This window comes from Desulfosporosinus fructosivorans, from assembly GCF_004766045.1.
In the GTDB taxonomy this organism is placed as follows: Bacteria; Bacillota; Desulfitobacteriia; order Desulfitobacteriales; family Desulfitobacteriaceae; genus Desulfosporosinus; species Desulfosporosinus fructosivorans.
The window spans coordinates 57,672-173,014 of record NZ_SPQQ01000002.1 but is presented as its reverse complement, the minus strand read 5'-3'; the positions used below and the strand labels follow the sequence as shown (position 1 = coordinate 173,014).

Sequence of the window (115,343 nt, the reverse complement as noted above, 5' to 3'; positions counted from 1 at the left end):
CCAAGCAGGCTTAGGATCCGTTAATGGAGGTTCCATTCCGGGTTTATCATAGGGAGGAAATAAAGACATTAGCTGTCCGGGTTCAAGTTTGATCAGTTGCTCATCTAGGCGTCCCATATCCCTGGGCCGTAGATCTTTTTGATTTATCATACTCAGCTCTCCTCTTTCCGCAAAGTTAACTCGCAAAAAATATGTAGCCAATCCTTGGGGTGCTTCGGGCGCGCCTCATTATGAAGGAATAAAAAGAGTGATCTCACGTTTCGAATTGATGAAATAAGAGGTATTAGAATAAGGTAATCATTTAAACTTAAAATATTATATTTAAGTTATCTAAGTATATCCTTGTAGGTATTTAAATGCAACAATAAAAAAAGGCGCAAAATCACTTAACCTAAGAGAATTTCAGTTATTGTAAAGCATGAAGTACCCTTGAAGAGGATTGGCTAGGAACTAACATCAATAAAATAATTGATATTTCCTAATTAATAACATATACTCGAATTATTAAATATCCTTGGGATTGCCTTGAAGGCCTATGTCAACGAACTGATGGCTGTATTACTATTCACGATTGAAGAAAGGATGAAGTAGGATGCGTATGGCAATCTCGACTGGGGGACGAAACTTTGACAAGTTCGTTTATGCTCGTTTTGGTCGTAGCCCGTACTTTCTTTTTTGCGACTCTGACGATCCACAGGGTACGGGGGATTATCAAGAAAATCCTTCTTTACTGGGGATCGATGGTGCAGGCATCGTTGTCGCCGACTTTGTGGCGAAGGAAAAGGTGGATGTTTTAATCACGGGCAGATTGGGTCGTAATGCCCTGAAAGTGATTCAAGCGATGAATATACTCGCATATACGGCACCCGAAACAATGACACTCATGGAGGCCATTATGGCCTGGAAAGAAGGCCGATTGACTCAGATCAGTGAATCTGGAGCAAGGTCTAGCAAAATGGATGTGCTAAACAATGTTTGATGAAGATAAAGGACTTTACACCATAGGTACCGTGGCGGAGTTGATAGCAGAACATCCTGAGACACTCAGGGTCTGGGAAAGGAATGACCTTATCCGTCCAGACCGGCAAGGGTATCAACGAAAGTATTCAAATAATGACATTAGAAGACTTAAGTTTATTAAATATCTTATGCATGAAAAGGGCTTGAACATCGCAGGTGTAAAGCACTTAACTTCCATGTATTTCTGCTGGTACAAGCAAAATTGCAAGGGAGGTGCCAACCAAAGCAGCCATGTGCCAGTTAACGAATCTAAAGCTTGCTGGAAGATCGAAGGTACTTATTGTCTCATAGCTAGTGACAAGGCAGAGATGTGTAAATCGTGTGACATGCTAAGAAACTGCAGCATCCTTTAGCAAAAAAAATGGCTACGCTCAATGATTCAGTGCAGGTCTCTAACCTCCCTAACAAGTTAAAAAGTAATATCATGAATTGTCCTATAAAGAAGTCTCCCGCTGATAGAAGGATAGCCTTCTTAGGGTCCATTTTCTAAATAAGTTACATAACAAAAAGGCCCTTGTTTAAAGTAAGTATTTAAACAAGGGCCTTTTGTGCCATCATGAATTGATATTATTTCTATTTGCGTCGTTCTAGTTCCCCTTTCAAATCTGCAATAGATTCCGATAATGAAATTGTCTGAGATTCATATTTTTTAACGACCCCTCCAGAGACATGAAGTCCAGTTTGCCTTAAGACATAGCTTTTTTCCTCTTCTAATTCTTCAAGTTCTTCAGTTAAAGTTAGTAGGCGGCGTATTAAATCTTCTTCACGTAATATCGACAAATCTTCCATAATTCTCTCTCCCTTCATTTCTCTGTGAATTTAATACCTGGGAACAGTTTGTAGAGTTTATATTTTGGTTCTATTTTAAAACTATAGGCCGCTATACCCATATGGGGTATCAATACTACTTCATTAATATATCTAAATAGCTTTCATATGTCAATTGTTTGCGAGTTAGATAATTTATGACTACGCTTATATGAATAGGATTTTCGTTTTATAGGCCTTGATATTCCGTAGGCGTAGAAGGATGAAATGGCATCAGCATTCAAAATGCACTATGAAACGTATTGACCAATCGATTGTTTAGTTGTATCCTAAGGGAGTAATGGCCCTTACCCTGGGGGGGTGGATATGTGGAGATATTTCTTCAAGGTAGGCTTGTGAATATCTTATCGAAGCGGAGTAATATTCTTTTTAAGTTCAACCCAATGGCATATATTATAACACTTGCTTTTTAGTAATCGAAGATCCCTCAAACAAGAAATGCTTTCGGAGGTGGTTTAAGACAATCGATCTTTCATTAAGCGACGTTACTTTTGGAGAACGTTATATTAACAAGTGAGGTGAGGAGTAAACGTGAAAAGCAAAAAGTGGTTTCTATTAACCTTAATCTTTAGCGTATTCAGTGTAGTTCTCGTAGGGTCTTTTTGGCTTACACCGCCAAAAGTTACTGAGGCCGCCTGTGGCGCATCAACATCCTCTTGCAAGACCTGTCACGAGGTTAAAGGCGAAGATCCTGTCTCTAAAAAGGGTGATTGGCATATACAACATTCCTTCGGAGATTTTTGTCAAGCCTGCCATTTGGGAGCAGCAACGGAAACAGATAAGACAAAAGCACATGTTGGGTTAGTCAAACCCTTAGAGCAACCCGATCAATCTTGTGCAGCTTGTCATCCAGCGGATAGTGCTGTACGGGTTGTCAAGTACGGTGGTACTGCTACTGCTACTGGTACTCCTACTGCTCCAGCTTCAGGAACAGACGCACCAGCGACCGGAACTCCCTCTGCAGAGAATGCGGCAGTTACACCCTCCGCAGCAGCAACGCAAGTTCCGCCAAATGCTAATCCTAATTTTGATTTAATTGACTTTAATGTCCATGATGTGGCTCCCTGGTTAGCATGGGTAATTGGAATAATAAACGCTTTTATGCTTATGATTTTAGGTGTTTTAATTTGGAGATGGAAAAAAGGATTATGGCCATGGTATTTCTTGAAAGGAAGGCCGAAAAACGTAGCCTTTAATGCACTTCCCATAGAAGTTCAGGAAGTGTTCACTCTTTTACAAAATGGGGATATGTCGACTGTCTTGTCCCTCCAAGAAATTCTCAACCGTGAACAAGGTGGACAATTATTACAGGCGGTGTCTCACTTGCCAGAAACTATTATCACCCAGTTACAAGCCTTAAATGAAAATGAACTTAGATCTTTGTCTTCCTTGAATGATCCCATGAAGAACGTAAAGGAGGGAGAGCACCTTGGCCTTTAATGAAAAAATGAAGATTAAAATTTGGTCACCTTGGGCAGCAGGCGTCCTCTTAGGCTTAACGTCCGTAGCTACCTATGTTCTGGTGGATAAAACAATCGGTTCATCGGGTGGGATAGAGAACATTGATAGTATGCTCTTGAAACTATTTCACTCAAGCTTGGCAGAATCCATGTATTTTAAATTCCTGATGCCACCGGTGGTGAGCTTCCAAATTCTACTGTTTGTCGGAATGCTCTTAGGGGCTTTTACGTCAAGTATGTGGTCCAAAGATTTCAAGTTTAGAATGATGCCAGATCAGCAATGGACTAAAGTTTTTGGGCCCAGTAAGATTAAACGCTGGACCATGATTTTTATCGGTGGGATCATCATCGAATATTCCGCAGGTATTGCAGGTGGGTGTACGAGTGGCTTAGCTATATCAGGCACAATGCAACTATCTCCAGCAGGGCTTATCTTCATTGTCGGGCTGTTCGTGTCTGGAATTATTACGACCAAAATTTTATATGGGAGGGAGTATTAAGATGATGACTTACGTTATCCCCATAGTGATTGGTTTTTTCTTCGCCTTTGCCCTCCAAAAGGCAGGCCTAGGGCACTATCATAAAATCGTCAATCAATTCCGCTTTAAAGATAATACAGTTATGAAATTTATGATGACAGGAATCTCAGTGGGACTCGTCGGCCTCTATGCGCTGAGAGATCTTGGCTTTATCCAGTTGGATCAAGTTTCGTCCACGTATATACTAGGTAATCTTGTAGGTGGACTTCTGTTCGGGGTAGGTATGGCCCTCGCCGGCACCTGACCGGGTACATTGATCACAGGTTGTGGTCAGGGGAATTTAGACTACTTGATTCCAGGACTTTTGGGCTTTCTTACTGGTGGAATATTATTTGGGGCTACCTATCAATCCATATTTTTAAAAATATCAACGATTGGTGATTATGGAACGAAAACGCTAGCGGAGCTTTTTCATGTCAACCACTGGCTATTTATCGGACTCTTTGTCCTGTGCACAGCTGTTTTCTACGTGGTTTCAAAAATTGCGGAAAGTTCCAAGGTTTCTGAAAAACAGAGCTCTATAGAATCCTAGTTGAACAGCAAATGGTCGAATGAAAGGAGGGAGCAAGGTGTCCAAAGTGTATACTTGGGACCAATTGTTCAGCCGCCGTCAGTTTATCAAAGGCACAGTCGCAACGGCAGCCCTTGGAGTTGGCGCTACGGCTGGAATAGGTCTACTGGCCCCAGAAGCCAGTTTGGGGACAGATAATCCCGCGCAGACAGCTACTAAGGGTACGAAATTTGTTACAACCATTTGCGAGCAATGTGTTTGGCGGTGCGGAGTGATTGCCAAGGTTGAAAACGGTGTCGTAAAGATGTTGGAAGGTAATCCAAACCATCCCAACAATTTAGGGAAACTGTGCCCGCGTGGCAATGCAGCCATTGAAACGATGTATAGTCCTGATCGCATTAAGTTCCCCCTCATACGTGCAGGGGCACGGGGGAGCGGCTTGTGGCGTAGAGCTTCTTGGGATGAAGCGTTGAGTTATACTGCTGAGCAAATGAAGAAGATTAAAGATAAATACGGTGCTAAGGCAATGATGTTCAATTCAACAGATAACTTATCTCAACCATTTTTTGAAATTCTCCTTAAAGCGTTTGGCACACCTAATTACGGTACGCAAAGGAGTTTATGTTTTAATTCAATGACAACAGCTTTTCTGTACACATATGGTACCCCTCAACCCGGTACGGATTATAGTCAGTGTAAGTATATGATTTTCACAGGGCGTAATTTAGCGGAGGGGATTTCCAATAATGAGACGCAGGAAATGATCGAAATGGTGGCTAAAGGTGTAAAGGTCGTCGTGCTCGATCCGCGCTTCAGTAAGACGGCCGCCAAAGCGACGGAGTGGCTCCCTGTTCGCCCTGGAACGGATTCAGCTTTTTTTCTAGCCATGATTCATGTGATCGTAGCAGAAAAGTTGTATGATGAAGTGTTTGTTAATAAATACACTCAAGGGTTTGAAGATCTTGTCACTGAAGTGAAAGAGTATACACCTGAATGGGCCGAGAAAAAGTGTGAGATCGCTGCGACGACGATTCAGCGAATTGCCCGGGAATTTGCCGCCGCTGCTCCTGCAGCCATAGCACATCCTAACTGGCGGACGTCGAATTTTGTAAATTCGTTTCAAACTGAACGGGCCATTGCCGTGCTTAATGCTCTGATGGGTAATTGGGCCCAACCTGGTGGGCTAATTCCGGATCAGGAAATGAGTACTGCTAAACTCGGGGTTTTATCTCACCCACCCTTTCCACAAGCGCAGGGAATTAGACTCGATGGAGTGCCTTGGCAGTATCCCTTGGTGCCCTTAGCTTACGGTGTTATCCAGACTATGCGGGATAATATTTTATCAGGTAAGCCATATGAGGCTAAAGGATGGCTAATTTCTAGGCAAAATCCTGTCCTCTCGGTTCCAGAACGGCAAAAAACCATCAATGCTTTGATGAAGTTGGATTTTGTCGCGGTGATCGATATTCAAGCCAGTGACACGGCGTATTATGCGGATGTGATTCTACCTGAATCCTATTATCTGGAACGCTATGATGGTTTGATTCCCATTAAAAATAAAATCTTTATTCGTCAGCCAGTGATTGAGCCGCTTTATGATACAAAGAGCAGCTTGATGATTTATAAGGAATTGGCGGATAAACTGGGTCTTGGAGAATTCCTACCTTATAAGGATGAAATGGATCTCTTGTCCCAGCAACTAAAGCCGTTCCCCGTGAGTCTAGAGGATTTAAAACGCGCTGGGTATTATGAAGTAGAAAACTTAAAAGAAGACCATTCCAAAGATTTTGAGTTCCAAACGAGCAGTGGGAAAATAGAAATCTCTTCAAGCATCATGGCTCAAATGGGCAAGAAGGCCGTACCCACTTGGAATGAGCCACCACGTCCAAAGGAGGACCAATATTATCTCTTAACGGGTAAAACAGCACAGCATACACAAATGTTCACTCAGAACAATCGTTGGCTTTTAGAAGTTTTCCCGGTCAATCGGGCGTGGCTGCATACATCCGTTGCTAAGAAAATAGGGGTTAAGACGGATGATGACGTGGTATTGGAGAGTGAAGTTGGAAAAGTTACGATCAAGGCCTATGTAACAGAGGGTATACGACCCGATTGCATTTTTATGGTCGGTGGATTTGGGCACGTAAGCAAAGGCCTTAAATCATCATATGGTCTTGGCGCTAGTGATTCAGCTCTGCACAAGACTGTGACGGATCCGATTTCAGGAGGCTCAGCCTTAAGCGAGACCTTTGTGAAAGTGAGTAAAGCCTAAGGCTTAGGAGGGGAAAATATGGCTGTTCGCATGGGATTTGTCATTATTACTTCGCGCTGTATCGATTGTGACGCTTGTATGGTGGCATGTCGCGCAGAAAATAACGTGCCGCTCAGGTCTACTCGTAATTGGGTGAAAAGCAGTGGAGTTCTGGGACAGTTCCCAAAGGTCAGGGAACTGTTTCAACCGGGGAATTGTATGCATTGTGATAACCCACCCTGTGTATCGGTTTGTCCTACGGGGGCTTCACAAAAACGCTCAGATGGCATTGTAATCATTGAAAACAGCAAATGCATTGGGTGTAAATATTGCATTGTCGCGTGCCCGTATGACGCCCGCTTCGCTAATCCTGAAACTGGAAAGGCAGATAAGTGTACGTTATGCTTGCATCGTCTGGAGCAAGGGCTAGAACCGGCGTGTGTTCAAACTTGCTTAGGAAAGGCACGTCAAGCAGGTGACCTCAACGACCCAAATAGTATCGTTTCTAAATTGATCGCTAAGTATCCGACTCGAGGGTTGCTAATACATGTGGGTACGGGTCCGAACATTTATTATATCGATGAAGCCGTTCCAGAAATCCCTGAGGGGAAGTAAACTCGCTTTCGTAGAGCTGTCCATCAGGACTTCCTTGACGAAAGACCCCTATTGCGAAGGTCATTTGACGGCGAAGGGTGAGTCTACTCCCCACAGATCAAGAGCATGAAACTCCCACAAATAGAGTGAGAACACTGGAAGTTCATTAACAGTTTAGGAGGGGTGTTGTGTGGAATTAACTTGGGCTTTAATGATCGTTATTTACCTCTTTACTGCAGGACTTAGTGCGGGATCAATGATAACGTCTAATCTCGCCTTCCTCTACGGGGGTAAAGACTTTGAGCGAGTTGGACGCTGGGGTGCCTATATCTCTCCGTTTCCCATCTCCCTTGGGCTTGGGGTGCTTTTGCTAGATCTGGGTAGTCCCTTGAACTTTTATCGCTTATTTCTTACCTTGGAAGTACACTCCCCGATGTCCTATGGGAGTTGGGCAATTCTGCTTTTTACCGTTTTAAGTGTCATTTACCTCTATCTTTGGCTTCCAGAGAAATATCAAATCCTTGGACACTTTAAGAGCTCGGAAAAATGGAAAAGATGGTTGGCAAAATTCATGCCCTTCTTGTCCGTGGGCGTCGCATCTTATACCGGTCTCCTGCTTAATGCCGCTGTTCGTCCGTTGTGGAATGCGCCCTTGCTTCCGGTACTGTTTTTAGTGTCTGCGTTATCAACGGGGGTGGCTTCCGTGATTTTGGTATCCAGTCTGAGCCCCTGGCAACGTGCTAGACATAAGGAACTACACGCCTTAACCAAGGCAGATGCTGGTTTGATTATTCTAGAGTGTTTGATTATAATAATAATGATCGTTATGGCAAGACTAAGCTCTGTAAGCGTGTCAATGGCCTTTGGGAGTTTATTGTACGGACAATATGCTTGGATTTTTTGGTTTTTGATTGTGGGACTCGGTTTGATTGTACCTTTTTCGTTAGAATTGATGGAACTCAAGGATAAAATTCCCGTCAAATGGGCGCTGACAGTTACCATCAGCAGCAGTTTTCTGGTCTTATTTGGAGGATTTTTCGTGCGTTATATCATAACCTATGCAGGACAGACCAACGGTTGGTTTTAAGCCAAGACTCCCACTTCTATAAGTGGGGTTTCCTGTATTACTTAGGCGGGGATAGACTCCTCCACCTAAGTCTCGATGTTCAGCTTTAGCGAAAGCGAATTCACTAGAGGGGGCAGGGAAAAGGTGCCTAAACAATTAGACTGGTCTAGACGTGCGGTTTTACGCTTAGCATGGGTCGGTATCATCGCCGCTAGTGCCTTGACTATTGAGCCTCTAGTTAAGTACCTCACGAGTAAAGAAGACCGACTCCGATCTCCCTTAGTAGAGTATAACTTACCCCTCGTAGTTAACAGCGGCTGGCAAAATACAGCAAATGATCGGGTGTGGGTAAAGCAGGATCCTTTAGGAGTCATGGCTTTGGTGGCAACCTGTACACATCTAGGTTGCGAGGTTCATTATTATCCGGAGAAGAAAGAATGGCTTTGCCCTTGTCATGCGAGCACGTATGATGTAGACGGAAGACCAGTATCTGGTCCAGCGCCCAGAGCACTACCTAGAGTTGCTGTCGAGCGTAAACCGGATGGCACTCTTGTCATCAATACTTCGAAGCAAGTAGGAATGGATACACGTCTATGAATGATCAGAAAAACTTTGTCAATCACATAAGGCCTAGTTTTGTCCCCACTGGAGTCCTGACAGTGCTCTATACGTTTTGCCTGGGTGGATTGTCCTTTTTGGCTTTTGTAATTCTGGGGATTACTGGTCTTCTAATGATGTTTCATTATCAACCCGGAGATAGTTCTGGGTTTAGTAGTATTCTAACAATAGCCTCTGTAATTCCCTATGGTGGAGTTATTCGAAATTTGCACTATTGGGCAGGTCAGTTGATGGTTGTCACAGTGAATCTTCATATGCTGCGTGTCGTTTGGACCCGGTCTTACAAGCCTCCTAAGCAACTAAATTGGCTTGTAGGAGTAGCTCTATTGATTCTGATTCTATTCTTGGATTTTACAGGTTATTTACTGATCGGGTCCCAAGAAAGTGGCGCTGCGGCCACGGTCGCTGTCAATATATTGGGTTTAATTCCTGGAATAGGGACTGGCTTAGCACAGGTCTTATTTGGAGAGCCTTCTGCCTTAAGTGGAAGTACCCTCGTGGTCTATGTATGGCATTGTGTCGCCCTACCGATGATTGCTTTGTTATTACAACTTTATCATTTCTGGCGTATCCGCCGTGATGGGGGAGTTCGCCCGCTCTAAGGAGGGTGAGTATGGCACGTTCACCGATTAAACATCTCATAGAAAAAGAGGGTATAGCCTCAATCTTTTTTGTGTTTTTTTGTATGGCGCTAGCCCTTGAGTTTACTGCAAGTGTCGGAACGAGCAATCAGGCTCCTTCTGCCTCCCATGCGGTTGCACCGTGGATTTTTGGTCCCTTCCAAATACTATTGTTATATCTCCCTCCGTGGCTAGGTGCTCTTATTCTCCCTATTGTTATTATTGCAGGGCTTGCCGGGTTACCATGGCTCGTTAAATATCTGGGTGAGAAGTCGGGTGAACGGATATTTAGTCTCTTTTTTAGTGTCGTTATAGTCCTTCTGATCTGGTTTATGGTCAAAGAAGTTTGGTGGACATAGATGAGAAAAACTTTGTTGTTGGCAAGTCTTTTACTTCTCTTGATTGTCATGCTTATGCTCGAGAAGGGTAGTAATCCCCAATGGGGCAAATATCAAAGCGAGTATTTTACTGAACAGGTTTCTAAATTACAAGTTGTACTTGGTACGGAAAATGATGAAGCTAAGGTAAAACAGATTCAACAAGAAATTGTGAGTTATCAAGGTCGCAAGCCAGAGATCGTCAACCTTGTACTTCCAAATGGTAAGGTTGAACGGTGTCAAACCTGTCATCTGGGTATTGAAGAAATATCGAAATCCCATCCCAGCAATACGTTTGGGTGTGCTGTTTGCCATGGCGGAAATCCTCTTTCGCTTGATGAAGAGACTGCTCATGCTCAAATGTACGGAGGAGGGCATCCGGGGTCCTTACAGACTGCTTCCTTAAGTTGCGGAGGGACAGCCGCAAACGGAGTGGCCTGTCACAGTGGAAACCATGAATCTGGAAAAAATTTAGTGGACTCAGTAAAAACCTCGATTATGACAACAAAGGCCGGAGAGTTAAGCGTCGTACGCATGACGTTCGGCTTGGATAAGACTAAGGAGGTTCTAGGCCTTACAAAGGGTCAGGTAGCTTATCTTTACCCCAATCCCCTGCAGGGACGAGCCAATGAAGGGCAATTTCAGCAGAATTGTCTGAATCAATGTCATCAAAGCGGAGGAGAGCTGCCCGTCCCCTTGTCGCTAGGAACACCGACAGCATCTTCTAATAGGCTTGAAGAAGGAGTTCCACAAAGCAAGAATACAAGCACAGGCAACGATAAAATCCATGCTAATGGCTGTGAAGCCTGCCATGTTTTGGTCAATCCAACTCATACCTATACCGGTAATGATACAGCAATTAACGATAATACCAGCAGTCGTGGCATGGTCCATAATCTGACGACCCAAATTCCGTACACCCAGTGTAACCAGTGTCATAATCAAGGGAGCCATGACCCCCTTAAAATGGAGTTTTCTGCTCGACCTGATTTGGCTAAGGTTGAAAGAGATTGGACTGCGGGAGATTTGACTTGGTCGGACCGCTTGAGTGACTATTATCTGCCAGGAGAACTATTCGCGAGGTGTGAAGTTAGTCTAGATTGTATCGATTGTCATACAAGGCAGGATGTTATGGGGGATGGCGAATTTTACACATCCCAGCATGATGCTGTTCATATCCAATGTCTCGATTGTCATGGAACCAAGGAAAAACTTCCCCTCACGAAGAAAGTTGAGAAGCCGGAGGATCTGATGTTTGAAGAGAATATCACCAATCCCCAATTTCCTGAGTTGAAAACAGGGGATGAAATATTAATGACGGCGAAAGGGGAAGAGTTACCGTTCTTACGTCATAATAGAGACACTTGGATTCAGTCGAGTCGTGTGACAGGGAAATCGTTCAATATACCATTAGTGCTCGGAAGCAGTTGCGAGCAAACCGCTGATGAACAAGGAGCAGATTTGTGTCATAAATGCCACACTGGGTCCGTACACCCATCTGAATAAGTCAAGGTAATTTTAAGTGCCTACGGATAATTTTGCTGTTTATTGTAAAGTGCCATTTCACTTGTCCAAGCAATATGAGATATTACCAATTCATATAGTTAGGCAGTATTCGTCAACATAAACAGCACAACACAAAAAGAACCCACAGTATTTTCTCCCAATATCGGAGATCTTACCGTGGGTTTATCTATGGAAAATCTATTAAATAAATGCTCCCTCGCAGACGTTAGTCCAATTAAGATCTTGCTTACTCGAACTCTAAGAAACAGATCAAACGGCTTTCTCAAGAAACAGGCTTTTCATGTTTGGATTTTTGGTCAGATTGTTGAGATTGCAACTTGATTAGCTCGTCTAACTTCTGTAAAAGCTTTTCATCTGTTGTACTTTTACGTTTAAAGAACCGTATTGCACTTACAATAAAGTAAACAATTAATAAAACGAGTACAAGGGAAAAGAGTGTAGCTAAGACAGTGTAATCAAAAAGTATTCGGTCGCCCATAAAACACGCCTTCAGGTTATTAGTATGTATCCTATAATACCGCTTTCATTTGATTATATGCAAGCTAAGAGATGTCCCGGATACTAGAACAGTGACAACTTGCAACAAATGAACTGTTGGACCAGAAAAGCAAAACCGTTTCAAAGTTATTGAATATCTCAGGAAGGTAGGGCAGTGATTTTCCCTAGTCTTAAAGCTGGAACAGAGATTATTCTGGAAAATAATTCTTGACATCAATCGATTACATATGTAATATGTTCCTAACTACATAAGTAAACATTGACGGGAGAGTGGGTTTATTGCTCGAAATACCTAATATATCCGATGCCGAATGGGAAGTTATGAAGATTTGTTGGTTAAAATCAACTCCATGTACCGCAAACGAGATCGTTAAGGCTTTAGAACAATCAACAGATTGGAAACCAAATACGATCAAGACTTTAATCGGGAGGTTGGTGAAAAAAGGGGCACTCGGTTACAAAGAAGAGGGAAGGGTTTATCTTTATAATCCCTTAGTGACGGAAGAAGAGTGCGTCATAGTCGAGAGCAAGTCCTTTCTGACTCGGTTTTTTGGCGGAGCTCTTAAGCCAATGCTCGTTACCTTTCTTAAAGATGAAAAACTCTCACAGGATGAAATTGAAGAACTTAAACAAATCCTTGAAGAAAGGAAGGAGTGAAGATGCTAACGCTTTTAATGGCGAATTATCTTAGCCTTTTTAACTGGGTTTTGACAACATCTGCCAAAGCAAGTATCTTCATCGTTTTTCTCCTTGGCGTGAAATTTGTACTCAGACACAAGTTGGGAGCACGCTTTCAGTATATGCTGTGGTCAGTTTTAATCATTGGTTTAGTGTTGCCATGGACACCTAACACTCCCATAAGCGTTTATAATTACCTCGACTCTTCCCACATACAGCAAAAGATAGCAGCGATCGTTGACCGAACCACACAATCATTCTCCACTATCGTCAATACTAATAAATCTGGTGTGAACCAAACTGTTGTAGTGGATAGCAATTCCAACAAAGCGGTTGTAAGCACTGAAACCCAGCGCCCAAGTGATGGAAATGCAAATTCATGGACCGCCTTCCCGATCGTTTATAAACTAATGTACTATATATGGTTATTAGGGATCTTGATATTGACGGTTCTCACCGTCATTGTTAACAAACAGTTTTCTAAAGACATTGGACAAGCTCGAGTGACTGACCTAAGCTTGCTTTCGGAGTTTAATAGCCTCAAAGTGGAATTGAAGATAAAAACGGAGATTCCTCTTTTTAAGTCGAGGCATGTAAACAGCCCATCATTATTAGGCTTAATCTACCCGAGGTTACTATTACCCATCGGAATTGAGCAAACATTTAGTTTAGAACAGGTAAACCATATATTTTTACATGAGTTAATACATTTTAAACGTAAGGACATATGGGTAAATTGGTTAACCCAGGTATTGATTATTTGCCACTGGTTTAATCCACTAATTTGGTACGCTTTTTATCGAATGCGGGAAGACCAGGAGATATCGTGTGATGCTTTAGCGAGATCTCGAATTGATACTGAGCAATCCAATGACTATGCTAATACACTTATCAAGCTGGCAGAGACATATTCTACAGTTCCCAGAGTAGAGGGCTTGGCAAGTTTGTGTGGCTCAAATTCACAAATCAAGAAGAGACTCATAATGCTTCAAAATAGAAAGATTAAGCAAGCTTCGGTTAAATGGTCACTGTTAGGTGTTCTGGTGATAGGATTGATAGCCTTTGCGACTTTCACCAGTGCTCAGGTAAATGCAAGCCCCGCCTTAGAAGGTCGCGACCTTAATGTATCTCAAGAGATCCGTGGGGGACAAGCCTCGGGACTTACAAAGGGGATTGCCGATTCAACCTCGGGAATAACAGTCGAGGATATCACAGGTCCAAGTTTCAAAGGGAAAGTGATGTTAATCAAGGACCCGACCCGAGTTAAATTAGCCGTTACTAAAGAAATTGGCGTTAAGGGAGAAAGGGTCAGTGAGCTCGTCAAAAACATGGGAGCCATTGCCGGAATTAACGCCGGAGGGTTCTATGACCCGAATGGTAAAGGGAACGGAGCATACCCAGACGGGTTAACCGTGCAGGATGGGAAACTAGTCGACAATAATGTGGGAGAAAAAGAAGTCAATATTGTCGGATTTGATGACCAGGGGAAAATGGTCCTTGGTAACATGACGGCCAATCAATTGGAAGGGCAACACATAAGTGAAGCTGTTACCTTTGCACCTAATCTTATCGTAGAGGGAAAATCTGCAATTTCAGGGGACGGTGGCTGGGGGATTGCCCCCCGGACCGGCATAGGACAAATGGCTGACGGGACCGTTATTTTCGTAGTGATCGACGGACGTCAACCTACTTGGAGTATCGGGGCGACCTTAAGAGACCTTATGAATGTCTTTGAGGATTATCATGCTGTAAATGCAGTCAATCTTGATGGCGGTTCTTCCTCAGAAATGGTCCATCAAGGCAAAGTCCTGAATAAGCTTTGGAACATTTTTGGAGAACGTTATGTTCCCACAGCTTTTGTGGTTACTCCTTAGAGCGTGAGAGAGTGCGAATCAAAATTAATGGAGGTAACATGAGGAAAGTACGAAAAATGCGAAAGATACGAAAGATAAGCCTGAAAATGATTATTGCCTTTTTTATGTTCAATGTAGTATTTGATATCATCCTAGCGCCCTTTATCATTTTCTGGGGGCCATTTGAAGCAACGAAAACTTTAGCGGTAGGCTCCGTTCTCTCTTCAAGGCATCCACAGGTTGTTAGGGCATTTCTCTCGGATGAAGAAATTAGTGAAATTGTTAACAAATATGATAACTCAGGCTCGCTATCTGATATCCCAATCCAGCGTACTGTATCAGAGGCATCTGCTGGTATCACAATTGAAGATATTGACGGTAAAGCGTTTAAAGGCAAAGTAATGCTAATAAAGGATCCAAAACGGATAAAAGTCGCTGTGACAAAAGAATTGGAGGTTACAGGTGAACGAGTCAGTGACTTTGTTAAAGACACAGGAGCTATTGCAGGTATAAATGGCGGAGGATTTTATGATCCTAATGGTACCGGAAATGGAGCTTTTCCTGACGGTTTAACCGTCCATAATGGAGAAATCGTCCATAACAATGTAGGCAACAAGAGTACCGAGATTGTTGCCCTTGATAAGGATGGTAACCTGATCGTTGGACAGATGACCGGTGATGACGTTAAGAAGAAAGACATTCAAGAAGCTGTATCGTTTGGGCCGACTTTAATACAGGACGGAAAAAAGGGCGTATTTCAAGACTCAGCTTGGGGAGCAGCTCCACGAACTGCTATCGGACAGAAAGCCGATGGTACGATTATACTTGTCGTAATTGATGGTCGACAACTCTCTAGTCTTGGCGCAAAAATGAGCGACCTCTATAATTTATTCAAAGATTATGATGCGATCAATGCAGCCAATTTAGATGGCGGCTCTTCTTCAGTATTAGTCTATAACGGAAAAGTGATTAGTAAACTCTGGAATATTTTTGGTGAACGCTACCTACCGACGGGTATTGTGGTCATGCCAGAATAGGGTAAGGTATGAATTGACGTTGGTTAAAAGAGGGGATTAATAGTTGAAGAAGAAATTACGTATCTTAGTAGTTTGGATATTAGTTTCACTCAGTTTTCAATTTGGAGGGTACTCCCTCTTGAACAACCAAATTCAAAAAGTTATGGGCGTGATGGGTGGGGAGAGTGAGCCACCCATCACGCCCCAGCTCAAAGCAACTATTCCTGGTTCTGATCTTATGAATATTCAGGTTTCTTACGCCAAGGATTATTTGGCTTATTCCGAAAATGGGACTCTTAAAATCTTCAACCTTAAAAAGGGAAAGGTCGTTTTTGAAAAAAAATCACCTTCTACTACGGATAAAACACTGGGAGTGCTTACTTACCAATGGCTACCTGACCGAAGCACCTTACTCTATTTTTATGCCAAGAAAAATCCAAATGAAATAACATCGGTTACTATATACCCTAAAGCGACCGCCCAGTCCCCTGCGCAGAATTCGACTCCTGAAAAAACAGAAGACCCCAACCAAAAAATTGAGAAGGGAGTTCCCAAAGTGGTTCAACCACAACCGTATACCGAAAAGCGTTATGGAAATCCGCAACTGACAGAATTATATTCACTTGAACTTCCGGATAGTGATGATGATGATACCCCTCCCGATAATCGTTTTAATCGAACGATTGATCAATTACCCAAAGGCGGTAAACTAGAAAACTTAGTTTTCTCAACACCTTCAAATCTAATCTATCTCACCGTGAAAAACGGATCTTCTCAGCTACTCATGGAAATAGATATCATGAAAGACGTACTCACACGAAATAAGTCAGGAGAGGTTATCTCCAATATGGCTGCCTCCGATCGGTATGGAACACTCTATGTTACCAGTAAAATTGGCGATACCCATCAAGTGCTTGCGTTGAGTGGCACTAAGCGTTGGGTCATCTCTAAAAAATCAAACGATAGGGTCATAGGGATCAGAGCAGGAAAGGTCTATCTTGGGGAAGTCATAAACAACGAACTGGTAAAGATTAAAACCACGTCAGACCGCTCAGAATTAACAGATAATCCTTCTTTGAAGACCGAATGGGAAGGTTCTATCCCCTTTAACGAAAAAGTATGTGCACTCATTGGAGTTAACGGGCAAATAGTCGTCTATGATAACCAAACAGCGAGTATTGTTACAGAGGGTCATCTTGCGGAGGTCAAATTGCAGGGCGATGAAAACTACATTTCTGTCGACGGCGCAGAGCTTATCCAACTTACGAAGGCAGAAACATCCACTCTCGTGGAATTGCAACCAGTGAAACCATAATAGAGGATGATGTAGACAGGGGGTATTTATAGTGAAAGAAGTAATAGCAATTATCATGACCTTAACCATCGTCCTATTGTCAGGCTGTTCAAGTGTAAAGAAGAGCGAGGAAAATAATAATCAACAAGCTCAATCTCAAGCTCAATCTCAATCTCAATCTCAATCTCAATCAGAAAACACGTCCCAAAATAGTGCAACTAATCAGGATAACACAGATCCCAGCTTACTTGAAAATATAGATACAACTAAAAGCCCATTTAGAAAGGGATATTGATGATTATCAAGGAAATATAAACAACACTATCCCGATTAAAATGAGTATTTATCAATTAGGTGAAGGTGTAGTTGGAACATACTTTTATGAGAAACAGAGAGAGGAGATTAAACTCAAGGGAAAAGCAGGAGAAAAAGATATTATCCTATTTGAGTATAACGGGACAGGGGTTAATACAGGTGTATTTCAAGGGAAATTTGTCACTGTTGATATAATAGAAGGAACCTGGGTAAATCCAGTTAGTAAACAGAGTTATCCATTTACATTGTCACTTCAAAGTAATCTTCCTGAAGTTGAATATGGAAAGAGATATTCTGTAGCCCTGAATACTAAAAATGACCAAGATGTAGAGAACTTTGCTGGTAGAATTCAAAGTTATCTAGTAAATGAAAATAAGGAACAGTTAGCGGAACAAGTAGTATATCCCATAACAGTTAAAATTGATGATAAAGTAACTAAAATACAAAATAATGCAGACTTTATTAAGAACTATGACCAAATATTCTATCCTAAATATAGGCAAGTAATTACTAATGCATATACGAAGTATCTATTTGCAAATTGGCAAGGAATAATGCTTGGTGAAGGTATATATAATATTTGGATTAATGAGGTTAAACCCACTGCCAGTGATTCTAAATTAATTATTAATGCTATAAATAATTAATCTATGAAATACTACTAGAACGAGAGGGTATACTTGAAAGTGGTTGACAAATTGGTGAGATGCGAATATATTAAAAAGAGGATACCCTTACAGGGTACGGGGGATAGTGGGTGCGGATGTTTTCTATGATAAACTGCTATCCCAAGCAAAGTTATTCCCTGGGTAAGGTGCTCGTTAAAGAAATAGTAAATAGTGTAGGTAGATATTTTAGGGGGAGATTGCAGTGCCTAACTATGATTTTCAATGTCAAAAGTGTTCAAAAAATTTTTCAGTATTTTGCAGTATCAGCCAGAAAGACCATCAAGGCTGTCCGTATTGTGGAAGTGAACAGATAATTCAACGGATTACGTCTGTCAATATCGGAGGAAAAAGCTTCGCCCAAGACAAAGGTTCTTTGGGAGAGTCCAAGGCTCCACGACGCCGGTATGGCTGAGCAGGGTGCAAATGAGAAACCGTGAGTTTCTCTTATTGCTCAAATAGTTTAGAGAGTATGTACTTATGGTTTTAGGGAGGGATACGGAGATGTCTGCGTTCATCTTGGATAAAATGTGTCGAGCGTGCAAACGCTGTGTCGACACTTGCCCGTTTCAAGCGATTTCAATGCTTGCACATCTCGCTGTCGTAGATCCTACTCTGTGTACGGAATGTGAAGCCTGTATGGAAGCATGTATGCACGGTGCTATAACTTTTAAAGCTACAGAGGAGAAGAAAGCAAATGGATGATAATCAACAACCTAATGCTCAGGAGCTTTTGCTCCAGCTTAACATTATAGAAGCAAAGCTAACAGATTTAATAGCACGCTGGCCCTATCATTCGGTGCAAGCAAAAATGGTGGCAGAACGAGAGGACTTAGAGGAAGAAAGAGACTGCATCTTGCACTTGTTAAGTCAAAGTGACAGTTAAATAATAACACGCACCGAGAGAGATTTGAGAAGACGATACCCCACTGGGGGTTGGAATAGTACGCAATGCAACGAGAGATAATATGAAAAAGAAAAGAAAAGAAAAGAAAAGAAAAGAAAAGAAAAGAAAAGGAGATGAATGATTATGGAGTTTAATTATGAAGTAAAGACCAATAAAGAATTTTCAACAGCCGTTGAAGATCTGAAAAAAAGTTTAAGTGAAAATAATTTTGGTGTTTTATGGGAACTTAATTTCAAAGATAAGTTGCAGGAAAAGGGATTAGATTTTCATCAGAATTTTAAAGTACTGGAAGTATGTAATCCAAAACAAGCAAAAGAAGTATTGGATCTTCATAGTGAAGCTGGATACTTTCTCCCTTGCAAAATGGTTGTGTATGAAAAGGAAAACAGTGTTTTTATGGGGATGATGCGCCCCACTTCTATGATGAGCTTGTTTGGGAAAACTGAACTACTAGGTATTGCACAGCAGGTAGAAACAGTGTTGAAGAAAGCTTTAGAGGACGCAATGTAGAATGGATTCAAATATGAACTAGAGGAGGACAAAGATGAGTAAGAAAGTTTTAATCGTAGGCGGTGTAGCTGGTGGGGCATCGGCAGCTGCAAGACTTAGAAGACTTGATGAATTTGCGGAGATTATATTGTTCGAAAGAGATGAGTATATCTCCTTTGCCAATTGTGGTTTGCCTTATTACATTGGGGAAACCATCAAGGAACGCGAGAAGCTTATTGTGCAAACACCTGAAAGTATGAAGAGTCGATTTAACATTGATGTAAGGGTTAACAGTGAAGTTATTGGGATTGATACAGCTAAAAAAGTTGCAAGGATAAGAAGTAAAGAAAATGGTGAGTATGAAGAACACTATGATTATATGGTTTTATCTCCTGGAGCAAGGGCGATTAAACCAAACATAGAGGGCATCAATCATCAGAGGATTTATACTCTCAGAAATATCCCGGATACTGATAACATTAAAGCTTATGTCGATAAAAGGGGGATTAAGAACGCTGTAGTCATTGGTGGCGGTTATGTCGGCGTGGAAATGGCCGAAAATCTAAAAAATAGAGGGCTCGACGTAACAATTGTAGAAGCGGCCCCTCATATTATGGCCCCTCTAGACACCGATCTTGTCACAATTGTAGAAAAAGAAATTTTAGATAAAGGTATTCACTTAATCTTAAATGATGGAGTAAAGGCATTTAAGGACCTGGACGGTAGTGTTGAAATAACCTTAAATAGCGGTGTAAATTTGTGTGCGGATCTCGTTATACTAGCCATTGGAGTAAGTCCAGACACAGGATTTCTTAAGGACAGTGGAATTGCACTCGGTGCCAGAGGACATATTATAGTCAATGAGAAACTGGAAACAAATGCTCCTAACGTCTATGCAGTTGGAGATGCCATAGAAATCGTGGATTTTGTGACCAAACTCAATGGGGCAGTCGCCTTAGCAGGACCCGCCAACAAGCAAGGCCGGATTGCCGCAGATAACATTACAGGTTTAGGCACTACGTATAAAGGTACTCAGGGCACCTCAATTATTAAGGTATTTGACTTAACTGCAGCAGGCACGGGTAATAATGAACGAACCTTAAGGCGATTGAAGATACCTTATAAAACAATTACGGTTCATCTTGAATCGCATGCCTCGTATTATCCAGGGGGGTTCCCACTGACCTTAAAATTAATCTTTAATGAGGATGGGAAAATCTTAGGAGCTCAAAGCGTTGGACGTGATGGAGTGGACAAGAGAATTGACGTAATAGCGACAGTTATCAGACTGGGTGGAACAGTCGATGACTTAACAGAATTAGAGCTTTGTTATGCGCCACCTTTTTCTTCAGCGAAGGATCCCGTTAATATGGCAGGCTATGTTGCCCAAAATGTCTTAGCTGGAAGAGTGGACCCTATTTCGATGGAACAGTATATGGCATATGATCAGGAAAACACGGTTTTAGTAGATGTACGTACTGAACTTGAATTTAAAAATGGGCATTTTGAAGGAGCTCTTAATATCCCTGTAGACAGTCTAAGAGAAAGACTTGGGGAATTAGATAAGGATAAAGAGATTCTCGAGTATTGTCAGATAGGCCTAAGGGGATATGTAGCCTCTAGAATATTAACACAAAAAGGGTATAAGGTTAAAAACATAGATGGAGGGTATAAATCTTCTCTAACAATGGCCGTTAAACCAAGGATTGTAGAAGGTTTGGATATCTCAAAATGATAAATACCACTCAATTATTACCAAAAGAAGATGTTATAAAGTAGCTTTTGTGGTATATTTATCAAAGATAATTTAAGTATCATGCTGGGCTTAATAACTCTCACTAGGCTCAAAATCCTGCCTGATTATTAGATTAGTAAGATAAGGAGTGACTTTTTATGGAAAACAAAAAAACATTAGAGAACTTAATGGAAGCTTTTGCAGGAGAATCGCAGGCTAATCGAAAATATCTTGCTTACTCAGCAAAGGCTGAGTCAGATGGTAAAAAGAATGCAGCGAAGCTTTTTAAAGCTGCTTCGGATGCCGAAACCATTCATGCTCAAAAGCATTTTGAGGTCGCTGGAAAAATTAAGTCAACTGTTGAGAACTTAAACGATGCAGTAGCTGGAGAGAATCACGAATATCAAAGCATGTATCCGGAATTCTTGAAAGTAGCTCAAGAAGAAGGAAACCAAGCTGCAGTGAGGACGTTTACGTTTGCTCTAAAGGCTGAAGAGGTTCATGCAAGACTCTATAAAGAAGCGCTGGATAATCTGGATCAGGAAGAAGAAGTGTTTTACTATCTTTGTCCTGTTTGTGGAAACATTGAGAAAGTAGTGCCCGAAAAGTGTTTTATCTGCGGTACTTCGGGAACGAAATTTATAAAGTACTAAAAATCTATACTGCCATAAGGTGCAGGTTTCTGTTCGATTGCCAGAACGTTTTTTTTACGTTCTGGATTTTTGTATTATAATTGAGGCCTGGATGTTATTACTCTTCATTAAATTTTCTTTTCAAGAAATCAAGTGCGGCAGCGTCCGCCAAGGTTGAAACATCTCCCAAGGCCCGACCCTCGGCAATATCACGTAGAAGACGCCTCATTATCACGAGCGTACCGTTTGGCAACAGTTTTCTGATTCAGCGCATGAAAAATTCTACGCTTTATTTCAGGGAAACCGGAAATACGAGCCCTAGGGTCCATTTCATCTATCACAACTGGATCAACAATGTAAGCAGGTACATAATAATTCAGCAATCTCATGAACAAAAATACCACCCAGATTGGAGGCATGCTGACCCTGTTTAACACTAATAACCAAAAGGGGGCGTAACAAAACTTGGGAAATTTTCTGAGTGGTGGTGTGCCATCCCCCAAAAAGAGGATTATACACCTATGAAATGGTGAATAATCCTCGACAATAACGGCAATTCTCGAACCAAAAGGGTCTGTAACAAACTGGAAAACAAGTTTAGTTACAGACCCTTTTGGTTTTATTAGGTTCAAATATCACAGGACTTTTCTAGCTTAGAGAATGCCAACACCCTTGGCTAAAGCAAATGCAATCGCCCCGCCAATCATGGGGCCAACAATAGGGACCCATGAATATGCCCAATCGGAATCGCCTTTGCCAGCAATGGGGCATATGAAATGAGCAATGCGGGGGCCTAAGTCACGTGCAGGGTTCATAGCATATCCTGTGGGACCACCCAAGCAGGCACCTAATCCGAAAATCAAAAGACCGACCATCAAAGGACCATATCCAGGGGTCATAACTCCTACGCTTTTTGAGAAAATAGCAAAAACGCCAAATATTAACATAATTGTAGCAATGATTTCGAAAAACAAGTTTTGCGTATAATTCCGGACCGCTGGAAAGGTACAAAAAACTCCCAATTTTGTGGCCTTATCTTCCGTAAGTTCCCAGTGACCGCGGAAGAGCAACCAAGTAATACAACCACCGGCAACGCCACCCGCTATTTGCAAAAACATGATGAGTATGGCGTCGGATCCTGAATAGACACCGTTTAAGAGTTTCGCAAAGGTTACGGCTGGGTTAAGATCACCTTGCGCACCACAGGCTATCGCAACAAAAATACCCATCATAACACCGACCGCCCAACCGGCAATGATATTCACCCAACCAGCGCCTTCAGCCTTTGATTTTGATAGACAAGAGTTTGCGACTACGCCGTTTCCAAAAATAATAAGCGTAGTTACACCTAGAAATTCCCCTAAATATGGAGTAACCATAATTTGAGCCCTCCTCATTTTCCTATTATTTTGTAATCTTTTTTCTTACCGCTGAGTAGACGCTCCTTTCTTCACAATGATTAAATTTAAAATATATTGATATAGTACCTCCAATTTGGATAAATACCTGTACATTAATTTGCCGGTATATATTACATTATTGCCTTAGCAAAGCCAGGAATTTTCCAATCATTCACCTATAATCTTCCATAATTGTGATTATTACATATAAAGTAGGATTAATTTGTCCGAATAGATTGACAAGTAACTGAAAGTTCTAATGAAGATACAAAAAGTGGTCCAAAGCCCTTTGATATCGGGACATTGGACCACTCTTAGTAAATGAAACTCCTCGTAGCGAGCTGCGGAGAATTAGACCTCAGAAATTCAAAACATATGCTGGAGCATCAGAACATTCCTTTTTTTCGTAGAATAATACCCATAGTACTACTTGTGATAAGTGCCAGCAAAAGAACTATCAAAAATCCTTTCTCTGTACCCTGCCAAGGTACCTTGAGTGTCATGCTCCAAAAACTTGAGATCATTGTAGGAATAGCTAGTAAAATTGTTACAGAAGCTAAAAATTTCATAATCTGATTTAAATTATTGTTAATGACCGAAGAAAATGCATCCATCATACTACTCATTATGTAACTATAAGTCTGAGCCAATTTCAAAGCTCGCTTATTTTCTATAATAACGCTTTCCAAAACATCCTCATCTTCTTCATGCATCTCTAGTAGATATCGCATCTGTGGGTCAGATCGCATGCGGAGGATTGTTTCGGCGACTATCACATTGCCACGAAGGGCTGCGGTAAAGTAGGTTAAGCCTTTTTCAAGATCAAGAAGTTGGAATACTTCTCGATTATTGGTTGATTTGCGTAGGCGAAACTCAATCGCATCTGTTCGCTGGCGAATATGCCGAATATATTTTAAAAAGACTGTATCGGCATGATACAAAATTTGAAAGAATAATTGGGTCCTTTTAGTTGTATCGAATAAAAACCTACTGACATCGTTGCTATCTGGAAGTACTTGTATCAGGTCTTCACTTATGGTTATGGTTAATTCAGGTGTTAAAATAATACTGAGCGGGCTGGTCTCATATCGATCAGCACCATGAGAAACAGGAACACTAATAATGGCAAGAATACACTTTTTGCCTAAAATAATCCTAGGACTGTCATCTTCATCAACTGCAAAACGAAAAAAATGCTCCGGTATCTGGACTGTAGCTGATATTTGTTGGATTTCATTAGATGTTGGGTTGACTAGTTTAATCCAAACTCCTTTAGCCAAGGGATCCCATGATACTTCTTGGAGACTATCTTCGAGCGTTTTGTAGGTTGTCAGCATAAAATTCTCCTTCTTAAAACCAAGCTTTGCTGTTAGAAGTTTAGTGCAAAATTCTCATATGTAATAGGTTACAAAGTAAATTGATTACTAACGTTATCCTTTCTGCACCCAATATTGTGCTTTGGAAATACCCTCAAGGTCAATATTCTCGACGATTCCGACGATAGCTGCATCGACGGCACTGTTATCATTTCCCATAACATGGCGGGCAGAACTTCCGGAGGTTACTAAAACATTCTCACCATTTCCAGCGCCTACAGTATCTACAGCAACCTGCAGGCTGATTGTATTCATGCCATCTAAATTTATAGGTTGAACCACTAAGAGTTTACATCCTACTAAGCTTTCATTTTTAGTTGGGGCCACGACAGTTCCTACAACTTTGCCAAGCCACATGGGAATCCCCCCCATAATACTAAACATAGTATTTTTGTTTCTATGCTAGTTTTTCTAAGTAACTTAGTTTGACGAGTTTATACTTTTTCCTTTGGATTATTTTGTGACAACATAGAATAATATTGTTTTATGTAACTACATAGAACAAACTAAAGATTTTCCAAGTATCCCTCATCTTTAAGGGCATTCGCTGCAAGGATGGACGAAGTTGTGGCAATGAGGGCAAAATAGTTATATAGAGAGTTCGTAAGGCAGGGAGACTCTGACTGTGAAAGTATTATCGAACATCCAACGAATAATAATAGTTTGCTATAATATAGCAAATTATTGCTTCTTGCAGGAAATAGTCTGTGCTGTATCAAATACTTCTTCTATAGAAGGACTAGTAATAAATGGATATCTCGTAACTAAAAAGTGCTATAGTTTTACGAGGGGGGATTCAGATGGAAGCTCTGAGCCGATCTGTCTTAGGTCAAATTGTGAATATCCAGATCTTGCAAGAAATTCAAGATCATTTTTCGGAAGCAACCGGATTGGCAGCAGTAATTGTCGACGTTGAGGGGAACCCTATTACTGAACCAAGCAATTTTACCAAGTTTTGTACATATATCCGTTCTTTTCCTCAGGGGCTATCAGGCTGCACTAGTTGTGATGATCGAGCTGGTCGAGCGAGTAGAAAGAACATTGACAAGCAAAAGCCTGTTGTGTATCTATGCCATAGCGGATTAACGGATTTGGCTGCACCTATCATTGTACAAGACCAATACATCGGCGCTTTTCTTGCTGGGCAAGTTATTTTAGAAAAAGAAGATTATGATGCCAAAGCAGAAATGTTTCGCTGCGTGTCTGGGTTGGGTATGGAGACAGAAGTTTTGTCAGAGTTTTTTGATGTCATAGAAGTTGTGCCAGAAAAAAGGCTCAAGGCCGCAGCCGATCTCATTTATATTATGACAAATTACATTGTGGAAATTGGGGTTTCCAATATTTCTCAGAAGCAACTCGTGAAAGAAGTAAAAGCCAAAGCCCACTTGGAAGCCACGTTGCGTGTTACCGAATTGAAGGCACTACAAGCTCAGGTCAATCCCCACTTTTTATTCAATGCGTTAAATACCATTGCTCGGTTGGCTCTTTTGGAAGGAGCCAGCAGAACTCAGGAAGTCGTCTATGCCTTATCTGATTTGCTCCGGGACAATTTACAGGATATTGACGTTCTGCGAACATTGGAAGAAGAAGTAAAATCAGCCAAAGACTATCTATTGATCCAAAAGGTGCGTTTTGGGGATCGTATTCAATCATTCATCGATATAGATCCTCAAATATTGAAAATAATGATTCCGGCTCTTACCTTGCAGCCAATCATTGAAAATGCCATCATTCATGGACTTGAAAAAAAGGTAGATGGCGGACAGATCTTTGTTAGTGGACGGATCGAAGGAGAGCAAATTATTATCATTGTGACCGATACCGGAGTCGGAGTACCTATGGAACGCATTCGCAGTATCTTCCGTGCTGAAAAACGAACTATAACTCATGGGCAAACGACTGGTCTAGGAATCATTAATGTTCATAAACGTATTCAGCATCATTTTGGTCCTGAATACGGTCTAGAGATAGAAAGTAAAGTTGGTGAAGGCACCAGTAACTACATTCGTCTCCCAGACTGCCGGGCATAAAATGTATCAAGAGGAGAATAAGAATGTATCGATTGTTGATTGCAGATGATGAACAATTAGAACGACAAGCCTTACGGTTTATAATCGAGAAAAATTTCCCCGACATTCAAGTAGTTGGTGATACTGGGGATGGCGCTAGTGCTATTAATATTGCTATAAGTAAAAAACCAGATATTGTGTTGATGGATATCCGCATGCCTGGAATAGACGGTTTGGAAGCTGCCAAAAGTATATTGGACTTGCTTCCCAATGTAAGCGTTATCATGCTTACAGCAATGGACGATTTTAATAGCGCTAAACAGGCCCTAACAATAGGTGCTGAGGGATACTTGCTAAAACCGGTACGCCCTAATGATTTACTGTCCACTTTACGGACTATCATAAGCAAAATTAGCGTGATACAGTTAAAGCAACAGGAAGAAGCTCTCTTACGTAAAAACGTAGAAGACGCCATGCCATTTATCCAAATGTCTTTTGTATATGATTTGATTTCAGGTAACATTATGGAACTGGAACAATTTTGGGAACGATCGACGTTTCTAGGGATGAAAGTTGATCCTGGGGTCGCCTTAGTTGTGGATATTGATAATTTTAAGCAACTCACCTATAGTGATTCTGAACTGGAAAAACAAATGTTAAAACAGCGAGTTTATCAGCTGATTTGCAGTGTCGTGGGTGATAATGGCTTGGTTACTCCCTTTAGCAGTGACAATTTGATTATTTTATTAGGATTTAAGGAATTAGATACACCAAAAATTATAAAAAATGATGTGCATAAAATAGCGACAAATATAAGAGATAGTATTCTTCGATCTATGAATACTAGTATTACGGTTGGAATTGGACGTTATTACGATAATCCATTGGATATACAGAAGTCTTACCGCGAAGCCTTGAATGCCCAGCGGCAGAGGTTTTATCTTGGAGATAACCAGATCATTCATGTTGAAGATATACCTCATCTAAGTACAGGACCCTTCAATTATCCTTTTCATTACGAGCGGACAGTATTGGATAAGGTTCGTTGTGGGGATAGAAAACAGGCTAAACAGGCACTGAGTAAGTTATTGAGTGAAATATTTTTGAGTAAAGCTAGCATTGAGACCGTGAAAGCTTGTGTCCTCGAATTATTGATCGTATTATCCCGAGCGGCAGTAGAAGGGGGTGCTAATTTAGACCAGCTCACCTTGTTAAATTTTAACAGTATTAATGTTTTAATGGGGTGTTGTTCTAAAGAACAGGTGGAACAGTGGATGTTAGAATCCTTAGATTGCGTTATGGACAACATGTTGGAAAATAGAAGCAGCATTAATATTCGAGTTGCGAATAGTGCGTGTGATTATATAAAGAAAAATTGCCATAGAAATATATCATTAGAAGAAGTTGCAGAAACTGTACATTTAAGTCGCTTTTACTTTAGTCGATTATTTAAGCAGGAAAAGGGTTGCAACTTTGTAGATTTTATAACGAAAGTTAGAATTGATAGAGCAAAGTTGATGTTGCAAAATCCAGATTATAATGTAGTACGTATCGCTGCAGAGGTAGGTTATCAAGATGCTAGTTATTTTTGTCGTGTATTTCGCCAAGCGACTGATCTGACACCTAATCAGTATCGTAAGGAGATGCGTCAAAAAAAGACTGGCAATGAAGGTAAATGATAGAGAAAAATATTGTAAGTAGTAACAGATTATAAAAACGCATAATTCAAACGAAAAGGACTGTGGTCAAACAGTCCTTTTTTGCTTTTCTGTAAAAAAAACAGTGGATAGAAAACAATAAAGTCTTATAAAAATAGTTCGGTCCAATATTTAGGATAAATATCTACAACGAACACCGCAAATATATCCAGTGGGTAAGCAATATATGCTGAAGTAAAAATGGATAGAAAAAGCTACTATTTGTATAGGTTTTAAATCTCTCCCTCCCAGGTTTGCTAGTATGTTTTCCCTGCCGGTTATAGGGATGGTCACTTAAATATACGCACCTGGAATCGATAGGGTGAAAGTAAAGTCTCGTTTATTGCAGGGGGGTGTCAAAGAACTAATATTCTTTATTCCAGCCCATATTGGAGAAGGAGTAGTTTACTTATTAAATATTTTGAGGAGGGGAGGTTCAAATCATGAGTGAGGCCTTAGGTATGATCGAAACCAAAGGATTGGTAGGGGCTATTGAAGCAGCTGATGCGATGGTAAAGGCAGCTAATGTCCAATTAATCGGCTATGAAAAAATTGGTTCAGGTTTAGTGACGGTGATGGTTCGGGGCGATGTTGGTGCTATAAAAGCAGCAACAGATGCGGGAGCCGCCGCAGCGCGGAAAGTGGGCGAAGTTGTTTCCATTCACGTTATTCCTCGTCCACATACAGATGTGGAGAAAATTCTTCCCAAAGTCAAATAGGAATTAATTTGGAGGTGTGAGCTTTATTATGCAAGAACAGTTAATTGACAAGGTCATGGACGAAATCAAGAAACGTATGGAAAGCCAAGTTCCTGACGAGACGGGACAGGAAAAAACCAAAGCGGTCGTAAACATAGGCATGACTGAGTATGTCGGTACTGCAATTGGCGATACCATTGGACTGGTTATAGCCAACGTTGATCCCATGTTGCATGAAAAGATGAAGATAGATCCAAAATATCGTTCTATTGGGATCCTTGGTGCCCGTACTGGAGCAGGTCCTCATATTATGGCCGCTGATGAAGCAGTTAAAGCTACTAATACTGAAATTGTCAGCATTGAATTGCCCAGGGACACTAAAGGTGGAGCCGGACACGGCTGCTTGATTCTTTTTGGTGCTGAAGAAGTTTCAGACGCTCGCCGGGCAATTGAAGTCGCCTTGAAAGAACTTGATCGCACCTTTGGGGATGTATATGCCAATGATGCAGGACATCTTGAAATGCAGTATACTGCTCGGGCAAGTTTTGCTGTCAATAAAGCTTTTGGCGCACCAGTTGGTAAAGCTTTTGGCCTGATTGTCGGCGCTCCTGCAGCCATCGGAGTGCTAATGTCTGATGTTGCTGTTAAAACAGCAAATGTTGAAATAGTTGGATATGCCAGTCCTGGGGGTGGTAGCCACTCCAACGAGGCAATTCTTATGGTTACTGGGGATTCTGGGGCAGTACGCCAATCGGTCTTAGCGGCAAAAGAAGCGGGTCTGAAACTGCTGGAAGCAATAGGTGGTCCAGCTCCATCAATAACGACACCATATATCTAAGAGTAGGGAGGGGAGAAATAATGAAAAGGTCAAAACGATTTGAGGTATTAGCTGCCCGCCCTGTCAATCAGGACGGTTTCGTAGAAGAATGGCCAGAGGTGGGTCTAATAGCCATGGGCAGCCCCAATGACCCGGAGCCTAGTATAAAAATTGAAAATGGGAAAATCGTCGAAATGGACGGGGTATCTCGCAGTAACTTTGATTTTATTGAACAATTTATTGCGGATTATGCCATTGATGTGACCGTAGCCGAAAAGTCAATGGCTATGGATAATAACGATATCGCCAAGATGCTTGTAGATATTAATGTCTCAAGAGACGAAATAGTAAATCTTGTTCGTGGATTAACAGCCGCTAAACTTGTGGCTGTGTTCAACACCATGAATGTCGTCGAAATGATGATGGCCATGCAAAAAATGCGGGCCCGTAAAATTCCCTCTAATCAGTGCCATATTACTAACATTAAGGACAATCCAGTACTGATTGCTGCGGACGGAGCGGAAGCAGCAATGCGCGGATTTGATGAAATGGAAACTACAGTGGCGGTCGTCCGGTATGCACCCTTCAATGCCCTGGCGCTTCTGATTGGTGGTCAGACTGGTCGGGGCGGTACATTGATTCAGTGTGCGCTGGAAGAAGCGACAGAGTTAGAGCTTGGCATGCGTGGTATTACTGCTTATGCGGAAACCATTTCGGTATACGGTACAGAAAATGTGTTTGTTGACGGTGATGACACACCTTGGTCAAAAGGCTTTCTTGCTTCGGCCTATGCTTCGCGGGGTCTGAAAATGAGGTTTACTTCCGGTACCGGTTCGGAAGTGCAGATGGGTTATGCAGAGGGTAAATCCATGCTGTATTTAGAAATTCGTTGCATTATGGTTACACGGGGGGCTGGTGTCCAGGGATTGCAGAACGGATCTGTAAGTTGTATTGGTGTACCGGCTGCTGTTCCATCGGGTATTCGTGCGGTGTTGGCAGAAAATCTGTGCACCACTATGCTGGATCTGGAAGTTGCATCTAGTAATGACCAGACATTTACTCATTCCGATATTCGGCGTACTGCTCGTACGTTAATGCAAATGCTCCCCGGCACTGACTTCATCTGTTCTGGTTTTGGAGGCATTCCCAACTATGACAATATGTTTGCTGGTTCGAACTGGGATGTTGAAGACTATGACGATTGGAATATCATTCAGCGTGACTTGAAAGTCGATGGTGGACTAAGACCAATTTCCGAGGAACAAGCTATTGCAGTTCGTAATAAAGCTGCCCGGGCGTTGCAGGCTGTGTTTAAAGAACTCGGCTTCCCGGAAATCAAGGATGAAGAAGTCGAAGCTGCAACCTATGCACATGGTAGTAAGGATATGCCTGAACGTAATGTAGTTGAAGATTTAAAAGCCGCTCAAGAATTGATGAGTAGAGGCATTACTGGTCTGGATATCGTTAAAGCATTGGCTAAAAACGGTTTTAGTGATTTAGCTGACCATATACTGAATCTTTTAAAACAACGTATTTCAGGAGATTATCTCCATACATCTGCCATTCTTGACAAAAATTTTAATGTTATAAGTGCAGTCAATAGCCGGAATGACTATCGTGGTCCAGGAACTGGTTATCGCATCAGCGATGAACGTTGGGATGAAATTAAAACCATCAGTCAGGCCATTAAACCGTCTGATTTTGACGTTTGAGTCAGGAAGAGAGGGGTATTGTAATGGAATTTAATGCGCAAATGATTCGAGAAATTATTGTGCAAGTCCTGCAAGGAAGTGAACAATCCAAAAGTGCAAAACCAGTGGTCGCTGGGCATCCGATGACTTTGGTGGAAAAAGGCGAAGCACGCCTTGGTACGAGGGCTGATGAAGTGGTGATTGCTTTAGCTCCAGCCTTTGGCAAATATCAAAATAAAACCATCGTGAATGTTCCTCACGGCGATGTGCTGCGGGAAATGATTGCTGGTATTGAGGAACAAGGTTTACATGCCCGTGTGATCAGGGTAATACGTACTTCTGATGTGGCTTTTGCCGCCCATGACGCTACTAAGCTGAGTGGCTCGGGAATTGCTATTGGGATACAGTCCAGAGGAACGACAGTAATTCACCAAAAAGGTTTGCCACCCTTGAGTAATCTGGAACTATTTTCCCAGTCGCCCTTGCTGGATTTGGCAGCTTATCGGGCTATTGGCGGTAATGCTGCTAAGTATGCCAAAGGAGAATCCCCAACTCCGGTGCCAACGAAAAATGATCAGATGGCACGGCCTAAGTTTCAGGCCAAAGCAGCAGTGCTTCATATTAAAGAAACGGAACACGTGGTTCCTGGAACTAAACCGGTCGAACTTGAAGTGAATTTTAATTAAGCGGAGGTGATAGAAATGTCTCAAGAAAAATTGATAGAAAATATGGTCCGTGAAGTTTTAAAGTCGATGTCTCAAGCACCACAAACTACATTGGCTCCTTCAAAAGGTACATTACAAGGATTAAATCCAGACCATGATTACCCTTTGGCTGCTAAACGACCAGAATTATTGAAAACTCCTACGGGTAAAAAGCTCTCAGACATTACGCTGGAGAACGTGTTAAATGGTAAGGTAACGCCCAAAGATGTGAGTATTGCTCCAGAGACACTTAGAATGCAGGCTGATATTGCGGATGGTGTGGGGAGAACCCAACTTGCCAATAATTTGCGCAGAGCGGCAGAATTAACGGCTATCCCTGATAACCGAATACTTGAAATGTATAATGCTCTTCGTCCCTATCGATCGACTAAAGTGGAATTAATCCTTATTGCTGAGGAAATGGAAACTAAATATAAGGCAACCATAAGTGCCGCCTTTGTAAGAGAGGCTGCAGGGGTTTACGAACGCCGGAATCGTCTCAGAGCGGAGTAGGGTGGGATTTTCATGACGATCGTAGCGGGTGTGGATATCGGGAATTCCACAACGGAGGTTTGTTTAGCCACTTTTGACTCATTAAGCTTAATTAAATATTTAGCCAGCAGTATCATAAAAACGACTGGTATCAAAGGTACAGTAGCTAACGTACCAGGAATTGTCATTGCTTTGGAAGAAGCGTTGAAAAAATCAGGGCTTAAGATGAGTGAGCTCGATGAAATACGGCTAAATGAAGCAACACCAGTCATTGGGGATTTGGCAATGGAAACCATAACCGAAACCATTATTACCGAATCAACGATGATTGGTCACAATCCATCGACACCTGGCGGGGTGGGCTTAGGGGTTGGAACAACAGTGTGGTTAAGTCAACTAGTTGGTATTATCGCCGGAGAGAAGGTCCTTTGTGTTATTCCCGCAGGCATTGATTTTCAAGAAGCAGCTGATGCTCTTAATGAGGCTATGACCCGAGGGATTGATGTTCAAGGAGTCATCGTTAAGCAAGATGATGCGGTGCTGATTGCTAATCGGCTCAAGAGAATCATACCAGTAGTGGACGAAGTGACCCTGATTGATAAGGTTCCCCTTGGAATGATGGCAGCAGTGGAAGTGGCTGAAGCGGGGCAAACCATTACAACCTTGTCCAATCCATACGGGATTGCAACCGTGTTTAAGTTATCTGCTGAGGAGACCAAGATGGTGGTCCCTATTGCTCGGGCCCTTATCGGCAATCGATCGGCAGTCGTTGTGCGTACACCAGCAGGGGATGTCAAGGCCCGGACTATATCAGCTGGATTTATCACTGTCTTTGGAGCAAAAGGTAAGGCTGATATCGATGTTGATGCTGGTGCTGCACGAATAATGGCAACAGTGGAACGGGTACAACCAGTTCTTGACGTACAGGGAGAAGCTGGAACCAACGTTAGCGGGATGCTGGAAAGAGTTCGCCAAGTGATGAGTGAACTTACATCCCAACCTCTTGGAGAAATGAAAATCCAGGATGTGCTGGCAGTCGATACATTTGTACCCCAAAAAGTACAGGGCGGGTTAGCTGGAGAATTCGCGCTAGAAAATGCGGTGGCTTTGTCGGCTATGGTAAAAACGAGCCGCCTTCCTATGCAACAGATAGCCGACCAGTTAACCAAAAATCTCGGCCTTCGAGTTGTGATTGCGGGAGTGGAGGCTAATATGGCAATTCGTGGTGCCCTTACGACTCCTGGTACAGATAAACCCCTGGCAATTCTTGATATGGGCGGTGGCTCGACGGATGCGGCCATTATCACTAGGGATGAGCGGGTATTATCTATCCATTTGGCTGGAGCTGGTGATATGGTCACGATGCTCATCAATTCCGAATTAGGACTCAATGATTTTGATCTATCAGAAGACATCAAGAAATATCCTCTGGCTAAAGTCGAAAGTTTATTTCATATACGGTTAGAGGATGGGACGGTGCGGTTTTATGAGCATCATCTTCCGCCTGAGGTTTTTTCTCGTGTGGTCATTCTAAAAGCAGGTGATATGGTTCCCATTCCCACAAATCATCCCTTGGATAAGGTTCGTCATGTGCGTCGGGAGGCCAAAAAACGGGTGTTTGTAACAAATGCCTTGCGGTCTTTAGCGCGGGTGGCCCCTACAGGCAATATCCGCCATATCGATTTCGTTGTTTTGGTAGGAGGATCAGCCTTGGATTTTGAAGTGGCGGATATGGTGACCGATGCCTTGGCAGAGTATGGAATTGTATGCGGACGGGGAAATATTCGGGGCTCGGAAGGTCCGCGAAATGCCGTTGCTACTGGACTGGTACTATCCTATCTTGGCGGAGAGGCGTGAATAGAATGCTACCCGACGGAGCATCAGTTAAACCTTGTGTGCTGATTCATGTTTTTCCCCACTTTGGCTGGAAAGAGAAAATCAGAGAAGTGCAAGCAGGCCTGGAAGAAGAGGGAATACCTAGCTTAGTAGTACAGGTTAAGGAATCCGATGTAGTTGCTCTGGCTTTTCAAGGGGCTTGCGCTTCAAAACTTGGGGTGGGATTAGGTATCGGGGCAGATGGTTTATGTATCCATTATTTCAAGTTGCCTGATCAGCACCCTCTATTCGCCCTAAATGTTCCGGGAACACCTATACAATGGCGTCATTTCGGCTACAATGCAGCTCGTCTAGTCAAAGGCATTCCCTTTAAAGAACAGCCATTGGAAGATCTCGCTCCCCAGTTTGTGGATTCAAGTCTACTGTATAACTTAGTTTATGGTATCGTTCAGAAAGTTCTTCGAGAAACTGACCAAGGCCATGGGGAGGTGAAACATGGTCAGAAAAGCGTTTGGGTTAATTGAAACAGTTGGATTGGTTGCGGCCCTTGAAGCGGCTGATGCGGCACTCAAAGCAGCCAATATTGAGTTAATCGGGTATGAACTGACTAAAGGCAAGGGAATGGTGCTTGTCAAATTTAGTGGCGACGTTGGAGCTATTAAAGTGGCAGTTGAGGCAGGTAGGATAGCTGCTGGAAAGGTTAATAAGGTAGTGGCTACTCATGTTATACCACGGCCTCATCAACAGTTGTCTTCTGTTTTGGCCACAAAGGAAACCTCAAATAGGAAAGTTCAGGCAGCTTCGGAAATGGTCATTGATATTCAAGTGGCTACGAATGAAAGCGAGAATATTGAAGAACATGGGGTGCAGCTCCAGATACTACAAGAAATAGAAGGGGGAGAGGAGCTGGAAATAGCCCCTATCGAACTGAATAATGAAAATCCAGAGCCCATTGGAGTTGTTTCTAGTGTCGAGCAGGGCAAAAATCCAGCTGTACTTTGCAATTTTTGTAGAGATCCAGCTTGTCACCGCAAAAAGGGTGATCCCAAGGTAACTTGTATTCACTATGGAAAAAATAATGAGGAGGCTGAATAGATATGCGCGGAGAAGCACTGGGAATGGTAGAAACAAAAGGTTTAGTTGCAGCAATTGAAGCTGCTGATGCTATGGTTAAGGCAGCAAATGTTATATTAATCGGCTATGAAAAAATTGGTTCTGGTTTGGTGACTGTATTGGTAAGAGGAGATGTTGGGGCAGTGAAGGCAGCTACAGACACTGGCGCTGCGGCTGCCCAAAAAGTCGGTGAGCTAGTTTCTGTACATGTTATTCCACGTCCTCATACAGATATTGAAAAGATTCTTCCCAAGGTTGAGGGTATTTAATAAATAATTAAAGTATCGGCAGAATGAGGTGAGATGATGGAGAGGTTTATGATTGATCAAATTGTGACACAAGTGTTAAGCGTTTTTTCAAATTCTGTAGTGGCCGATGGGGCGGTAAAGGGCATTCCTGTAGGTATATCCAATCGCCATATCCACCTCTCTGCCTACCATGTTGAAACATTGTTTGGTCGAGGTCATACTCTGACACCGAAAAAAGATCTGACGCAGGTTGGCGAATTTGCCGCTGAAGAAACAGTTACTCTTGTAGGACCAAAGGGCGTGCTTCAAGGTGTTAGAGTGCTCGGACCGGCACGAAAGATTACACAGGTAGAAATATCTTGTACTGACGGATTTAATTTAGGCATTTTGCCACCTTTGCGCGATTCGGGTCAGATTGTTGAATCGGCTGGTCTAGTTGTAGTTGGTACCTCTGGCGCAATTACCCTAAAAGATGGGGTGATTTGTGCAGCCAGACATATTCATATGAATCATGATGACGCCCAGCGGTTCGGTGTTTCCGATGGAGATCGTGTTATGGCTGAGGTTGACGGTCCGCGGGGATGTATCTTTAAGAACGTTTTGGTACGCGTACATCCCAGTTTTCGATTGGAATTTCATCTCGATACTGATGAGGCTAACGCCGTTGGACTGAAAAATGGCGATCAAGTAAGGTTGCCACAGTGCGAGGAGGTGTAGCATGGATATTGAAGAATTGGTGCAATTAGTTACGGCTGAGGTATTGCGCCAATTAGGACAGGTGCCCTTGGCTACTCACGACAATGCTATCCCACGTCCACAGCAGGCTTTGGCTATTTTTACCGGGGGAACGATTGGACTTGAGCAAAGTTTAGTAGAACTTCAGAAAATACAGGCTCTAAATATTGCGCTAACGGTCGTTCTTTCAGCGGCTGCTGAAGAAATTGTGGGGATTAAGCGAATTAAAGATTGTTTGGGTAGTGACACAAGCGTGATAACTACCCAGTCTTCCTATCCAGGTAAGTTATTGCGGGAGGCCGATATCGTCCTCGTCCCTGTGCTTACCCAAAATACGGCTGCCAAGTTGGCTTATACAATGTCTGATACCCTAGCTTCAACTCTCATAATGCAAGCCTTAATGCTGGGCAAGCCCGTATTAGCGGCTATAAATGCAGCAGATCCTCAGGATAGCTGGCGGGTAAAGGGGAACATGGGGAAATGTCCCCCAGGACTCTTGCAAGCTTTGCGAGAGAATTTACGAAAAGTAGAAGGGTATGGAATACGGCTAGTGCAAGTAGATGACTTATCTGCGGGAAGCCAAAAAATAATGGATCGTAGGGTTAAAACGTCCTTAAGTGTTCCACAGACAAAAAAGAGTGTGATGGACGCTGCAACCATTAAAGATGCTGCAGGTAATGGCCTTAAGAATATTACTGTTTCCCAAGGAACGATTATCACTCCTTTAGCTCGGGATGTAGCTCGAGATTATGGTATTGAGATTGTGAAGGATCATAGTTAATAGGCAGCAACAGGAATGGGAGGGGAGTTTATGTGGGTGGGAATGGTAATAGGAACGTTAGTGGCTACACCTAAGGATGAAAGCCTTATCGGCTTCAAGTTACTGTTTGTACAACCTAAGAAATTCTATCAAAAACAAATTAGAACTCCTGTTGTGGCTGTGGATACCATCGGTGCCGGTACAGGCGAGACTGTCCTTGTTGTAGAGGGCAGCTCAGCACGGCATTTGATCGGCAAACCTCAAGGGGCGGTAGATGCTGCTATTATCGGGATTATTAATAATATCGAGTTAAATAAATATTTACTCGAGGAGTAATATATCATGAAAGTTTATACGAAAACCGGAGATGAAGGACAAACAAGCTTGTTGAGCAAACAACGGGTTTTTAAGGATGATGTGCGGGTAGAAGCCTATGGCACAGTAGACGAGGCAAATTCAGCTATGGGCTTAGCAAAGTCCCTTATCAAACCATCATGGGCTATTGATATCATTCATCAAATTCAGGTAGAATTAATTTCCTTAAATGCAGATCTGGCGACAGATACCATGACTGCAGTTGACTATCGAATAACCTCGGAGCATGTTGAGGGGCTAGAATCACTGATTGATTCCATAGAACAAAGACGCATTCCACAAAGAGGTTTTGTTACGCCCGGGGCTACCTCAGCCAGTGCAGCTCTAGACCTGGCACGAACTATTGTGCGCCGAGCAGAACGCTGTGTTGTTCGACTTAAAAGAACAGGGGAAGTGACTGTACCTGTTTCACTCTATTTAAATCGCCTTTCGGACTTGCTCTATGTTCTGGCTCGATGTGTTGAGCAAGAAGAAATAGTCGGCACTGTTACTAGTAAGGTACTATCTGTGTTAAAGGGCGAAAAAGCAAATAGTGTAAAGGAGGATCAATGTAGTATGTTAGCTAAAGCAAAAAAAATGATAGCAGCAGCAGAACAAAAAGCCCTTGAAATTGGGGTGCCTATGGTTATTGCAGTCGTTGATATTGGGGGGAATCTGGTTGCTCAACACCGCATGGATGGAGCACTACTGGCCAGCATTTCAATATCTCTTGATAAAGCATACACTGCAGTTGCGTTGAAAATGCCTACCGATCAAGCGGCCGCCTTAGTAACGCCAGGGCATCCCCTATTTGGTCTCAATACTGCGAATGGGGGGAGATTAATCGTTTTTGGCGGTGGATTTCCTATTATTGAGGCCGGAAATATGATCGGCGGATTGGGCGTAAGCGGTGGCAGCGTAGATGAGGATATGATGGTTGCTAAGGCCGGTATGGCTACTTGATGAGCAGTAGCCACTACTGGAAGGAGGAGAATATATGAGTGTAGATCAAGCCCTGATTGTAAAAATAACATCAGAAGTTTTAGCCAAGATACAGAATCAAAAAGTCCAACATTGTCAGGATAGTGGCATTTTTACTACGGTTGATGAAGCCGTGGCAGCAGCTCGGATGGCCTATAAAGAGTTAAGAACTCTGTCACTTGAGAAACGGGAAGAACTAATCAAGGCAATGCGGAATGTGTCTTTTGAAAACGCCACTATGCTGGCTCAAATGGCAGTAAAAGAGGCAGGAATGGGTCGGGTAGAAGATAAAATCACAAAAAATCAGCTTGTAGCCCTTAAAACACCTGGAACAGAAGACTTGCGCACGGAGGCCTGGAGTGGTGACTGTGGGCTGACTATAGTTGAAATGGGGCCTTATGGCGTCATTGGCGCTATTACACCGACTACCAATCCTTCAGAAACGGTTATTTGCAATGGAATTGGCATGATTGCTGCTGGTAATGCCGTATTTTTTTGTCCCCATCCCACAGCAAAAAATACATCCAAGAAGACAATAGCCCTTTTAAATGAAGCGATTGTCAAGGCTGGTGGTCCCATGAATCTATTGACATCTGTAGCTGATCCATCTATTACTGCAGCGAATGCTATGATGAGACATCCGGGAATCAATATGCTGGTAGCAACAGGTGGTCCTGGGGTTGTTAAAATTGTATTATCTTCTGGTAAGAAAGCCATTGGTGCAGGTGCTGGGAATCCCCCAGTTATTGTAGATGAGACGGCTGATATTGAAAAAGCAGCTCGGGATATTATTGCAGGATGCTCTTTTGATAATAATTTACCTTGTATTGCAGAAAAAGAAGTCATCGTCATAGGGTGTATTGCTGATAAGCTGATCACTTATATGCAAAAATACGGAGCATATTTGATTTCAGGCTCAAGGATTGATCAGTTGTTGGAAGTTGTCATGACAGCAACAGAAGAGATGATGGCAGAAGGGTGTACGGAAAAACCGAAAAAAATATATGGTATCAATAAAGAGTTTGTTGGTAAAGACGCAAAGTATATATTAAGTAAGATCGGCATTGATGTGCCTGATACTATACGGGTTGTTTTGTGCGAAACCCCAGCGGATCACCCCTTTGTTATCGAAGAATTAATGATGCCAATACTACCAGTTGTACAAGTGAAAGATATTGACGCAGCGATTGAACTGGCTGTGAAAGTAGAGCATGGTAATCGGCACACGGCTATGATGCATTCTAAAAACGTTGATAATCTGACTCGGTTTGCCAAGGCTATTGAAACAACAATTTTTGTAAAAAATGCTCCTTCTTATGCTGGAATCGGGGTTGGTGGGGAAGGCTTTATTACCTTCACAATTGCCGGACCGACAGGAGAAGGTTTGACTTCAGCACGTAGTTTTACCCGGCAAAGGCGATGTGTTCTGGTTGATGCGTTTTCCATCATTTAGATTGAGATATCGAATAGGTAGGGAGTCGATAGAAAATGCGTGACGAGATTGTTGCAGCAGTTAAGGCGGCCGGCGTGGTGGGAGCTGGAGGAGCTGGCTTTCCCACGCATGTCAAGATAAATGCCAGTGTTGACATAGTGATTGCCAATGGTGCAGAATGTGAGCCATTACTGAGGGCGGATCAGCATATTATGGCTGAGCAAAGTACGAAACTAATCTTAGGATTGAAGACTGTCATGTTGGCCACTGGAGCGCGTCAAGGATGTGTTGGACTGAAGCGTAAATATGAGGAAGCAGTCAGCAATCTTCAAAGAGAAATAATAGAAATGAGCGAAAATACAATCCAGTTATTCTTCCTCCCGGACATTTATCCGGCCGGAGATGAACAGGTGCTTGTATATGAAGTGACAGGTAGAATCGTACCAGAAGGTGGTATTCCACTCCAGGTGGGCGTGGTCGTTGCCAATGTTGAAACATTAGTGAATGTCGCCCATGCTCTCGAAGGTAAGGCTTTGACTGACAAATACGTTACGATTGGCGGTGCCGTAAGAAAACCGGTAACCCTTAAAGTGCCTATTGGCATGAAGGTGCAGGAATTGATTGATTTGGCAGGTGGATCCACTGTGGAGCCTTATGTCGTAATTGACGGTGGGCCCATGATGGGAAAGGTGATTGATCCAAATTCGCCGGTTACCAAGACGACAGGTGGTATCCTTGTATTGCCAGTAGATCATTCCTTGGTGACGGCCAAAAATACTCCTTGGCAGATGATTGTTAATAGGGCAAAAGCCGTTTGTTGCAATTGTCTGGCTTGTACAGAAGCTTGTCCCCGTCATATGCTAGGGCATAGTCTAGAGCCACATCGTGTTATGCAGGCTATCGGCAGAGGGCAGATTGGTGAGTCTGAGATTTATACACGAGCATTTCTCTGTTCTGAATGTGGCGCTTGTGATACTTATGGTTGTACGATGGGGTTATCCCCTCGCAGAGTCAATGCAGAAATCAAAAAGCAGTTGACTAAGCAAGGGATAAAAAATCCCCATCACTCTAAATCACAGCAGGTACGAACAAATCGCGAATATCATCTGATTCCCACCAAACGACTGATTGCTCGTTTGGGGATTTCCACCTACGATGTCAAAGCTCCGCTTAGTGTACAAGAGATGATTGTGAGTGAAGTAAAGTTACCCCTTTCTCAACATCTGGGAATACCTGCCAAACCTATCGTTAAGACAGGAGATAACGTTGTAAGAGGGGATCTGATCGCTGTTATTCCTGAAGGTGCAAGTTTAGGGGCAAATTTGCATGCCAGTATTTCGGGACAGATAGTCATGGTTGATAATAATTGTATCGGCATTAGTAGGGTCTAAAGCAACAGGGGGTGATGAAAACTATGAAGCGAGCTATAGGCTTACTTGAACTAAAAAACATGACCAAAGGGATTTTGGCGGCAGATGCAATGCTAAAGGCTGCCAATGTTGAAATGATTATCGCTCAGCCCATGTGCCCTGGCAAGTATGTCGTAATGGTAGCGGGGGATGTGGGAGCCGTGCAAAGTGCGGTAAAAAGTGGGCAAACAGCTGCTGGAACAGACAATGTAGTGGATGAATTCATGCTCCCTAATTTACATGCTAGCGTTTTTCCTGCTTTAACAGGTTGCACCGCAGTACATGAGATAAAGTCCTTAGGGGTTATTGAAAGTTATTCAGTAGCTTCAGCCATTGTGGCTGCCGATACAGCTGTAAAAGCTTCAAATGTAGAATTAATTGAAGTTCGTCTAGCGAGAGGAATGGGCGGTAAAGCCATGGTGACTTTAACGGGTGATGTAGGGGCGGTAACTGCCGCTGTCCGGGCAGGCAGTGAGGCCATTAAGGCTAGTGGATTTTTAGTGGATCAACTAGTACTGCCAGCACCTCACAGTGCTTTGCATAAATCTTTATTTTAATGGGAATAAGGCGACCAAACCAAACACCGAGAGATAGAAAAGGAGTACTCCCAATGTTTAGTATTCGCCAGGCAAACCATTGGGCAAAAGGTGGTTCCCTGGGGCCCTATAGTACTATGATTCTTGATCTACGGAATGAAAAAATTATTTAGTCAACACAATAATTCATTGCAGGATATTAATTTATATTATCGAAATATTCTATTTATAAGTGAATCTTAAATCGCATATTTATGAAAATTAGAATTGAAGTTTAGTTTTAATCACAAAATAATTTTATTCTAAAATGAAAGGGGGGAGTGAGTAATGCAGGAAGGATCTAAGAATGAACCTACAATCGCAGTCTTTAGCTACCACGCTTTAACGTCGTTGATCAATCAACTTCAATATAGAGCGCCTCATCCGGTCCGAATTTTGGTCATTGATTGTATGCTAAAAGATGTACTAGAGAAGGCTGATAATATGGAAAAAAACGGGGAAGCAGATGTTTTCCTTTCTGCGGGTGGAACTGCTAAGCTTCTCTCTGGCAAGCTAGCAAACCCATTAGTCGAGATTAGAGTCACGGGCTTCGACATTCTAGCTGCCTTGAAGGAAGCCAAACAATATTCAGATACCGTTGGTCTAATAACGTATGAAAGTAAAATTGCCAATCTAGAGAACCTATCTGGTTTGCTAAACATAACGATTAAACAATTTACTTATCAACATATTAGTGATATTGAAGAGACTCTAAACCATCTGCAAGAAGAAGGTGTGAATGTAGTCATAGGGGGAAGTTTTCTTCAAGAGGTGATCAGCAACAGAGGGATGAGAGGAATCTTTATTTATTCGGCGGACGGCGTGACTCAGGCCTTGGATACAGCGGTCCAAATAGCATTTTCAAAAAAAAATGAGGCTAGAAAAGCGGAGGAACTAAGGGCAATTTTAGCCTTTTCGTATGAGGGTATAATAGCTGTTGACAGAAACGGACTAATCACGGTATTTAACTCAAGTGCCGAAAAAATTATTGGTATCTCTCAACACGAAGTCTTAGGCAAATCTATTGATACTATTTTCCCCACTGCCAAGCTTACAAAGGTTATGCAAAGTCGCAGACCAGAGCTCAACCAGATTGAGTCGATCGGAAATAGTCAAATTGTCATCAGCCGCATCCCAATTTTGGTCAACGCAGTAATAATGGGTGCTGTAGCAACGTTCCAAAATATTGGGATCATACAAGAGGCGGAGGAAAAGATTCGCAAAAGTCTATATCAAAAAGGTTTTGTGGCCAAAACATTTATAAAGGATATTTTAGGAACCAGTGAACAGATTCAAAAGGCTAAACGTGAGGCGTTTCTCTATGCTAAAAACCCCTCTTCGGTTCTAATTACAGGTGAGTCAGGAACCGGGAAGGAACTTTTTGCCCAAAGTATTCATAATGCCGGTATCCGCTTTCGTCATCCTTTTGTCACCATAAACTGCGCAGCAATTCCTGACAACTTGTTGGAGAGTGAACTTTTTGGGTATGAAGAAGGAGCCTTCACAGGAGCAAAAAAGGGCGGGAAACCTGGATTGTTTGAACTGGCCCACGAGGGAACGGTTTTCTTAGACGAGATTGGTGAACTGTCCATGTCTCTACAATCGCGTCTGTTGCGAGTCTTAGAAGAACATGAGGTCCTGCGTATAGGGGGGGACAAAATTCGTTCAGTAAACATTCAGGTGATATCAGCCACCAACAAAGATCTTTGGGAAATGACTGAGAATGGTTATTTTCGAAAGGATTTGTATTATAGGCTGAACGTTTTAGAACTTCGACTTCCACCTCTTCGAGTTCGCAAAACCGATATACCTTTACTGGTTAAAAAATTTCTCTTAGAAATGTGTCAAGATCTAGCGGTAAAAGAAATCGAGGGGATTTCCCAACACACCGTATTTAGAGATTATAACTGGCCTGGTAATGTCCGGGAACTTAGAAATATAATCGAACGATTCGCGGCGCTTTATAAAGAAGATGAGTATGAAGATTTACTCCTATCTTTATTTGAAAGGCTTACTCCTTCTGAACTTTGTTCTGGTGAACAAGAGGAACTTAACCGTGTTTTAAATAGCGTGCAAGGAAATAAAGCCCAGGCCGCACAAAAACTAGGAATTAGTCGAACGACACTCTGGAGAAAATTGAAAGGATACAGTTCTATCTAATGTTCAAGGGGGGAAAGTTGAAATAATTGAAACATGAAACGATTGAAACAGTTTGCAACGGAGATGAAACATTATGTTCCATCAAGAGATAATAAGAGCTACATAAAAAGAGGCGGAATGATGATATTCCGCCTCTTTTTGCTTGAGTTCGAACTTGGCATATATATTGCATAATAACTATATACAGAGAATTCAGAATAGTTAGAGAAAAGGAGCGAATGAGTTGAAACTTTATGAGTACATGGCCAAAGGGATTCTTCTGAGCAATGGGATTCCTGTCCCAATGGGCGCTGTTTTTAAAGGGATTGACGGCGTGGCTGAATTTGTAGAAAAGGTTGGCCCAGTGGCGATCAAATCCCAAGTCCTCTCCGGAGGGCGCGGCAAGGCAGGCGGTATAAAGTTTGCCACGGATCCTCAAGACACCATTACTAAAGTGCGGGATTTACTAGCCACTGAGATCAAAGGATGCCAAGTGGAGACTGTCTTAATTGAAGAAAAGGTAAATATAGAACGGGAACTCTATCTCGCAATAACAGTTGATGGATCAAAGAGACAAATTGTTTTGTTGGCCTCGATTGCTGGCGGGATGGATATTGAACAAGTGCCTGAGGAACAGGTGATTAAACGTTTTATTGATATCACGATTGGTCTCCAGCCTTATGCCACCCGGGAAATTACACGTCAAATGGGCTTGAAGGGTCGAGAAGCTAAGCAAACTGCGGATATTATGCTGAAACTCTACCAGATTTTTCGCAAGTACGATGCTGAATTAGTAGAGATTAATCCCTTAGTCGTGACCCAAACGCACGTACTGGCTGCTGATGCCAAAATGACCTTAGATGATGAAGCCGCCTTTCGCTTCTTACCAGATGTTCCTTATGTCGAAGAAAAAACGGCAGTGGAAAAGAAAGCTGATGATTTAGGAATATCTTATGTTGAACTCGATGGAGAGGTCGGAGTCATGGCTAACGGTGCTGGGATTACGATGGCTACGCTTGACTTACTCCAACACTTTGGGTCGAGTGCCCGTAACTTTATGGATGCCGGAGGTGGGTCTAGTGAGAAAGCTACGGCAGCGGCCTTGGAAATCTTACTTTCCACGAATCCTAAGGCCCTTTTGATTAATATCTTCGGGGGAATAACTCGGTGTGATGATGTAGCTCGCGCTTTTGTGCAAGTGAAGAATGCACTCGATCTAAAATTACCCGTGGTTATCCGTTTAGTCGGCACAAACGAGGATTTAGGCACCGCGATTCTACGGGAACAAGGGATAGAATCATTCAAGAGTGTCGAAGAAGCAGTAACAAAAGTAATCTCTTTACTGAAGGGAGGAGGAGCTGATGTCCATAATTCTTAATGAAACCACCAGAATTATTGTGCAAGGAATTACTGGAACCCAGGGTCAATTTCATACCGGACAGATGATAGCCTATGGAAGCAAGATAGTGGGAGGGGTATCTCCAGGCAAGGGCGGACAGGAGGTTCACGGAGTCCCAGTTTATGATACCGTCGAAGAAGCAATGTTTAAGCAACAAGTGGATGCGTCTGTAATTTTTGTTCCTGCCAAGCTTGTCAAAGATTGTGCTCTAGAGGCTCTAGAAGCGGGGATTAAAATATTAGTGATTGTAACTGAACACGTACCCTTACATGACACCTTAGAAATTATGGCTTACGCAGAAAAGCAAAAAGCAGAAATTGTTGGCCCTAATACGTATGGTCTAATCTCACCGGGTCAATGCAAGATTGGAATTATGCCTAATAACATTTTTATGCCAGGTGAGGTTGGTGTCGTGGCCCGAAGTGGGACTCTAAGCTACGAAATTGTTTACCAATTGACAGGAGCAGGAGTCGGGCAATCTAGCGTAGTAGGGTTGGGCGGGGATCGAGTAGTGGGCATGTCCTTCATTCAAGTCTTAGAAAAGTTCGAGGCAGATCCTAATACTAAAGCTGTAGTGCTAGTCGGTGAAATCGGAGGAAATGCGGAAGAAAAAGCGGCCGAATACATCAAGGCCTATATGACAAAACCGGTAGTCGCCTTTTTAGCTGGCAGAAGTGCCCCTCCTGGTAAAAGAATGGGGCATGCTGGAGCAATCATTGAGCGAGGTAAAGGGACCTTTGAGAGTAAAGTTGAAGCACTAACTGCTGCTGGAGTACGTGTGGCTAGCCTTCCATGGGAGGTTGGACCCCTTGTCAAGCAAGCGTTAGCACAGGGGAGTGAGAAAATTTATGGATAAGGGTACAGAATTAGAAAAAATCATCCAAGCTAGAGCTCTTTGGGAGAGTAAGAAGAAGCCTTCTAAATCCGAAAAACAGGCGTCAGCCGTAGAGTCCGAGATCGACTTTCAGCCGCTTTATGCGCCAGATAGCCTTAATATCGACTACTTGACTGATTTGAGTTTCCCTGGAGAATTTCCGTATACTCGCGGTGTTCAACCAGATATGTACCGAGGTAGGTTCTGGACTATGCGTCAATATGCTGGCTTTGGAACGGCGCAGGAAACGAACAATCGATTTACTTATCTACTTAAACAAGGACAGACGGGGCTCAGCGTTGCCTTCGATTTGGTAACCCAAATTGGTTATAACTCTGACGATCCACTTGCACAAGGAGAAGTGGGAAAGGTCGGTGTTGCAATCGATTCCTTGGCAGACATGGAAGCGCTTTTTAAGGATATACCCTTAGATAAGGTTAGCACATCCATGACGATTAATGCCCCCGCTGCCATACTGTTGGCGATGTATATTATAGTTGCTGAAAAGCAGGGGATAGACACTTCCAAATTATCAGGAACCATTCAAAATGATATTTTAAAAGAATATATGGCTAGGGGAACCTATATTTTCCCTCCGGTACCTTCAATGCGTCTCATCACCGATACGTTTAAATATTGCGCCGAGCACCTTCCTAACTGGAACACTATTAGTATCAGTGGCTATCATATTCGCGAAGCCGGTTCTAATGCGGTTCAAGAGGTGGCCTTTACCCTGGCAGACGGAATAGCGTATGTCCAGGCCGCCCTCGACGTCGGGTTAGAAATTGATAGCTTTGCTCCCCGACTCTCCTTTTTCTTTAATGCCCACTCCAATTTCCTTGAGGAGATTGCCAAGTTTAGAGCTGCTCGCCGAGTGTGGGCCAAGATCATGAAAACTAGGTTTAAAGCCGAGAACCCTAAATCATTAATGCTACGTTTTCATACTCAGACGGCCGGTTGCACTTTAACGGCTCAACAACCCGAGGTGAATATTATGCGGGTGGCCTTTCAGGCCCTGAGTGCGGTACTCGGTGGCACCCAATCTCTGCATACAAACGCCTGGGATGAGGCACTAGCTTTGCCTAGCCAAGAATCGGCGCTGCTCGCGTTACGAACCCAACAAACGATTGCCTACGAAACTGGGGTTACGGATACGGTGGATCCCTTGGGCGGTTCTTATGCTGTAGAAAAGTTGACGGAGGACCTTGAAAAGGCCGTCTGGGTCTACCTAGATAAGATTGATGAACTAGGAGGCGCCGTCCGGGCAATCGAACTTGGTTTTCAACAAAGGGAAATCCAAGCCAGTGCCTATCGTTATCAAATGGAGATCGAAAATCAACAAAGAATTATTGTCGGAATTAACAAATTCCAGGCAAAGCAGGATCCACCGAAGGGATTACTCAGGCTAAATCCTGAAGTCGAGCAAGAACAAAAGCAAAAATTAGCGGCAGTTTACCGGAAAAGAAATCAAGCAGAGGTGGAGACTGGCTTAATTCGCTTGGAAAAAGCCGCTAAAAGCACGGAGAACTTAATGCCCTATTTACTGGATTGTGTCCGGGAGTACACCACATTGGGTGAAATCTGCGATGTCTTGAGGAAAGTATTTGGAGAATATAGGCAAGAGAACACCTTTTAGGCAGGAGGAGTCGTCATGGAAAAAGGACATCGTATTCGGGTATTGATCGGCAAGGTCGGTTTGGATGGTCACGATCGCGGAGCTAAAGTTATTGCTCAGGCGCTGCGAGATGCTGGTATGGAAGTTATTTATACAGGGTTACGACAAACACCGGAACAAATCGTTGAGGCAGCGATTCAAGAGGATGTTCAAATCATTGGAATCAGCATCTTGTCCGGGGCTCACAGTTACCTGATACCGAGAATTATCGAAAGTCTAGCTCGTGAGGGAGCTCAAGATATTTTGGTGATTGCTGGAGGGGTTATTCCCGAAGTTGACAAAACTTTATTAAAAGGAGCGGGTGTAGCAGAAATTTTCGGAACGGGAACCTCCACGGTGGATATTGTGAATTTTATCAAACAACTGCAACTTTAATTTGTGCATCAAATGCTATTTTAGAATTACTTTCGTCAGTTTCTTAAGGGAATTCTAGTAGAATGGTCAGACAAAGGATTAATTACTAAACCTTTTGGGCATTGGATTCCAAAAGAAGAGTGGTAATGAGAGATATACGTAATTTCTATTAAAGTAGATTGGCCTTCTTTTTGATACCACTTTTCTTCCATTTTAAGAAAATCGAGTAGTTGTTTAAGAAAGAAATGGGACAAGGGAACTCTACCTAGAACCATAATGAAGGAGGTTTACGATTATAATGTTCAATGTTTTGAAATTAGATCATATCGGGATTGCTGTAAAAGACATGGAAGCGGCCAAGAAGTTTTATACGGAAGTGTTGGGTATGAAGGCTCAAGGAGAAGAAGTAGTTGAACAGCAGAAAGTTAAAGTTTGCTTCATTCCTAGCGGTGATAGCGAAATAGAACTTCTTGAATCCACTTCGCCGGAGGGCCCAATTGCCAAGTTCATTGAAAAGAATGGTGAAGGGATACAACACATCGCTTTTAAGGTCGATAACATTGAAAACGCTTTAGTTGACCTCAAGGCCAAAGGTATCCGCTTAATTGACGAAGTTCCTCGTTATGGCGCTGGTGGTGCGAGTATTGCCTTTATCCACCCCAAAGCGACAGGCGGTATTTTGCTTGAACTATCACAGCGTAAATAAATGCATTGCACTTAGATTTCATCTATTATTCAAGTCGACAATAGTAAGGACATATTATATTGGAATTTAGTACACACATTGACTCGATCAGCTAGAGCTAAGCAAGAGGAGGCAGGAACCTTGGATATTTACGATAAACTTAGTGAGCTCACAGCCCTTCATGAAGTAGCAAAACTAGGGGGTGGTGTTGAGAGGATTAGCAAGCAACATGATAGTGGCAAAATGACTGCTCGAGAGCGTATTGAAGCACTCCTTGACGACGATAGTTTTGTGGAGACGGATACCTTTATTAGAGATGAGATGACCGATTCGAAACCTGACTCGGTCAATGGTGAAGGCGTCGTTACAGGCTATGGCACAATCCACGGTCGTCTGGTTTTTCTGTTTTCCCAAGACTTTACCGTTTTCGGAGGGGCATTAGGGGAACTTCATTCCCGAAAAATATGCAAAATCATGGACCTCGCTTTAAAAAAAGGAGCTCCAGTTATCGGGCTTAATGACTCGGGAGGTGCACGTATCCAAGAAGGTGTTGGCGCCTTATCCGCTTATGGAGATATTTTCTATCGCAATACCATAGCCTCTGGGGTTATCCCACAAATCTCAGTTATTATGGGACCCTGTGCTGGCGGTGCCGTCTATTCCCCAGCGCTGACCGATTTTATTTTCATGGTAGATCAGACCAGCAAAATGTTTATTACCGGTCCCCAAGTTATTAAGGCGATAACAGGGGAAGAAGTTAGTGCAGAGAAACTCGGTGGGGCTCTAGCCCACAATCAGACGAGCGGTGTTGCCCATTTCCTTGGCGAATCAGAAACAGAAACCTTGCAATCCGTTCGACATATATTAACCTTCTTACCACAAAACAACATGGAGGAATCTCCATTATTAGAGAACGAGCCACCTGAAGCTGAAGGGGACGATCTACTGAACGTAGTACCGATAGAACCCAGTAAGCAGTATGATGTCCGCGATGTCCTAAATCTGGTCGTGGATGGCGGTGACTTCTTTGAAGTTCACCAAAGCTTTGCTAAAAATATTGTAACCTGTTTTGCTCGTTTCGAAGGAATGTCCGTAGGGATTATTGCTAATCAGCCCGCCTACTTAGCTGGTTGCCTTGACATTGATGCTTCTGATAAACTATCCCGTTTTGTTCGTCTATGCGATAGCTTTAATATTCCCTTGGTAACGTTCGTAGATGTACCTGGCTTTTTGCCGGGAGTGGATCAAGAATACAATGGAATTATTCGTCATGGAGCTAAAATCCTTTACGCATATTCAGAGGCCACTGTCCCTAAAATTACGATTATTCTACGGAAGGCTTATGGTGGGGCTTATGTCGCGATGTGTAGTCGCTCTTTAGGCGCAGATGTAGCCGTAGCTTGGCCGACGGCAGAAATCGCGGTTATGGGACCAGACGGTGCCGCCAATATTATCTTCCGGGACGAGATTAAGAAGTCTGATGACCCGAAGACCACAATGAAACAAAAAACCGCCGAATATAGAGAAAAGTTCGCAAACCCTTATATTGCCAGTGCTAAGGGTATGATTGACAATGTGATTGACCCGCGGGATACCCGAAAAACGATCATTGAAAGTCTTAAAATGCTAAGCTCCAAGGGAGCAGCGCAATCACGGAAGAAGCATGGCAACATTCCTTTTTAAGTGCTGCAATACTGTAAGAGGAATTTTTTAACATTAAAGTGGAAAAACATCTGTAAGAGCTTGGTTTTCAAAAATCCAACTTAGTATATCGATAATATGGAAATTGGAGGGCGAAAAATGACAGTAGCCGAGAATCTGCATCTGGGTTTCAACACGACAGTGAATGGAATGGGAATTGTTTTTCTTGTCCTTATTGTCTTATGGGCGGTTATTGTAGTTCAGTCAAAGCTGATATTTTATTTCTCGGAAATGTTTAAGAAATCTAAACCTGTTGATAATTTACCTATAAATACGGACAAAATCGAGATTGAAAGAAATGCCATAATTGATGATGAGACACTGGCTGTAATTATGGCAGCCGTCAGCAATAACGCAGATATTCCTTTAAGCAGGCTACAATTTAATTCAATCAAGGCGCTTTAGATTTACTACAATACTTTGGAGGTGTAAGGATGAAATACAACGTAACAGTTAACGGTAAGAAATTTGAAGTAGAGGTAGAAAAGGTAACTGAATCGAAAGATCGGGCTAAGAGCCCCACTAAATATGCAGCGGTGGCACCGGTAGAGCCTGCTAAGACATCTTATTCCGCAGCAAGTAGTGATGAAGAAACGGTGAATTCGCCGATGCCGGGAACGATTACAAGTATAAAAGTAACTGAGGGACAAAAGGTTCAAAAGGGGCAAGTCTTATTTATCCTTGAAGCAATGAAAATGGAAAATGAGATTATTGCACCTCGTGATGCCGTTGTTTCTAAAATTGTAGTAACGAGTGGTAAACCTGTTAAGACGGGAGATGCACTGATTTTACTCAAATAGTCATTGAGAGGAGGTGTTAAGATGTCGATTTTTACGGAATTCATTAAAGCAATCTCGGATATTTTGGCAACATCCGGATATCCAGCCATAGCCCCAGGGAACGTTATTATGGTGTGTATCTCCTTTTTACTGATTTACCTTGCCATAAATAAAGGCTTTGAGCCCTTACTGCTTCTTCCAATTGCGTTTGGTATGTTTGTTGTAAACCTACCCCTTACTGGCCTTATGAATCCTCCTGAGGGTGGAGTCATGGGAGGACTTTTCTATTATTTGTTTCAAGGAGTACAGTTTGAAATTTTCCCGCCACTCATTTTCTTAGGAGTCGGAGCAATGACGGATTTTGGGCCATTGATTGCAAGACCTTCTGCCTTATTACTTGGAGCAGGTGCCCAATTTGGAGTATATTTCGCTTTTGTTTGTGCTCTTTTGCTTGGCTTCACTCCCCAAGAAGCAGCATCCATTGGAATTATCGGAGGCGCTGACGGTCCTACTTCCATATTTCTGGCGTCTAAGTTGGCACCCCATTTGCTCGGTCCTATAGCCGTTGCGGCCTATTCGTACATGGCACTGGTCCCGCTTATTCAGCCTCCAATTATGAAACTGATGACGACGAAGAAGGAACGAATGATAAAAATGGAGCAGATGAGAGAGGTATCAAAGTTTGAGCGAATTGCGTTTGCTTTATCCGTAACAATCATCGTAGCATTACTTCTTCCTCCGATCGCATCGCTGGTCGCAATGTTGATGCTTGGCAATGTATTCAAGGAGAGTGGGGTTGTTCAGAGGCTTTCTAGCACTGCTGAGAATGAACTGATTAATATAGTAACAATATTTCTCGGCTTGACCGTGGGTGCGACGGCAAGTGCAGATATTTTCTTAAGACCGGACACGCTTAAACTGATAGCGTTAGGTCTGGTGGCCTTTGCCTTTAGTACTTTTGGCGGCTTACTCATCGCAAAGATCATGAACTTGGCGTACAGAGGAAAGGTAAATCCGCTCATTGGTTCTGCAGGAGTTTCTGCAGTGCCTATGGCTGCGAGAGTCAGCCAGGTGGTTGGTCAAAAGGAAAATCCTGCAAATTATCTGCTTATGCATGCTATGGGGCCAAACGTCGCAGGAGTAATTGGGACTGCCTGTGCCGCAGGTGTTCTCTTGACTATGTTTGGGCATTAGAAATGTCTACATCAAGTGACGCACTGTGGAAATGGATAATATAACTTCCATATCCAAGTCCTGGGGGATATTGGATAACGGAGTCGAGGTCAGTCAAAATGTTTCCGAGAGTGACTTTCTCGTCATAATTAATTGATAGTGATGGGATATGGGGAAGTATTTATTCGATTGCCAGAACGTATTTTTACGTTCTGGATTTTTGTATTATAATTAAGGTCTTGAATAGTTAACTTCAGAACTGAAAAGGTGGCGGAATTTATGGGCTGTGAGCTTTTGATAAAGAATGGCTTCATCATAGATGGTTCGGGAAACCCGGGATTCTATGGCGATCTTGCAGTGGGGGAAGGGAAGATTATTGCGATTGCCCCTAAACTAGAATGTGAAGCGGAGAGAACTATCGATGCTTTAGGCTTAAAGGTATGTCCGGGTTTTATTGATCCCCATGTACATGAAGAACTTACAGTTTTAACGAATGGTAAGTTTGAAGAATTCCTACGCCAGGGAGTTACTACTACAATCAATGGGAACTGTGGACATTCCATTACTCCGTATTCTTCTGATAATATTTATGAGTATATGGCCCAAAAAGGGCTTATTTCTAGGGAAACCAAAGAAAGATATAAACGGATTATACCAGCCTGGACTAATTTCTCAGGCTATATCAATGTTATCAAGAACAAAGGTACCAATATAAATATGGGATTTCTCTTAGGGCATGGCACTTTACGCTGGAGCGTTATGGGAGGGTCTAAAAATAGAAAACCAACCATTGAAGAGGAAAGGATTATTGTTCAACTGATTGAAGAGGGACTAGAACAGGGGGCCTTAGGGATATCTACTGGTTTAACCTATAGCCCTAGTAAATTTGCCGAGACCGAAGAATTAATAAAACTATCGAAGATAACAAAAAAATATGATGGAATATATACATCCCATATCAGAAACTATAGTGGTATCCTGGAGGCTGTTCAGGAAGTCATAAGGATTGGTGAAGCTGCAGGCATAAGAGTTCAGGTGTCTCATCTAACGCCAAATAGTCCTGCAGCGTTTGATGAAATACTGATAGCAAGGAAGAGAGGGGTGGAAATTGCAGTAGATACTATCCCCAAGAGCAGTGGACATTTCAAGAGATGGGATCGGTTGCTTCAGTTTACAGTATCAGCATCCTCCAAGCTCTTTGATCTAGACCGAAATGGCTCACTAGAGGCCTTTGAGACGCCTGAGGGAAGACAGAAAATAGTGAATAAGCTTAAATTTAAGGATAAACTACTGATTATTAATACCGCTGATCCTCTATTGGAAAACCGAATCTTAAAAGAAATTGCCTTAGAGAAAAAGCTAGCTGTCGATGAATTAATTCTCACCTTATTAGAAAAAGACCGGGATAAACTGACCTTCTGCCAAGGCGGACTTAATAGACAGGACTTTCCCGGAACACCTTATGAGGATAATGTGGCTAATAATCCACTTGTCATGGTTGGTTCAGATAGGATATTTGGAGAAACAGACGACCCATATGCTTGGTATGAATTATTTAGACAAGGTGCCTTTCCAATGTTTTTTGGCCTGTGCAGGCAAAAAGGTGTAGACCTAGAAGAGATTGTTAGGAGGGTAACTTCCCTACCCGCACAGCAGTTCAGATTGACTGATAGAGGGGTGTTAGCTAAGGGGAAAGCGGCAGATATAACCATCATTGATATAGAGAACTTTGGCTATCCTTCAAACGAGGAAATCGATTATAGAAATCCATTAACGATGGCAAGTGGTGTTGAATATACGATTGTTAATGGCAAAGTAGCTTTAGATGATGGAAAGATAAAAGATGTCAGGGCAGGGCAATTATTAGCGAAATATGGTAGAATCTTATAAAATCATGGATTCGTTCAATTCGGGGGATACTTGAAGAGGGCAACTGATACTATTGTAGGTTCGGTCAGTAAAAATAGGAGGAGTTAAAATGGCAGAAGGTCTTCAAACATTAAAGAATCATTATGAACTGGCGATAATAGGGTGTGGGCCAGCTGGCATGGCAGCTGCTCTTAATGCCAAAATTCGGAACCGAGATTTCATATTACTGGGCTCTGAATTTTGTAGCCCAAAACTCTCGAAAGCTCCGCACATTGAAAATTGGCTTGGGTTTCCAGAAATAACCGGGGAAGAATTACGTCAACGTTTCTTAAAGCATGTTGAGAGCAAAGACATTCAAATCGTCCCTTTTAAAGTGACAAATATTTATCCTGGGCCACCACATACGCTGGTAGGTAAGGAGCAATCCTTCGAAGCGGATGCCATTATTATTGCAACAGGTGTATCGGTGGGTAAACTATTTCCTGGCGAAGCAGAATTACTGGGGAGTGGTGTCGGATATTGTGCCACGTGTGACGGGCCCTTATATAAAAATAAAAATGTGGCAATCGTTTCTTACAATCAGGAAGGCGAAGATGAGGCCAATTTTATGGCGGACTTCTGTGCCAAGGTTTATTATATTCCCTACTACAGCGACTTAGCGAAGCTTGACCCACGAATCGAGGTTAAGAAAAGCAAAGTTAAGGGAATCGTAGGAACGGAAACTGTAAACCAACTCGATCTGGGGGAGGAACAATTGTCAGTGGACGGTGTCTTCATTATTCGAGATACCTTGCCTGCTGAACAATTGGTATCCGGCTTAGAAATGGAAGATGGGGCAATTAAGGTCAATCATAAGCTAGAGACGAGTATGCCTGGCTTATTTGCTGCAGGAGACTGCACGGGTCAACCCTTCCAGTTAATAAAAGCTGCTGGAGAAGGTGGAACAGCTGCCCTGCAGGCCGTAAAATATTTAGATGGTATAAAATTACCCCAGTCATAAAAATGGTGTTTTATAACTGTGACAGAAAACCGCGTGTTTGCTCTTGATCAGCAAACGGCGGTTTTTTTGTCACTGGTACAATAGGACTGACACACAAAAACTATTACTAGAACTATTTTTTGTGGTTGAGTAATTCTAACACTTGGTGTATAACGTCTAGTAGTCTTTGGGGCAGGGAAGGTATATTCTGAGTTGAATCGGATGCGCCTGTGTCACTATTTGCTCCCAAATTAATCTGGGTTTCAGTCGATTGTTGTTGATCGCAGTCGCTTAATTCTTCTTCAGTATTCAGACCGTCTGCTGCCCTGTGGTTCTTAAATAGCCGGGCAGTTACATATTCCTTTTCCATAGGATCTCCTCCTCCTCCTTCATTTGATGAGAACCAGTATATTGTTACTCTATATTAAGATATGATGGGTTAAGGCAATTGTCTTATAAACGCTAGTTAGTCTCCTATATAAATGGAAATCCGCTAAGCATCAGCCTAGCGGATTCCAAGTTTTTATAATATGAGTAGTCGTTCTTTTCGAGATTTACTCTCAAATTAATTGTTTAGCGTAACCCAAGGAAGGGTAAACGTACAATTAGACAAATGCCACTAGGGGAGGCAACTTCAATAAGGTTAAGGAGATTAATAACAGCGCCTGGTGGAACGAAGGCTCGGAGTAAGGTTCCTGGTAAAGGACCGCATTGATGTTTATAACAGGACAAATTACGATTTAGAAACATGGTAACCCCTCTTTCTAAAATGATGTGTGAACCCTTCATGGTTCAATAAGAAATAGAAAAGATGGAGGGGATTACTAATTCCTTATTAATGCTTCCTACTTTATAGTATGAATGATTGTCTTTTAATGGTACAAGAAACCTAATAATATTATTAGGTTTCTTGTACCATTGCTAAGTTCTGGACGAAGTGGCTCCGCAAGAATCGATTTCTAAAACCATAGCTTGAGCGGTCACCCCATATTGCTCCAACGTGGTGAGCATGTTTTGGCTGACTGCTTTCTGAGTGCTTTCGGCAACGAGAGCTATCAGAGTGGGACCAGAACCACTGAGAGCAGATCCATAGGCACCTCCTTTGAGGGCTGATTCTAATGTCTCGAGCATGCCGGGAAGAAGAATCGCTCGTTGGTTTTGGTGAAGCACGTCGCGCATTCCTTCTTGTAGCAGGGAGTAATCTTCTCGAATAAAGGCTTCAATCAGTAATCCAACATGGGAAATGTTAAAAACGGCATCATTGCGTGTTACGTGTAACGGTAAAATTCCTCGAGCTTTTTCTGTGTTCAGGAGGGTGTTGGGTATAAGCACAACCGCTTTTAAGTTAGGTGATTGAGCCAGAACGCGGGGCGAAATACCATCTTTTGCGGGTACAGATAAGGTTACCCCTCCATATAAAGCAGGGGTAACATTGTCTGGGTGACCTTCTAAGTCGTTAGCTACTTGGAGCAACTCAAACTTAGTATAGGGTGAGCCAGCTAAAGTGTTAGCGGCTACTAGACCGCCCACGATAGCAGCAGAACTGCTTCCTAATCCACGGGAAGGAGCGATTAGATTCTCTAAAGTAAGGGCGACGGAGGGAGTCGGGTAATGGAGCAGTTCCCACAGATGGCACATTGTTTGCCAAACGAGGTTGCTTTCATCGGCCGGAATTCCCTCATAATATGATCCAGTCAAAGAAATTTGAAATGGTCGATTAGGTTCAACTGATATCGTGTTGTAAAGTTGAAGTGCCAGCCCTAAACAATCAAATCCGGGACCTAAATTGGCGGAGGTGGCTGGTACCTTAACGTGAATCATGGTTTTCCTCCTGGCCATTTTCAAAGCGAATTACGTTGTGAATATTCAAGACCTTACTGTACGCTTTAACGGAATCAAGTGCTTCTTGAAGTGCTCCTTCACGACAGGGGTGAGTCACTAGGACAATTTCTGCCTGGTGTTCGCCACGCGGTTTCTGAATAATCGAGGCGAAGCTGATATTGGCTTCAGCGAAGAGTAAGGCTAAAGTAGCAAGGACACGAGGCTCGTCTTTGACAAGTAAGCGAATGTAGAAAGCGGTATAAAAATCCGAAACTGCTTTAAGTGGAAGATCGAGGTAACAAGTGCAATTAATAGAAGAAGTTGAGTTCGATTGGATGTTGCGTACGATACGCATAATATCGCTTATAATGGCACTTCCAGTGGGAAGGGAACCAGCACCCCGACCATAAAACATGGTTTCCCCAACGGCATCGCCCACTACATAGATAGCATTGTAAACACCTTTAACTGAGGCTAGAGGATGAGAAAGCGGTAATATTGCTGGATGAACGCGTACTTCAATCCCTTCTTCTTGATGTTTAGCAATGGCTAATAGTTTAATCGTACAGCCAAGTTCAGCGGCGAAAGCTAGATCTTCGCGAGTTATTTTTGAAATGCCTTCTACAAAGACGTCCTTGAGGGCTACACGGGAGTTAAAGGCGATGGAGGAAAGGATCGCAAGTTTTCGTGCAGCATCTAAGCCGTCAACATCGGCAGAGGGGTCCGCTTCGGCATATCCTAATTGTTGCGCTTCAGCAAGGACTTCAGAATACTCACGGCCCTGTTCGGCCATGGCAGTAAGAATGTAGTTGGTCGTTCCATTAATAATCCCAAGTACGTCAGTAATGCGATTAGCGGCTAGAGAATCTTTCAAAGCAGCTATGATGGGAATTCCGCCGCCAACGCTAGCTTCGAAATAAAGGTCTTTGCCAGCAAGATTAGCTGCATCAAGGAGCTCATGACCGTGAAGGGCTATTAAGTCTTTATTAGCGGTAACAACATGTTTACCATGTCGTAAAGCTTCTAAAATAAATGTGCGCGCGGGTTCGATTCCCCCCATTACTTCCACAATGATATCGATTTCTGGGTCTTGAAGAATTTGGTCTGGTTGATCTGTGAGGAAAAAATCTCCTTTAACTTCACGCTCTTTATGAAGATCCTTGTCGAGAATTGATTTAATGTGAATGTCGCAGTGTGTTCGTGTTTGAATATCCTCAGCATTTTGCTGTAATATACGCACTACTCCAGTACCCACAGTACCTAAACCTAATATGCCGATTTGAATTGCCAAAGTAAGTCAACTCCTCTTAAAAAAACAAATGTATTTGTATAGAGGACATTATACCTCGTGCTATTGGATTTTGACAAGAAAATCTTTGAGGAATTTCTGACATTACATTTGAAAAGGGTTGACACTGGAGGATGAATTCTGTATCATATACACAATGTTTACATTTTAAATGTAATACAACACAAGCGGAAGTGTACCTAGGGTTCCGGGGGAAACCTGTCTGGTCCAAGCGGTACAGAATCCAATTTGGATTTACACCGTGGGTAGAAAAAACCCAAGCGGAAAGTTCCACGATATTAGGGGACTACGCTTGGGCTATTTATTTTAGGAGTTTATACCAGGAAGGGGTCGTCGATTAAATGGGACTAGTTATATACTGTAATGGAGCGTTTGTTCCAGAAGAAGAGGCAAAAGTATCGGTTTTCGACCATGGATTTTTATACGGAGACGGCATCTTCGAGGGGATTCGTGCCTATTATGGCCGAGTATTTAAATTAGATGAACATTTGAAACGACTCTATGAGTCCGCGAAGTCGATTCAATTGAACATCGGCATTTCTAAGGATGAGATGCAGGAAATTGTCTTAGAAACCCTTCGCAAGAACGGTTTAAAGGATGCCTATATCCGTTTGGTGGTTTCACGTGGCAAAGGGGATTTAGGTCTTGATCCTGCGAAATGCGCGCGGGCCGCAATATTTTGTATAGCGGATCAAATCAAGATTTTTGAACCCAAAATGTATGAGCAGGGCTTGGAAGTGAAAACCGTGGCAATCCGTCGCAATAATCCAGATTCATTAAGCCCTAGGATAAAATCTCTCAATTATCTAAATAATATTCTTGCCAAGATGGAGGCCAATCAAGCGGGTGTTGTTGAAGGAATTATGCTCAATCAAGAAGGTTATGTCGCTGAAGGTACTTCAGATAACATTTTCATCTATCGAGAGGGAGTCTTAATAACTCCACCTCTTTCAGCAGGAATACTTGAAGGTATCACCCGGGATTCTGTGCTACAAATCGCCAAGAAATTGGGAATTGAAGCGAGGGAAGAGCTGTTTACACGACACGACCTCTATACTTCAGATGAGTGCTTTCTCACAGGTACAGCCGCAGAACTGATTCCAGTGATTAAAGTAGATGGGCGAGAAATCGGAGATGGAGTCCCTAGAGAAGTGTATAAGCAACTACTCGCAGCCTTTCGGGACCTTACTCGTGTCAACGGTCCCCAAATTTACAGCGTTTAGAGGAAAAGGGCAGATGAGTTAGGAGGGGAAATGAGTATGAGTGAAGAAAAATCAGGTTTAAAAGGAGCAACCGTTTTATTAAATGCCTTGCACCAGGAAGGCGTTGACGTTATCTTCGGTTATCCAGGTGGAGTGTTACTTCCATTGTATGATGCCCTTCTGGATAGTCCCATTCGACATGTGTTAGCTCGTCATGAACAAGGCGTGGTATATGCTGCGGATGGTTATTCTCGAGTCAGTGGAAAAGTGGGGGTTTGTCTAGCAACGTCGGGTCCTGGAGCGACAAATGTTGTGACGGGTATTGCCAATGCCTATTCAGATTCTATCCCATTAGTCATCTTAACGGGACAGGTATCTACGAGTTCTCTCGGATCTGACTCGTTTCAAGAAGTGGATATCATCGGGATAACGATGCCCATAACTAAGCACTCTTATTTGGTTAGAGATCCGAGAGAACTTCCGAGGATTGTCAAAGAGGCTTTTTATATTGCTCGAACAGGTCGGCCGGGGCCAGTGCTTATCGACCTTCCGAAGGATGTTTTAGCGCAAGAAAATGTTGAACCCTTTTCTTCAGATATGAAATTGAAGGGGTATAAAGTTTTTGGCAGGGGAAACAATTGTAAGATCGAGGAAGTAGCGAAGGCGCTCTCAGAATGTAAAAAACCTGTACTTTATGCCGGGGGTGGCGTGGTTACGGCAGGAGCGGAAGCTGTTATTCGGCTGTTAGCCGAAAAAGCAGATTTACCTGTGGTTACCACGTTGATGGGCATTGGGAGCCTACCTTTCGGGCACCCCAATTTATTAGGGATGGTTGGAATGCACGGAACGGTGACGGCGAACTATGCAGTTGATGATTGTGATTTGCTGATTGCCGTGGGAGTGCGTTTTGATGATCGTGTGACCAGCGGTTTGGGTCATCGTTTTGCTACCAAAGCAACAGTTATTCATATAGACATTGATCCCGTGGAGATTAGCAAAGTGGTAAAAACACATATCCAGATTGTTGGGGATGCGCGCATGGTTCTGGAAGAAGTGTTGGAGGCTTTTCCGGGATTTACGGTTCCTCAAGTTACAGACTGGTGGAATCAATTACGGGTTTGGAAGAAAGACCATACTTTGAGCTATGACTTGGACAGACTTACTCCTCAGATGGTTATCGAATCTCTGGGAGAGCTTACTAGTGAAAATGCTATCGTCACAACGGATGTGGGACAACATCAAATGTGGGCTGCTCAGTATTATCCAATAGCACACCCGCGCAATTATGCGACCAGCTGTGGGCTTGGTGCTATGGGGTATGGACTGCCTGCTGCTGTAGGAGCACAAATTGCTCGTCCGGACGATTTGGTGGTATTGATAACGGGAGACGGTTCCTTACAGATGTCGATACAGGAGTTGGGAACCATTGCTCAGAATAAATTGCCCATTAAAATTATCTTACTGAATAACGGCGTCCTGGGTATGGTTCGTCAATGGCAGAAAACATTTTATGAAGAACGCTTCAGTTCAATTCAGCTTGATGGCAATCCGGATTTTGTCAAAGTAGCGGAGGCCTATGGCATGCTTGGCATTAATGTTGATTCCCCTGATCAAGTTAAAAATGCTATTTCACAGGCCATTCATCACCCCGGACCAGTGCTAGTAAATTTTACGATCTCTCCGAACGAAGCGGTTTTGCCCCTCGTTCCGCCGGGTAAAGAAATTACGGAAATGATAGTGAGGTGATAACATGTTGCATACACTTGCAGTCCTTGTGGAGAACTATCCTGGTGTTTTAATCCGGGTAGCAGGATTGTTCGCTCGCAGGGGGTATAACATTGATAGCCTTACAGTTTGTCAGACGGAAGATCCTGAAGTTTCCAGGATGACGATTGTCGTCAATGGAGATAATCAGATCATTGAGCAAGTAAGGAATCAACTCAGTAAACTTGTAATTGTGCACTCAGTCACAGATTTGACCGGAGAAAGTGTTGTTGATCGAGAGCTGGCTTTAATACGTGTGGAAGTTAGCGCGGAAACACGCTCAGTAGTTCTCCAGACAGTCGAAGTTTTCCGAGGTCGGGTTGTTGATATGGGTAGAAGCAATATTACCATTGAGTTAACAGGAGACATTGCAAAAATTGATGCGTTTGTTTATGCGATTCGTCCCTATGGATTATTAGAACTGGTTCGAACTGGTAAAATAGCTATTTTGAGATCTGAAGTTTAATGAATTTGCTTGGCGTGTTATAGTATATATAGCCTGTTTATTGAAAGGCTTATAGTTGAAAGGAAGTTAGAATAATGGCAAAAATGTATTATGAGGTAGATGCAAATCTAGAGTTATTAAAAGGAAAAGTTATTGCGGTAATGGGATATGGTAGCCAAGGGCATGCACAGGCCCAAAACTTAAAGGATTCAGGACTTAACGTAATAATAGGGCTTCGTCCAGGAAGTGCACGCACTGAACGTGTGCTAGCTGCTGGCTTTGAGATTTTCACAGTGGAAGAGGCAGCAAAACGTGCAGATGTCATTCAAATCCTGCTTCCAGATGAGACGCAAAGTAAAGTTTATTATGCGGAAATTGCGCAGTACATGACAGCTGGAAAATCGCTCGTCTTTTCTCACGGGTTTAATATTCACTTTGGACAAATTGTTGCTCCCAAAGATGTCGATGTTTTTATGGTCGCTCCTAAAAGCCCTGGTCACTTGGTTCGTCGCACCTATACAGAAGGGGCAGGGGTACCAGCCTTAATTGCGGTCCATCAAGATGCCTCAGGCAAAGCCAAAGAATTAGCACTAGCGTATGCCAAGGGGATTGGCTCGACGAAGGCTGGCGTTTTAGAAACGACCTTCGGAGAAGAAACAGAAACAGACTTGTTCGGAGAACAAGCAGTCCTTTGTGGAGGAGCTACAGAACTTGTCAAAGCTGGCTTTGACACCTTGGTAGAAGCTGGCTATCAGCCGGAAATTGCTTACTTCGAATGCTTACACGAACTTAAACTTATCGTTGATTTGATGTATGAAGGCGGCATAGGTTGGATGCGCTATTCAGTTTCTGATACCGCACAATATGGGGATATGACCGTAGGTAAACGGATTGTTAATCAAGAAACCCGCAAAGAAATGAAAAAAGTTCTCACGGAAATTCAAGATGGAACGTTTGCTAAAGCGTGGTTACTGGAAAATCAAGCAAATCGTCCAGCCTTTAATGCTATGACACGCAACGGAGAAAATCATCTCATTGAAAAGGTTGGGGAAAAATTAAGAGGCATGATGAGCTGGCTTAAAAAACACGAGTAGTGAACTCGTACAGCTAAGGCTGTACTGGAGACTTTGGCGACCAAAGTCTCCAGTACGATAGTCTCTAGTGGAGATTATCGCCGAAGCCGTAATCTCGTAATCCCAAAAGAAAGCATGACGGCGAAGTAAAACTACCCATTAAAAGAAGCAAACGAGGAACTCCCACCTAGAGAAGTGGGGCTCTTAGAATTGGATAAATGGAGGTTGGCGAATGCGTCGGATTGAGATCTTTGATACAACCCTGAGAGATGGCGAACAATCGCCAGGAGTTGCACTTAACTCAGATGAAAAGTTACAAATCGCACGTCAATTAGCTAAGCTGGGCGTCAACGTTCTCGAAGCAGGTTTTCCTATTTCTTCCCCAGGCGATTTTGAAGGAGTGCGTAGGATCGCGCAAGAGGTAAGAACTTTGAGTGTTGCAGCTTTGGCACGGGCTAATGCCAAAGATATTGAATGTGCTTGGGATGCAATCTCAGTTGGGGAGTCCCCTCGTATTCATACCTTTCTTGCTACATCGCCGATTCATATGCTTTATAAACTGCAAAAATCTCCCGAAGAAGTTTTGGAACTAGCCATCCAGGCAGTACGTTTGGCTAAATTAAAAGTGGGCGATGTGGAGTTTAGTGCAGAAGATGCCTCCCGGAGTGAAGTAGATTTTTTGGCAAAAGTTTTCTCAGGGGTAATAAAAGCAGGCGCTACGGTACTCAACATCCCAGATACTGTAGGCTATGCGACACCCGAAGAATATGCGGCATTTTTACGAGCGGTCATGGAGCGTACGACTGGAATAGAGAAAGTCAAAGTAAGTGTACACTGCCACAATGATCTGGGGCTTGCGGTTGCAAATTCCCTTGCCGCTGTTGGGGTTGGGGTGCATCAGCTGGAGTGCACGGTCAATGGGATAGGAGAACGAGCTGGAAATGCGGCTTTAGAGGAACTCGTGATGGCACTGCACACTCGTAGGGATCAATATGATGTTGATACATCGATCGTGACGACGGAGATTGCAAGAACGAGTCAATTAGTGAGTCGTTTATCAGGTATGGTGATTCAGCATAATAAGGCCATAGTGGGTAAAAACGCGTTTGCGCATGAATCAGGTATTCACCAAGATGGTATGCTAAAAGACCGTTCCACGTATGAAATTATGTTGCCGAGCGACATAGGAATCGATGCAGAGACAATTGTCTTAGGAAAACACTCCGGGCGACATGCAGTTCATCAACGATTAACGGACCTTGGACTAGATTTAGGGGAAAGCCAATTCGAAGATGTGTTTTCACAATTTAAGATTTTGGCTGATCGTAAACGAGAAGTGACTACAGCTGATTTGTTCTCCTTAGTGGATTTGAAAACGGAGACAGAGGATCAGATTCGCTTGGATTATATGCAGGTCTCTAGCGGAACTCATCTTACCCCGACCGCAACGGTCGGTCTATTGTATAACGGACAACGTTTAGAAGATGCGACGTGTGGTGATGGCCCGGTCGATGCTGCCTTTAAAGCCATTGATAAGGTTCTAGGAACTGAGGGTAAGCTGATGCATTATTCCTTGCAGGCTATTGATGGTGGAGAAGATGCCCAAGGAGAGGTTACGGTTACGGTTAAATTCGGAGATAATATGGTGGGTGGCCGTGGCGTGAGCACAGATATTATTGAAGCAAGCGTATTAGGCTATCTCCAGGCTGTAAACCGGGCGTTCGACAGAGGCTGGATTAAGATTATAGAGAAAAATGCTAGCTAAAGGGAGGGATTAAGAGCAATGTCTATGACCATTACAGAAAAGATTTTGGCGCAACATGCTGGACTGGATAACGTCGTTCCAGGGCAACTGATTACCGCAAAATTAGATCTTGTCTTAGCCAATGATATTACAGCCCCTGTGGCGATCAAAGAATTTGCCAAATTTGGAACGAAAAAAGTGTTCGATCCTACAAAAGTCGCTCTTGTTCCTGACCATTTTGCTCCTAATAAAGATATCTCATCGGCTGAACAATGCAAATTTGTGCGGGACTTTGCTCGAGAGCAGCATATTGAACATTATTTTGAAGTAGGACGTATGGGCATTGAACATTGCCTGCTACCAGAGCAAGGACTAACGTTGCCAGGAGACCTCATTATTGGCGCTGATTCTCATACGTGCACCTATGGAGCCGTCGGAGCGTTTGCAACAGGAGTTGGGAGTACAGATTTGGCAGCAGGGTTAGCGACTGGCGAAGCTTGGTTCCGTGTTCCAGAATCCATGAAGTTTATCTTTCATGGGACTAAGTTTCAAAAATGGGTCGGAGGAAAAGATCTCATCCTTTATCTCATTGGGAAATTGGGTGTTGATGGGGCTCGCTACCGTGCAATGGAGTTTACAGGAGAAGGTATATCGGCCTTATCCATGGATAATCGGTTTACGATCTGTAATATGGCGATTGAAGCTGGTGCAAAAAATGGCATTATCGCGCCGGATGATAAGACTTTTGCTTATCTAGAAGGACGAGCTCGTCATTCGTATCCTCTTCTTTACAGCGATGCAGACGCTCATTACCTAGAAGTTCAGGAGTTTGATGTATCAGAGATCTCCTTGCAAGTGTCCTTCCCTCATTCCCCAGAAAACGCCAAATCCGTGCAAGAAGCTAGTGGGATTAAAATAGACCAAGTTGTGATCGGATCCTGCACGAATGGTCGTCTAGAAGATTTGCGTATGGCAGCGGAGATTTTGCGTGGTAAGAAAGTGCATTCGGAAATCCGTTGTTTGGCTTTTCCAGGAACACAAACCATTATGCGGGACGCGATGCGTGAAGGGATTATCGACACATTGATTGAAGCCGGAGTGGCCGTTAGCACGCCAACTTGTGGTCCTTGTCTAGGTGGTCACATGGGAATTTTGGCCAAAGGGGAGCGGGCCTTATCTACTACCAATCGGAATTTCGTAGGACGAATGGGGTCTGTGGAGAGTGAAGTCTACCTAGCAGGTCCAGCAGTGGCAGCTGCATCCGCTATCAAGGGCCAAATAGCCCATCCAGAGGAGGTGTCTTAGATTGGGAAAAGTGTGGAAATTTGGTCATGACATCGATACGGATATCATTTTACCGGCACGATATTTAAATAAATCCACTCCTGAACATCTGGCGGCACATTGCATGGAAGATGCGGGTACGTCGTTTGCTCAGGATGTTAAAACTGGGGACGTTATGGTTGGCGGGAAAAACTTCGGTTGCGGTTCCTCGCGTGAGCATGCTCCGATTGCCATAAAAGTTTGTGGGATTCAAGTAGTTATTGCAGAGTCGTTTGCCCGGATTTTTTATCGCAATGCTATTAATATTGGATTGCCCATTATGGAATGCCCGGAAGCAGCCGCGGGAATTTCTCAAGGTGATGAGGTAGAAGTTGACGTGGCAACTGGAATTATTGAGAATCGCACAACGAATATGAAGTATCAAGCTAATTCTTTTCCGCCCTTTATGCAGGACTTAATTCGTGCAGGTGGGCTTATCCCATACATTGAAGGGAGGAATAAGAATGCCTAATGTTTTAGTTCTCCCAGGAGACGGTATAGGAAAAGAGATTACTCCTGAAGCGGTTAAGGTTTTAGAAGCGGTATTAAAAGGTCGATCGACTAGCCTCAATTTTGAATACGGTTTAATTGGTGGAGCAGCGATTGACGAAGTGGGCAAGGCCTTACCCGATGCAACGCTGGCAGCGGCTCAAGCAGCAGATGCGATTCTTCTGGGTGCAGTGGGTGGCCCAAAATGGGAAACTCTCCCAGCGCAAGAACGCCCAGAATTGGGTGGCCTTCTCAAAATCAGAAAGGCCCTCAGTCTGTACGCTAATATACGGCCTGTGAAAATGAGCCCTATGTTGGTCGATGCCTCTACGCTTCGACCTGAGGTGGTCAAGGACGTTGATCTCGTCGTATTGCGTGAACTAACTGGTGGACTTTATTTCGGAGAAAAGGGAAGAAAGACTAACCCGACGAGTGCTTATGACATTTTGATATATACAGAGGAAGAGATTCGCCGTATTGTCGAACTAGGCTTTCAGATGGCCGTCAAGCGAACTGGGAGACTTTGTTCAGTTGATAAAGCGAATGTCCTAGAATCCTCCCGTCTATGGCGTGAAATCACGGTCGAAATTGCCAAGGATTATCCAGGGGTTGATTTGACGCATATGTATGTAGATAATGCGGCGATGCAATTAGTGCTGCGCCCCAATCAATTTGATGTCATAGTTACGGAGAATATGTTTGGAGATATCCTCACTGATTTGGCTTCGATGCTGGGTGGATCGATAGGCTTGGTACCCTCGGCAAGTCTAAATGGAAAAAAAGGACTCTATGAGCCATCCCACGGCTCAGCACCTGATATTGCAGGGAAAAACATTGCGAATCCTTTAGCAACGATCCTCTCAGGAGCCTTAATGTTGAGGTATTCGTTTGATTTAGAAGAAGAGGCTCAAATGATTGAGCAAGCGGTGGAAGCTGTCTTAGCTGAGGGATACCGAACTCCAGATTTGGCAAAACCAGGCGATAAAGTATTAGGAACTCGGGAAATGGGCAATGCTATCGTCGAGGCACTTGTTAGGAACTGAGTGTGGAAGTACTTGAAATTCTGAGATGTGTGAGTTAGAGTATAGTTAACTGCATAAGGAATATCGCATGAGATCGACCTAGTATGGTACGCGTGGTGTTCAGAGAGAAAAACCTTGAGCTGAGAGTTTTTCCACCCCGTTATCAGAAACCCAGTCGTGATGCTCTGATGAGGAATCAGACGGTTTCCACCGTTAAGCGGAATGTTGCAGGATTAATCCTGTAACATAAAGTTGGCGTAGGCAATAAAGGTGGTACCGCGGAAGGCTTCTTTCGTCCCTTAACATAGGGATGAGAGGAGCCTTTTTTTAGTCAAAAAGCACAGAAGACAGGGATGGAAACGGGGAAGCACGTCGCCGAGGGGATGGAGCGCAAGCTTAAAAGTGAGTAAAGGGTAATATTGAAATAATGGTTCATGAAAGGGTGTAGCTAATGACTCAATCAATTGGTTTTATCGGTGGAGGGAATATTGCGGAGGCTATAATCGGCGGACTAAAGAAAGCAGATGCACAATTTCTGATTCGAGCAAGTAATCGTTCGAATCACGAACGTCTTCAACATTTAGTGGATAAATATAGTATTACGGCGAGCAATCTTGAGGAGCTTGTGGAGAACTCTCGTGTTCTGATCATCGCTGTGAAGCCGAAAGATGTTCTGGGAGTGGTTAAACAGTTAAAGAATTACAGGTTGCACGACAAATTAATTATCAGTGTAGCAGCTGGTGTTCCGTTAAAGGTATTTTACAAGCACCTTCCCGGAATTGCGGTGATTCGAGCGATGCCGAATACTTCAACTGCAGTGCTTCATTCTATGACGGGCCTGGCGCGTGGAGAGAATGTCACTGAGGAACAGGCTGAGATGGGGGGGGAGATTTTCTCTGCCACTGGGAAGATTATGTGGGTCCCGGAAGAGAAAATCAATGCACTTACGGCAATTAGTGGCAGCGGGCCAGCCTATTTTTATCTATTTGCCGAAAGTTTAATTAAAGCAGGGGTTCATCTAGGTCTTAGCGAAGAAGAAGCAGAGATACTAGTGCTCGAAACACTAATTGGTGCTGGAAAAATGATTGCTGAGAGCGATAAATCACCGGGGAAGCTACGCGAAGAAGTAACCTCTCCCAATGGGACCACCTATGCAGCACTAAATGTGTTTACAGACGATAAATTAGAATTCACCGTTCTAAAGGCAGCTAAAGCATGTGCTCAGCGTGCTGAAGACCTGGAAGGAGAGAATTCGGATTGATAGCAATTGAAGTTCGACGAGTCGTTATAAAAGTTGGAAGTAGTAGTTTGCACCATCCTCAAGGTGGGTTAGATGATCAAGCCATCGCGGAAATAGTCGCCGTCATTGCAGCCCTGAAGAAAAAGGGCATGGAGTGTATTTTGGTGACTTCAGGTGCGGTCGCTGCCGGTATGGGTCAACTTGGGCTACACGTGCGCCCGCGTGATTTACCTGGCAAGCAGGCGGTTGCAGCTGTTGGACAGGGGGTGCTGATCGAGAGGTATGCCCAAGCTCTAGAACGCTATGATATCGTGGGGGCTCAAATTCTATTGTCCCGTATAGATTTGGCGGATGCATCGCGCTATCGAAACGCTCAAAACACGCTGGAGAAATTAATGCGCTTACATGTCGTACCTATTATTAATGAAAACGATACAGTTGCGGTGGATGAGCTCTGTTTCGGGGACAATGATACCCTATCTGCCTTAGTGGCCGGGCTCGTTGGAGCAGATTTATTAGTAATTTTGACGGATGTTGATGGCTTGTATTCCGCTAATCCGAAAAAAGATCCTTTGGCTCAACTCGTCAAAGAAGTTTGCGAAGTATCCGCGGTAGAGTGTATGGCGGGTGGAGCAGGAACGACGATAGGTACTGGAGGAATGGTCACAAAATTGAGGGCGGCAAAAATTGCCACGCGTTTTGGAATCGGAATGCTCCTTTTGAATTTTACGCGGATTAGAGAACTCTTGAGCTTGACAGAGGGACAGGATACTGAGGGAACATATTTTTTACCGGCAAAACATCGTCTTGCTGGTAGAAAACGTTGGATCGCTTATGCTGGTTTATCCGAAGGCAGTATCCAAGTCGACAAAGGGGCAGCTAAGGCTCTTGTAGAGGAAGGGAAAAGTTTACTAGCTAAAGGTATAACAACGATCGAGGGGACCTGGGAACGTAAAGAAATCGTTCGTATTGTCAACATATTGGGAGAAGAGATTGCCAGAGGGGTTGCAGAGCTGAGTAGTGATGAGGTGCAGAAAGTTAAAGGGTTGCATTCTGAAGTAATACTCAAACTCATTCCTGATTTTGAAGGGGAAGAAGTAGTTCATCGCGATAATATGACGCTTATGCTGGACGCATAAGCTGTATATTAGGGGAGGAAAGCGGAAGCATGGAGTTTTCGAAGGATCAACTCGAAAGGTACGCGAGACATTTGGTCTTAAAAGAAATCGGCGTTAAGGGGCAAATGAAACTTCTTAATTCTAAAGTTCTTGTTATAGGAACGGGAGGGCTTGGTTCACCCGTGGCTATGTATCTAGCGGCAGCAGGCATAGGGACGATCGGACTTGTTGATCCAGATGTTGTTGAACTCTCAAATCTACAAAGACAGATTATCCACTCTAGTCAAGATCTTGGAAGGCCTAAAGTTATATCAGGAAAAGAAACAATCAATAGTTTGAACCCAGATGTGGATGTTGTAACCTATGAAGAATGGGTTAGTTCCGAGAATATATCAGACATCTTAAAGGATAGAGACTATGATTTTATTATCGACGCGACAGATAATCTCACAAGTAAATTTCTGATTAACGATGCCTGTGTACTGTTAAAAAAGCCCTTCTCCCACGCGGGAGTCAGTCAGCTTTTTGGTCAGACTATGACCTATGTTCCAGGTGAAGGTCCTTGTTACCGGTGTATATTTCTAAATCCTCCACCGGCAACAGGTGTCCAAACTAATGAAGAAAAAGGCGTGCTCGGTGTTATACCAGGTGTCATTGGTACTATTCAGGCAACTGAGGCAATCAAGTTTCTGCTTGGGATCGGAGAACTTTTGACAGGTAAATTGTTGGTATTTGACGCTTTGGATATGGAATTCAGGAAAGTAGAAATCGCAGCCAGGACTAATTGTATTGCGTGTGGGTAATCTACGACGAAAATATCTTGTTTATTCGTATGAACTATTGAGCTATAGGACTTATAAAGATGTTATAATAAAGTGCAGTTGAATGATAATCGTTCAATTGCATTTTTATATTCAGACTGAAAAAGGTAGAACATAACGAGATAATCACACGGTTTCGAATTGTTCGGGTGGGGGTGACGTGTTGTTTAGAGCTTTCAGCGATGTGTGGAAACCAATAGATATGATGACTCCTTTGAAGGGTGGTCAGGAACGGCCCCTGACGAGTTTTACTTTTCCTCTTTCTGGAACGTTCCAAGAGTTGATAGACGCTATCAAATCTCATCCGGGGGAAAACGCGGTCCTTTTAGATTCCGAGCACGTTCCTCAGGGGGTCATTGATCCGTCCATGTTGATCTCGCTATTATGGGAGGAAACTAGGCGGCTGAGTAGTTCCATGTCGATGCTCATGGACACGGTGAATGATGCGGTCACGGTCATTGATCAAAACAACACGGTGATTGGTTGGAATAAAAAAGCGGAAGATCTTTACGGGATTGCTGGGACGACCATTGTTGGTGAAGATATCCAGAACTTTTTTTCTAGCCTAGTCGTTACCCATGTCATTAATACAGATTTGCCTAAAAAGAAAATCATTCGTGAAAATTATCATCAACCTCTCCCCGGAACTCACGTCTTGATCAACGCCTCATCAATTACTAATGGAGATGAAGTTATTGGCAGCGTCTGCGCGGAGAGAGACATAACGGAAATCGTTCTTTTGCACAATGAACTCTCTAAGGCTAGTTCGGAAGTGCGACAGCTTAAGAAGGAAATCACCAAGATACACCGTCCAAACACCGCATTTGGAAAAATTGCAGGGCACAGCAAAGGACTTCAGAAAACCGTCAGTCTGTCTCAAAGGGTGGCTAATACAAATGCAGCCGTAATGATTCGCGGGGAGAGTGGTACAGGAAAAGAGTTGTTTGCGGAGGCGATTCACGAGGAAAGTTCCCGACACAATAACCCTTTTGTGGTTATTAATTGTGGGGCTATTCCTGCTTCACTTTTTGAAAGCGAGTTATTTGGTTACCAGGCGGGTGCCTTTACTGGCGCCGACCGCCAAGGGCGACAGGGAAAATTTGAAGCTGCCCACAAGGGAACTATTTTTCTCGATGAGATTGGGGAAATGCCATTAGAAATGCAGGTAAAGCTTCTCCGTGTTCTTCAAAATAAGTGTTTTTATCGGGTCGGGGGCAATGACCTTGTAGAAGTAGATGTGCGTGTTATTGCAGCCACTCATCGAGACTTAGAACAAATGATAAGCGATGGATCTTTTCGACAAGACCTCTATTATCGGATTAATGTCGTTAGTATAGAAATCCCTCCCCTACGTCAGCGCAAAGAGGATATTCTGGATTTGATCTATCTTTTTATCCGGGAATTTTGTTTGCAACAGGGGCGTGATCTTTCTCAAATGGCTCCAGAAGTGATGCCGTTCATGCTCAATTACCCCTGGCCGGGAAATGTACGAGAACTCCGAAATGTGGTGGAACGCATGGTTATCCTCGCTGAGGAGGATTTGATCTTAGAAGATCACCTACCAGAAACTATCCGTTTCCAAAAATATAATCTCGCCGTCTCTGATCCAGATTCTACTCTTACTGATATCACTGACCGGGCGGAACGGGAAGTTATCCTCCAGGCCCTAGAAGGATGTAGTGGGGATAAATCAAAAGCAGCTAGGAAATTAGGGGTTCCGCGCAGTACTTTATATTATAAAATGAAAAAGCTCAGCCTAAGATAGGTGTCGGTTTTCAAAACAAGTGTCGAATAATTGCACACATTTGTAAGGGGATTCCTATAGTGTTTCAACGGCATTTCTCTCAATATCAGAAAGACCTGCAAATCCATCATTTATAACAGGTAAAACCGGAACTTTACTTAATGTATTTACATATCCTAAGTATCGCAGAATGGGGTCTGCTACAAAGGCGATATGTAAAATAATTGATGAAGCAAAACGATTAGGCGTGTCCTCAATTGATCTTTCTGCTACACAAGATGGTAAACCATTGTATGAAAAACTTGGCTTTATTGAACCGAAATGCACGCAAATGAGATTACAGCTCGTTTGATAAGATATAATTTGTTGTGTTTGTTTTTATCGACTTGTCAAATTTGATAAGCCGATATTTTTTTGCGAATATCTCCTGAAAATTAACTTATTCAACATAGCATTATTTTTCAAAACTTTAATTTTTGCAATTCAATCATTTCAATAATATTGGAACGAAAATTGCAACTATTGTGATTGAATAAGATAGTTACATACTGAGGGAGTGAGTTCATTGAGAATCACAGAGCATCCTATTTTAGACTTTGAACGTGGAGAAGAATTTACCTTCTTCTTTGATGGGCAGGAACTAAAGGGTTTTGAAGGCGAGACCATTGCAGCTGCCTTACATGCAGGAGGGATCAGAGTTTTGGGCCACAGCCACGTAATGCACCGACCACGGGGTCTATTCTGCGCGATCGGTAATTGTTCATCTTGTTTAATGGTGGTTAATGGGGAACCAAATATCAGAATCTGTGTGGAAAAAGTTCAGTCCGGCATGAGGGTAGAGACTCAGCAAGGAAAGGGGTGCCTCAGGTGAAAGAGATAGAGATTCTCGTTATTGGTGGCGGCCCAGCTGGTCTGAGTGCTGCCGCTGCTGCGGCTGATTTAGGTGCTAGTGTTCTGCTCCTAGAACGGGATGATAAACCTGGCGGTCAATTGGTTAAACAGACTCATAAATTCTTCGGTTCAAAAAAGCAGTATGCTGGGGACCGCGGTTACCAGATTGGCGATTTTCTTATTGAGCAGTGTGAAAATAATCCTAAGGTTGAAGTGTGGACAGAGACCACCGTGCTGGGAATTTATGAAGACGGTGTGGTCACTGCTGAAGGCCAAGGTAAACATCTTAAAATCAATCCAGAAAAAATTATTGTGGCTACTGGTGCTTCAGAGAGAATGATTACTTTTCCGAATAACGATTTGCCCGGTATCTATGGAGCAGGAGCGGTTCAAACTCTGATGAACGTGCATGGTATTGTTCCAGGACAACGCGTGTTGATGATCGGCGCTGGCAATATTGGACTGATTGTCTCCTATCAATTGATGCAGGCCGGCGTGGAAATCGCTGGGATTATCGAAGCGTCGCCTACCATCGGAGGTTATCTTGTACATGCTTCTAAGATTCGACGCGCTGGAGTGCCGATTTTAACCTCACATACCATTATAGAAGCTTACGGTAAGGATAGCGTAGAAGGTGCCATTATCTGCAAGCTCGATGATAAATGGCAGCCGATTCCTGGGAGCAAACAAGATCTTAAAGTGGATGTAATCTGTCTCGCAGTTGGTTTGAGCCCTTTAACCGAGCTCTGCTTCCAAGCGGACTGTCAGATGAAATACGTGCCGGAACTTTCTGGACATGTGCCCATTAGAAATAAATATTTAGAAACCACCCGTCTCGGGCTCTATGTCGCAGGGGACGTCAGTGGAGTTGAAGAAGCCAGTTCTGCTATGGTGGAAGGTCGCTTGGCCGGCATTTGCGCTGCTTCAAGTCTGGGGCACGGAAACGATGTGACTCCAAAACTTCAAGCAGAAGCCTTGGCTGAGTTAAGTGAACTTCGCGCCGGGCCTGCTGGACAAAAGACGGTGAAAGGAATTATGAAACTGATGAACAAGGGGGGAGCGGCATGCTGAACACGACTGGGATTCCGACATCAGAAGATATAAAAACTGTTACTCCTTCCGAGGCAAGATTGAAAAAAGGTCCGGTAGCCATCATCGAATGCTTCCAAGAGATTCCCTGCAATCCTTGCACAGAAGCCTGTAAGCAAGGCGCAATTCAACCGATGGAAGATATTAACAACCTGCCAAAACTGGATTTCGATCAATGTAATGGCTGCGGTGTTTGCCTGAGCCGCTGTCCGGGGTTGGCCATCTTTATAGTAGATGCCTCCTACAGTGATACTGAAGCAATAGTCAGGATTCCCTATGAATATGCACCAGTACCTCAAGTTGGGGAACAAGTGGTTGGATTGAATAGGGCTGGGGAAGAACTTGGTACCTTTGAAGTAAATAAGGTTCAGTCAGGCGGCAGGAAAAATAAAACCTACACAATATGCTTGGTCGTTCCCCAAGATCTTGCCATGGACGTGCGCGGTATACGTTTGGGAGGGATTCGAAATGCAAACTAAGGAAACTATCGTCTGCCGATGTGAGGACATCACCCTTGACGAGATTAAATCGCTGATCAGCCAAGGGTACCGCACCATTGATGAGATTAAACGGGTTGTCCGCGCAGGAATGGGTCCCTGTCAAGGCCGCAACTGTCGGATGCTCATTGCCCAGGAGCTAGCCAAGGCTTATGAGATTCCAGTATGCGATGTTTTGATGCCTACCTTCCGTGCGCCTGTGAAGCCAGTGAAGCTGGGAACGTTTGCGGGGGGGGAGTAAATTGCAAAATATTGCTAACGTCGTCATTATCGGAGGCGGGATTATAGGGTGTTCCGTGGCCTATGAACTGGCCGTCCGTGGGGTGAAGGACATTGTGGTCCTTGAAAAACAATATCTTTCTTCCGGAGCAACGGGTCGATGCGGTGCTGGAGTTCGCCAACAGTGGGGAACGGAAACTAATGCCATTCTTGCCCGGGACAGTGTGAAACGCTTTGAAGGTATGAACGAAGAACTTGAATATGATATGGATATCGAATTTAAACAAGGCGGTTACTTGATGGTTTCCTACACCCAAAACGAATGGAACCAATACAAAAAAAATGTTGCTATTCAGCATAGGTTAGGGATACCCACTAAAATGATTACCCCCCTAGAAGCCCAAGAGATTGTGCCCCATTTGAACATCAATGGTTTGATTGGTGCCACGTTTTGTCAAACTGACGGACATGCCAACCCGTTTCACGTGGTGGATGCCTATTATAAAGCAGCCAGTCGGCTTGGTGTGAAATTCGAGACCTACACCTCTGTCACAGGAATAAGGCGTGAAAAAGGAAGGGTCACATCTGTTCAGACCACGAAAGGGGATATCGCTACCTCTCTGGTGATTAATGCCTGCGGCTACGCGGCTGGTACCATTTGCGAAATGGCTGGCTTCGAACTGCCTCTTTATCCCCAACGACATCAGGCTCTTGTTACTGAGCCTGTTGAACCTTGCCAAGGACCGATGGTAATCTCCCTCCACCATCGTTTATACTGTCAGCAGACCCCACATGGCAGTTTTATCATGGGTGTGGGTGATCCCAACGAACCCAAGGATTTCAACATTAATTCCAGCTGGGAGTTCTTAGAAGATGTCGCTCGCCAAGCAACTACCGTCTTGCCACTTCTGAAAAACCTACGTGTTGTTCGTCAGTGGTCAGGTCTTTATGATATGAGCCCGGATGCCAATCCGATCTTGGATGAAATTCCAGACGCGAAAGGGATGTGGGTGGCCGCTGGTTTTAGTGGACATGGTTTCATGGTTGGCCCTCAGACAGCAGTGCTATTAGCCCAAAAGATTCTTGGACAAGAGAGTTTTATGCCGATTGAACGTTTTGGGTTGGACCGCTTCCGCACAGGAGAATTACTACGTGAACCTGCGGTGGTTTAGAGATAGAGCCTGCATAAAGATATTAATTCATTAAATTAATTCAAGGAGGAACGTTAAAATGAACAATGCATATTTTCAAATTAAACTTCCAGAAAATGAACCTGTAAAGGGTTATCTGCCGGGGTCACCTGAAAAAGCAGCTTTAAAGGCAGAACTTGTAAGACAATTAGCTAATCCAGTTGAAATACCAATTATTATTGGTGGCAAAGAAATTCGCACAGAGAATAAAGCAAAGATGATTTGCCCTCATGATCATCAAAAGGTACTAGGCGAATATCATGTGGCTGGCGAAAAAGAACTTTTAATGGCCATCGAAGCCGCCGAAGCAGCCAAAGAAGAATGGGAGAACATGCCTTGGGAGCATAGAGCTACAATTTTTCTAAAGGCCGCGGATCTGTTGACCGGAAAATACCGAGCAAAATTAGCGGCTGCTTGTATGCTTGGTCAAAGTAAGAATCCTTACCAAGCAGAAATTGATGCAATTTGTGAATTGGCAGATTTCCTACGTTTCAACACTTACTACGTACAAGAAATCTACAAACAACAACCAGCTAACTCAAATGGGGTTTGGAATCGTGTCGAATATCGCGCCTTGGATGGTTTTGTGGCAGCTATCACACCCTTTAACTTTACAGCGATCGGTGGAAACCTGGCCTCCGCTCCAGCCATGGCGGGAAACACTGTTTTATGGAAACCATCAACAACATCTGTACTTTCAAACTACTACGTCATGCAGATTTTTATGGAAGCTGGTTTACCAGCCGGTGTTATCAACTTTGTCCCTTGTAGAGGAGTTGACTTCGGTAAAGTTGTGGTTAGTCATCCTAAGATGGCAGGCTTCCATTTCACAGGCTCTACAGGAGTATTCAATGGTATTTGGAATCAAGTGGGTGGAAACATTGAAAAGTATGTTACCTATCCTCGTCTTGTGGGTGAGACAGGTGGTAAAGACTTTATCTTTGCTCATGAATCAGCCGATATCGAAGCACTTACCTGTGCTATTGTGCTTGGTTCTTTCGAATATCAAGGGCAAAAATGTTCGGCCGCTTCCCGCGCTTACATTCCTGAAAGTTTATGGGGTGAATTAAAAGGACGACTCGAAAATGAAATCAAGAAGATTAAGATGGGCAATGTTTGTGACTTTACAAACCTCATGAACGCAGTTATTGATCAGAAATCGTTCAAGAATATTCAAACCTATCTTGATTATACAAAGGAGTCAAGTGATGCTGAAATCATCATTGGGGGTGGATGCGACGATAGTGTAGGATATTTTGTAGAACCTACAGTCATCCTAGCCAAGACACCTACCTTCAAGACGATGGTAGAAGAAATCTTTGGACCCGTTATGACCATTTATGTCTATCCAAATGACAAATTCGAGGCAACATTAATAGACTGCGATACGGCTACGATCTATGGCTTAACAGGTGCAATATTTGCTCAAGACAGATCAGCCGTTATCAAGATGACAAAAGCCTTAGATCATGCAGCCGGTAACTTCTACATCAACGACAAACCGACCGGTGCAGTTGTTGGACAACAACCTTTCGGAGGCAGTCGTGGCTCAGGTACCAATGATAAAGCTGGTAGTGCAATCAACTTATATCGTTGGATGAGTCAACGTACAATTAAGGAGACCCTGGTTCCTCGCACAGAAGTTAGCTATCCTTATATGATTGAGGAATAATCGCTTCCTCAATCACTCCTGAAAGTATAGGTTATCACATGATGGCAGGCGGAAGTTATATGGACCAGCGCATAAACGTTTCAGACCTCAATGGCTCTAAACCATTGAGGCCTTTTTAAGATTACCTCCCTATTTTCTGCTATAATGAAGTTAGCATTAGGTTATCAGTTTGATTTCGAATTTAGCTTAAGGGTTACATAGCGTTAACTATTGCAAACGAATGATAGGGAGGGAATTGTGGTGTTTCACCCAGATTTACTTGAGATTGGCCGCAGAGCCAAGCAAGCCGCTCGTCAATTGGCATTTGCTAGTACAGAGTCGAAGAATAATGCACTGCTGGCGATGTCCGAAGCCCTCATAAATAATGAGCAGGATATCTTAAGAGCCAATAGCCTAGATGTTCAAGCTGCAGAAGAGAAAGGACTTAAGAGAAGCCTTGTCAATCGTCTAAGTCTGACCTCAGCAAGAATTGCACAAATCAGCCAAGCTCTAAAGGACGTGGTTGCCTTACGAGATCCCGTAGGAGAGGGCGAAGTGTGGACACGTCCGAATGGACTACGTATTCAACAAACTCGTGTTCCGCTTGGGGTTGTGGCGATGATCTATGAAGCACGACCTAATGTGACAGTCGATGCTGCGGCCTTGTGTTTGAAATCTGGTAATGTCGTAATTCTAAGAGGCGGATCTGAGGCCTTAGAAAGTAATAGAGTTTTGGCAAGAGTGATTGCAGAGGCCGCTGAAGACAGTGGTTTGCCGTCAGGATGTATCCAACTAATAACAGAGACCAGTCGAGAATGGGTTCAACAGTTAATGCGTATGAATGACTATGTGGACGTCATTATCCCAAGAGGGGGAGCTGGGCTGATCCAGGCTGTGGTGCAAAATGCCACCGTACCAGTGATCGAAACCGGAACAGGCATGTGTCACGCGTTTATTGACAGAGAAGCTGATTATGAAAAGGCAATCCCGATCGTCATTAATGCCAAGACTCAAAGTCCTGGGGTTTGCAATGCCTTGGAAACTATGCTCGTGGATGAAGCAATCGCCGAAGATTTTCTTCCACTAATTGGGGAAGTGCTCAAGAGCCATCAAGTCGAACTAAAAGGGTGCCCAAAAACCTGCGAAATATTGTCTTATGCAGTTCCTGCCGCCCCGGAAGACTGGGTAGAGGAACATCTTGACCTTATCTTAAGTGTTAAAGTCGTGCCCGGCCTTGATGGGGCACTCGATCATATTTATCAGTACAGTACCAAGCATTCGGAAACGATTATCACCGAGAATTATTCGCGGGCCCAACGGTTTTTAAGGGAAATTGACGCTGCCGTAGTTTATGTGAATGCCTCAACTCGTTTTACAGACGGTGGACGATTTGGCTTTGGAGCGGAAATCGGAATTAGTACTCAAAAATTGCATGCTCGTGGGCCAATGGGACTGAGGGAATTAACCACGATTAAGTATATGGTTTATGGAGATGGACAAATAGTATAAAAATAAATCCAAAAATGTTATATAGAAATAACCCCGATTTGAATTCAAGTCGGGGTTATTTCTATGCTAAAAGTCTACAAAATAATGCTCTGTTAGGCTGCTAGTTAGCGATTTTGTGTGCTATTTAATTACTAACTCTAAATTGGAATCCCTAAATTATATAGAGAGAAGGTTCTTATCTGATCTTGGTACATTTGACGTGAAATAATTTTCGGCAAACTGTAACCATAAACGAGTGGCATGGGACATGGAGCGACCTCTTTTCCATATGATAGACATGCTGTGAATGATCTGAGGGTGTGTTAACGGTAAGGAAACAATGCGATTAGTATCTAATTGCGTGCACACTACACTAGGCAAGAACGCAATTCCTAAATTAGCGGCAACCATCTGCGTCATAAGGTCAAGCTGGGAGGTTTCAAAAATTACATTCGGGAAAAATCCCACATTTCGACACTGATTTTTAATCTCATCATGTAGACTGAAATCTTTACTGTATAATACAAAAGATTCATTAGATAAAGATGCTAGATCAATGGACGATAAATGACTTATGGGATTCTGAGAAGAAACAATAACACAAAGAGGGTCCGTCGAAAAAGGAAGAGAATCAAAATAGTGATTATCTGGGACAATGCAGATCACACCAGTATCTAGAGTTCCGTCTTGAATTGCGAGTGTTACCTTTTTGGATCCATATTCAGAGAGGACAATTTCGATTTGTGGATACTTCTTTTTAAATTCTCCTAGTAGCTCAGCAAATATCGTTGAGCTAGTGATTGGAAGTAAGCCGATCGAAATTTTCCCCTTCTCAGTTTTAATTTTGTTGTTGAATTCGGTGGTGAGATTTTCAAACATAAATACGACCTGTTGTGCTTGGTCAAGAAAAACAATCCCCGTGTCAGTCAACTGTACATACTTCGACGTCCGATTAAATAGAGAAGTTCCTAATTCTGTTTCCAGATCTTTTATCATCTTACTAATCGCAGACTGGGATACGTGACGTATTGTAGCCGCTTTACTAAAACTTTGTTGGCGAGCCACTTCAACGAAATATTCTAAATGTCGAATATCTATGGTAAACACCTCCAAAGATAGTGTACTATCTAATTTGGTCATAGTAAAGATTACTATTATATATTTTACTTATAGATAGATTGGATTTAGAATATAGACAGCAACAGAGATGGTAGATGCTGAAAAGAAATCTGTATAATTATCATAAAGAGGTGATTGACTTTGAAAAATATACTGAAGATTCTTCTGCAAATCTTCTTTCTATGGGTTATTTTCTACCTTGGTACATGGGTAGTAAAGTTATTGCTCTTACCAATACCAGGAAGCGTTCTGGGCCTGATTATCCTATTTGTATTGTTGTCCACAGGGGTTATTAAAGAACAATGGTTGTCAAAAGCTACAAATCCCCTGCTAAAACATCTTTCCTTTTTCTTTATTCCTATTGCAGTACAATTAATGGAATGGAGTGATTTGTTTATGCAGAAGGGATATCTCCTATTTCTCCCCCTAGTAGTGAGTGCTTTAGTAGCATTACTAACAACAGGAGGAATTGTTCAAATCCTCACCAAAGTCCCCCAGGAAAAGAAAGGAGTGATCTCACTTGTCAAACATCGCAATGACTGCTTTCACTATTAGCATTACAGTCTCCCTATATTTTATTAGCCGAAAGATCTATTTGAAGACACAAAATGCATTGTTAACCCCTCTGTTGCTCAGCACCATTTCCATCATTATTATCCTGCACTATTCAGGAATTAGCTTTGAACAGTATAAGCCAGGCAAAGATATTATGACCTTTTTACTGGGACCTGCTACTGTCGCCCTTGCACTGCCTCTGTACCAAAACCGACAAGTACTGCGGAAATCATTTGTGCCCATACTTGTGGGAATAGCCAGCGGTGCTCTAGCTACTTTAACGACCGCCGTTTTGTTAGCCAAAATGAGTGGACTGGATTCACTTATTGTTACCTCCATCGCCACTAAATCTATCACTGCCCCTATTGCTATCGAAATCTCCCATCTCACGGGTGGAGACCCTGCCATTGCAGTTGCCTTTGTAGTCTTTACAGGTACATTAGGCTCGATGATAGGTGCAAGCTTCCTTACCTTATGTAAGATAGATGATCCTGTAGCCAGAGGGCTAGCTATGGGAGTTACGGCCCATGGCCAAGGTACAGCGATTATCTTAGAAGAAGGAAAAACTCAAGGAGCGATGGCAGGAGTAGCTATGGCGTTGTCAGCGATTTTCATTTCATTCATTGCCCCGTTTTACATTCCTTGGCTTATAAATATATAGCAGATCAGATACTTGTAACAATCGTATATGGCTAAAGCGGGTAAGATAATCAATCACGACAGTGATTGATTATCTTCTTTTCTTTTTGGAGGAATATCTTTATAATATAACTAAACCCTATCTGACTTGAATGGTCCTAAGGCCACGGATAAGTCTGTTATTATCAGGATTGGTGTTAAAATTTTAAAATGGAGCGTAATTATCATGAATGTAGCTTTTTTCCTTATACCTAAAAAAGACATTGTTTATCTTAAAGAAACTGCAACGATGCGTCAGGCTCTGGAGAGGATGGAGTATCACACTTACTCTGCAGTCCCACTTATTAATGACGAGGGTGAATATGTCGGAACGATTACAGAAGGAGATTTACTTTGGAAGCTAAAAAATACTCCGGGTTTGACCTTCCAAAATACAGAGGATATTTTTCTGAGCGAAGTGGCGCAACATGTACAGAATTCGCCTGTAACGATCGATGCCCAAATTGAGGATTTGATTTCAAGAGCAGTAGTGCAAAACTTTGTGCCTGTTGTGGACGATCAACAGATTTTCATAGGGATTGTTCGCAGGCGGGAAATGATTGAATACTGCTCGAAACTCTTGCTCCAACGAAAAGTGCAGGCCACTAATAGGACTGGAATTGCTTAAATCTGGTTCCAATTATTGAAGCCACGGGATAGCCCCGTGGCTTCTTTTGATCTGGCAAAAGTAAGTAAAAATAAGGAGGAAGAGGTTGGAAATAAATAAGAAGATAATTAAACTAGTGGTTATTTCCTTTATAGGGATCTTAGTGCTTTCTGGATGCAGTTCAGTTCAACCTCAAAATTCAGGAGATTTTCAAGATAACAAAAAAGTAGACATTCTTGGTACCCTCATTAAGTTGACTAAGAACCAGTCAGGAGAGATACTTGGAAGTATTTTAGTCGAAGGAGAAAAGGGTTCTAAGCCCTATGACCAGGCATCCATTAAAGTAACTCAAAAGACTAAGATCTATGAAAAGTCAGCTGATAAGGTCGTAAATTCAAACTTTGATTCATTGCAGGAAAACCTAAGAGTAGAAGTACGCTTCAATGGACCAGTCGCTGAATCATATCCTGTCCAGGCTACTGCCGATGAGATTATAGTATTGAAGGATGAGCAGATAGATACGCGTCCTAGCATAGGGAAAATTCATCTGGGTGACAGTCAGAGTCAGGTCAATGAGATCTTAGGGACTGTCTTTAAGGAGGAGTATTTTGCTGAGCCAGGTCATTTTCCAGAGTCGTGGAATAAAAGGACCTATGAGCAAGGGATTAGCGTTATAGTAGGAAAGGATTCTGGTCAGGTTCTCGAACTTGAGACCACCTCGGCACAGTTTCCGACAAATAAGGGAAGTAAAACAGGAGATATGGCCAAAGGCGTGTTTGATAACTATGGGTCAGACTATAAGCAGTTTGAAAGTAGACATGGAGATGGTAAAGTCGCAGGGTTTTACGAATTAGGAGATGGGCAGATAATAATTTTTGACTTGGACAAGGATGATAATTCGCTGCTGAACCAGGCGATAAAAACGGATTCTAAAGTAAAAATGATTCGCTTAACTAGAGCTGATTTTTTAGACTAGAGACAGCTTCGAAGCGGAGTCGATCGATTATCTGGGTTCCTTATTTCTACCCTTCACAATCGTCCGATGCTTCTCGCATTCTCTTGGGCAGAAACATAGTATCCTTGGGGATCGTCTCAAATCTTAGCAGAAGGCCCATTGACGATTATAAAAGCGATAATGGGCCTCATATTTACTCTATACTATGTTTACCATATCTTGAGCGTTAGAATGATAGAAAAAGATCAAAAGTACAACCTCACTATTTCGAATAGGTAGGGTTGTACTTTTTTAAGGTTTATTATCATACATCGGCATTCTTAACATCTTGAGATGAAGAATAATTTCATGGTATATAATTTAAAGACTTTTGATTCGATGGAATGTAGTTGTTCCTATCAAAAATGTGTAGATTACAGATCAGAATAGATATTACTATTTGACAAGCTAAGCAGATATATTACAATGCATAATAGTTAACATATATAACTATTATAATGATTAACCTTTTCTTTAGGATTCAATCGGTTAAAAAACAGTGAGAGGAAGAAAGCAATGGAAAATAAAGATATCGATGAGATCCTAGAGGGGATGTTCACAGTTCTACCAGTATTCTGTAAAAGAGTTCTCAAAATAAGCGACGATATTCTGAGGGATCAAGAAATATCCAGACCTCATTTTCAAATAATGAAGAATTTAAGAAGTTATGGTCCTTGCTCCATGAGTGATCTGGGCAGGTTGCTTTCCGTTTCCAAACCGAATGTTACTACTTTAGTAGATAAACTGGTTGAGTTAAATATTGTTAGAAGAAAATTTGACGATGTTGACAGACGAATAGTAAATATCGAACTAACCGAGCAGGGACGCGATTATTTTGAAAAACTTTTAGAGACACTGAAAGTAGCATTAAGTAAAAGTATGAAAAAATTCACGAAAGACGATCTGGCCTTGTTTAAAGAAACCATCAACAATATGAAGACACTCATCAGCAGAATGATTGAGGAAGAATAATTTTCATGGTAGGACTGTTACGGCTTATTAGATAAAGCAAAGGGGGATGAGTATGCAAAAATACGTCTTATACTTTAAGGAAATTGACAAACAGCATTTGGCTTACGTTGGAGGCAAAGGTGCAAATCTGGGAGAAATGACGAAAGCCGGTTTTCCGGTTCCTCAAGGATTTTGTGTCACAACCGAAGCGTATCGCACATTTATCGATACAAGTACGCAAATGAGTGAATTTTACGATCTTCTCGATCGGATAAATGCTGATGAGCTAGAACCAATCTGTATCTTGGGACAACGCATCAGGGAGCACCTAAAGTCTCTCAGTTTGCCGGAGGAAGTAAGATCAAGCATTTTGGAGGCCTGGAATATTACCGGACAAGCCCAAGCTTATGCCGTACGTTCCAGTGCAACGGCCGAAGATTTACCAACGGCTTCTTTTGCTGGACAACAAGATACGTATTTAAATGTCCTAGGTCCAGAACAATTGCTCCAAGCGGTTCAAGACTGTTGGGCTTCGCTGTTCGCGGACCGGGCTATCTCCTATCGAGCTAAAAACGGATTTGGCCATCGCTTAGTGTTTCTTTCGGTTGTGGTTCAACAGATGGTCTTTCCAGAAGTAGCAGGAATCATGTTTACAGCAGACCCCATTACAGGGCATCGGAAAACGATCTCTATTGATGCCAGCTTTGGGCTGGGTGAAGCTCTCGTATCTGGGATTGTTACAGCGGATTTATATCAGGTCCGCTCGGGAAAAATCATTAAGAAACAAATATCAAAAAAGAAAATAGCTATCTATTCGGTCCCTGAAGGTGGAACGTTCACTCAAGATATTCCTCTTGAAAAACAGGAAATACAAGCCCTAGAGGACCATAACATTATCAAGTTAGCCGAACTTGGTCAGAGAATCGAAGTCCATTATGGTTCCGAGCAGGACATTGAATGGGGGTTGGCTGACGGAGAAATATTTATTCTTCAGAGCCGTCCCATTACATCATTACACCCAGCGCCAAAAGTTTCCGATGATAAATTGCATGTCTATGTCTCGTTTAGCTATATCCAAGTGATGACCGATGCTATGAAGCCTTTAGCCATATCGCTATTGAGTTATTTGCCGAATTTTATTAAAAAAGATCCTGCTTCTTCAGGTCCTGGTTTTTTACTTGCTGCAGGCGGAAGAGCCTTTGCCGATGTTACAGGACCTCTTTTGTTAAAACCTTCGCGCAATATGTTGCTTAAAGTGTTTAAGGGTATGGATGAGTTAATGGCATCTGCCATGTCAGAAGTAATACAGCGCGAAGAGTTTCGCAATCAATCCTTCCCTAAAAAAGAAGTGTTCCGGGTGGTCCGCAAAATAGCTCCAATTGTTATTCCGATACTCATAAAAGTTCGAAGCAGCTTGCTAGTGGGAGATCCCAGTAAAGCTAGAATTCATGTTGCTTCCATAATGAAAAAAATAGTGAAAGAACATGAGAAGAATATAATGGACACATCAGGGGCAGATCGGCTCCGAGTGATACATCAAAGTATGGAAACTATGTTTCCGAATGTGCTGGCTAAAATTGTAGCTTATCCAATTACAGGAATTTTGGCATCGGGATCGCTGGCTAAGAAACTGAGTAAAAAGGTGGGAGATAAGCAAGGAGCTTATTTGTTAAGTCAATTGAATAAATCTCTGCCGGGCAATGTTACAGGCGAGCTTGGTCTGGAGTTGGGTGACCTTACCGATATTGCCAGAAAGTATCCTGAAGTCATTGATTATTTGGGAAGAGCAACTATCGAGAGTTTTTATGAAGATTTGCTTAGGGTTAGTGGTGGGTTCGAATTTAAACGGCAGTTAGAAATTTTTCTAGATAAATATGGTATGCGTTGCTCAGGAGAAATTGATATTACCAAGCCAAGATGGAATGAGGATCCTACCCAACTTGTACCGTCTATTCTCAGCAATATTCGAACGACCACGTTCGGGGAACATAGAGAAAAATTCAAGCGGGGTGAAATTGAGGCGGACCAAGCAGCCAAAGAAATTCTTTCCCAGTTTAGTTACTTCGAAAAAAGAAGCATATCCCGGTTGATTAAACTGTACCGTAATCTGATGGGAACGCGTGAAAATCATAAATTTATCGTGATAATGCTTTTGGATATTTACAAACGCGCTATTCTTGAAGAGGGACGACTCCTTGTTCAGAAAGGAATCCTGCGAGGTGAACAGGATGTATACTACTTTACTATGGAAGAACTCATTTCTTTGGTAGAGAACCGTTTTTCAGGAGGTGCTCAGGAAATTGTAGAAGAGCGGGAAAAACAACATGTGTTAGATCAGAAATTGACCCCTCCCCGCGTTATGACCAGTGAAGGGGAGATCATCACTGGCAAACTACGCGATGTTCAGGCTCCTGCAGGCGCTCTCATCGGGACACCCGTATCAGCAGGCATTGTGGAAGGAATTGCTAGAGTTGTTCTCAGACTAGAGGACGCCAAGATCAATCCAGGGGAGATTTTAATCGCACCCTATACTGATCCAGGATGGACCCCTTTGTTTATCTCGATAAAAGGACTCATTACTGAAGTCGGGGGGACGATGACTCACGGTTCGGTGGTTGCCCGTGAATACGGCATTCCAGCTGTAGTGGGAATTGATAAAGCGACGGAAATCATAAAAGACGGTTCCTTAATTCGAATAAATGGAACAGAAGGGTTCGTTCAGATACTAAGTGAACCGAGTGACTCGTTCAACAATAATTAAACATCGTGACTTCAGTGACGATAATCTCCAGTGCGATAGTTTCCAGAGGAGACTATCGCCGAAGCCCTAGTACTAAAAGAAATACCTAACGGCGTAGGATAAAGTATAGTTGAAGTCGCTACCCCAAAAGAAGTTCCAAACGGATGTAGGAGAGACTATCGCCGAAGCCGTGATCCCAAAAGAAGTTCCTAATGGCGTAATATTGTTCTCGTCGAGCTCTATTTCAAAAGGAAAATTGTTTTAAAGAAGGATTATTACCATGATGCCCGGGCAGGAGATTAAAAACAGGGTCTGATAAAATTTGTTGACAATAATAGTTGCTATATCTATAATTGTTATAACCATAAAATATTTAAAGGAAGTGTAAAAATGAAAAGCAAGATCGCCAATGCCATTAAACTTAAGACCCAACCTGTTGCCGTATTTCGCACAGATTTAAAACCTGAGGGAGCTCTACAATTTAAGGAGGAAAAGTGGGGCTGTGTTACATCAATGTTAAATGCCGCAAGTAAGGGGCGGAGCGTAGTGTTCGATTCAAAAACCTCTGGGTGTGGGGGCGGAGCAGTGGGTCTAGGCTTTAAACAATTCGAATTGGGTTTTATGGAGTATTTTTTGTCCACTGGTGGAGTAGGTGGACAAGAGGGAGAATTTTACAAAAAAAATCCTGAGCTAGCAGCAAAATTTATAACCGGTTTACCAGTCGTCTCTCCAAAAACGTATATTGTCTTTAAACCTTTGGTAGAATTAGTAGAAGGTGAAATACCTGAGATAATCATTATTTTAGCCAATCCTGACCAAATTTCCGCTCTGATGTGGTTTGTCAATTACGATAAACCGACCCAAGATAATGTTAAAGTAGACTTTGGAGCTGGTTGTCATCAGTCCATATTGTATGCGCTAGATCAAGTGGAGGCAGAGAATCCTAAGTGCTTTATTGGACTAACCGATCCCTCGGCACGCAAGTTTATCGACAAAGATATCCTCTCCTTCAGCATCCCATATAAGCGCTTTTTAGAGTTAGAAGAGCAAGTGGAAGAAAGCTTTTTAACAAAAGAAACGTGGCTGAAAATTGCAGAAAGGATCTAACTCAGTGGAGCAAGGGTACTGCCCCTTGCTTTTTAAAAGGGGATAAGATTTGGAGAACAAAGTATGAACTACTTAATATTCATGCTATTATCTTTAGATGGGTATCGATGAAGAAGGGGAAACTATGAAAGATTTTAATATAGAAAATTCTTTAGGGTTTATAGTTGCTAAGACAAACTACTATATGAAATCCTATTTTACTAAGTTAATAAAAGACAATGAATTAAACATTACAACAGAACAATGGGCAATTCTTAATGCGGTGTATCATAATCCTGGAGTATCACAAACCGACTTAGCGCGAGCATGCCTTAAAGATAAAACAAACGTAACAAGGATTTTGGACTTATTAGTGAAAAAAGGATATGCTGCTAGAAACATTGATCTAAATGACCGCCGGATTTATAGCGTAACCCTTACAGAGTTGGGTGAAAGTGTCCTGGAACAACTCATCAATATTTCAGATAGTGCAAATATGGCTTGCATATCTGATTTAAACAGAGATGAATATTTAGAACTTGTGCGTACATTAAATATCTTATCTATCTCAATTGAGAAACTACTATAAGTAGAGAAAAGTTGAAGCTACTCATAGTAGAGAAAGTTGATATGCGCCTGAACTCATAAGTAGTATTTAATGCTTCATCTCTAAAAATGGATGAAGCTGTTTCTATGCGAGTATCATTTGTCAAATATTCACGGATTAGCTCTCCCTACTTGCAAGGATGGGGTACGTATAACTTAGCGAAGAGGGGATATGTTGTTGAATGTACTGTATATCACCAGAGATGATGCATCCTAGAGAAGGAGATATCACTTCGGAAGTAGAAGAAGTGATAATTCCGATTTGGTTATTAATCCCCCTCGTAGAAGTGGAGTTCCACGACTAAATGACTAGGATTACAAATGCAGGGTAGAGTTTTTCCGGAAAATAGATAAGTATATTGAGGGGGTTACGAAATGCTCAATGCTAATCCCGTACCTGAAGGCCGGATTTGGAACAAAACTTTCTTTTTAATAATGCTTGTATCATTTTTAATGTTTTTATCAATGTATATGCTACTGCCAACCCTCCCTTTGTATGCTCAGACGCTCGGAGGTAACGAGACTGTAGCTGGAACAATTGTCGCCGTTTTTACCCTCTCAGCGGTTTTGGTACGCCCTTGGTTTGGTAACTTGCTTGATCGGAAGGGAAGAAAACTAATTCTCATCATCGGAGTTGGCATTTTCTTTATTTCAGCACTTGCTTATAACCTTGTCTTCTCAATCATTACTTTACTAGTTCTAAGAGTAGTTCACGGTATTGGATGGGGGGCATCTACTACTGCCACAGGAACAATAGCTTCAGACGTAATACCGGCTGTCAGGCGATCTGAAGGAATGGGGTACTATGGAATTTCGGCCACCATCGCGATGTCTCTTGGACCAGCTTTAGGGCTATATCTAGTGGAGTACAGAAGTTACTCAGTCTTATTTACAGGATCGGCAATCCTTGCCGCCCTGGGATTGGTCGGCTCGTTTTTTATTAATTATGAAATACCTCGTAAAGTTCAAGATGAAGTCAAAGTCCCTCTAGTAAAAGGTGTAATCTTAGAAAAGACCGCGATACCTCCGGCTTTGGTTTTGTTCTTTATCACCCTAACCTATGGTGGCATAGTAAGCTTTTTACCTTCGTATGCAGCCTACCGAGGCGTTGAAAACATTGGGATATTTTTCACGGTATATGCTCTCGTATTATTGTTAGGTCGTCCGATAATAGGGAAATTGGCAGACCGATATGGTGCCCGAAAATTTCTAGTCCCCGGAATATTAATGATAGCTACAGCTCTTCTTATACTGGTTAAGGCATCTTCCTTGCCAATGTTTCTTCTTGTGGGAGTTGTTTACGGCCTTGGTTTTGGAACAGTACAGCCAATTTTAAACGCCTTGGTCATATCTTTATCCCCACCCGAACGTAGGGGTGCGGCCAACGCAACGTTTGCAGTGGCTATGGACCTAGGCATTGGGCTTGGTGCAGTTACGCTCGGCTTCTTAGCTCAAAAAATGGGCTACGAATACATGTATGGCTGCTCAGCTATTTTTGCTTTGTTAGCCTTGGTTATGTACTTTGCCTTACTTCGCAAAAAACTGCCCCAATAGGAATTAAGAATTTGCATCACTTCAGAAATGTAAGGGGCGTTTTGTTTTGCGGAGTAAAACCGTCAGAATTACGCTTCTTTCTCGTCTATAAGTGTAGGAGGAAGTAACAATGTAAACGAATGTCCAAAATCTATTTGGGTAAATTGTGGAGGGTTATTTAGTGACTCATACTGGGCCGATAAGTAATTTTCTTGAGATCGGTATTGAACCCTATAACGAAACCAGTGCTGAGTATCTTTATAAGATATTTGGCAAAGATATGGTCCAAGGCCAGCAGTTTGTTACATTGGGGACTTCGACTGTAACTGATGGGGTTGCCAACGCGCCAGTAAATGTTGCTTCAGGTGAGAAAGGTGAGAATGAAGCCAATAGATCCTCGATACTTCGTATGTTGGTTTATACACTTGGCGCAACAACCGTTCTCGGAGCTGCAGCTGTTGGACTAAAACGTTTACTTCCTATCGGGAAAAAATGAAGGGGAATAGAATTTATCATGTTCAAACCAGCTAATAAACTTGCCTTAAAGTGGATAATTGCAACACTCGCTCTTACTCTTACTCTTACTGTCGGATGTTCGCCATCGAGTACACAGTCTCCACCCTTGCAACCGGATTCGACATCTCCAACGACTCCATCCTCAGAAACTACACCCCCATCGTCATCAGAACAACCCCCAGATACTGCTCGAGAGCTATTATTAAATATGCGGAAATTGGCGGAGCAAGGGAAAGTAATTAACAGTGATTTCCCTGCAAAGACAACCGCAATAGAAGATGTAAAGAAAAAATGGGGGGAGCCGGATAAAACTGAATGGGTAGCAACTGCCAAAGGAAGCTATGCGACCTATGCAATGCATGAAATGGTTTTCGGTTTCAACAAAGGTTCACAAATCTTTGATGTTCGTTCATTTGATAAACAATTGAAGAGCCTTTCCCTTAATAAAACTAAAGAAGTGTACGGAACTCCTGCGTATGATGTGAAAGTCAATGGAGAAGAAATCATCGGTTACACTGCAGGGGCGGAGTTTAAGATTGAATTTGTATTTCCAGAACCGACCAATACTAATTCCAACCCCATGATGGATCATTATCTCGTTCTTTATCCTAGAGGCACCGTCAATAATATGGCGGACGACCCCGGTCGACAATGGTAGACATTAAAGCAACTCAGCTATTTAAATGCTGAGTTGCTTTTTGTTGGTGGATCGCTTCCCTTTGACCGCTGGATTGAATTTAGGTATTCTTTGAACCTAATGGTTAATGTACGGAAGACTTGCGCTAGGGGAAGCATTTAGGCATTTCGGGCAGACATAGACATGACTCTTCGCGGCTGAAATGATATGTATTTTAAGGGTTTCAGCCGTGTATTGGATCCACTTACTTAAGTGGTCCATCCGCTGACAATTTGGGCAAAGCAATAACACTGTCGTTTCACCACCTCTGGGCAGTTTATGAACGACAGGATATAAGTGTTACAGCTAATGTGCCCCTCCGCTGAGTGTAGATAAGTAGGTGGAGGAGGATTTAGTAATTCCTCTGCAAACTTTTCTTCTTTCAGGGAACGATAATACTAAGATATTGTCAAAGAGAGGGAGTAAACTTATGCAAAAGGTTTTAGTCGCCGAAATTGGAAGTGAGATGACGGTAGTGAATGCCTTTGGTGATTTAGATGCGGAAAATCCCCTGTTACTTGGGCAGGGAATTTCTCGGACAACATTACGCAATGGGGATATCGGAATTGGATTGCGATTTGCGGTTACTGCATTAGAAAAAAATATCGGACCGGTAAGTTCTTTAGGCAAAATTCCTTTTTATGCGACGAGTTCGCTATCATCGCAAGGCGCTGTTCAGAAGGGCAATGTTCAATATTCTCCAGATTCTTTGGGCATTCATGAAATATGGCATTTTGTCCAGGATAGGATTCTGACAACTCCAGGAGCAATCACGCAAGCTGCCCAACTCATTTATGAAGAAGTAGGAGATGTCCTAGTTATTGCTGTTGAAGGGGCATCGACGGCGGTATACTCGATAACTTCACGGAATGATATACATCAGAAATCAAAATCAAACCTGAAGTTGGAGCCAATAGCGTATCAAACGATTGAAGAAGACCTTGGTATTTTTAGCAATGCCTTGACTTTAGTGAAATTAATAGGCGAAAATAACATCAAGGAGCGTCATGGCCAAGGTTGGAAAAAATTATTAAAATTAAGGCCTGAGACGCCCGAAGAGGTGGCTCTTAGCGCGGAGTTAACTGATGCGGCAATAACAACTGCTCTAGAAAGGCATAGTGGACGATTAAATAATTGGGTGAGTGGCAATGTTGCGAGTCTTGAGGGTCGGGATTTAAAGGGGATTCGGTGGATTGTTGGAACTGGTGCGGCACTCACTCAGCTACCAAATGGTCTCGAAATAATGAAGCAAAGCATTATGAAGAAGACCGATGCTATGTTTCCTCAAGAAGGCATAGCTGTGTTGTTAGATCGAGATTGTATTATGGCATCCATGGGAGTATTAACAACGACCTTTCGACTAGGGGCCTGGCAGCTGTTGCGGGAATCACTTGGAGTAGAGAATTAGAAGGGGTAGTTCGTTTAATGAATAATCAAAACAGTAAGCTCTCAGTTGGAATAGCGATGTTGTTTGAGACAATTCTCATAATTACAGCTTTTTTGAGTATTGCTTCAAGACAATGGAAGAATGTATCCTTGACGCTACTCGCTATGGTATGTCTTAGTCTTCCTTTTCTAATTACATATTCTGCGAACCTAAAGAACTTTGTGCTACCTCCTAGTTTTCAATCAACAACGGTAGTATTTGTTTTTTTGGCACAATACATGGGGGAAATTCGGAAATTCTATCAAATATTTTGGTGGTGGGATTTACTTCTTCACGCTATATTTGGTAGCTATGCGCTTATAATTGCCTTATATTTAATAAAAGGGATTTTCAGAAAGGAACAGGATACTACCGAGCAGAGGTTTACCTTATTTGCAATAATATTTGCCTTTAGCTTTTCGATCGCCTTAGGTACTTTGTGGGAGATGTTTGAGTTTATAGGAGATTACTTATTTAAATCGGGTATGGTAAAAGGAGGTCTTGAAGACACCTCGACAGATCTACTAATCAAAATTTTGGCTGCATTTATTACTGGAATAATATGCTATTATTGCAATTTTAAAAAAGTTAACTCATTCAACTAGTGATGGACGTCAAGACTTCCTGTGGAGAGACTTTATTTTAAGGGGGCAATGTGATGGATAGATTTATACTCATTCTACTTGGAATCGTGGCACTCTTTTCGAGTATAACCTACCTAATATGGCGCGTATCACCGCGAGTCAAGCTAGTTAAATACACACCCACCGTACTTTGCCTACTCGTCGGGGTATATTTCTTTTACATAGGCAAGACAGGTCAAGTGCATGAAGGATTCGCGGATCTTGCAAATATTATTTTGTCTATGATGTTTCTTGCTGGTTTTGTTTCAGGGTTAGCAACCAGCATAATCATAGATTTGATAGTGCCAAGATTTAAATCGAAGTAACGAAATACTTCTAAAAAAATGTAAAAATGCCTATTTACATTGACGTAGCGTAAAGGTGTATAGTTATTTCAACAGGAGGTGATCACATGGAATACACAGTGCAAAAATTAGCTCAGATGGCAGGTGTCAGCTCTCGAACTCTGAGATATTATGACGAGATAGGTATGCTTAAGCCAGCAAGAATCAACTCGTCAGGATATCGCATTTATGGGCAAGATGAGGTTGATCGGTTGCAACAGATTCTTTTTTATCGAGAGCTTGGTGTGAGCCTTGAAAGTATTAAAGAAATTGTAACTGCGCCAACTTTTAACGGAGCACAGGCACTGAGAGAACACCGTGAGAAGCTTCTTGAAAAGCGAGAGCAATTGGATCTGTTGATTTTCAATGTCGAAAAGACCATTGCGCTTACTGAAGGGGGAATTAAAATGATGGATAAAGAAAAGTTTGAAGGGTTTAAACAAAAACTAGTCAATGACAATGAAGCAAAGTATGGTAAGGAAATTCGCGAAAAATATGGAGATGAGACGGTTAACAAGTCCAATCAGAAAGTCAAAGGAATGTCTCAAGAGCAACATGATGAGGTGACAAAGCTTGGGACTGATGTTATCGAAACCCTTCATGCTGCGTTTAAAACTGGGGACCCTGCTGGAGAACTAGCTCAAAAAGCTGCAGATCTCCATCGTCAGTGGTTGTGTTATTATTGGGATAGCTACTCGAAAGAGGCGCATGCCGGACTGGCTCAAATGTATGTCGATGATCCGAGATTTACTGCATATTATGATGAGAAACAACCAGGCGCGGCCAAGTTTTTAAGAGATGCAGTTCTGGTTTATATCGGAGCGTAAGAAAATTTTAGCTTAGATTGGAAACGAAGGGACAGTTGCGTTGTTTAGGCTTTTATGGCAGAGACGACGTTTTAGACAGGAGGGGGCGTAATAAAACTTGGGAAATTTTCTGAGTGGTGGTGCGCTGTCCCCAAAAAGAGGATTAAACACACACCTATGGAATGGTGAATAATCCTTGACAATAACGGCAATTCTCGAACAAAAAGGGTCTGTAACAAACTGGAAAACAAGTTTAGTTACAGACCCCTTTCTTTTCGAAATCAAATATGTGCTCAGCCATCTTTACCGTGGGTCATACCCTACCACGGTCCATATTCCGCTTTGATCTTGACGGATTAGACGCTTAACATAAACAGTTTTAACCGGACCGTCTAATATTTGAATTACTGCATCTGTACCTGTATTTGATATGACTTTGAGGGAGTTGTAATCGAGTGGTGGTTCACCCTCGATCCCCTCCGGGGAGATTTGCAGCACGGCAAAGGTAAATGCCACTTGTACAGGGTCGAGTTGCCAAGGGCTACTTCCTGCATCAACCTGTTTTTGATTGTTCTTAACGATTTCCATGTCAATCTCTACTTCTACTGTAGGCTGATTAGGGAGGACTTGGCCGCTTTGAGGGATAACCATATTATTTGATAATTGTTTTGCTAATTCCGCAGGTCTTTGTCCCTGAACTGTAATTTCTAGGTCATTTTTCTGCCAACGCAGACTATCTGGAAAAATTTCTAAGGGAGCTCCATCTACCTGCCCGCAGGCTGCAAGAGGAGAAAGAACGAAAGGAGCCGTAGCTTTAGACTCGATCACAATCGTATCTTCAAAGTCAAAGACGATTCGGTTAGAGGAGGCAAAGATTCTTTGAGGTTTTTCAGAGAGCTGAAGCGGAGTAAAGCCACTTACCGCGATTGCTTCTGTTAGGGTAGCTACAGGTTTATCTGGATTTTGATCAACTATCTGATATTCCTTAGGTGGATTGTAGTTGAAGGTGGTGTCTGGAATTTTAATGTTTGTTTCAAGAGTAACAAAAGTATAAGTCGTTTGAATGGACTTCTGCATAGCGGTCTGAAGTTGAACTGGCATGTGAGTGTCAGGATCTATCCATAAATAATAGGGTAAACCGCCAGGGGGAGCAATCTCTAGGCGAGTGGCAGTACGACCAGCAATTGTGTCTTGCCCGACGATTTTATGGGGATATTGCTGAGCCTTTGTCGCTTCTTTTTGGATGTCAAAATCATGCGGATCAAGGTATATGGGCAGTAGTGTGATTTCTTTGTTTTTCGGTTGAGTCATCCAGCGAAGTTCTCCGTTATTCGCCGTCACCACGCCCTCGTCACTACTGGTAGCGTATTTACTTCCCTCGGACCAAATCTCAGTTCGCTGGATGACCTGATGTTCACCTGCGCCATTTGTACTGACCTTTTCTAGGATTCCGTGATAGTTCTGAAGTTGTTTAACGGTCTGTTCCATTGCTAAGACAATATCTTTGTTGGAATGTGACCAGGGAGAAATCAAAAAGATAATGACTAAGACACTTGCAATTAAGGCGCTCCAAGATAAGAACCTTTTGCGAGGTTTAGACACTTTAAGGAGTTTTTGATATAAGGTATGTGAGAATTCTACGCTGGGTTCTGGAATAGGACGTTGGTTTTTAATTCTCCTAGTCAGCATCTGAAGTTCCGCGACATCTTGATTGTTGCTCTCGATAGGCTGACGTTCTAAATTGAGAGCATTGATGAAATCGTCTAGCTCTAGCTCTAGAGACGTTTGAGCTAAGCCTTTTTCGTATGGATTCATATCAATTTCCTCCGTTCTCCTCTATGGCATGGTATAAATCTCGTAAAGCTTGGAGAGCTCGATACTGTAAACCACGAATGGCATCTTCACTGCGTTCCATGCGTTCTGCAGTTTCCTTGCGTGTGTACCCTTCAATAATACGTAGTTCGAGAACTTGCCTATGCTGTGTTGAAAGTTTATTCATGAGCTCTTCTACCAAGGCGCGAGCGATCCAATTTTCTTCAGTGGTTGATACATTTTCTGATACAGAAAGAGCCTCATTTTGGCTACTTGCTATCTTCCAGTGGCGATAGCGATCATAGATTAGATGACGAGCGACCTGTTTAAGATATGGATAGGGTGGGTAGCTCCCCGTGTCTTTCTTTAGACAACGAAAATAGGTTTCTTGCGTAATATCTTCGGCCTCTTCTCGATTCTGTAAAAGGGCATAAGTAAATCGATAAAGTTTAGAGACCGTTTGATGGTACCAGGTTTCCATGTTTTGTTCGGTAAATGGGCCTTTCTTTGTGGTCACTTTTTCACCTCCTCAGTTACTAAAACGTAAAAGAAGCTAAAACGTCACGTTAATATTTAAATTTTTGGTAATACCATTATTCCAGAGGATCAAAGCCCCTTAGCTACAGAAAAATATCAAAGTAAGAGCCGATAAAATGAAGCATCTTAAATGGGCATTAAAACTACACTGCTCATGTTTTCCTAATGCCATATGATTCTTTTAAGAAAGACGGGACTAGATATATCGTTTCTTTTGTTTCCATTAACTATTTATTATCTTTCTCCGACTTTAATTATTATAGGTACTAGTGAAGGTATTGGCGATTGGAAGCTTTATGGTTTTCGGGGCAATGTTCATTAGTTCCTTGATCAGGCGGATGCCTATGGTTTCAATGGGAACCATAAGAGTTAGCGTCATGTTGAAACACGTTGAAAAGGTTCGGATTGCCAGAGTAGACTTTTATTGAGCGTTAAGCTATTCTATAGTGAATGCTAATTTTGTAGTGATTGGAAAGGAGTTCATTCTTATGTCAGCCTTCTGGCGTCTTAGATAAGTGCATTTTCATAATAAGTCCGTTAACAGACGGGCCGATTTGTTGTGCACAAATATAAAATGTCGCATGGAGGGCTATAAATGAACATTGAATGGAGAGACCACTTAGATATGAATAAAGATTGGAAAAAGAATATCATTCTCTTTTTGGCTAGTCAGACCATATCGCTCTTTGGATCATCGCTGGTTCAATATGCAATTATGTGGCATATCACATTGACAACACAGTCAGGTGTAATGATGACAATCGCCATCATTTGCGGTTTTCTGCCTACTTTATTTCTTTCTCCGTTTGCAGGAGTATGGGCTGACCGTTATAATCGAAAGACACTCATTATGCTATCTGATACGCTGATTGCCTTATCAACACTTATCTTAGCCATATTTTTTCTCATGGGATATGGTTCGTTATGGTTGCTCTTTGTGACGTCTGCCATACGAGCGCTCGGGGCAGCAATTCAAATCCCTGCGATAGGAGCTTTTCTCCCGCAAATTGTACCGGAGGATAAACTTACTAAGGTGAACGCAACCAATGGAAGTATACAAGCTATGGTTATGCTGGTGTCTCCCATGCTTAGTGGTGCACTGCTAACGATGACTACCATAGAAACTATATTCTTTATAGATGTAGTTACAGCAGCTATAGCAGTTTCGGTATTGTTTTTGTTTTTGCATGTACCTGTTCATGCGAAAGCTCAAGCAAAGCAAACGACGAGCTATTTCGGTGATATGTATGAAGGGTTTACTTACATCAAAAATCATGCGTATATCAAGAGATTCTTTTTGTTTTGCGCATTCTTCTTTTTCTTAGTTGCGCCGGTTGCCTTTTTAACGCCCCTACAGGTTACCCGTAGTTTTGGTAATGATGTTTGGCGTTTAACGGCGATAGAAATTACCTTTTCTATCGGTATGATGGTGGGCGGCGCTATCATGGCTTCTTGGGGCGGTTTCAAGAATAGAATTCACTCGATGACATTGTCTATGCTTGTTACTGGAGCCTGTACCTTTGCCCTTGGAGTTATTCCTATCTTTTGGATCTATCTGATTATTATGGGGTTGGTCGGAATTACTATGCCGCTCTTTAATACGCCCTCTACAGTTTTAATACAGGAGAAAGTTGAGGCGGATTTTCTAGGGAGAATATTTGGTGTTTTCGGGATGATAGCAAGCTCGATGATGCCATTAGGAATGCTTTTGTTTGGACCAATAGCTGACATCATCAAAATAGAGTGGCTCCTTATGGGAACTGGTTTGCTGCTGTTTATTCAGGGGTTTTTCTTACTAGGCAACAAAGTGCTGTTAGAGGCGGGCAAGCCAACCTCAAAACCTGAGCTTATCGATTAAAGTATAGTTTCAAATGGTATTCGAGACTGAAAGTTTGCAGTGGATAGAAGTGAGTAACTGATTGATAGCTTATAGGATAGTTATATAACAATAAGGACTTGTGATCACATTAAAGTGATACAGGTCCTTTTTCTTTTTGAGGTCGGTTTTCTGCAAGACCATGACGGATTTGAATTCCAATGCAATTTTAATTTAAATTTAAGGATTTCCTAAGATTTAGTCCTACTAATTTTTAAGAATTAAACCTTATAATTCAGTTATCCAATATCTGAGGTATTTTGATAAGATACATCACGGTAAGCGGAAGAGAGTTATTTGAAATGTTCTTGAGGGGGAGGGCTAAAGTTGAAGCAGTTACGGATTCTCGTATTCTCTGCAACGTTTGGAAACGGACATTTGCGGGCCGCGGAAGCGGTTATTGAAGAAATATGTATCAAGGAACCTTTGGCAATTGTGACGCATTTGGATTTTGGTGATTTCTTAAGTAAGAGATTCAACAGTGTGGTTAAAAAACTTTACTTTGAGTTGATTAAACATTCTCCAAAGCTATGGGGCAAATTCTATTATCAAACCGCTAAACTACATCCCACGTCAAGGATTCAGCGTTTTTTAAACCAATTGGGTCGTACTGATTTTCTAAAGTATATTCAGGAATTTGAGCCAGATCTGATTGTGTGCACTTATCCTACTATTTCTTCGATTCTAGCTCAATTGAGAATAGAACACATACTTCAGGTTCCAGTGATCACAGTAATTACAGATTATACGGTTCATAATCATTGGGTCCATCCGGGTGTGGACAGCTACATGGTGGCTTGTGAGGAAGTTAAGGAGATGTTAGTGAATGAGGGAATCCTAACGAAACGGATTCATGTGACAGGGATTCCAATCAGTCCAAAATTCGAAGGGAAGATAGATCGACGGCTGATTGCCACCAAGTTAGGAATTATACCAGATATTCCCACTTTTCTTGTGATGGGAGCATATGGAAATTTGGAAATCACAAAAAGAATCTGTAAAAAACTCACAGATTCTCAGATTCCAGTACAGTCGATTATTGTATGTGGGAATAATGAGAAATTGTATCATTCCTTAGAAGAAGTGAATACAAATGCTCGTAATCCCTTAGTCCGTTTAAGGTACGTAGATAACATGGAGGAGCTGATGTCGGTTTCTGATCTAATCATAACGAAGGCTGGAGGATTAACGGTTACTGAAGCGCTCACGAAGCACTTGCCACTATTAGTTTATAAGCCCATACCAGGTCAGGAAAACGAAAATGCACACTTTGTTCAACGTATCGGTGCTGGAAACGTGGCACGTACTGAGGAAGAATTAGAAGAACTGCTGGGTTGTTTTTTGAGTAATCCTCAGGAAATCGAGGAGATGAGAGGAAAGGCGGCGATCGCCTTTCAGGGTCATTCAGCAGAACGGGCTGTAGAAAATATGTTTAAATTAATAGTGAATACAAATATAGATCAAAGATTGGATCAAAGAATTGGTTGATATTTATAAAATGGTCTATTATCTTAGAAAGGAAGAAAGAATGAAAGAGATTCGAAAATATATTAAAAACCTCATGCCCTTTTGTTTAATGTTGTCTATTCCGATTTTAAATATTATCTATTGTTTTCTCAATAATGATAATCGAGGTAGCCATAACTTAGTGACAGATTTAGATCTAGGGATTCCATTTCTAAAGATATTTATTTTGCCCTACTTAATATGGTATTTTTTCATTTTCGGAACTTTAGCATACTTTTGCTGGAAAGATAAAAAAATATACTATCGAACGCTATTGTCACTTAATCTGTGTTTGTTAATATCTTACGGGATATATTTCTTTTTCCAAACTAATGTTCCGAGGCCGGATCTAATAGGCAATGACTTTTTGACTATGTTGATTTCTTTTGTTTATAATAATGATCAGCCCTATAACGCCTTCCCCAGTATTCACGTTCTAACAAGTTTCTTAATGATTAAAGCGATCAATAAGTATTCAGCTAAGAACTATTTAAACGTAGCTCTAGTTTATATAACTGCCATTTCAATAATTCTAGCGACCCAATTTATCAAGCAGCATGTTATTCTAGATCTCTTATCTGCTATAGTATTGGCTGGACTAATTTTTGATCTCGTTTTTTACGTAAACATGGAGGGATTACGCGCATGGCTTAAGGAACAATACTTGTGGTTGATGATGAAAAAGAGATCAGAGATTTAATCACAGAAACAGCCTCGTCTCCTAAAAGGGGATGAGGCTGTTAACCTATCACGGCCCAAATGCCCGCTTGGTCTTGCGGATTAAGGCAAGGGAGCATCAAGAAAGAATTAGATAGGACACGATGGCTGTTCCGACCAGAATGCTCTCTGGAATGACTAACATTCCCAATACTTTATTTAGATCACACTTGAAATACTCAATAGTAAGGGACAGACAGAGGTGCATAGGACTTAGCATTGTTCCAGCAGACCCCGCCATAAAAACCAATACCACCAGTGGTACACTGACATTGCCCCCGGTAGCCGCCATAACAATTGGAAAAGCAATGCCGATGTAAGAACCCGTTTGCCCAGTCAGGAAAGCGAGAAGGAAGGCAATCAAAGCAAATATTAGAAATTCTGGCACGGGAAGGTTTCCTAATAAAGCAGGTAATTCTTCAAAAGAACCGACTGTTTCCATTACCTGTTTAAACAACATAATTCCCCAGATCATAATTAGTGTTCTAATAACTATAGCTTTATGTGCCAATTTAAGAAATGATACTAAATTATATTTGTGTCTTATGCTGAGTACAGCGATAACTATTGTTATGGCCAAAGTAATAGGTACTTTGGCCATAACAAGACTAACTAGTGCAATCACAGGTAGGGTACTAAAGAAAACGTCTTTGATCAGGTTTCGCCTAGTTTCCTTAACTCCATTTTTAGAAGTTATTGCTTCGAGTGTTGGAGAAACTATTGCTAATTCCTCATCAACCTTGATCCTGAAGAGAAAGGGAAGTCCGAGGAAAATTACTAAGATACCAAAAGGCATAAGTCCCAGAAGTACGCGAGTCAGTGGTATACCTGTAATGTTTGAGACTAGGAGTACTCCTGTATAAAGGGGCAAAAAGAATTCCCAGATGTGACGGTAATAGAAGTTGATGAAGGTTTTGTTTGCAGGCGAAACGCTTTTACCCACCGCTTGTTCGACCAAGGGAGCAGAGAAAAGTGCCCCTCCGGCACTAGGCATAAGTCCGATAAAAGCGGGTATGATTGCCATTACGATTCTACGGTCCTTTATTAGCTTAGTTAGTGAGTTGAGCATACGCTCTAAATATCCTTGCTGCCTTAATATTAGCTCAAGAATCATAATCAAAGCTAAAATGACTTCAATTTCTATGGTGGAAGGATCTTTTGTGGCAGACCAAACCATGTTCAAAAAGCCGATTATATCGGTCCCGAACAAAAATGCCAAAATAATCGAAGCCCCAATTACCACATAGACCAATGGAATCTTTCGCCATAGTAGTACCATCATAAGCACAAATACAATCAGTAATTTTGCAGTTTCCATTATAAACTCCTTATCTTTTAAAATAGAGATATTTTGAGTTTATTCGTCATAGTTTTGCCAATACCTTTAGCTAAACCGAAAAATTAAGCTAAATTTACTGAACTTTACATAGTACAATTACATTTGAATCGGTATAATATATAATCTTTTCCACTGTGTAAATAGTGTTTCTTTTTAAGAGGAACTCATCTTCTGTTTGAATTTTACTTATATTTTTCAGACAAGCTCCATCGAAATATAAAGGCCTTCTACCTAAAACAGGTAGAAGGCCTTTATATTACCAGCTGGAAATTGAGATAAGAAGGCAACCTCTAGGGGAATTTAAACTATGATGTAATTTTTAACGTCATGGAAGGTGGTCTTTTTCATGTTCAAACGATTTCTAGCTATCCTCATATCCTTCACCTTCGTTTTTGGATTTACAGCCCAAGTTCGAGCAGCGGATTCCCCCCTTCATCAAGACATCTTAGATACTAAAAAGAAAACTGATTTTGTCGATATCCAGCAAATTATCCCCTCCGTGGATCTGGACATAAAGTATGCAACCACTGATAATTTTACACATACCAAACTATATGATAGTTCAAAAGCATTTCTTCGCAGAGGGACAGCCGAGAAACTTAAAAAGGTAGCTGACGAAGTAGAAGAAAAAGGATACCGTCTGAAAATTTGGGATGCCTATAGGAGTCCTGAAGCTCAGTACGCCATGTGGGATCTCGTACCTGATACACGGTATGTAGCGAATCCTCATAAAGGGTATTCTAACCACTCGCGAGGGTCGGCTGTTGATTTGACGCTGGTGGACATTCAGGGAACTGAACTTGCCATGCCGACGAGCTTTGACAATTTTACAGATGCAGCAGCTCGGACGAATGAAAATGCAAAGTACTTAAAAAAAGTCATGGTCAAGCACGGATTTAAGGCATTGGCGACCGAGTGGTGGCACTTTGATGATAAGGATTCTTATACACCCGCTGATTTTGCCCAGGAAACAACGTCATTTGTAATGCGTCAAAATGAAAAAACTAGTATTAGCATTAGTGCCATTGGAGATGTTACATTGGGCCAAGATGAACGCTATTTATATAAAGGTAGTTTTGATCATTATTACAAATTGAACGGCGCAGGGTATTTCTTCGCGGGGGTAAAGAAAATACTCAGTGAAGACGATCTAACCGTTGCGAATTTAGAAGGAACTTTAACTGAGGCAACAGAAAAACCGGATAAACGGCTGCAAGGTAGCCAGGCCTTTTTCTTTAAGGGAAATCCGTACTATACTGAGATCTTGAAGGATGGGAGTATTGAGGCGGTAAACTTAGCCAACAACCATTGTCTGGATTATCTTAACAAAGGATTTACAGACACTGTATCAACGTTAGACCATGCGGGAATAGCCAGTTTTGGTGATGATAAAATTATGATCTATGAAAAAAATGGGGTGAAGGTCGGATTAATTGGGGTTAACACTTTAGGACCATTGGAAGAAGGGGTTAACTTAGAAAACCTTATGTCAGAGTTAAGGCTTAACATCCAGGCTTTAAAAGAAAGAACCTCATTAATAGTAGTAAGTTTCCATTGGGGCACGGAAAATAAAAATAATTCAACCCAAGGACAGCGTGAACTTGGGCGCTATGCAGTTGACCAAGGTGCAGATTTGGTCCTCGGTCATCATCCCCATGTTATTCAGCCATACGAAATATATCAAGGCAAATGTATAGTCTATAGTCTGGGAAACTTTGTATTTGGGGGTAATTCAAATCCCTGGAATAAAGACACGGAAATCTTTCGTCAACAATTTAACTTTGTGAATGATAAGCTTGTTGGGATAAGTGCTCCGCTTATCATACCCTGCCGCTTGTCGTCGAGTTTTAAGCCAGAGCCATTAAAGTAATCACTTGAAACTCTTTATCTGTCCCTGTGTTTCAAAGAGAAAAAGAAGCCTCTTCTAAAAAGGAAGAGGCTTCTTGAGTGCGCGGAATCTTGATAGAAGGCTCAATGAATAAAACTCCTTACTAGCTCTGCTAAAGCTAGAGACGAGGTTAAGCCAGGTGATTCAATGCCGATTAGATTTATTAAGCCCTTAAATCCACGTTCAACTTCATGACACACAATAAAATCACGTAACGGATCACCGGGGGCCTGAATTTTTGGCCTTATACCAGCCATATCTGGAACAAAATCTGTACATTTAAGAAAGGGCATGTATGTTTTGGCGGCATTGTAAAACTCTTGGGCATGATCTGCATTCACATCATACTCTAACTTTTCTACATAGATAGCATTTGGGCCAAACCTCAATCGGCCATCGAGTGTTTTGGTAGCATGAATTCCAAGGCCCTTCAATTCCTTTAAGGGAGGAGGATAGATTAATCGTGATACTAGAGCTGATTTAGTATTTGAGACACTAAAATATTCGCCCTTACATGGGTAGATGCGGTACCCAATCTCGTCAAGGTTAATCCCCAAGAAAGAAAAGATTTGATCGGAGCTTAATCCTGCACAGTTAATTAACCAGCGACAATGAATCGATTCCAGTTGGCCTGTTGGATTACTGTAGGCTACATCATACCCATTTCCTTTTGAATCCACTCCAATTACTTCATGATTATAGGCTATCATTGCACTATGTTCGAGTGCTAACCATTCAAGTCGTAGCATCAATTTGTGTGAATCAATGATCCCGGTAGAGGGAGATAATATTGCGGCGACAGCGCTGATATTTGGTTCTAATTTTGTGATCTGATCTCTATCAAGTAGTTCAAGATCGTTAACCCCGTTCATTCGCCCCTGAGCCAAAATCGATTCTAATGACTGAATTTCATTATGATTACGAGCAATTATTAATTTTCCTAGGCGTTTATGTGGAATATCCCATTCCCGGCAAAATTCATAAAGAAGTTGGTTACCCTCAACACACAATTTTGCTTTGAGGCTTCCTGTTGGATAATAAATACCTGAATGAATTACTTCACTGTTGCGGCTGGAGGTTTCTTGTCCAAACTTACCATGCCGTTCAAGTAAGAGTAAAGAGAGATTCTTAAAATGTTTAGATAGTTCTGCGGCAACGGCTAAGCCGACAACTCCGGCTCCGATAATAAGTACATCAACTTTTTCCACGTTTATAGTTACCTTTCATTCATTATTGTATAAAAATATTTGAATATCATAGCACTATAAATTGAGTATGTAAAGATAGCACGCTAACCTTGAAGATAAAAAATCTAATCCTTACGTGCAATTTCTCTGTGTTTCTTGCTTACGGTGTAAGTGCGTATGATCCTATCTGTGACTTTAGGGGAGATAAGGATACTAATATAATTAACCTAATCTTAAAGTTGGGTTAATACTGCCATAATGATAGAAGGATATAATTAGTTAAAGAACCCCAAAAAAGCTTCACTCATTGAGATATAACTAAATTAGACGTTAAAGGGGCAATTAAGCGTATGAAAAGTAAAGTAAAAGTACTATTTATTTGTATTCATAATTCGGCAAGGAGTCAAATGGCAGAAGAGTTTTTAAGACTGTTTGGTGGGGAAAAATTTGAAGCAGAAAGTGCTGGCTTTGAGGCTACTGAAATCAATCCTCTTGTTGTTCGAGCTATGAAGGAAGAAGGGGTAGACCTAACTGGCAAAAGAACTCAAAGTGTTTTTAATCTGTATAACGAGAAGAAGTTCTTCGGCTATGTAATTACCGTTTGTAATAAGGCGAAGGAATCAGATTGTCCGATATTTCCAGGAAATCCAACTAGAATCCATTGGGATTTGGAAAACCCAGAAGATTTCATAGGAACTGAGGAAGAAAAAATGGAAATGGTAAGGGAACTGCGTGATAAAATAAAACAGATGGTTCAGCAGTTTATTTATGAGTTCATGGAATAGGTTGCTGCCACCTCTCAGTCTACGGAAAAATACCAACAGCATGGTAAAACTGTTTCAAGAACCCGCCATACAAAAACGGCGGGTTTAAGTGTGTTTGCTTTCAAAGACACCTTAAAATAATTAAAAAAAAACCCTCGTTAACGAGGGGCGAGAAGAAGGAAAGAGAAGAAAAAAGAAGGAAAATGTAGTTTATCTGAACCGCTAAATTAACGGGTTGTTATTTAGTAAGTAGGATACCGCTAGAAGAATCAGTGCGACAAATCCGCCACCCAAAAGGACCTTACCTCTGTCAACTCCAAAGCTATAATTTGTGAAAGAATAAATTATAGTGGCTACTAAAAGTGATACAGCCAGATTACCTGAAATGACACTAAGGGAAGAAAACAACTAGAATCACCCACCCTTTATCATGGACATAGATCGTATGCCTATTTTGAGTCTGGCATCAAGCGATATTTAACCTATATGGGTGCAATAGTCTGCTTATGTCGGGGCGATTTCTGCGGCGTGTTGCCAAATAATCAAGTACACGATCAGGTGATGTGTTAAGAATCTGATGCTCCGAAATCCCAGCCTCATAGACCAAATCGAGGGCGTCGCTGAACTCACCGACTCGGTCCCAAAAATGAGCATCACTCCCCAATATAACGGGACTATTATACTTCACCATGTAACGAGCAATAGATCGGCAATTATCTCGTGCTTCATCCTTATCTCTAATCGTCGAAAGTGAACTATTATTAACTTCAACAGGAATATTCAAACGGGCAGAAGTGTGTGCTATTTTTTCTAGATCCATCTCAAAATCCGGTCGACCAGGATGTACCATCATATCGGTATAGGGATTTTCCATCGCTTTAATATAAGCTTGCGTGTTTTGTTCACATGTCCCACCTGGATAGCAGATAGGATGTAGACCGACGAGGATAAGTTTTAGATACGTTAAATACTTTAACGGCATATCTAAATCGCCTTCGTGGTTCGTGATATTGGCCTCAACGCCAGGTAGTACTTTAACCCCGGAGAGTTCATCCGGAATAATTGACAAGTTTTCAAAATGAAAAAGGTGAGGAGAACCTGGCATACTTGGACCGTGATCTGTCATTCCCAATAATTTTATTCCTCTACGTGAAGCTGCATGTACATTTTCGGTAATAGTGCTGTAAGCATGTCCGCTGGCAATAGTATGGGTATGCAAATCTACCAGTAGTTCCATTTTAACACCTCATTATTTTTAAATTCTCAGGTTATCTACCCGTTTAGTTCATTATATAGTCTAATTGTTAACGGGAAATTATCGTCAAGTTAAGTTTAAGTTAAAGTTGAGATTACCTTCTAGTCTAAGATCTAGAATTTCCCCGTCCTAATTATTTTAGCAAACTCATTTGGCAACTCAGAGGCCTCAATTGCCGAGGCTGTTGCCTCATAATCATAAGATATATTTCGAAAATCAACTGTTACCTTCCTTTGAAAAGATAAAAGTGCATATATAGCTTGCGGCCCCCCATGCTTAGGTTTTCCGACACTGCCTACGTTAATTAACAATTTATCCTTCAAGACCATGCTAAAGGGAAGGTGGGTATGACCACAGATAAGAATATCGGTATCAGCAAGGGTAATGAGTTCACTGGCATAATCTTTAGAGATTTCTTCTGTGACATACTCGTTTAACCTATTTGGGCTGCCATGGACTAGAAGCAATCGTCTACCTTCTATAGTTACTCGTATCTCTTTAGGAAGGCTTCTCAAAAACTCTTTATTTTCTTCAGAGGTGTGATTCTTGGTCCACACGATAGACTCATGTCCTAGAGCTTCAGCTTCAGCATTCTTATAGTCACAACCACAAATAAATCGTTGATAACCAATTCCATCGTCGTAGTTACCCATCACTGTCGGGATATTCTTTTCTCTGATTAAATCAATGACTTCGTTGGGGAACGGGGCATATCCTACTAAATCACCTACACAATAAATTCTGTCAACTTGTTGTTCTTCAATATCTTTTAGCACAGCCTTTAGAGCAACGATGTTGGCATGAATATCCGATATAAATGCAACTCTCACAGTAAATTCCCCCTAGCGTTATTAAGCTTTTCATTATAGTTAAATCCTAAACGTGCTGACCCCAATTTGTAGATCTTGGGCTAAATCTGACAGACTCTGACATGACAAGTTAATCTGATCGATAGAAGAGGTAAATTCTTCGATGGCCGCTGAAACGGTGGTTGCCTGGTCAGCAGTAACTTGGCTGACAGCACCGATGTGCTGAATCCCTGAGACAATTTGTTGGCTTCCGCTCGCCATTTGCTGGATGGAAGAGGTGATCCCACCTACTTGTACAGAAACTTCAATTACCATATGTAATATATCACTTAGACCAAGGCCTGCAGTGTTTAGCACTTTAATTCCATCGTTCACGTGAACTTCTTCTAAATCCATAGCTGAGATAACACGACTGATATTATCCTGGTTTAGAACTACTAAAGCTGTGATTTGTCCAGTCGCTACTTTGGCTTTTTCAGCCAACTTACGAACCTCTTCAGCCACCACAGAGAAGCCGCGACCATGCTCGCCAGCACGGGCAGACTCAATAGCAGCGTTTAAGGCTAGAAGATTTGTTTGGTCTGTAATACCAGCTATTATACTAGCGATGTCCGCTATTTCTTCGGAGCCCTCAGCCAGTAAGGTGATAGTTTCTTTAACGACTTGAGTATCTCTGCTAATGTTGCCCATATGGGCAATGGCCTGAGTAAGTGCCCTTTGCCCATTTTCAGTAGTTGTGGTTGTTTTTGAGGTTAGGGTTGTGACGCTCTGACCAGCCTCGGCTACCCTTTGAATGTTAACGTTCATTTGCTCCATCGCAGAGACGGTCTCATTGACTGCACCAGCTTGTTTTTCAGTACCCCCTGCCACTTCGCTAATGGATAGCGCTATTTGGCCAGAGGCATTTGAACTCTGTTCCGTAATATTTAAAAGCTGGTAAGCTGAGGTAGCGACGTCCGTTGATGATTCGGAGACTTGTCTGACCAAGCCCGCCAGACTATCTGTCATAAGATTAAAAGCCTGGGCAAGTTGTCCAACTTCGTCTTTGGAGGTAGTTTTTAACTTGTTCACTCCAAGATTTCCGGAGGCAAGCTCTTGAACGTTTGTTAGCATTATTTGTAGAGGTTTGGCGATGGCGCGGGCCACCAATGCCCCAATGATGAATGCCAGAACCGCAACGGCAAGAGGGAATCCTAGCAGAATCTTCATTGTTTGCGCAGAATTAAGATTTTCACGCATGATGGTGCTTTTGGCTTTCTGTGTGTTAAAGTCTACAAGTTCGGCAAGTATGATTTGAATAGTATCTAAGTGTTTAGTCGCGTTGCTAGAAAAGTAGATATACGCTCCTTCTTTGTCCCCACTATCCATTAGAGAGACTACCTTTTGCCATTCGTTACTGTATTCCACCAAAGCGTCCCTTACATTCGCGAGTTTGCTGGTTTCAAAAGGGTCTTTGGCAAGGGGGGTATAGCTGTCAAGGGATTCGTTGGTTAAGCCTTTCAGTACTGTAGTTTGAATGAGGAGGTTTTGCTTCTTAGAAGGGTCAAGAGAAGCTAAGATAAGTTCAACGTTTATACTACGTATCATGCGCATATTGGCATTGGCTTCGTTGATTAATTTGACAGAAATTAGAGCATTGGAATAAGTGTCATTCATGGTGACTTTAGATCGATTATAAATGAAATACCCCATTAAGCTTAAACCAAGCATGAAAACTACCATGACGAGGACCAGAGCGTTAATCTTATAAAACATTTTCCAGTTATAAAACCATTTCATTAACATTAATCCTCCTATCGTAATAAAAAAGAGTTGCCTCCCATTGCCTTAACCTCTTTTTTGATTTGGGCAGCCCGTTCTGAGACCAGTAAGGTTGTCCAACTTTGGTCGTTCGTGTTAATGATTAGGCAAGCTAAGGCTACGCTAAGGTTTTCTGTACCAGCTAACTGTTTGCAGGAGTGTTCGAATTGGGCAAGGATGTTAACTGCTAACGTTTCCAAGTCTGAGGGGGAAGAGATAATAATAAAATCGTCGCCGCCGATGTGTCCTACAAAGGTATTTCCTGCAGATTTAAATGACTCATTTAGCAAAACCTCGCTTAACATTTTGATAGCAACGTCTCCTTGTTGAAAACCGTATAAGTCGTTATAGTACTTGAACTTGTTAAGGTCCACATATATAAGTCCAAAAGTTAACCCACGTTCTAAATGTTGCCGTATCTCCTGATCAATGCGTAGGTTGCCCGGCAACCCAGTAAGCGGGTTAGCACCTTGGGCAAACTGGATCTGCCTTTCGGATATTGCTTTGATTAGATTTGCCACGGAAACCATGCCGAGCGGCTTGTGTTGGTTAACAACAATAATTCCGTCATATAGCTGAGCATCCGAGCGTTGCATAGCTAAACTAGACACCACCTCCAAAGGTGTGGTGTCTTCAACTATTAGGGGATTTGTATCCATTATGATGGGGACCGTTTTTTCTAAAAAGAGAGATACACCATAGCGAGTACCCAGTGCAGAAAAAAGTCTGTCACGCTGCATCACACCAACAATACGGGAGTTTTCGGTTATCCCCACCAGCCATTGGTGTGGGTGCTCACGAAAGTAAGTTTCGATGGAACTAACCAGGGCGTTGGTATCAAACAAAGGTAAGGGCTCCACCATACTGAGAATAGGGCTGTGATCAATAGATTTCAGTCGTCGTACAGGATCCAGAATTTCTAGCGCGGCAGGATTAATGCTTTCTCGTTCAAAAGTGGGCATAGCAACAAAGAATCCCTGTACGTAATCCACCCCTAATTGGACCACAGTACGCATTTCCTCTGCCGTTTCCACGCCTTCAGCGATGACACGGCACCCAATACGCTTAGAAAAGGTGACAAAGGTCTCCAGTAAGGCCCATTTGATAGGATCAGCATTCACACCTTGAATTAAAGAACGGTCAATTTTTAGAAAGTCAGGATGTAGCTCAGCTACGGACTGTAAGGAGGAGTAGCCGGCTCCTACGTCATCTAAAGCAATGAGGTAACCCTGATTGCGATAATGATCTAAGGCATCTCGAAAAGTGGAGAAATCCTCGATGGCACTTCTTTCGGTGATTTCGAGCACAACATCCGTTGGAGCTAAACCTTTTTCGCTAAGTAGTTTTCTAGTATGACCAGAGGCAAACTCGGGGTCGATTAATACTTGAGGGTTAATATTTAGGAAGAGCATTTCTTTGTTTCGAACAACGTTTGCGTAGGAAGTAATAGCTTGGCGTCGACAGAGTGTTTCGATTGGATAGAGCTGTCCTATTTTTTCTGCAAAAGGGAAGAGGTCAGCAATATTGCTAAAACAAATGGAGCCCGGTATTCGGGCCAACGCTTCATGACCAAACACCTCCCCACTTCGGGTTTCAATGATTGGCTGAAAAGCGGCTTTCAAGTACTTGTCTGGGTTTTCGACTAGGTGAGTAATCTCTTCACGACGCGCAAAAAAATGGGGATCAGGTTCAGATTTATTGAGGAGAAAGGCTTCCTTCACAGCTGCATAAAGTAAATAATCAGCGCTTCGGCCTACTTCATTGACACACTGAGCGAGTCCAGAACGAAGGCTTATTTTCTCGTTAACTAACTTCCTAATTCTGCGGTTAAACCGTTCTTCCATAGGGAGAACCCATTGTTCAATGACTTCTGTAATGTTCCAATGTATGTTTTTTCCTGGAACAAAATAGACAACGAAGTCGTCACCGCCACGGCTTTCAAAATGAGAAAACAGATAGAGATTACGTTGCTGTTTAATTGTTTGACTTATTTCGCGTTCAATTTCTTCAAGGATTTGTCTGCAGATTTTGTAACCATATCGAAATTCGACCTCATGGAATTTAATAATATCTAGATATAATACCCAAATTGTTTTCTCGTCCCTAAGTAGACGGTATAGCTTTTGTTGGCTCATATCTACCGATTTTAACATTCGAAAACTCCTTTTTGTCCAAACATGGTGCCGAATCTGAGTTAACTTCAATGTGCAATATCTTATTACATAATAATATTTAATTGTAAAAATCAAATTAACTGAGTGTAAATTTATTGTTAAATTTATCCTCTCATATTCCTTAATACTGAGTTTAATAATAAGTGTTATTTAGATGCCAGGTAATGGCAATTTGTTATGTTAATTAAACGTTAATAAAAAGAATAACAAAAAAATAACTCAAATTTAACAAGAATCAGTTATTTTTTAACATAAGAATAATACTTCCTTTACAGTCATGCGCTAAAATTATCTTGAGAATAAAAGAGAGGTGTTGACTTAGGGTATGTATGAAACGATTATTGGTCAGACCCTTGGGAAGATGACAAAGCTACTTCTTGCTTCAGCGGGCCCCTTGCAATATTTTCTCGACACACCAGGTGTAACACATGTTCGTTGTTTGGAACAAGCCTATGTTACTTTAAAACAGGATGGAAAAGAGGATACTGCCAGATTATTTAAGGCTCATCACTCGACGCTGGCAAAAGGTTTATACTGGGCCGACCGTGGTTGGAAAAACGTCAATCATTTTTATAGTCATCCAGACAAGAAAGGACTCATTAGCTGGCCGGGAGCAACGGCCGAGTGTCAGTATTATTTTAACAAGGCTTTTCCACTCTTCCCAAAATACGTCGATAAAGGTATGTTCTTTTTGGGTGCAGCGCTACACCTAGTTCAAGACATGTGTGTACCCCACCATGCTTTGGGGATTCTCTTTGACGGACATAAAGAATTTGAAACATGGGCAACCGAAAACTGGAGTAAGTTTCCTGCAACAAAAGGTATGTATTTGCCGTATTTTCACCCTGCTCAATGGATTGATCACAATGCTAACATTTCCGGTCAGCTATATTCCTTAGTATCACAGGAAAAAGAGTGTTCTGAAGAGAGCTATCAAAAGGCGTCTAAAATATTGATCCCGCTGACCATTGCCACTTCAGCGGGCTTTTTAGATTTTGCACGTAACAGATTAGACGGTTTGTCATCACAACTTGGATAGCTTTCAGATGAGTTTTTCCGGATTCCTACTAGAATTAGAATAGCCAAAATAAGATGAGAGTGAGGGAGGGTCTGAGATGAAATCATTAAGAATTCTTGTCTTTTCTGCAACGTTTGGAAATGGACATCTTCGGGCGGCAGAAGCAATTATTGAAGGCATACGGCTCAAGGACCCTTTTGCAGAGATTATTCATTTAGATTTCGGCGATTTTTTAAGTAAGCGGCTGAACACTATGGCTAAAAGCTTATATATGGAGATGATTAAACATACCCCGAGGCTTTGGGGCCAATTTTATGCAAAAACTGCTAAGCTGCACCCTAAGTCGATAATGCAACGTTTTCTGAATCAATTAGGGCGAAGTGATTTTCTGAAATACATTCAGGCATTTGAACCAGATCTTATTGTATGTACCTATCCCACAGTGTCTTCGATTCTAGCCCAACTCAGGTTGGAGCGAATTCTTAATGTTCCGGTGATGACGGTGATCACTGATTATGCTGTTCACAGTCTTTGGGTCCATCCTGGTGTTGATCGCTATATGGTGGCTTGTGAGGAAGTAAGAGAAAGTTTAGTGTCTTGGGGAATTGAAGCACAACGTATTCATGTGACGGGAATTCCGGTCAGTCCAAGATTTGAATCTAAAATGGATCGGGCCTACATTATTTCTAAATTTGATTTAAACTCAGATCTCCCCGTTTTTTTAGTGATGGGAGGAGTGTACGAGGGGGAAATCGTGAAAAGAATCTGCAAGCAACTCGCAGATTCTCTAGTTCCTGTTCAATGTCTTATTGTTTGTGGAAAGAATGAAAAGCTCTATCAATCTTTAGAGGAAGTAAGTGAACAAGCCCGTAACCGCATCGTGCGGTTTGGGTATGTTTCAAATATCGATGAATTAATGGAGATTTCCGATCTAATTATCACTAAAGCGGGTGGACTAACAGTTTCTGAGGCTTTAACAAAGCACCTACCTCTAGTTATCTTCAAGCCGATCCCCGGCCAGGAAGTTGAAAATGCAAAGTTTGTACAACGTATGGGTGCAGGGCAGGTTGCAGGGACTGAAGAGGAATTGGAACACCTGCTAAACCGTTTCTTAAGCTATCCCGAGGATATTACGAGAATGCAGGAAAAAGCAGCGCTCGCTCTACCCGGACGCTCCTCAGAACGGGCTGTGGACGATTTGCTTCAATTAGTGTCGGATTTGAGAATAAAGCAAAAAATTGGATAATCCGTTATAGCCTATAGATCATATAAAGCGTCCGGTTTGCACATTCGTTTTCGGTAAATGAACGACTGTTTAATAAAAGGAGGCTAACATAATGACCCCACAATATATATATTCCGTATTGAATACTAAAGAGGCTACGTACTATCTCGAAGTATCAAGCTTTAAATTCAAGAAACTTATCAAGGAAGGGATATTAACTCCGCAGGTTTGGACTACTCGTAGAGGTAAAGAGGTGCATTTTTTTGATCCTGTGGAGCTGACTAAAGTTAAGAAGATGTTGATTAAGGAAGGGTATCACTACCAACACGCCTGATACTTCGTGCGACTACGTCGGCGGCTTCTTAATGATTACAGGAGGTATAAAAGTGTCACATGAAATTGAAATAGTAGATAAAGTGATCTCGCTAATGGCCTCAGGCCAATACAGCCCACACGATAAACTGCCGTCGGAAAATGAAATTGCCGATCAATATAAGATGCCACGGATTACCGTCCGAAAGGCCTATGAAAGGCTCGGAGAATTGGGGTATATCTATAAAAAGCAAGGGAAAGGAAGTTATGTTAAAGA

The 115,343-nt window shown here is 42.3% G+C and carries 116 protein-coding genes and 3 pseudogenes (2 of these 119 cut by a window edge); 100 read left to right on the top strand and 19 right to left on the bottom strand.

From position 1 onward, the window contains the following. Window positions 1-150 carry the start of a (Fe-S)-binding protein gene (locus E4K67_RS05080; RefSeq protein WP_135545345.1) on the bottom strand. It extends 1,467 nt beyond the left edge of the window, so 150 of the gene's 1,617 nt are visible here — the first part of the coding sequence; the start codon lies at window positions 148-150; its stop codon lies beyond the left edge, outside the window. A gap of 442 nt (window positions 151-592) precedes the next feature. Here E4K67_RS05080 and E4K67_RS05075 point away from each other — a divergent pair, with 442 nt between their 5' ends. Together E4K67_RS05075 and E4K67_RS05070 are read left to right on the top strand one after the other, a co-directional pair. Further along, the gene (locus tag E4K67_RS05075) at window positions 593-979 is read left to right on the top strand and encodes a NifB/NifX family molybdenum-iron cluster-binding protein (protein ID WP_135545344.1); all 387 of its coding nucleotides are present in this window, start codon (window positions 593-595) and stop codon (window positions 977-979) included. Then, the gene (locus E4K67_RS05070) at window positions 972-1,373 is read left to right on the top strand and encodes a MerR family transcriptional regulator (protein WP_135545343.1); all 402 of its coding nucleotides are present in this window, start codon (window positions 972-974) and stop codon (window positions 1,371-1,373) included. Before E4K67_RS05075 ends, E4K67_RS05070 begins: the two co-directional genes overlap by 8 nt. Window positions 1,374-1,593: 220 nt before the next feature. Here E4K67_RS05070 and E4K67_RS05065 read toward each other — a convergent pair whose 3' ends face one another. After that, a complete protein-coding gene (locus E4K67_RS05065; protein WP_135545342.1) occupies window positions 1,594-1,809 on the bottom strand; it encodes a hypothetical protein in 216 nt (71 codons plus the stop codon). 570 nt (window positions 1,810-2,379) lie between these two features. Between E4K67_RS05065 and E4K67_RS05060 the strand changes: the two genes are divergently transcribed. From E4K67_RS05060 to E4K67_RS05015, 10 genes are all read left to right on the top strand, one after another. After that, entirely contained in the window at window positions 2,380-3,288 is a 909-nt protein-coding gene (locus E4K67_RS05060) for a cytochrome c3 family protein (protein WP_135545341.1), read from the top strand. Further along, entirely contained in the window at window positions 3,278-3,808 is a 531-nt protein-coding gene (locus E4K67_RS05055) for a YeeE/YedE thiosulfate transporter family protein (RefSeq protein ID WP_135545340.1), read from the top strand. Before E4K67_RS05060 ends, E4K67_RS05055 begins: the two co-directional genes overlap by 11 nt. A gap of 1 nt (window position 3,809) precedes the next feature. Further along, window positions 3,810-4,379 carry a YeeE/YedE thiosulfate transporter family protein gene (locus tag E4K67_RS05050; protein ID WP_158408397.1) on the top strand — a complete coding sequence of 190 codons (570 nt, stop codon included), beginning with the start codon at window positions 3,810-3,812 and terminating at the stop codon, window positions 4,377-4,379. 37 nt (window positions 4,380-4,416) lie between these two features. Then, the gene (locus E4K67_RS05045; RefSeq protein WP_135545339.1) at window positions 4,417-6,630 is read left to right on the top strand and encodes a molybdopterin-dependent oxidoreductase; all 2,214 of its coding nucleotides are present in this window, start codon (window positions 4,417-4,419) and stop codon (window positions 6,628-6,630) included. A gap of 18 nt (window positions 6,631-6,648) precedes the next feature. Then, window positions 6,649-7,224: a 4Fe-4S dicluster domain-containing protein gene (locus E4K67_RS05040; RefSeq protein ID WP_135545338.1), complete on the top strand. Its 576-nt coding sequence runs from the start codon at window positions 6,649-6,651 to the stop codon at window positions 7,222-7,224. A gap of 169 nt (window positions 7,225-7,393) precedes the next feature. Next, window positions 7,394-8,290 (top strand): NrfD/PsrC family molybdoenzyme membrane anchor subunit, encoded by an 897-nt coding sequence (gene nrfD / locus E4K67_RS05035; RefSeq protein WP_135545337.1) that lies wholly within the window; start codon window positions 7,394-7,396, stop codon window positions 8,288-8,290. Between the two features lie 123 nt (window positions 8,291-8,413). Continuing rightward, entirely contained in the window at window positions 8,414-8,866 is a 453-nt protein-coding gene (locus E4K67_RS05030; protein ID WP_135545336.1) for a QcrA and Rieske domain-containing protein, read from the top strand. Continuing rightward, window positions 8,863-9,489, top strand: coding sequence for a cytochrome b N-terminal domain-containing protein (locus E4K67_RS05025; RefSeq protein WP_135545335.1), 627 nt, complete (start codon window positions 8,863-8,865; stop codon window positions 9,487-9,489). The genes E4K67_RS05030 and E4K67_RS05025 overlap by 4 nt, the downstream gene beginning before the upstream one ends. Before the next feature lie 11 nt (window positions 9,490-9,500). Then, the gene (locus tag E4K67_RS05020; RefSeq protein WP_135545334.1) at window positions 9,501-9,866 is read left to right on the top strand and encodes a hypothetical protein; all 366 of its coding nucleotides are present in this window, start codon (window positions 9,501-9,503) and stop codon (window positions 9,864-9,866) included. Further along, window positions 9,867-11,390 carry a hypothetical protein gene (locus E4K67_RS05015; RefSeq protein ID WP_135545333.1) on the top strand — a complete coding sequence of 508 codons (1,524 nt, stop codon included), beginning with the start codon at window positions 9,867-9,869 and terminating at the stop codon, window positions 11,388-11,390. It abuts the gene before it with no gap. Window positions 11,391-11,673: 283 nt separating this feature from the next. Here E4K67_RS05015 and E4K67_RS05010 read toward each other — a convergent pair whose 3' ends face one another. Further along, a complete protein-coding gene (locus E4K67_RS05010) occupies window positions 11,674-11,889 on the bottom strand; it encodes a hypothetical protein (protein ID WP_199242468.1) in 216 nt (71 codons plus the stop codon). Between the two features lie 299 nt (window positions 11,890-12,188). Here E4K67_RS05010 and E4K67_RS05005 point away from each other — a divergent pair, with 299 nt between their 5' ends. The 13 genes and pseudogenes from E4K67_RS05005 (at window position 12,189) to E4K67_RS04950 (ending at window position 21,514) form a co-directional block, all read left to right on the top strand. Next, window positions 12,189-12,566, top strand: coding sequence for a BlaI/MecI/CopY family transcriptional regulator (locus E4K67_RS05005; protein WP_135545332.1), 378 nt, complete (start codon window positions 12,189-12,191; stop codon window positions 12,564-12,566). 2 nt (window positions 12,567-12,568) lie between these two features. After that, window positions 12,569-13,516: pseudogene (locus E4K67_RS30485) on the top strand (M56 family metallopeptidase); the annotation flags it as partial. 243 nt (window positions 13,517-13,759) lie between these two features. Beyond that, window positions 13,760-14,461 (top strand): annotated as a pseudogene (locus E4K67_RS30480) (phosphodiester glycosidase family protein); the annotation flags it as partial. Between the two features lie 56 nt (window positions 14,462-14,517). Beyond that, window positions 14,518-15,477 carry a phosphodiester glycosidase family protein gene (locus tag E4K67_RS04995; RefSeq protein WP_135545890.1) on the top strand — a complete coding sequence of 320 codons (960 nt, stop codon included), beginning with the start codon at window positions 14,518-14,520 and terminating at the stop codon, window positions 15,475-15,477. Window positions 15,478-15,520: 43 nt separating this feature from the next. Next, window positions 15,521-16,771, top strand: a complete 1,251-nt coding sequence (locus tag E4K67_RS04990) for a hypothetical protein (RefSeq protein WP_135545330.1) — start codon at window positions 15,521-15,523, stop codon at window positions 16,769-16,771. Window positions 16,772-16,802: 31 nt separating this feature from the next. Continuing rightward, entirely contained in the window at window positions 16,803-17,045 is a 243-nt protein-coding gene (locus E4K67_RS04985; protein ID WP_135545329.1) for a hypothetical protein, read from the top strand. Window positions 17,046-17,085: 40 nt separating this feature from the next. Beyond that, window positions 17,086-17,712 (top strand): hypothetical protein, encoded by a 627-nt coding sequence (locus E4K67_RS04980; RefSeq protein WP_135545328.1) that lies wholly within the window; start codon window positions 17,086-17,088, stop codon window positions 17,710-17,712. A 223-nt stretch (window positions 17,713-17,935) separates the two neighbouring features. Next, window positions 17,936-18,145 (top strand): FmdB family zinc ribbon protein, encoded by a 210-nt coding sequence (locus E4K67_RS04975; RefSeq protein ID WP_135545327.1) that lies wholly within the window; start codon window positions 17,936-17,938, stop codon window positions 18,143-18,145. 89 nt (window positions 18,146-18,234) lie between these two features. Then, window positions 18,235-18,435, top strand: a complete 201-nt coding sequence (locus tag E4K67_RS30475; RefSeq protein WP_135545326.1) for a 4Fe-4S dicluster domain-containing protein — start codon at window positions 18,235-18,237, stop codon at window positions 18,433-18,435. Then, on the top strand, window positions 18,428-18,616 hold the full coding sequence (locus E4K67_RS30470) for a hypothetical protein (RefSeq protein WP_135545325.1): 189 nt from the start codon (window positions 18,428-18,430) through the stop codon (window positions 18,614-18,616). The genes E4K67_RS30475 and E4K67_RS30470 overlap by 8 nt, the downstream gene beginning before the upstream one ends. A 144-nt stretch (window positions 18,617-18,760) precedes the next feature. Next, complete coding sequence (locus E4K67_RS04960; RefSeq protein ID WP_135545324.1) at window positions 18,761-19,147, top strand: DUF302 domain-containing protein; 387 nt, start codon at window positions 18,761-18,763, stop codon at window positions 19,145-19,147. A 34-nt stretch (window positions 19,148-19,181) separates the two neighbouring features. Then, window positions 19,182-20,861 carry a CoA-disulfide reductase gene (locus E4K67_RS04955; RefSeq protein ID WP_135545323.1) on the top strand — a complete coding sequence of 560 codons (1,680 nt, stop codon included), beginning with the start codon at window positions 19,182-19,184 and terminating at the stop codon, window positions 20,859-20,861. 158 nt (window positions 20,862-21,019) lie between these two features. Next, window positions 21,020-21,514 carry a rubrerythrin family protein gene (locus tag E4K67_RS04950; RefSeq protein ID WP_135545322.1) on the top strand — a complete coding sequence of 165 codons (495 nt, stop codon included), beginning with the start codon at window positions 21,020-21,022 and terminating at the stop codon, window positions 21,512-21,514. A gap of 206 nt (window positions 21,515-21,720) precedes the next feature. Here the strand turns inward: E4K67_RS04950 and E4K67_RS04940 are convergent. From E4K67_RS04940 to E4K67_RS04925, 4 genes and pseudogenes are all read right to left on the bottom strand, one after another. Next, a pseudogene (locus tag E4K67_RS04940) lies at window positions 21,721-22,003 on the bottom strand (butyrate kinase); the annotation flags it as partial. A gap of 143 nt (window positions 22,004-22,146) precedes the next feature. Beyond that, window positions 22,147-22,872, bottom strand: a complete 726-nt coding sequence (locus E4K67_RS04935) for an MIP/aquaporin family protein (RefSeq protein WP_135545321.1) — start codon at window positions 22,870-22,872, stop codon at window positions 22,147-22,149. Between the two features lie 407 nt (window positions 22,873-23,279). Continuing rightward, window positions 23,280-24,230, bottom strand: a complete 951-nt coding sequence (locus E4K67_RS04930) for a magnesium transporter CorA family protein (RefSeq protein WP_135545320.1) — start codon at window positions 24,228-24,230, stop codon at window positions 23,280-23,282. 93 nt (window positions 24,231-24,323) lie between these two features. After that, a complete protein-coding gene (locus E4K67_RS04925) occupies window positions 24,324-24,626 on the bottom strand; it encodes a EutN/CcmL family microcompartment protein (protein ID WP_135545319.1) in 303 nt (100 codons plus the stop codon). A gap of 443 nt (window positions 24,627-25,069) precedes the next feature. Between E4K67_RS04925 and E4K67_RS04920 the strand changes: the two genes are divergently transcribed. From E4K67_RS04920 to E4K67_RS04775, 30 genes are all read left to right on the top strand, one after another. After that, a complete protein-coding gene (locus E4K67_RS04920; RefSeq protein WP_135545318.1) occupies window positions 25,070-26,299 on the top strand; it encodes a sensor histidine kinase in 1,230 nt (409 codons plus the stop codon). A gap of 23 nt (window positions 26,300-26,322) precedes the next feature. Beyond that, a complete protein-coding gene (locus tag E4K67_RS04915) occupies window positions 26,323-27,957 on the top strand; it encodes a response regulator transcription factor (protein ID WP_135545317.1) in 1,635 nt (544 codons plus the stop codon). Window positions 27,958-28,415: 458 nt separating this feature from the next. Then, window positions 28,416-28,694 carry an ethanolamine utilization microcompartment protein EutM gene (gene eutM / locus E4K67_RS04910; RefSeq protein WP_135545316.1) on the top strand — a complete coding sequence of 93 codons (279 nt, stop codon included), beginning with the start codon at window positions 28,416-28,418 and terminating at the stop codon, window positions 28,692-28,694. A 28-nt stretch (window positions 28,695-28,722) separates the two neighbouring features. After that, window positions 28,723-29,511 (top strand): propanediol utilization microcompartment protein PduB, encoded by a 789-nt coding sequence (gene pduB / locus E4K67_RS04905; protein ID WP_135545315.1) that lies wholly within the window; start codon window positions 28,723-28,725, stop codon window positions 29,509-29,511. A gap of 20 nt (window positions 29,512-29,531) precedes the next feature. Further along, window positions 29,532-31,202, top strand: a complete 1,671-nt coding sequence (locus tag E4K67_RS04900; protein WP_135545314.1) for a propanediol/glycerol family dehydratase large subunit — start codon at window positions 29,532-29,534, stop codon at window positions 31,200-31,202. Between the two features lie 23 nt (window positions 31,203-31,225). Further along, window positions 31,226-31,867, top strand: coding sequence for a propanediol/glycerol family dehydratase medium subunit (locus E4K67_RS04895; protein WP_135545313.1), 642 nt, complete (start codon window positions 31,226-31,228; stop codon window positions 31,865-31,867). Window positions 31,868-31,882: 15 nt separating this feature from the next. Next, window positions 31,883-32,398 (top strand): diol dehydratase small subunit, encoded by a 516-nt coding sequence (locus E4K67_RS04890; RefSeq protein WP_135545312.1) that lies wholly within the window; start codon window positions 31,883-31,885, stop codon window positions 32,396-32,398. Between the two features lie 12 nt (window positions 32,399-32,410). Further along, window positions 32,411-34,234: a diol dehydratase reactivase subunit alpha gene (locus E4K67_RS04885; protein WP_135545311.1), complete on the top strand. Its 1,824-nt coding sequence runs from the start codon at window positions 32,411-32,413 to the stop codon at window positions 34,232-34,234. 5 nt (window positions 34,235-34,239) lie between these two features. Continuing rightward, window positions 34,240-34,737, top strand: coding sequence for a glycerol dehydratase reactivase beta/small subunit family protein (locus E4K67_RS04880; protein ID WP_135545889.1), 498 nt, complete (start codon window positions 34,240-34,242; stop codon window positions 34,735-34,737). Then, the gene (locus tag E4K67_RS31020; RefSeq protein ID WP_135545310.1) at window positions 34,709-35,308 is read left to right on the top strand and encodes a BMC domain-containing protein; all 600 of its coding nucleotides are present in this window, start codon (window positions 34,709-34,711) and stop codon (window positions 35,306-35,308) included. The genes E4K67_RS04880 and E4K67_RS31020 overlap by 29 nt, the downstream gene beginning before the upstream one ends. Before the next feature lie 2 nt (window positions 35,309-35,310). Further along, the gene (gene eutM / locus E4K67_RS04870) at window positions 35,311-35,595 is read left to right on the top strand and encodes an ethanolamine utilization microcompartment protein EutM (protein ID WP_135545309.1); all 285 of its coding nucleotides are present in this window, start codon (window positions 35,311-35,313) and stop codon (window positions 35,593-35,595) included. 48 nt (window positions 35,596-35,643) lie between these two features. Beyond that, window positions 35,644-36,291 (top strand): phosphate propanoyltransferase, encoded by a 648-nt coding sequence (gene pduL / locus E4K67_RS04865; RefSeq protein ID WP_199242467.1) that lies wholly within the window; start codon window positions 35,644-35,646, stop codon window positions 36,289-36,291. A 1-nt stretch (window position 36,292) separates the two neighbouring features. Continuing rightward, window positions 36,293-37,090, top strand: a complete 798-nt coding sequence (locus E4K67_RS04860; RefSeq protein ID WP_135545308.1) for a flavoprotein — start codon at window positions 36,293-36,295, stop codon at window positions 37,088-37,090. 30 nt (window positions 37,091-37,120) lie between these two features. After that, a complete protein-coding gene (locus tag E4K67_RS04855) occupies window positions 37,121-37,405 on the top strand; it encodes a EutN/CcmL family microcompartment protein (RefSeq protein WP_135545307.1) in 285 nt (94 codons plus the stop codon). A gap of 6 nt (window positions 37,406-37,411) precedes the next feature. Further along, window positions 37,412-38,386, top strand: coding sequence for a cob(I)yrinic acid a,c-diamide adenosyltransferase (locus E4K67_RS04850; protein WP_199242466.1), 975 nt, complete (start codon window positions 37,412-37,414; stop codon window positions 38,384-38,386). A 34-nt stretch (window positions 38,387-38,420) separates the two neighbouring features. Then, a complete protein-coding gene (locus E4K67_RS04845) occupies window positions 38,421-39,857 on the top strand; it encodes an aldehyde dehydrogenase family protein (protein ID WP_135545305.1) in 1,437 nt (478 codons plus the stop codon). A 35-nt stretch (window positions 39,858-39,892) separates the two neighbouring features. Further along, the gene (locus E4K67_RS04840) at window positions 39,893-41,227 is read left to right on the top strand and encodes a 4Fe-4S dicluster domain-containing protein (protein WP_135545304.1); all 1,335 of its coding nucleotides are present in this window, start codon (window positions 39,893-39,895) and stop codon (window positions 41,225-41,227) included. 23 nt (window positions 41,228-41,250) lie between these two features. Continuing rightward, window positions 41,251-41,802: a BMC domain-containing protein gene (locus E4K67_RS04835; RefSeq protein ID WP_135545303.1), complete on the top strand. Its 552-nt coding sequence runs from the start codon at window positions 41,251-41,253 to the stop codon at window positions 41,800-41,802. A 306-nt stretch (window positions 41,803-42,108) separates the two neighbouring features. Beyond that, on the top strand, window positions 42,109-43,980 hold the full coding sequence (locus E4K67_RS04830; RefSeq protein ID WP_135545302.1) for a sigma 54-interacting transcriptional regulator: 1,872 nt from the start codon (window positions 42,109-42,111) through the stop codon (window positions 43,978-43,980). Between the two features lie 223 nt (window positions 43,981-44,203). Next, window positions 44,204-45,337, top strand: coding sequence for an ADP-forming succinate--CoA ligase subunit beta (gene sucC / locus E4K67_RS04825; RefSeq protein ID WP_135545301.1), 1,134 nt, complete (start codon window positions 44,204-44,206; stop codon window positions 45,335-45,337). Further along, on the top strand, window positions 45,321-46,214 hold the full coding sequence (sucD, locus tag E4K67_RS04820; RefSeq protein ID WP_135545300.1) for a succinate--CoA ligase subunit alpha: 894 nt from the start codon (window positions 45,321-45,323) through the stop codon (window positions 46,212-46,214). The genes sucC and sucD overlap by 17 nt, the downstream gene beginning before the upstream one ends. Beyond that, window positions 46,207-47,868 carry an acyl-CoA mutase large subunit family protein gene (locus E4K67_RS04815; RefSeq protein ID WP_135545299.1) on the top strand — a complete coding sequence of 554 codons (1,662 nt, stop codon included), beginning with the start codon at window positions 46,207-46,209 and terminating at the stop codon, window positions 47,866-47,868. Before sucD ends, E4K67_RS04815 begins: the two co-directional genes overlap by 8 nt. 15 nt (window positions 47,869-47,883) lie before the next feature. Beyond that, the gene (locus E4K67_RS04810) at window positions 47,884-48,282 is read left to right on the top strand and encodes a cobalamin B12-binding domain-containing protein (protein WP_135545298.1); all 399 of its coding nucleotides are present in this window, start codon (window positions 47,884-47,886) and stop codon (window positions 48,280-48,282) included. 277 nt (window positions 48,283-48,559) lie between these two features. Continuing rightward, the gene (mce, locus tag E4K67_RS04805; protein ID WP_135545297.1) at window positions 48,560-48,967 is read left to right on the top strand and encodes a methylmalonyl-CoA epimerase; all 408 of its coding nucleotides are present in this window, start codon (window positions 48,560-48,562) and stop codon (window positions 48,965-48,967) included. A 120-nt stretch (window positions 48,968-49,087) separates the two neighbouring features. Next, a complete protein-coding gene (locus E4K67_RS04800; RefSeq protein WP_135545296.1) occupies window positions 49,088-50,629 on the top strand; it encodes an acyl-CoA carboxylase subunit beta in 1,542 nt (513 codons plus the stop codon). A 117-nt stretch (window positions 50,630-50,746) separates the two neighbouring features. After that, entirely contained in the window at window positions 50,747-51,052 is a 306-nt protein-coding gene (locus E4K67_RS04795) for an OadG family protein (protein ID WP_158408395.1), read from the top strand. Window positions 51,053-51,081: 29 nt separating this feature from the next. After that, the gene (locus E4K67_RS04790) at window positions 51,082-51,447 is read left to right on the top strand and encodes a biotin/lipoyl-containing protein (protein WP_135545294.1); all 366 of its coding nucleotides are present in this window, start codon (window positions 51,082-51,084) and stop codon (window positions 51,445-51,447) included. A 21-nt stretch (window positions 51,448-51,468) separates the two neighbouring features. After that, on the top strand, window positions 51,469-52,620 hold the full coding sequence (locus tag E4K67_RS04785) for a sodium ion-translocating decarboxylase subunit beta (protein WP_135545293.1): 1,152 nt from the start codon (window positions 51,469-51,471) through the stop codon (window positions 52,618-52,620). Between the two features lie 258 nt (window positions 52,621-52,878). Beyond that, complete coding sequence (locus tag E4K67_RS04780) at window positions 52,879-54,489, top strand: N-acyl-D-amino-acid deacylase family protein (RefSeq protein WP_135545292.1); 1,611 nt, start codon at window positions 52,879-52,881, stop codon at window positions 54,487-54,489. Window positions 54,490-54,577: 88 nt separating this feature from the next. After that, entirely contained in the window at window positions 54,578-55,468 is an 891-nt protein-coding gene (locus E4K67_RS04775; RefSeq protein ID WP_135545291.1) for an NAD(P)/FAD-dependent oxidoreductase, read from the top strand. A 112-nt stretch (window positions 55,469-55,580) separates the two neighbouring features. Here the strand turns inward: E4K67_RS04775 and E4K67_RS04770 are convergent, their stop codons facing one another. From E4K67_RS04770 to E4K67_RS04760, 3 genes are all read right to left on the bottom strand, one after another. Beyond that, entirely contained in the window at window positions 55,581-55,817 is a 237-nt protein-coding gene (locus E4K67_RS04770; RefSeq protein ID WP_135545290.1) for a hypothetical protein, read from the bottom strand. Window positions 55,818-56,368: 551 nt separating this feature from the next. Beyond that, the gene (gene thrB / locus E4K67_RS04765; protein ID WP_135545289.1) at window positions 56,369-57,268 is read right to left on the bottom strand and encodes a homoserine kinase; all 900 of its coding nucleotides are present in this window, start codon (window positions 57,266-57,268) and stop codon (window positions 56,369-56,371) included. Further along, complete coding sequence (locus tag E4K67_RS04760) at window positions 57,255-58,559, bottom strand: homoserine dehydrogenase (protein ID WP_135545288.1); 1,305 nt, start codon at window positions 58,557-58,559, stop codon at window positions 57,255-57,257. Before E4K67_RS04760 ends, thrB begins: the two co-directional genes overlap by 14 nt. A 359-nt stretch (window positions 58,560-58,918) precedes the next feature. Here E4K67_RS04760 and ilvE point away from each other — a divergent pair, with 359 nt between their 5' ends. The 20 genes from ilvE (at window position 58,919) to E4K67_RS04660 (ending at window position 79,608) form a co-directional block, all read left to right on the top strand. Then, window positions 58,919-59,800, top strand: coding sequence for a branched-chain-amino-acid transaminase (gene ilvE / locus E4K67_RS04755; RefSeq protein ID WP_135545287.1), 882 nt, complete (start codon window positions 58,919-58,921; stop codon window positions 59,798-59,800). 36 nt (window positions 59,801-59,836) lie between these two features. Then, window positions 59,837-61,525 (top strand): biosynthetic-type acetolactate synthase large subunit, encoded by a 1,689-nt coding sequence (ilvB, locus tag E4K67_RS04750; protein WP_135545286.1) that lies wholly within the window; start codon window positions 59,837-59,839, stop codon window positions 61,523-61,525. Window positions 61,526-61,529: 4 nt separating this feature from the next. Continuing rightward, window positions 61,530-62,009, top strand: coding sequence for an acetolactate synthase small subunit (ilvN, locus tag E4K67_RS04745; protein WP_135545285.1), 480 nt, complete (start codon window positions 61,530-61,532; stop codon window positions 62,007-62,009). Window positions 62,010-62,083: 74 nt separating this feature from the next. Further along, window positions 62,084-63,082 carry a ketol-acid reductoisomerase gene (gene ilvC, locus E4K67_RS04740; protein WP_135545284.1) on the top strand — a complete coding sequence of 333 codons (999 nt, stop codon included), beginning with the start codon at window positions 62,084-62,086 and terminating at the stop codon, window positions 63,080-63,082. 211 nt (window positions 63,083-63,293) lie between these two features. Next, the gene (locus E4K67_RS04735) at window positions 63,294-64,826 is read left to right on the top strand and encodes a 2-isopropylmalate synthase (protein ID WP_135545283.1); all 1,533 of its coding nucleotides are present in this window, start codon (window positions 63,294-63,296) and stop codon (window positions 64,824-64,826) included. Between the two features lie 18 nt (window positions 64,827-64,844). Next, entirely contained in the window at window positions 64,845-66,110 is a 1,266-nt protein-coding gene (gene leuC / locus E4K67_RS04730; RefSeq protein WP_135545282.1) for a 3-isopropylmalate dehydratase large subunit, read from the top strand. Between the two features lies 1 nt (window position 66,111). After that, window positions 66,112-66,600: a 3-isopropylmalate dehydratase small subunit gene (locus E4K67_RS04725; protein ID WP_135545281.1), complete on the top strand. Its 489-nt coding sequence runs from the start codon at window positions 66,112-66,114 to the stop codon at window positions 66,598-66,600. After that, a complete protein-coding gene (gene leuB / locus E4K67_RS04720) occupies window positions 66,593-67,660 on the top strand; it encodes a 3-isopropylmalate dehydrogenase (protein WP_135545280.1) in 1,068 nt (355 codons plus the stop codon). Before E4K67_RS04725 ends, leuB begins: the two co-directional genes overlap by 8 nt. Before the next feature lie 430 nt (window positions 67,661-68,090). Continuing rightward, a complete protein-coding gene (gene proC, locus E4K67_RS04715) occupies window positions 68,091-68,900 on the top strand; it encodes a pyrroline-5-carboxylate reductase (RefSeq protein ID WP_135545279.1) in 810 nt (269 codons plus the stop codon). Continuing rightward, window positions 68,897-70,018: a glutamate 5-kinase gene (proB, locus tag E4K67_RS04710; RefSeq protein WP_135545278.1), complete on the top strand. Its 1,122-nt coding sequence runs from the start codon at window positions 68,897-68,899 to the stop codon at window positions 70,016-70,018. The genes proC and proB overlap by 4 nt, the downstream gene beginning before the upstream one ends. A gap of 29 nt (window positions 70,019-70,047) precedes the next feature. Beyond that, complete coding sequence (locus E4K67_RS04705) at window positions 70,048-70,800, top strand: HesA/MoeB/ThiF family protein (RefSeq protein ID WP_135545277.1); 753 nt, start codon at window positions 70,048-70,050, stop codon at window positions 70,798-70,800. Between the two features lie 181 nt (window positions 70,801-70,981). Next, window positions 70,982-72,583 carry a sigma-54 interaction domain-containing protein gene (locus tag E4K67_RS04700; protein ID WP_135545276.1) on the top strand — a complete coding sequence of 534 codons (1,602 nt, stop codon included), beginning with the start codon at window positions 70,982-70,984 and terminating at the stop codon, window positions 72,581-72,583. 82 nt (window positions 72,584-72,665) lie between these two features. Beyond that, entirely contained in the window at window positions 72,666-72,914 is a 249-nt protein-coding gene (locus E4K67_RS31455; protein WP_135545887.1) for a GNAT family N-acetyltransferase, read from the top strand. Window positions 72,915-73,127: 213 nt separating this feature from the next. After that, complete coding sequence (locus tag E4K67_RS04690; RefSeq protein WP_135545275.1) at window positions 73,128-73,433, top strand: (2Fe-2S)-binding protein; 306 nt, start codon at window positions 73,128-73,130, stop codon at window positions 73,431-73,433. Further along, complete coding sequence (locus E4K67_RS04685; RefSeq protein ID WP_135545274.1) at window positions 73,430-74,524, top strand: NAD(P)/FAD-dependent oxidoreductase; 1,095 nt, start codon at window positions 73,430-73,432, stop codon at window positions 74,522-74,524. Before E4K67_RS04690 ends, E4K67_RS04685 begins: the two co-directional genes overlap by 4 nt. Continuing rightward, complete coding sequence (locus E4K67_RS04680; RefSeq protein ID WP_135545273.1) at window positions 74,518-75,021, top strand: 4Fe-4S dicluster domain-containing protein; 504 nt, start codon at window positions 74,518-74,520, stop codon at window positions 75,019-75,021. Before E4K67_RS04685 ends, E4K67_RS04680 begins: the two co-directional genes overlap by 7 nt. Then, on the top strand, window positions 75,011-75,280 hold the full coding sequence (locus E4K67_RS04675; protein ID WP_135545272.1) for a (2Fe-2S)-binding protein: 270 nt from the start codon (window positions 75,011-75,013) through the stop codon (window positions 75,278-75,280). Before E4K67_RS04680 ends, E4K67_RS04675 begins: the two co-directional genes overlap by 11 nt. A gap of 1 nt (window position 75,281) precedes the next feature. Then, window positions 75,282-76,430, top strand: a complete 1,149-nt coding sequence (locus E4K67_RS04670) for an NAD(P)/FAD-dependent oxidoreductase (protein WP_135545271.1) — start codon at window positions 75,282-75,284, stop codon at window positions 76,428-76,430. Between the two features lie 58 nt (window positions 76,431-76,488). Further along, window positions 76,489-78,120 carry an L-glutamate gamma-semialdehyde dehydrogenase gene (pruA, locus tag E4K67_RS04665; protein ID WP_135545270.1) on the top strand — a complete coding sequence of 544 codons (1,632 nt, stop codon included), beginning with the start codon at window positions 76,489-76,491 and terminating at the stop codon, window positions 78,118-78,120. A gap of 237 nt (window positions 78,121-78,357) precedes the next feature. After that, on the top strand, window positions 78,358-79,608 hold the full coding sequence (locus tag E4K67_RS04660) for a glutamate-5-semialdehyde dehydrogenase (RefSeq protein WP_135545269.1): 1,251 nt from the start codon (window positions 78,358-78,360) through the stop codon (window positions 79,606-79,608). A gap of 156 nt (window positions 79,609-79,764) precedes the next feature. Here the strand turns inward: E4K67_RS04660 and E4K67_RS04655 are convergent, their stop codons facing one another. Further along, window positions 79,765-80,685, bottom strand: a complete 921-nt coding sequence (locus tag E4K67_RS04655) for a LysR family transcriptional regulator (RefSeq protein ID WP_135545886.1) — start codon at window positions 80,683-80,685, stop codon at window positions 79,765-79,767. Window positions 80,686-80,847: 162 nt separating this feature from the next. On the opposite strand from E4K67_RS04655, the gene E4K67_RS04650 reads away from it, so the two are divergent. The 16 genes from E4K67_RS04650 (at window position 80,848) to E4K67_RS04580 (ending at window position 94,868) form a co-directional block, all read left to right on the top strand. Further along, window positions 80,848-81,261, top strand: coding sequence for a CidA/LrgA family protein (locus E4K67_RS04650; protein ID WP_135545268.1), 414 nt, complete (start codon window positions 80,848-80,850; stop codon window positions 81,259-81,261). Beyond that, entirely contained in the window at window positions 81,227-81,922 is a 696-nt protein-coding gene (locus tag E4K67_RS04645; protein ID WP_243454333.1) for an LrgB family protein, read from the top strand. The genes E4K67_RS04650 and E4K67_RS04645 overlap by 35 nt, the downstream gene beginning before the upstream one ends. Window positions 81,923-82,126: 204 nt before the next feature. Further along, entirely contained in the window at window positions 82,127-82,567 is a 441-nt protein-coding gene (locus tag E4K67_RS04640; RefSeq protein ID WP_135545884.1) for a CBS domain-containing protein, read from the top strand. Between the two features lie 85 nt (window positions 82,568-82,652). Next, window positions 82,653-83,522 carry a DUF3221 domain-containing protein gene (locus tag E4K67_RS04635; RefSeq protein WP_158408393.1) on the top strand — a complete coding sequence of 290 codons (870 nt, stop codon included), beginning with the start codon at window positions 82,653-82,655 and terminating at the stop codon, window positions 83,520-83,522. Between the two features lie 534 nt (window positions 83,523-84,056). Beyond that, entirely contained in the window at window positions 84,057-84,512 is a 456-nt protein-coding gene (locus tag E4K67_RS04630) for a MarR family winged helix-turn-helix transcriptional regulator (protein ID WP_135545266.1), read from the top strand. Window positions 84,513-84,564: 52 nt separating this feature from the next. Next, on the top strand, window positions 84,565-87,252 hold the full coding sequence (locus E4K67_RS04625) for a phosphoenolpyruvate synthase (protein ID WP_135545265.1): 2,688 nt from the start codon (window positions 84,565-84,567) through the stop codon (window positions 87,250-87,252). A 369-nt stretch (window positions 87,253-87,621) separates the two neighbouring features. Then, window positions 87,622-88,338 carry a DUF169 domain-containing protein gene (locus tag E4K67_RS04620; RefSeq protein ID WP_135545264.1) on the top strand — a complete coding sequence of 239 codons (717 nt, stop codon included), beginning with the start codon at window positions 87,622-87,624 and terminating at the stop codon, window positions 88,336-88,338. Window positions 88,339-88,462: 124 nt separating this feature from the next. Next, on the top strand, window positions 88,463-88,906 hold the full coding sequence (locus E4K67_RS04615; protein ID WP_135545263.1) for a MarR family winged helix-turn-helix transcriptional regulator: 444 nt from the start codon (window positions 88,463-88,465) through the stop codon (window positions 88,904-88,906). Window positions 88,907-89,105: 199 nt separating this feature from the next. After that, on the top strand, window positions 89,106-89,228 hold the full coding sequence (locus E4K67_RS31015; RefSeq protein WP_274594834.1) for a hypothetical protein: 123 nt from the start codon (window positions 89,106-89,108) through the stop codon (window positions 89,226-89,228). 70 nt (window positions 89,229-89,298) lie between these two features. Further along, on the top strand, window positions 89,299-90,477 hold the full coding sequence (locus E4K67_RS04610) for an MFS transporter (protein ID WP_135545262.1): 1,179 nt from the start codon (window positions 89,299-89,301) through the stop codon (window positions 90,475-90,477). Window positions 90,478-90,637: 160 nt separating this feature from the next. Next, window positions 90,638-90,952: a hypothetical protein gene (locus tag E4K67_RS04605; protein WP_135545261.1), complete on the top strand. Its 315-nt coding sequence runs from the start codon at window positions 90,638-90,640 to the stop codon at window positions 90,950-90,952. Window positions 90,953-90,970: 18 nt separating this feature from the next. Beyond that, complete coding sequence (locus E4K67_RS04600; protein WP_135545260.1) at window positions 90,971-91,630, top strand: YjgB family protein; 660 nt, start codon at window positions 90,971-90,973, stop codon at window positions 91,628-91,630. Between the two features lie 448 nt (window positions 91,631-92,078). Then, window positions 92,079-93,056: a glutamate mutase L gene (locus E4K67_RS04595; RefSeq protein WP_135545259.1), complete on the top strand. Its 978-nt coding sequence runs from the start codon at window positions 92,079-92,081 to the stop codon at window positions 93,054-93,056. A 17-nt stretch (window positions 93,057-93,073) separates the two neighbouring features. Next, entirely contained in the window at window positions 93,074-93,679 is a 606-nt protein-coding gene (locus E4K67_RS04590) for a DUF2238 domain-containing protein (protein WP_135545258.1), read from the top strand. A 53-nt stretch (window positions 93,680-93,732) separates the two neighbouring features. Next, entirely contained in the window at window positions 93,733-94,023 is a 291-nt protein-coding gene (locus tag E4K67_RS04585) for a hypothetical protein (RefSeq protein WP_135545257.1), read from the top strand. Window positions 94,024-94,109: 86 nt separating this feature from the next. Beyond that, on the top strand, window positions 94,110-94,868 hold the full coding sequence (locus E4K67_RS04580) for a MerR family transcriptional regulator (protein WP_135545256.1): 759 nt from the start codon (window positions 94,110-94,112) through the stop codon (window positions 94,866-94,868). Window positions 94,869-95,150: 282 nt separating this feature from the next. On the opposite strand, the gene E4K67_RS04575 is transcribed toward E4K67_RS04580, so the two are convergent. Both E4K67_RS04575 and E4K67_RS04570 read right to left on the bottom strand, forming a co-directional pair. Further along, on the bottom strand, window positions 95,151-96,662 hold the full coding sequence (locus tag E4K67_RS04575) for a LolA family protein (RefSeq protein WP_135545255.1): 1,512 nt from the start codon (window positions 96,660-96,662) through the stop codon (window positions 95,151-95,153). 1 nt (window position 96,663) lies between these two features. Next, the gene (locus E4K67_RS04570; RefSeq protein WP_243454332.1) at window positions 96,664-97,176 is read right to left on the bottom strand and encodes an RNA polymerase sigma factor; all 513 of its coding nucleotides are present in this window, start codon (window positions 97,174-97,176) and stop codon (window positions 96,664-96,666) included. 645 nt (window positions 97,177-97,821) lie between these two features. Here E4K67_RS04570 and E4K67_RS04560 point away from each other — a divergent pair. The 3 genes from E4K67_RS04560 to E4K67_RS04550 all read left to right on the top strand — a co-directional run bounded on the left by E4K67_RS04560 (window position 97,822) and on the right by E4K67_RS04550 (window position 101,278). After that, window positions 97,822-99,054, top strand: coding sequence for an MFS transporter (locus E4K67_RS04560; protein ID WP_135545882.1), 1,233 nt, complete (start codon window positions 97,822-97,824; stop codon window positions 99,052-99,054). A 345-nt stretch (window positions 99,055-99,399) separates the two neighbouring features. Beyond that, window positions 99,400-100,560: an MGDG synthase family glycosyltransferase gene (locus tag E4K67_RS04555; RefSeq protein WP_135545254.1), complete on the top strand. Its 1,161-nt coding sequence runs from the start codon at window positions 99,400-99,402 to the stop codon at window positions 100,558-100,560. Window positions 100,561-100,609: 49 nt separating this feature from the next. Continuing rightward, complete coding sequence (locus E4K67_RS04550; RefSeq protein WP_420841526.1) at window positions 100,610-101,278, top strand: phosphatase PAP2 family protein; 669 nt, start codon at window positions 100,610-100,612, stop codon at window positions 101,276-101,278. 96 nt (window positions 101,279-101,374) lie between these two features. Here E4K67_RS04550 and E4K67_RS04545 read toward each other — a convergent pair whose 3' ends face one another. Then, the gene (locus E4K67_RS04545) at window positions 101,375-102,613 is read right to left on the bottom strand and encodes a DUF401 family protein (RefSeq protein ID WP_135545252.1); all 1,239 of its coding nucleotides are present in this window, start codon (window positions 102,611-102,613) and stop codon (window positions 101,375-101,377) included. Window positions 102,614-102,980: 367 nt separating this feature from the next. Between E4K67_RS04545 and E4K67_RS04540 the strand changes: the two genes are divergently transcribed. Further along, the gene (locus E4K67_RS04540; RefSeq protein WP_135545251.1) at window positions 102,981-104,504 is read left to right on the top strand and encodes a CapA family protein; all 1,524 of its coding nucleotides are present in this window, start codon (window positions 102,981-102,983) and stop codon (window positions 104,502-104,504) included. A 101-nt stretch (window positions 104,505-104,605) separates the two neighbouring features. Here E4K67_RS04540 and E4K67_RS04535 read toward each other — a convergent pair whose 3' ends face one another. Further along, window positions 104,606-105,730, bottom strand: coding sequence for an NAD(P)/FAD-dependent oxidoreductase (locus E4K67_RS04535; RefSeq protein WP_135545250.1), 1,125 nt, complete (start codon window positions 105,728-105,730; stop codon window positions 104,606-104,608). Window positions 105,731-106,059: 329 nt separating this feature from the next. Here E4K67_RS04535 and E4K67_RS04530 point away from each other — a divergent pair, with 329 nt between their 5' ends. Then, window positions 106,060-106,494, top strand: a complete 435-nt coding sequence (locus E4K67_RS04530; RefSeq protein ID WP_135545249.1) for an arsenate reductase ArsC — start codon at window positions 106,060-106,062, stop codon at window positions 106,492-106,494. Window positions 106,495-106,939: 445 nt separating this feature from the next. Here E4K67_RS04530 and E4K67_RS04525 read toward each other — a convergent pair whose 3' ends face one another. The 4 genes from E4K67_RS04525 to E4K67_RS04510 form a co-directional block, all read right to left on the bottom strand. Further along, complete coding sequence (locus tag E4K67_RS04525; protein WP_135545248.1) at window positions 106,940-107,710, bottom strand: phosphatase; 771 nt, start codon at window positions 107,708-107,710, stop codon at window positions 106,940-106,942. 131 nt (window positions 107,711-107,841) lie between these two features. Further along, window positions 107,842-108,558 (bottom strand): metallophosphoesterase family protein, encoded by a 717-nt coding sequence (locus tag E4K67_RS04520; protein ID WP_135545247.1) that lies wholly within the window; start codon window positions 108,556-108,558, stop codon window positions 107,842-107,844. Window positions 108,559-108,597: 39 nt separating this feature from the next. Further along, complete coding sequence (locus E4K67_RS04515) at window positions 108,598-110,316, bottom strand: methyl-accepting chemotaxis protein (protein ID WP_243454331.1); 1,719 nt, start codon at window positions 110,314-110,316, stop codon at window positions 108,598-108,600. Window positions 110,317-110,330: 14 nt separating this feature from the next. Beyond that, window positions 110,331-112,490, bottom strand: a complete 2,160-nt coding sequence (locus E4K67_RS04510; RefSeq protein WP_135545246.1) for a GGDEF domain-containing protein — start codon at window positions 112,488-112,490, stop codon at window positions 110,331-110,333. A gap of 346 nt (window positions 112,491-112,836) precedes the next feature. On the opposite strand from E4K67_RS04510, the gene E4K67_RS04505 reads away from it, so the two are divergent. The 4 genes from E4K67_RS04505 to E4K67_RS04490 form a co-directional block, all read left to right on the top strand. Beyond that, the gene (locus E4K67_RS04505; protein ID WP_135545245.1) at window positions 112,837-113,550 is read left to right on the top strand and encodes a zinc dependent phospholipase C family protein; all 714 of its coding nucleotides are present in this window, start codon (window positions 112,837-112,839) and stop codon (window positions 113,548-113,550) included. A 76-nt stretch (window positions 113,551-113,626) separates the two neighbouring features. Further along, window positions 113,627-114,775, top strand: coding sequence for an MGDG synthase family glycosyltransferase (locus E4K67_RS04500; protein WP_135545244.1), 1,149 nt, complete (start codon window positions 113,627-113,629; stop codon window positions 114,773-114,775). A 91-nt stretch (window positions 114,776-114,866) separates the two neighbouring features. Beyond that, complete coding sequence (locus tag E4K67_RS04495; protein WP_135545243.1) at window positions 114,867-115,088, top strand: hypothetical protein; 222 nt, start codon at window positions 114,867-114,869, stop codon at window positions 115,086-115,088. A 52-nt stretch (window positions 115,089-115,140) separates the two neighbouring features. Further along, a protein-coding gene (locus E4K67_RS04490) for a GntR family transcriptional regulator (protein WP_135545242.1) crosses the window boundary here: on the top strand, window positions 115,141-115,343 show its 5' portion. Its footprint extends 502 nt past the window's final position; 203 of the gene's 705 nt are visible here — the first part of the coding sequence; it begins with the start codon at window positions 115,141-115,143; its stop codon lies beyond the right edge, outside the window.

Coding starts and splice junctions, on each gene's coding strand:
- E4K67_RS05075 (WP_135545344.1), top strand. CDS start 593: ATGCGTATGGCAATCTCGACTGGGGGACGAAACTTTGACAAGTTCGTT.
- E4K67_RS05070 (WP_135545343.1), top strand. CDS start 972: ATGTTTGATGAAGATAAAGGACTTTACACCATAGGTACCGTGGCGGAG.
- E4K67_RS05065 (WP_135545342.1), bottom strand. CDS start 1,809: ATGGAAGATTTGTCGATATTACGTGAAGAAGATTTAATACGCCGCCTA.
- E4K67_RS05040 (WP_135545338.1), top strand. CDS start 6,649: ATGGCTGTTCGCATGGGATTTGTCATTATTACTTCGCGCTGTATCGAT.
- E4K67_RS05025 (WP_135545335.1), top strand. CDS start 8,863: ATGAATGATCAGAAAAACTTTGTCAATCACATAAGGCCTAGTTTTGTC.
- E4K67_RS05020 (WP_135545334.1), top strand. CDS start 9,501: ATGGCACGTTCACCGATTAAACATCTCATAGAAAAAGAGGGTATAGCC.
- E4K67_RS05015 (WP_135545333.1), top strand. CDS start 9,867: ATGAGAAAAACTTTGTTGTTGGCAAGTCTTTTACTTCTCTTGATTGTC.
- E4K67_RS05010 (WP_199242468.1), bottom strand. CDS start 11,889: ATGGGCGACCGAATACTTTTTGATTACACTGTCTTAGCTACACTCTTT.
- E4K67_RS04995 (WP_135545890.1), top strand. CDS start 14,518: ATGCGAAAGATACGAAAGATAAGCCTGAAAATGATTATTGCCTTTTTT.
- E4K67_RS04980 (WP_135545328.1), top strand. CDS start 17,086: ATGAGTATTTATCAATTAGGTGAAGGTGTAGTTGGAACATACTTTTAT.
- E4K67_RS30475 (WP_135545326.1), top strand. CDS start 18,235: ATGTCTGCGTTCATCTTGGATAAAATGTGTCGAGCGTGCAAACGCTGT.
- E4K67_RS30470 (WP_135545325.1), top strand. CDS start 18,428: ATGGATGATAATCAACAACCTAATGCTCAGGAGCTTTTGCTCCAGCTT.
- E4K67_RS04960 (WP_135545324.1), top strand. CDS start 18,761: ATGGAGTTTAATTATGAAGTAAAGACCAATAAAGAATTTTCAACAGCC.
- E4K67_RS04955 (WP_135545323.1), top strand. CDS start 19,182: ATGAGTAAGAAAGTTTTAATCGTAGGCGGTGTAGCTGGTGGGGCATCG.
- E4K67_RS04950 (WP_135545322.1), top strand. CDS start 21,020: ATGGAAAACAAAAAAACATTAGAGAACTTAATGGAAGCTTTTGCAGGA.
- E4K67_RS04935 (WP_135545321.1), bottom strand. CDS start 22,872: ATGGTTACTCCATATTTAGGGGAATTTCTAGGTGTAACTACGCTTATT.
- E4K67_RS04930 (WP_135545320.1), bottom strand. CDS start 24,230: ATGCTGACAACCTACAAAACGCTCGAAGATAGTCTCCAAGAAGTATCA.
- E4K67_RS04925 (WP_135545319.1), bottom strand. CDS start 24,626: ATGTGGCTTGGCAAAGTTGTAGGAACTGTCGTGGCCCCAACTAAAAAT.
- E4K67_RS04920 (WP_135545318.1), top strand. CDS start 25,070: ATGGAAGCTCTGAGCCGATCTGTCTTAGGTCAAATTGTGAATATCCAG.
- E4K67_RS04915 (WP_135545317.1), top strand. CDS start 26,323: ATGTATCGATTGTTGATTGCAGATGATGAACAATTAGAACGACAAGCC.
- pduB (WP_135545315.1), top strand. CDS start 28,723: ATGCAAGAACAGTTAATTGACAAGGTCATGGACGAAATCAAGAAACGT.
- E4K67_RS04900 (WP_135545314.1), top strand. CDS start 29,532: ATGAAAAGGTCAAAACGATTTGAGGTATTAGCTGCCCGCCCTGTCAAT.
- E4K67_RS04895 (WP_135545313.1), top strand. CDS start 31,226: ATGGAATTTAATGCGCAAATGATTCGAGAAATTATTGTGCAAGTCCTG.
- E4K67_RS04890 (WP_135545312.1), top strand. CDS start 31,883: ATGTCTCAAGAAAAATTGATAGAAAATATGGTCCGTGAAGTTTTAAAG.
- E4K67_RS04885 (WP_135545311.1), top strand. CDS start 32,411: ATGACGATCGTAGCGGGTGTGGATATCGGGAATTCCACAACGGAGGTT.
- E4K67_RS04880 (WP_135545889.1), top strand. CDS start 34,240: ATGCTACCCGACGGAGCATCAGTTAAACCTTGTGTGCTGATTCATGTT.
- E4K67_RS31020 (WP_135545310.1), top strand. CDS start 34,709: ATGGTCAGAAAAGCGTTTGGGTTAATTGAAACAGTTGGATTGGTTGCG.
- eutM (WP_135545309.1), top strand. CDS start 35,311: ATGCGCGGAGAAGCACTGGGAATGGTAGAAACAAAAGGTTTAGTTGCA.
- pduL (WP_199242467.1), top strand. CDS start 35,644: ATGATTGATCAAATTGTGACACAAGTGTTAAGCGTTTTTTCAAATTCT.
- E4K67_RS04860 (WP_135545308.1), top strand. CDS start 36,293: ATGGATATTGAAGAATTGGTGCAATTAGTTACGGCTGAGGTATTGCGC.
- E4K67_RS04855 (WP_135545307.1), top strand. CDS start 37,121: ATGTGGGTGGGAATGGTAATAGGAACGTTAGTGGCTACACCTAAGGAT.
- E4K67_RS04850 (WP_199242466.1), top strand. CDS start 37,412: ATGAAAGTTTATACGAAAACCGGAGATGAAGGACAAACAAGCTTGTTG.
- E4K67_RS04845 (WP_135545305.1), top strand. CDS start 38,421: ATGAGTGTAGATCAAGCCCTGATTGTAAAAATAACATCAGAAGTTTTA.
- E4K67_RS04840 (WP_135545304.1), top strand. CDS start 39,893: ATGCGTGACGAGATTGTTGCAGCAGTTAAGGCGGCCGGCGTGGTGGGA.
- E4K67_RS04835 (WP_135545303.1), top strand. CDS start 41,251: ATGAAGCGAGCTATAGGCTTACTTGAACTAAAAAACATGACCAAAGGG.
- E4K67_RS04830 (WP_135545302.1), top strand. CDS start 42,109: ATGCAGGAAGGATCTAAGAATGAACCTACAATCGCAGTCTTTAGCTAC.
- sucD (WP_135545300.1), top strand. CDS start 45,321: ATGTCCATAATTCTTAATGAAACCACCAGAATTATTGTGCAAGGAATT.
- E4K67_RS04815 (WP_135545299.1), top strand. CDS start 46,207: ATGGATAAGGGTACAGAATTAGAAAAAATCATCCAAGCTAGAGCTCTT.
- E4K67_RS04810 (WP_135545298.1), top strand. CDS start 47,884: ATGGAAAAAGGACATCGTATTCGGGTATTGATCGGCAAGGTCGGTTTG.
- mce (WP_135545297.1), top strand. CDS start 48,560: ATGTTCAATGTTTTGAAATTAGATCATATCGGGATTGCTGTAAAAGAC.
- E4K67_RS04795 (WP_158408395.1), top strand. CDS start 50,747: ATGACAGTAGCCGAGAATCTGCATCTGGGTTTCAACACGACAGTGAAT.
- E4K67_RS04790 (WP_135545294.1), top strand. CDS start 51,082: ATGAAATACAACGTAACAGTTAACGGTAAGAAATTTGAAGTAGAGGTA.
- E4K67_RS04785 (WP_135545293.1), top strand. CDS start 51,469: ATGTCGATTTTTACGGAATTCATTAAAGCAATCTCGGATATTTTGGCA.
- E4K67_RS04780 (WP_135545292.1), top strand. CDS start 52,879: ATGGGCTGTGAGCTTTTGATAAAGAATGGCTTCATCATAGATGGTTCG.
- E4K67_RS04775 (WP_135545291.1), top strand. CDS start 54,578: ATGGCAGAAGGTCTTCAAACATTAAAGAATCATTATGAACTGGCGATA.
- E4K67_RS04770 (WP_135545290.1), bottom strand. CDS start 55,817: ATGGAAAAGGAATATGTAACTGCCCGGCTATTTAAGAACCACAGGGCA.
- thrB (WP_135545289.1), bottom strand. CDS start 57,268: ATGATTCACGTTAAGGTACCAGCCACCTCCGCCAATTTAGGTCCCGGA.
- ilvE (WP_135545287.1), top strand. CDS start 58,919: ATGGGACTAGTTATATACTGTAATGGAGCGTTTGTTCCAGAAGAAGAG.
- ilvB (WP_135545286.1), top strand. CDS start 59,837: ATGAGTGAAGAAAAATCAGGTTTAAAAGGAGCAACCGTTTTATTAAAT.
- ilvN (WP_135545285.1), top strand. CDS start 61,530: ATGTTGCATACACTTGCAGTCCTTGTGGAGAACTATCCTGGTGTTTTA.
- ilvC (WP_135545284.1), top strand. CDS start 62,084: ATGGCAAAAATGTATTATGAGGTAGATGCAAATCTAGAGTTATTAAAA.
- E4K67_RS04735 (WP_135545283.1), top strand. CDS start 63,294: ATGCGTCGGATTGAGATCTTTGATACAACCCTGAGAGATGGCGAACAA.
- leuC (WP_135545282.1), top strand. CDS start 64,845: ATGTCTATGACCATTACAGAAAAGATTTTGGCGCAACATGCTGGACTG.
- leuB (WP_135545280.1), top strand. CDS start 66,593: ATGCCTAATGTTTTAGTTCTCCCAGGAGACGGTATAGGAAAAGAGATT.
- proC (WP_135545279.1), top strand. CDS start 68,091: ATGACTCAATCAATTGGTTTTATCGGTGGAGGGAATATTGCGGAGGCT.
- E4K67_RS04705 (WP_135545277.1), top strand. CDS start 70,048: ATGGAGTTTTCGAAGGATCAACTCGAAAGGTACGCGAGACATTTGGTC.
- E4K67_RS04680 (WP_135545273.1), top strand. CDS start 74,518: ATGCTGAACACGACTGGGATTCCGACATCAGAAGATATAAAAACTGTT.
- E4K67_RS04675 (WP_135545272.1), top strand. CDS start 75,011: ATGCAAACTAAGGAAACTATCGTCTGCCGATGTGAGGACATCACCCTT.
- pruA (WP_135545270.1), top strand. CDS start 76,489: ATGAACAATGCATATTTTCAAATTAAACTTCCAGAAAATGAACCTGTA.
- E4K67_RS04640 (WP_135545884.1), top strand. CDS start 82,127: ATGAATGTAGCTTTTTTCCTTATACCTAAAAAAGACATTGTTTATCTT.
- E4K67_RS04630 (WP_135545266.1), top strand. CDS start 84,057: ATGGAAAATAAAGATATCGATGAGATCCTAGAGGGGATGTTCACAGTT.
- E4K67_RS04625 (WP_135545265.1), top strand. CDS start 84,565: ATGCAAAAATACGTCTTATACTTTAAGGAAATTGACAAACAGCATTTG.
- E4K67_RS04620 (WP_135545264.1), top strand. CDS start 87,622: ATGAAAAGCAAGATCGCCAATGCCATTAAACTTAAGACCCAACCTGTT.
- E4K67_RS04615 (WP_135545263.1), top strand. CDS start 88,463: ATGAAAGATTTTAATATAGAAAATTCTTTAGGGTTTATAGTTGCTAAG.
- E4K67_RS31015 (WP_274594834.1), top strand. CDS start 89,106: ATGTACTGTATATCACCAGAGATGATGCATCCTAGAGAAGGAGATATC.
- E4K67_RS04610 (WP_135545262.1), top strand. CDS start 89,299: ATGCTCAATGCTAATCCCGTACCTGAAGGCCGGATTTGGAACAAAACT.
- E4K67_RS04600 (WP_135545260.1), top strand. CDS start 90,971: ATGTTCAAACCAGCTAATAAACTTGCCTTAAAGTGGATAATTGCAACA.
- E4K67_RS04595 (WP_135545259.1), top strand. CDS start 92,079: ATGCAAAAGGTTTTAGTCGCCGAAATTGGAAGTGAGATGACGGTAGTG.
- E4K67_RS04590 (WP_135545258.1), top strand. CDS start 93,074: ATGAATAATCAAAACAGTAAGCTCTCAGTTGGAATAGCGATGTTGTTT.
- E4K67_RS04585 (WP_135545257.1), top strand. CDS start 93,733: ATGGATAGATTTATACTCATTCTACTTGGAATCGTGGCACTCTTTTCG.
- E4K67_RS04580 (WP_135545256.1), top strand. CDS start 94,110: ATGGAATACACAGTGCAAAAATTAGCTCAGATGGCAGGTGTCAGCTCT.
- E4K67_RS04575 (WP_135545255.1), bottom strand. CDS start 96,662: ATGAATCCATACGAAAAAGGCTTAGCTCAAACGTCTCTAGAGCTAGAG.
- E4K67_RS04560 (WP_135545882.1), top strand. CDS start 97,822: ATGAATAAAGATTGGAAAAAGAATATCATTCTCTTTTTGGCTAGTCAG.
- E4K67_RS04545 (WP_135545252.1), bottom strand. CDS start 102,613: ATGGAAACTGCAAAATTACTGATTGTATTTGTGCTTATGATGGTACTA.
- E4K67_RS04540 (WP_135545251.1), top strand. CDS start 102,981: ATGTTCAAACGATTTCTAGCTATCCTCATATCCTTCACCTTCGTTTTT.
- E4K67_RS04530 (WP_135545249.1), top strand. CDS start 106,060: ATGAAAAGTAAAGTAAAAGTACTATTTATTTGTATTCATAATTCGGCA.
- E4K67_RS04525 (WP_135545248.1), bottom strand. CDS start 107,710: ATGGAACTACTGGTAGATTTGCATACCCATACTATTGCCAGCGGACAT.
- E4K67_RS04515 (WP_243454331.1), bottom strand. CDS start 110,316: ATGAAATGGTTTTATAACTGGAAAATGTTTTATAAGATTAACGCTCTG.
- E4K67_RS04510 (WP_135545246.1), bottom strand. CDS start 112,490: ATGTTAAAATCGGTAGATATGAGCCAACAAAAGCTATACCGTCTACTT.
- E4K67_RS04505 (WP_135545245.1), top strand. CDS start 112,837: ATGTATGAAACGATTATTGGTCAGACCCTTGGGAAGATGACAAAGCTA.
- E4K67_RS04500 (WP_135545244.1), top strand. CDS start 113,627: ATGAAATCATTAAGAATTCTTGTCTTTTCTGCAACGTTTGGAAATGGA.
- E4K67_RS04495 (WP_135545243.1), top strand. CDS start 114,867: ATGACCCCACAATATATATATTCCGTATTGAATACTAAAGAGGCTACG.